Origin of the sequence: Flavobacterium notoginsengisoli, assembly GCF_014207905.1 — a bacterium.
Lineage (GTDB): Bacteria > Bacteroidota > Bacteroidia > Flavobacteriales > Flavobacteriaceae > Flavobacterium > Flavobacterium notoginsengisoli_A.
This window is the reverse complement of record NZ_JACHLB010000003.1, coordinates 346028-461370: the sequence shown is the minus strand read 5'-3', so window position 1 is coordinate 461370 and position 115343 is coordinate 346028. Positions and strand designations below refer to the sequence as shown.

82 protein-coding genes and 1 other RNA gene (2 of these 83 running past the window's edge) are annotated in these 115343 nt (G+C 33.1%); 61 read left to right on the top strand and 22 right to left on the bottom strand.

Going from position 1 to position 115343, the window contains the following annotated elements:
* The 4 genes from ppk1 to HNP35_RS12260 all read left to right on the top strand — a co-directional run.
* A protein-coding gene (ppk1, locus tag HNP35_RS12275) for a polyphosphate kinase 1 (protein WP_184162228.1) crosses the window boundary here: on the top strand, positions 1–915 show its final stretch. The gene continues 1164 nt to the left of window position 1, outside the view; the window shows 915 of its 2079 coding nt (coding positions 1165–2079); its start codon lies off the left edge, out of view; the stop codon is at positions 913–915.
* 33 nt (positions 916–948) lie between these two features.
* Positions 949–1839 (top strand): Ppx/GppA phosphatase family protein, encoded by an 891-nt coding sequence (locus tag HNP35_RS12270; protein ID WP_184162225.1) that lies wholly within the window; start codon positions 949–951, stop codon positions 1837–1839.
* A gap of 103 nt (positions 1840–1942) precedes the next feature.
* Positions 1943–2509 carry a Crp/Fnr family transcriptional regulator gene (locus HNP35_RS12265; RefSeq protein WP_184162223.1) on the top strand — a complete coding sequence of 189 codons (567 nt, stop codon included), beginning with the start codon at positions 1943–1945 and terminating at the stop codon, positions 2507–2509.
* 214 nt (positions 2510–2723) lie between these two features.
* Positions 2724–3302: an NAD(P)H-dependent oxidoreductase gene (locus HNP35_RS12260; RefSeq protein ID WP_184162220.1), complete on the top strand. Its 579-nt coding sequence runs from the start codon at positions 2724–2726 to the stop codon at positions 3300–3302.
* Between the two features lie 93 nt (positions 3303–3395).
* Here HNP35_RS12260 and HNP35_RS12255 read toward each other — a convergent pair whose 3' ends face one another.
* From HNP35_RS12255 to HNP35_RS12245, 3 genes are all read right to left on the bottom strand, one after another.
* Positions 3396–3809 carry a DNA polymerase III subunit gamma/tau gene (locus HNP35_RS12255; RefSeq protein ID WP_184162217.1) on the bottom strand — a complete coding sequence of 138 codons (414 nt, stop codon included), beginning with the start codon at positions 3807–3809 and terminating at the stop codon, positions 3396–3398.
* 257 nt (positions 3810–4066) lie between these two features.
* Positions 4067–5152 carry a DNA polymerase III subunit gamma/tau gene (gene dnaX, locus HNP35_RS12250; protein ID WP_184162215.1) on the bottom strand — a complete coding sequence of 362 codons (1086 nt, stop codon included), beginning with the start codon at positions 5150–5152 and terminating at the stop codon, positions 4067–4069.
* Positions 5153–5213: 61 nt separating this feature from the next.
* Complete coding sequence (locus HNP35_RS12245; protein ID WP_184162212.1) at positions 5214–5870, bottom strand: hypothetical protein; 657 nt, start codon at positions 5868–5870, stop codon at positions 5214–5216.
* A gap of 116 nt (positions 5871–5986) precedes the next feature.
* Between HNP35_RS12245 and HNP35_RS12240 the strand changes: the two genes are divergently transcribed.
* The 9 genes from HNP35_RS12240 to HNP35_RS12200 all read left to right on the top strand — a co-directional run bounded on the left by HNP35_RS12240 (position 5987) and on the right by HNP35_RS12200 (position 10782).
* Positions 5987–6691 carry a hypothetical protein gene (locus HNP35_RS12240; RefSeq protein ID WP_184162209.1) on the top strand — a complete coding sequence of 235 codons (705 nt, stop codon included), beginning with the start codon at positions 5987–5989 and terminating at the stop codon, positions 6689–6691.
* 21 nt (positions 6692–6712) lie between these two features.
* A complete protein-coding gene (locus tag HNP35_RS12235; RefSeq protein ID WP_184162206.1) occupies positions 6713–7507 on the top strand; it encodes a peptidase in 795 nt (264 codons plus the stop codon).
* Positions 7508–7555: 48 nt separating this feature from the next.
* On the top strand, positions 7556–8161 hold the full coding sequence (locus tag HNP35_RS12230; protein ID WP_184162204.1) for a hypothetical protein: 606 nt from the start codon (positions 7556–7558) through the stop codon (positions 8159–8161).
* Positions 8162–8211: 50 nt separating this feature from the next.
* The gene (locus HNP35_RS12225) at positions 8212–8691 is read left to right on the top strand and encodes a hypothetical protein (protein ID WP_184162202.1); all 480 of its coding nucleotides are present in this window, start codon (positions 8212–8214) and stop codon (positions 8689–8691) included.
* A gap of 11 nt (positions 8692–8702) precedes the next feature.
* Complete coding sequence (locus HNP35_RS12220; RefSeq protein ID WP_184162200.1) at positions 8703–9152, top strand: nuclear transport factor 2 family protein; 450 nt, start codon at positions 8703–8705, stop codon at positions 9150–9152.
* Between the two features lie 116 nt (positions 9153–9268).
* On the top strand, positions 9269–9742 hold the full coding sequence (locus HNP35_RS12215; RefSeq protein WP_184162197.1) for a BON domain-containing protein: 474 nt from the start codon (positions 9269–9271) through the stop codon (positions 9740–9742).
* A gap of 6 nt (positions 9743–9748) precedes the next feature.
* A complete protein-coding gene (locus HNP35_RS12210; protein WP_184162194.1) occupies positions 9749–10123 on the top strand; it encodes a LysM peptidoglycan-binding domain-containing protein in 375 nt (124 codons plus the stop codon).
* A gap of 124 nt (positions 10124–10247) precedes the next feature.
* Positions 10248–10496, top strand: a complete 249-nt coding sequence (locus HNP35_RS12205; RefSeq protein WP_184162191.1) for a type II toxin-antitoxin system ParD family antitoxin — start codon at positions 10248–10250, stop codon at positions 10494–10496.
* A complete protein-coding gene (locus tag HNP35_RS12200) occupies positions 10489–10782 on the top strand; it encodes a type II toxin-antitoxin system RelE/ParE family toxin (protein ID WP_184162187.1) in 294 nt (97 codons plus the stop codon). Before HNP35_RS12205 ends, HNP35_RS12200 begins: the two co-directional genes overlap by 8 nt.
* 152 nt (positions 10783–10934) lie before the next feature.
* Here HNP35_RS12200 and HNP35_RS12195 read toward each other — a convergent pair whose 3' ends face one another.
* On the bottom strand, positions 10935–11228 hold the full coding sequence (locus HNP35_RS12195) for a hypothetical protein (RefSeq protein WP_184162184.1): 294 nt from the start codon (positions 11226–11228) through the stop codon (positions 10935–10937).
* A gap of 126 nt (positions 11229–11354) precedes the next feature.
* Here HNP35_RS12195 and rnpB point away from each other — a divergent pair.
* The 3 genes from rnpB to HNP35_RS12180 all read left to right on the top strand — a co-directional run bounded on the left by rnpB (position 11355) and on the right by HNP35_RS12180 (position 14101).
* An RNA gene (gene rnpB, locus HNP35_RS12190) (RNase P RNA component class A) lies at positions 11355–11688 on the top strand.
* 31 nt (positions 11689–11719) lie between these two features.
* A complete protein-coding gene (locus tag HNP35_RS12185) occupies positions 11720–12970 on the top strand; it encodes a cation:dicarboxylate symporter family transporter (RefSeq protein WP_184162181.1) in 1251 nt (416 codons plus the stop codon).
* Between the two features lie 213 nt (positions 12971–13183).
* On the top strand, positions 13184–14101 hold the full coding sequence (locus HNP35_RS12180; RefSeq protein ID WP_184162178.1) for a ketopantoate reductase family protein: 918 nt from the start codon (positions 13184–13186) through the stop codon (positions 14099–14101).
* A 96-nt stretch (positions 14102–14197) separates the two neighbouring features.
* Here HNP35_RS12180 and HNP35_RS12175 read toward each other — a convergent pair whose 3' ends face one another.
* Complete coding sequence (locus tag HNP35_RS12175) at positions 14198–14392, bottom strand: hypothetical protein (protein ID WP_184162176.1); 195 nt, start codon at positions 14390–14392, stop codon at positions 14198–14200.
* Between the two features lie 194 nt (positions 14393–14586).
* Here HNP35_RS12175 and HNP35_RS12170 point away from each other — a divergent pair, with 194 nt between their 5' ends.
* On the top strand, positions 14587–15129 hold the full coding sequence (locus HNP35_RS12170; protein WP_184162173.1) for a hypothetical protein: 543 nt from the start codon (positions 14587–14589) through the stop codon (positions 15127–15129).
* A gap of 35 nt (positions 15130–15164) precedes the next feature.
* Here HNP35_RS12170 and HNP35_RS12165 read toward each other — a convergent pair whose 3' ends face one another.
* Both HNP35_RS12165 and HNP35_RS12160 read right to left on the bottom strand, forming a co-directional pair.
* Complete coding sequence (locus HNP35_RS12165; RefSeq protein WP_184162170.1) at positions 15165–15854, bottom strand: response regulator transcription factor; 690 nt, start codon at positions 15852–15854, stop codon at positions 15165–15167.
* 10 nt (positions 15855–15864) lie between these two features.
* Positions 15865–17223 carry a sensor histidine kinase gene (locus tag HNP35_RS12160; protein ID WP_184162167.1) on the bottom strand — a complete coding sequence of 453 codons (1359 nt, stop codon included), beginning with the start codon at positions 17221–17223 and terminating at the stop codon, positions 15865–15867.
* Positions 17224–17357: 134 nt separating this feature from the next.
* Between HNP35_RS12160 and HNP35_RS12155 the strand changes: the two genes are divergently transcribed.
* Complete coding sequence (locus HNP35_RS12155; protein ID WP_184162165.1) at positions 17358–19475, top strand: outer membrane beta-barrel family protein; 2118 nt, start codon at positions 17358–17360, stop codon at positions 19473–19475.
* 150 nt (positions 19476–19625) lie between these two features.
* Here the strand turns inward: HNP35_RS12155 and HNP35_RS12150 are convergent, their stop codons facing one another.
* Together HNP35_RS12150 and HNP35_RS12145 are read right to left on the bottom strand one after the other, a co-directional pair.
* Positions 19626–20231 (bottom strand): RsmD family RNA methyltransferase, encoded by a 606-nt coding sequence (locus HNP35_RS12150; RefSeq protein WP_184162162.1) that lies wholly within the window; start codon positions 20229–20231, stop codon positions 19626–19628.
* Positions 20228–21049 carry a DUF3822 family protein gene (locus HNP35_RS12145; RefSeq protein ID WP_184162159.1) on the bottom strand — a complete coding sequence of 274 codons (822 nt, stop codon included), beginning with the start codon at positions 21047–21049 and terminating at the stop codon, positions 20228–20230. The genes HNP35_RS12150 and HNP35_RS12145 overlap by 4 nt, the downstream gene beginning before the upstream one ends.
* Before the next feature lie 298 nt (positions 21050–21347).
* Between HNP35_RS12145 and HNP35_RS12140 the strand changes: the two genes are divergently transcribed.
* The 4 genes from HNP35_RS12140 to kdsB all read left to right on the top strand — a co-directional run bounded on the left by HNP35_RS12140 (position 21348) and on the right by kdsB (position 25727).
* Positions 21348–22757 (top strand): ATP-dependent DNA helicase, encoded by a 1410-nt coding sequence (locus HNP35_RS12140; protein ID WP_184162156.1) that lies wholly within the window; start codon positions 21348–21350, stop codon positions 22755–22757.
* 100 nt (positions 22758–22857) lie between these two features.
* Positions 22858–23688, top strand: a complete 831-nt coding sequence (ygiD, locus tag HNP35_RS12135) for a 4,5-DOPA dioxygenase extradiol (protein WP_184162126.1) — start codon at positions 22858–22860, stop codon at positions 23686–23688.
* A gap of 287 nt (positions 23689–23975) precedes the next feature.
* Entirely contained in the window at positions 23976–24788 is an 813-nt protein-coding gene (locus tag HNP35_RS12130; RefSeq protein WP_184162122.1) for a class I SAM-dependent methyltransferase, read from the top strand.
* A gap of 204 nt (positions 24789–24992) precedes the next feature.
* Positions 24993–25727, top strand: coding sequence for a 3-deoxy-manno-octulosonate cytidylyltransferase (kdsB, locus tag HNP35_RS12125; RefSeq protein ID WP_184162119.1), 735 nt, complete (start codon positions 24993–24995; stop codon positions 25725–25727).
* Between the two features lie 313 nt (positions 25728–26040).
* On the opposite strand, the gene HNP35_RS12120 is transcribed toward kdsB, so the two are convergent.
* The 9 genes from HNP35_RS12120 to HNP35_RS12080 form a co-directional block, all read right to left on the bottom strand.
* Complete coding sequence (locus HNP35_RS12120; protein WP_184162115.1) at positions 26041–28452, bottom strand: alpha-ketoacid dehydrogenase subunit alpha/beta; 2412 nt, start codon at positions 28450–28452, stop codon at positions 26041–26043.
* 191 nt (positions 28453–28643) lie between these two features.
* Entirely contained in the window at positions 28644–31391 is a 2748-nt protein-coding gene (locus HNP35_RS12115; RefSeq protein ID WP_184162112.1) for an aminopeptidase, read from the bottom strand.
* A gap of 268 nt (positions 31392–31659) precedes the next feature.
* Complete coding sequence (locus tag HNP35_RS12110; protein ID WP_057116425.1) at positions 31660–32388, bottom strand: TIGR00730 family Rossman fold protein; 729 nt, start codon at positions 32386–32388, stop codon at positions 31660–31662.
* A gap of 435 nt (positions 32389–32823) precedes the next feature.
* Positions 32824–33732: a hypothetical protein gene (locus HNP35_RS12105; RefSeq protein ID WP_184162110.1), complete on the bottom strand. Its 909-nt coding sequence runs from the start codon at positions 33730–33732 to the stop codon at positions 32824–32826.
* An 85-nt stretch (positions 33733–33817) separates the two neighbouring features.
* Positions 33818–36649, bottom strand: coding sequence for an excinuclease ABC subunit UvrA (gene uvrA, locus HNP35_RS12100; protein WP_184162107.1), 2832 nt, complete (start codon positions 36647–36649; stop codon positions 33818–33820).
* A 131-nt stretch (positions 36650–36780) separates the two neighbouring features.
* On the bottom strand, positions 36781–37749 hold the full coding sequence (locus HNP35_RS12095; protein ID WP_184162104.1) for a tetratricopeptide repeat protein: 969 nt from the start codon (positions 37747–37749) through the stop codon (positions 36781–36783).
* Positions 37750–37852: 103 nt separating this feature from the next.
* Positions 37853–39637: a chloride channel protein gene (locus tag HNP35_RS12090; RefSeq protein ID WP_184162101.1), complete on the bottom strand. Its 1785-nt coding sequence runs from the start codon at positions 39635–39637 to the stop codon at positions 37853–37855.
* Positions 39638–39709: 72 nt separating this feature from the next.
* Positions 39710–41398 (bottom strand): gamma-glutamyltransferase, encoded by a 1689-nt coding sequence (gene ggt / locus HNP35_RS12085; protein ID WP_184162098.1) that lies wholly within the window; start codon positions 41396–41398, stop codon positions 39710–39712.
* A gap of 32 nt (positions 41399–41430) precedes the next feature.
* Entirely contained in the window at positions 41431–42015 is a 585-nt protein-coding gene (locus tag HNP35_RS12080; RefSeq protein ID WP_184162095.1) for an ACP phosphodiesterase, read from the bottom strand.
* Between the two features lie 207 nt (positions 42016–42222).
* On the opposite strand from HNP35_RS12080, the gene glmM reads away from it, so the two are divergent.
* Positions 42223–43611 (top strand): phosphoglucosamine mutase, encoded by a 1389-nt coding sequence (gene glmM / locus HNP35_RS12075; protein ID WP_184162092.1) that lies wholly within the window; start codon positions 42223–42225, stop codon positions 43609–43611.
* Positions 43612–43887: 276 nt separating this feature from the next.
* Here glmM and HNP35_RS12070 read toward each other — a convergent pair whose 3' ends face one another.
* Positions 43888–45372, bottom strand: coding sequence for a glycosyl hydrolase (locus tag HNP35_RS12070; protein ID WP_184162089.1), 1485 nt, complete (start codon positions 45370–45372; stop codon positions 43888–43890).
* Positions 45373–45579: 207 nt separating this feature from the next.
* The gene (locus HNP35_RS12065) at positions 45580–46452 is read right to left on the bottom strand and encodes a lysophospholipid acyltransferase family protein (RefSeq protein WP_184162086.1); all 873 of its coding nucleotides are present in this window, start codon (positions 46450–46452) and stop codon (positions 45580–45582) included.
* Between the two features lie 112 nt (positions 46453–46564).
* Here HNP35_RS12065 and HNP35_RS12060 point away from each other — a divergent pair, with 112 nt between their 5' ends.
* Together HNP35_RS12060 and HNP35_RS12055 are read left to right on the top strand one after the other, a co-directional pair.
* Entirely contained in the window at positions 46565–47203 is a 639-nt protein-coding gene (locus HNP35_RS12060) for a rhomboid family intramembrane serine protease (RefSeq protein ID WP_184162083.1), read from the top strand.
* A gap of 52 nt (positions 47204–47255) precedes the next feature.
* On the top strand, positions 47256–47945 hold the full coding sequence (locus HNP35_RS12055) for an SIMPL domain-containing protein (protein ID WP_184162066.1): 690 nt from the start codon (positions 47256–47258) through the stop codon (positions 47943–47945).
* A 65-nt stretch (positions 47946–48010) separates the two neighbouring features.
* Here the strand turns inward: HNP35_RS12055 and HNP35_RS12050 are convergent, their stop codons facing one another.
* Positions 48011–49240 carry a sensor histidine kinase gene (locus tag HNP35_RS12050; RefSeq protein ID WP_184162063.1) on the bottom strand — a complete coding sequence of 410 codons (1230 nt, stop codon included), beginning with the start codon at positions 49238–49240 and terminating at the stop codon, positions 48011–48013.
* A 401-nt stretch (positions 49241–49641) separates the two neighbouring features.
* Here HNP35_RS12050 and HNP35_RS12045 point away from each other — a divergent pair, with 401 nt between their 5' ends.
* From HNP35_RS12045 to HNP35_RS12020, 6 genes are all read left to right on the top strand, one after another.
* Positions 49642–52959 carry a ligand-binding sensor domain-containing protein gene (locus HNP35_RS12045; protein WP_184162060.1) on the top strand — a complete coding sequence of 1106 codons (3318 nt, stop codon included), beginning with the start codon at positions 49642–49644 and terminating at the stop codon, positions 52957–52959.
* A 120-nt stretch (positions 52960–53079) separates the two neighbouring features.
* Complete coding sequence (locus HNP35_RS12040; protein ID WP_184162057.1) at positions 53080–53340, top strand: helix-turn-helix domain-containing protein; 261 nt, start codon at positions 53080–53082, stop codon at positions 53338–53340.
* A gap of 176 nt (positions 53341–53516) precedes the next feature.
* Positions 53517–56486, top strand: coding sequence for a SusC/RagA family TonB-linked outer membrane protein (locus HNP35_RS12035; RefSeq protein ID WP_184162055.1), 2970 nt, complete (start codon positions 53517–53519; stop codon positions 56484–56486).
* 14 nt (positions 56487–56500) lie between these two features.
* On the top strand, positions 56501–58243 hold the full coding sequence (locus HNP35_RS12030) for a RagB/SusD family nutrient uptake outer membrane protein (RefSeq protein ID WP_184162052.1): 1743 nt from the start codon (positions 56501–56503) through the stop codon (positions 58241–58243).
* A 272-nt stretch (positions 58244–58515) separates the two neighbouring features.
* A complete protein-coding gene (locus tag HNP35_RS12025; RefSeq protein WP_184162050.1) occupies positions 58516–60309 on the top strand; it encodes an alkaline phosphatase in 1794 nt (597 codons plus the stop codon).
* A gap of 183 nt (positions 60310–60492) precedes the next feature.
* Positions 60493–62274 carry a mechanosensitive ion channel family protein gene (locus HNP35_RS12020; protein WP_184162047.1) on the top strand — a complete coding sequence of 594 codons (1782 nt, stop codon included), beginning with the start codon at positions 60493–60495 and terminating at the stop codon, positions 62272–62274.
* A 261-nt stretch (positions 62275–62535) separates the two neighbouring features.
* Here HNP35_RS12020 and HNP35_RS12015 read toward each other — a convergent pair whose 3' ends face one another.
* Positions 62536–63936 carry an alkaline phosphatase gene (locus HNP35_RS12015; RefSeq protein WP_184162043.1) on the bottom strand — a complete coding sequence of 467 codons (1401 nt, stop codon included), beginning with the start codon at positions 63934–63936 and terminating at the stop codon, positions 62536–62538.
* 279 nt (positions 63937–64215) lie between these two features.
* On the opposite strand from HNP35_RS12015, the gene HNP35_RS12010 reads away from it, so the two are divergent.
* From HNP35_RS12010 to HNP35_RS11865, 30 genes are all read left to right on the top strand, one after another.
* Positions 64216–66954 carry a substrate-binding domain-containing protein gene (locus HNP35_RS12010; RefSeq protein WP_184162040.1) on the top strand — a complete coding sequence of 913 codons (2739 nt, stop codon included), beginning with the start codon at positions 64216–64218 and terminating at the stop codon, positions 66952–66954.
* Between the two features lie 228 nt (positions 66955–67182).
* The gene (locus HNP35_RS12005; RefSeq protein ID WP_184162037.1) at positions 67183–68538 is read left to right on the top strand and encodes a sugar porter family MFS transporter; all 1356 of its coding nucleotides are present in this window, start codon (positions 67183–67185) and stop codon (positions 68536–68538) included.
* The gene (locus tag HNP35_RS12000; protein WP_246453498.1) at positions 68501–70111 is read left to right on the top strand and encodes a glycoside hydrolase family 32 protein; all 1611 of its coding nucleotides are present in this window, start codon (positions 68501–68503) and stop codon (positions 70109–70111) included. The genes HNP35_RS12005 and HNP35_RS12000 overlap by 38 nt, the downstream gene beginning before the upstream one ends.
* Before the next feature lie 142 nt (positions 70112–70253).
* On the top strand, positions 70254–71870 hold the full coding sequence (locus tag HNP35_RS11995) for a glycoside hydrolase family 32 protein (protein WP_184162034.1): 1617 nt from the start codon (positions 70254–70256) through the stop codon (positions 71868–71870).
* Positions 71871–71873: 3 nt separating this feature from the next.
* On the top strand, positions 71874–74978 hold the full coding sequence (locus HNP35_RS11990; RefSeq protein ID WP_184162030.1) for a SusC/RagA family TonB-linked outer membrane protein: 3105 nt from the start codon (positions 71874–71876) through the stop codon (positions 74976–74978).
* 16 nt (positions 74979–74994) lie between these two features.
* On the top strand, positions 74995–76686 hold the full coding sequence (locus tag HNP35_RS11985) for a RagB/SusD family nutrient uptake outer membrane protein (protein ID WP_184162027.1): 1692 nt from the start codon (positions 74995–74997) through the stop codon (positions 76684–76686).
* Positions 76687–76932: 246 nt separating this feature from the next.
* Positions 76933–77829 carry a carbohydrate kinase family protein gene (locus tag HNP35_RS11980; RefSeq protein WP_184162025.1) on the top strand — a complete coding sequence of 299 codons (897 nt, stop codon included), beginning with the start codon at positions 76933–76935 and terminating at the stop codon, positions 77827–77829.
* A 337-nt stretch (positions 77830–78166) separates the two neighbouring features.
* Positions 78167–78856, top strand: coding sequence for an SGNH/GDSL hydrolase family protein (locus tag HNP35_RS11975; RefSeq protein ID WP_184162022.1), 690 nt, complete (start codon positions 78167–78169; stop codon positions 78854–78856).
* Positions 78857–79096: 240 nt separating this feature from the next.
* Positions 79097–80038: an ROK family protein gene (locus HNP35_RS11970; RefSeq protein WP_184162019.1), complete on the top strand. Its 942-nt coding sequence runs from the start codon at positions 79097–79099 to the stop codon at positions 80036–80038.
* A gap of 60 nt (positions 80039–80098) precedes the next feature.
* On the top strand, positions 80099–81130 hold the full coding sequence (locus HNP35_RS11965) for a LacI family DNA-binding transcriptional regulator (protein ID WP_184162016.1): 1032 nt from the start codon (positions 80099–80101) through the stop codon (positions 81128–81130).
* Positions 81131–81758: 628 nt separating this feature from the next.
* On the top strand, positions 81759–84842 hold the full coding sequence (locus HNP35_RS11960; RefSeq protein ID WP_221433445.1) for a SusC/RagA family TonB-linked outer membrane protein: 3084 nt from the start codon (positions 81759–81761) through the stop codon (positions 84840–84842).
* A gap of 13 nt (positions 84843–84855) precedes the next feature.
* The gene (locus tag HNP35_RS11955) at positions 84856–86481 is read left to right on the top strand and encodes a RagB/SusD family nutrient uptake outer membrane protein (RefSeq protein ID WP_184162011.1); all 1626 of its coding nucleotides are present in this window, start codon (positions 84856–84858) and stop codon (positions 86479–86481) included.
* A gap of 26 nt (positions 86482–86507) precedes the next feature.
* Positions 86508–87635, top strand: a complete 1128-nt coding sequence (locus tag HNP35_RS11950; RefSeq protein WP_184162008.1) for a SusE domain-containing protein — start codon at positions 86508–86510, stop codon at positions 87633–87635.
* 62 nt (positions 87636–87697) lie between these two features.
* The gene (locus HNP35_RS11945) at positions 87698–88882 is read left to right on the top strand and encodes a glycoside hydrolase family 76 protein (protein WP_184162006.1); all 1185 of its coding nucleotides are present in this window, start codon (positions 87698–87700) and stop codon (positions 88880–88882) included.
* Between the two features lie 100 nt (positions 88883–88982).
* Positions 88983–90791, top strand: a complete 1809-nt coding sequence (locus tag HNP35_RS11940) for a glycoside hydrolase family 2 protein (protein ID WP_184162003.1) — start codon at positions 88983–88985, stop codon at positions 90789–90791.
* 7 nt (positions 90792–90798) lie between these two features.
* Entirely contained in the window at positions 90799–93087 is a 2289-nt protein-coding gene (locus HNP35_RS11935; protein ID WP_317618016.1) for a GH92 family glycosyl hydrolase, read from the top strand.
* A 51-nt stretch (positions 93088–93138) separates the two neighbouring features.
* Positions 93139–94572, top strand: coding sequence for a glycoside hydrolase family 125 protein (locus HNP35_RS11930; RefSeq protein WP_184162000.1), 1434 nt, complete (start codon positions 93139–93141; stop codon positions 94570–94572).
* Between the two features lie 29 nt (positions 94573–94601).
* Positions 94602–96779, top strand: a complete 2178-nt coding sequence (locus tag HNP35_RS11925; RefSeq protein WP_184161997.1) for a GH92 family glycosyl hydrolase — start codon at positions 94602–94604, stop codon at positions 96777–96779.
* A 59-nt stretch (positions 96780–96838) separates the two neighbouring features.
* Positions 96839–98800, top strand: coding sequence for a glycoside hydrolase family 97 protein (locus HNP35_RS11920; protein WP_184161995.1), 1962 nt, complete (start codon positions 96839–96841; stop codon positions 98798–98800).
* Between the two features lie 36 nt (positions 98801–98836).
* Positions 98837–101536 carry a glycoside hydrolase family 78 protein gene (locus tag HNP35_RS11915; RefSeq protein WP_184161992.1) on the top strand — a complete coding sequence of 900 codons (2700 nt, stop codon included), beginning with the start codon at positions 98837–98839 and terminating at the stop codon, positions 101534–101536.
* Between the two features lie 11 nt (positions 101537–101547).
* A complete protein-coding gene (locus HNP35_RS11910) occupies positions 101548–102873 on the top strand; it encodes a sugar porter family MFS transporter (protein ID WP_184161989.1) in 1326 nt (441 codons plus the stop codon).
* Positions 102874–102912: 39 nt separating this feature from the next.
* Positions 102913–104055: a glycoside hydrolase family 76 protein gene (locus HNP35_RS11905; RefSeq protein ID WP_184161986.1), complete on the top strand. Its 1143-nt coding sequence runs from the start codon at positions 102913–102915 to the stop codon at positions 104053–104055.
* Between the two features lie 29 nt (positions 104056–104084).
* The gene (locus HNP35_RS11900) at positions 104085–105218 is read left to right on the top strand and encodes an aldose epimerase family protein (protein WP_184161983.1); all 1134 of its coding nucleotides are present in this window, start codon (positions 104085–104087) and stop codon (positions 105216–105218) included.
* Positions 105219–105405: 187 nt separating this feature from the next.
* Positions 105406–106239 carry a universal stress protein gene (locus tag HNP35_RS11895; protein ID WP_184161981.1) on the top strand — a complete coding sequence of 278 codons (834 nt, stop codon included), beginning with the start codon at positions 105406–105408 and terminating at the stop codon, positions 106237–106239.
* Positions 106240–106853: 614 nt separating this feature from the next.
* Positions 106854–107900 carry a beta-ketoacyl-ACP synthase III gene (locus tag HNP35_RS11890; protein WP_184161978.1) on the top strand — a complete coding sequence of 349 codons (1047 nt, stop codon included), beginning with the start codon at positions 106854–106856 and terminating at the stop codon, positions 107898–107900.
* A 33-nt stretch (positions 107901–107933) separates the two neighbouring features.
* Entirely contained in the window at positions 107934–109028 is a 1095-nt protein-coding gene (locus HNP35_RS11885) for a sensor histidine kinase (protein WP_184161976.1), read from the top strand.
* 5 nt (positions 109029–109033) lie between these two features.
* Entirely contained in the window at positions 109034–109789 is a 756-nt protein-coding gene (locus HNP35_RS11880; RefSeq protein ID WP_184161973.1) for a LytR/AlgR family response regulator transcription factor, read from the top strand.
* 396 nt (positions 109790–110185) lie between these two features.
* Entirely contained in the window at positions 110186–111319 is a 1134-nt protein-coding gene (locus HNP35_RS11875; protein ID WP_184161970.1) for an efflux RND transporter periplasmic adaptor subunit, read from the top strand.
* A 31-nt stretch (positions 111320–111350) separates the two neighbouring features.
* Positions 111351–114506, top strand: a complete 3156-nt coding sequence (locus tag HNP35_RS11870) for an efflux RND transporter permease subunit (protein ID WP_184161968.1) — start codon at positions 111351–111353, stop codon at positions 114504–114506.
* 2 nt (positions 114507–114508) lie between these two features.
* Positions 114509–115343 carry the 5' portion of an efflux transporter outer membrane subunit gene (locus HNP35_RS11865; RefSeq protein ID WP_184161966.1) on the top strand. 575 nt of this gene lie beyond the right edge of the window, so the window shows 835 of its 1410 coding nt (coding positions 1–835); the start codon lies at positions 114509–114511; its stop codon lies off the right edge, out of view.

Below are 115343 nucleotides of genomic sequence, written 5' to 3'. Positions count from 1 at the left end.
GGTAAAAGAGTAGTGGTTCAAATTGAACTTCAGGCACGTTTTGATGAAGCTTCAAATATTTCGTATGCAGAACAAATGCAGATGGAAGGAATTGAACTAATTTTTGGAATGAAAGGTCTTAAAGTGCACAGTAAAATTTGTGTTATTGAAAGATTGGAAAATGGTAAAAATCGTCGCTACGGATTTATTTCAACAGGAAATTTCAACGAATCAACAGCTAAGATCTATACTGATGTAACGCTTTTAACTTGCCATCAAGGAATTTTAAAAGACACATCAAAAATATTTGAGTTTTTCGATGTCAATTATAGAGTACACCGATACAAACATTTAATTGTGTCGCCTCATTACACCAGAACTAAATTTGTAAAGTTGATTGATCGTGAGATTTTACATGCGTTGGCTGGTAGAAAAACACACATAAAGCTTAAAATGAATAGTTTGTCAGATTTTAAGATGATCGATAAATTATATGAAGCCAGTAATGCTGGTGTAAAAATTCAGCTTCAAGTAAGAGGAATCTGCTCTTTAATTCCAGGAATTCCAGGAATGAGTGAAAATATTGAAGCCATAAGTATTGTCGATAATTATTTGGAACATTCAAGAGTTTATATTTTTGGGAATGCAGGATTGACGGAAGTTTATATTTCTTCTGCCGATTTCATGACTAGAAATCTTGACGCAAGGGTTGAGGTAACATGTCCGATTTATGATCTTGAAATTAAAAAAGAGTTAATCGACAATTTCAACATTGGCTGGAAAGGAAATGTAAAAGTGAGATATCATTCTTATAAATTAGATAATAAATACAAACCTAAAAATCATCATGCCCCTTTTAGAGCTCAGTTCGAGACTTATAAATATTATCAAAAAAAGGCAGAGGTAATAGAAGAAGTTCCTCAAAAAGTAAATTAATAATAAATACCAATTTCAAATCATAAAGTGAGCATGATTAATATTAGGAAGTTTGCAGCAATAGATATCGGTTCAAATGCCATGAGGCTTCTGATATCGAATGTTGTGGAACAAGAAGGAAAAGAACCGCAGTTTAATAAAAGTTCCCTTGTTCGTGTGCCAATTCGTTTAGGGCAAGATGCCTTTACAGTTGGAGAAATTTCGCAGGAAAATATAGATCGAATGGTTGATGCCATGAAAGCATTCAATCTTTTGATGAAAGTACATAAGGTAGAACGTTATATGGCATTCGCAACTTCTGCAATGCGCGAAGCTTATAATGCTAAAGAAGTAGTAGCTTTAATTAAGAAAAAAGCCGACATTAAAATCGAAATTATTGATGGTAAAAAAGAAGCCGCGATTATTGCTTCTACAGATTTGCATCATTTGATTAAATCTGATGAAACCTATCTTTTTGTAGATGTTGGAGGTGGAAGTACAGAGTTTACGCTTTTCTCTTCAGGCAAAATGATTACGTCAAGATCTTTCAAAGCAGGAACAGTTCGTTTATTGAATAATATGGTTCATGATGTGGTTTGGGATGAAATCGAAAAATGGATTAAAACCAATACAGCAGATTACGAAGAGGTTACGTTGATAGGTTCTGGAGGAAACATCAATAAGTTGTTTAAAATGTCTGGAAAACAGCAGGAAAAACCACTTTCTTACATTTACATCAATTCGCAATATGCATTCCTGAATTCATTAACCTACGAACAAAGAATTGCCGAATTAGGTTTAAACTCTGACCGTGCCGACGTAATTATCCATGCAACTCGTATTTATCTGAATGCAATGAAATGGAGCGGAGCCCGTCAAATTTACGTTCCAAAAATCGGACTTTCTGATGGTATCGTAAAAGCAATGTATTACGGGAAAATTTAATATTTTTTTGCCATGAATTTCACAAATTTGCACAAATTATTTTTCACACTTTGCGAATGAAAATTAGTGTAAATTTGTGTAATTCGTGGCAAAACTTTTTTAAATGAAATCAATTTTTCAGTCTATTCAGGATTTTTCACAAGAAGAATTAAATCTTTTAGATGATTTAATAACTTTTCGCACTTTGAAAAAAGGTGAACTTTTATTGACTGAAGATCAAGTTTGCAATGAAATTGTTTTTATAAAAAAAGGAATTCTACGTTCCTTTTTTATGAATCATAAAGGTGATGAAATCACCAATTGTTTTGCTTTTGAAAACGAATTTATGGCATCTTTTGCCAGTTTCATAACTCAAGAAAAAGCGACAGAAAATATCCAAGCTTTAACTGATGTAGAGTTGCAAATTCTGGATCGGAAAGCTTTGGAAAAACTTTATAAATCAGGTTTTAATTGGCAGGAAACTGGTAGGAAATTAACCGAATTAGAATTTGTAAATCTTCATAATAGAATGGTTTCTTTTCAGAAATTATCTGGAGCAGAGCGTTATCAAGAATTGTATCAGAATCATCAAAAATATTTACAGCTAATTCCTTTGCAATATTTAGCTTCTTATTTAGGAATTACGCCAAGACATTTAAGCCGAATTAGAAAAGCAGTAATTCATGCTTAAAAGTTTTATTTCACGCAGATTTTAAAAGATTTAAGCTGATTTATGAAGATTATATATTTAGTTTTTTATGTAAGATCTGCTTGATCGAAATATTCATTATGATAATATTTATCTGCCCAATCTGCGTGAAAAATTAGACTTTGCATTTAAGATTTCAGGACATTTGTCCAGTAAAAGAAAACACTCGAATAGTATTTTTGAAAAAAACATTGATATGAAAAAAATACTGATTATAAATGGACATCCAAATGCTGAAAGTTTCAATTTCGGAATTGCAGAATCGTATAAAAATGGTGCTTTAGCAGCCAATGCTCAAGTAGAAACTATTACAATTGCCAATTTAAACTTCAATCCCAATCTTCAATTTGGTTATCAGAAAAGAACAGAACTTGAACCAGATCTTTTGGACGCTTGGCAGAAAATTCAAAATGCAGAACATTTGGTTTGGATTCATCCAGTTTGGTGGGGCGGACTTCCAGCAATTACGAAAGGATTTATCGATCGTCTGTTTTTGCCAGGAATGGCTTTTCAATACCGAGAAAATTCTGTTTGGTGGGATAAACTTTTAAAAGGAAAAACAGCTCATATAATTACCACTTTAGATCAGCCAAGCTGGTATTATAGATTGTTTTTCGGAAGGCCAAGTGTTAATCAGTTGAAAAAATCAACTTTAGAATTTTGCGGTGTAAAACCTGTAAAAGTCAGTTATATCGGAATCGTGAAAGGCTCAGATGACTCACAAAGAAAAAAATGGTTGGAGAAAGTCTACAACTTTGGACTGCAGAATAAATAGTTTTTAATCTATTCTAATTGCACGAGTTAATTTAAAGCTTTTTTAGAATTGAGATCTATGGATTTTTTTGATTTTAAATAAAAAGAATAATCATTATGTGAAATCTAATCCAAATGTAGAACGTAAAAGTTCAATGTTTGGATTGATTTCTAAGAAACGATTATATCGATCTTGATCATTGAAAGCTCTTACCGCTTGAATCTCCTCATTTACAATTATTTCAATGGAAATATCATGATTGTGTAAATGTCCTTTTAAATAGCCTAATAAACCATTCATTTGGTTTTCAAAATCTAGTTTAGAACCTTCATTAGGAAGTTCGTAAGTAATTGTTGTTCCATTTAATACCGGATCGCTAATTAATAGAATCGATTCCATGATTTTTAGACCTTTTTGGCCTAAACGTTCCGCGTATTTATTCCAATGAAGACGCATATCTGTTTCGTTAAACTCTTCAGTAAGAAATACAGATGTAGGTTTTACATAAGAATTTTTGCTTGCTTCCAACTCTTTTTTCTTGCGAATACTCGCAAGCGAAAAAGCAGAAACTTTTGGCGTTCCGTCAGCTTCCGTTTTTGGAGGTTCTGGAGTTTGAACTTTTGGAGTTTGAACGGCTTGTTGTTCAGGTTCAGAAACGACAGTTTTTGCCTCATTTACAGGTTGATAATTTTGATTATCAGTTGCAGATTGACTTTCAACTTTCGACTTTGGACTTTGGACTTCAACTATAGAATATCCGCCATTTTTAAAGTAAACGGGTGGAATTATGAATTGCTCAGCTTTTTTTTTTCTCCATCAAAATTGATAGAGGCCAATTGCATCAAACATAATTCAACTAAAAGACGTTGATTTTGACTCAATTTATATTTTAAATCACAGTCGTTTGCAATATCGATTCCCTTCAATAAAAATTCCTGAGTACATTTTTGAGATTGAACGGCATACATTTGCTGTGCTTGTTCTCCAACTTCTAATAAAGCAATTGTAGAAGGCGTTTTGCTAACTAATAAATCTCTAAAATGAGAAGCTAAACCGGCAATAAAATGATGTCCGTCAAAACCTTTTGCTAGAATGTCATTGTAAGCTAATAAAAGCTTCGGAATTTCATTTTCTAAAAGTAAGTCGGTAATGTTGATGTAAGTTTCGTAATCTAAAACGTTTAGGTTTTCAGTTACTGCCTGACGTGTTAAATTAGTTCCGCAATACGAAACTACACGGTCAAAAATAGATAAAGCGTCACGCATGGCGCCATCTGCCTTTTGAGCAATAATGTGCAATGCATCATCTTCAAAATTGATTCCTTGACTTTCAGCAACATCAGCTAAATGTTCTTTAGCATCTTTTACCGTAATTCTTTTGAAATCGAATATTTGGCAACGAGATAAAATCGTTGGTAGAATTTTATGTTTTTCTGTAGTTGCTAAAATAAAAATAGCATGTTTTGGTGGTTCTTCTAATGTTTTAAGAAAAGCATTAAAAGCCGCAGAAGACAACATGTGGACCTCGTCAATGATATAAACTTTGTATTGTCCCGTTTGTGGCGGAATACGAACTTGATCAATCAAGCTACGAATATCATCAACAGAGTTGTTTGAAGCAGCATCCAACTCAAAAACGTTAAAAGCAAAATCTTCAGTCGGATCATCATATCCAGGCTGATTAATTTTTCTAGCCAAGATACGTGCACAAGTAGTTTTACCAACTCCACGCGGTCCTGTAAATAAAAGAGCAGAAGCCAAGTGATTGGTTTCAATAGCATTCAACAAAGTGTTGGTAATGGCTTTTTGCCCCACAACATCTTTAAATGTCTGAGGACGATATTTACGCGCCGATACTACAAATTGTTCCATATTCTTTTTTATTCGATAGCAAATATATGACTTTTGTTTCGTTGTTTAAAACCGATTTTAGTTATTTGGAGAAAATCTTTTTCTTATAAATTTCAAAGATTAAAGTTAGAAATAATACGATGTTGACTATCAAAGATATGATTATATATCTGCTGTATGTTTCAAGCTTTTCTTCGGTTTTTTCTTTGTCAGAAATATCTTTTTGCGCCTTTTTATATAGTCTTAACTTCTCTAATTGATAAATCCAATCTTGTAAATTCCGATTTTCAAACTTGAGATCCCAAGCATAAAAAGACAATGTTCTTATTTGTTCATCTGTTTTTTGAGAGATTTTAGTTTCTGGTGGAGAAGGGATGGAATTGCTCCCATAGGGTTTAAATCCAGTGCTTGGAGAACAACTACTCACTTCGATAGTTTTATCTTCATTAAAATTGGCATAAACAATCCAAAGTTGTTTTATAGATGGAGTAACAGAACAATTGCCCAAATACTTTTGTGTAATGAACCGAGAATTGTATTTTCCTTTAAAGAGTTCTATTATCTTAAAAGTATAAATTCTCTTTATTGAATCTACTTTTATAACTTCTCCATAAAATGCAATTTCATACTTTAATCCTATTTCTACCATGTTTTCTCGGTCAATTGGCTTACACTCACAAGAAAAAGAATTGTTGTAAATAAAAAAGAATGCAAAAACAAAAATGTATCTAAACTTCATAAAGTTGATTTTAAATACAATAATAATTAATTTTTTGTAATAAAAAATGTACTATTTTTAATCCGAAATTTAATTTATTATTACTGATAACTACTAACCTTTTAAATAGTATTTTAATGAAATCAATTAAAATTTGCCTTCTTACTTTATTCACCCTTTTATCTACTTTTCTTAATGCTCAGGAACAAAATAATAAAGCGGTTTCTATTGTAGAAAAGGCACTTGATGCAATGGGAGGAAAAGAATTTATTAAAAGTATAAATACTCTTTACACTAACTCTGAAACCCAAATGCAGGGAAGAGATGTTAATTGGATTGTAAAAGAAATGTTGCCAAATATTGGGAGTTTTGAAATTGTTTATCAGAATAGAACAGTCTATAAATCATGGTATGATGGAGAAAAAGGTTATGAGTTAAATAATGGTCAAAAAGTTCTTGGAGATCAGGAGAATTACAAGGATAAACCTTTAAAGAAAAATATTTTTAATGAACTAGACTATTTAGATGCTACTTTATATAACCTTGATTATTTGGGAATTGAAGAGTTTGAATCAAATAAGTGTCATAAGATAAAAGCAACTTCTGTCATAGATAAAGTCGTGTTTTTGTATTTTGATTCTAAATCAGGGTTTCTTATCAAATCAGAAACGGTAAATGGAGCTAAAGATTCATTTTCAACTGTTGTATTTAGTGACTTTAAGAAATTTAATAAACTCACTTATTTTTCTAAAATGAAATTTGGAGTTGAGAAAGATGCACAATCTGCTAAGATCATCGAACTTTTGTATAATGAGAAAGTTAGTGCATCTGATTTTAAATAGAAACAATTAATTCCATATTTTATGAACGCAAAACAAATAGTAAGATTAAGCAACATCATTGGCATTATTTCGATAATGTTACTAGTCTATTGGGTCTTCACTTTTATCCTTATTCAGGTTTTTGGATTAAAAGTATTTAGGGAAAATATGACCGAATCTTTTTATTTAAGTGTTTTAGGGATTCTTGCCCTAATGGCGGGTTCATTGATCATTAATATCATGTTTAATTTAACTCGAATTGCCGAAAAGCATAATCTGGATGTTGTAAATTCAAAATCAAATAGATGGAGAATTATGACTCTGATCTTGATTTTCCCATTAATAGCAATTATTTTATTTGGCGGTGATTATTTGACAGCAGCCAAAAAAGAAAAATTAATGATTAAATCGGCAGAGTCCATTATTGCTGTAAATAAAGCCAATAGTGATAAATTGGTAAATTATAATTTTTCTGAAAAGTATATAAAAGAAACAGCAGATATTTTGGAGATCTTATCTGGAACGGATAAAAACTTTCCAAGTGTAACAGTAATTGTTAAGGATTCAATAAAAGGATCTCCAGTTTATTTAGGTTTTGATGATTATTACGAAGGAGATTTAAAAGATACAATACAGCCGCAGAAAAACAGATTTCTTTATAAAACTACAAAAGAAGAAAGAGATTATTTAGAAAATGTTTTTGAAAAAAATAGCAATGAATTAAGATACAGTAATTATAATGGTCGATATGAGTTGTTTTATCCTTACAGAAAGAATGGCAAAAAAATCGTTCTGTATTTTTCGGATACGCAAAGATATGGCAAGCTTGGAAGTTAGTTTTAATATTTTAAAATAAGCCAATTTCTAAATTTTATAAACCTATAAATGAAACGAATATTAGTCTTTACATTTTTAAATCTAAATGTTTTTTTCGGTCTTGCCCAAAAGCAGCATTTAGAGCCTGTATTTCTTGATAAGAACAATAATTTCAATACTTATTATATCAGTTTATTTGATAAGCTTTATGAGGGGTTAGAGAAAAAGAATTCTTTTAGGTATGCCGTTGTTCCTTCATTTGATAAAGAATATGGATTTTGTGTTGAAAGTAAAAAAAACGAATACTTTATAGTATCAACTTCCTTATCTGAAAGTTATTGGTATTCTGAAAACAAAAAAGAGGTGAAGTTTTTTACTGAAAGAAATAAAATTGATAAAGAACTTTTTGATCAAATTAGCCAACTGTTTAAGCTTCTAGAAAAGCAAACAAAAGAATATGATGAAATGAATTTTATTACAGATGGGGAGAGTTATTATTTCATGACTACTGGCAAAAAAGGTAAAGTTAATATTGGAAAAACTTGGTCGCCGTCAGATCATTCTCTAATGGGAAGATTGGTCGATGTATGTAATAAATTGTATAATTTTAAGAAGAATCAGAATTATGATTTTAAAATGGAAATCAATAATCTTATTTCAGCTTTAGAAAAATAAAGTGTAAAATTATAAAAAACTTTAAAATAAGAATTATCATTTAAGTAGTGATGGAAACGTATAATTTATCAAATAATACTCTAACCTTAAAAGTAAAAAAATCGCCAATTTTTGTTAGAGCAATATTGTTTTTTATTGCTTTTTCTCTGTTTATTTTGCCAATTGGAGGGGCAATTTCAAGCATCGTATTTGGGTTTGGTTTTCAAGTTGGACATTTTATTGGTATAGGAGTTTTTAGTCTTATTGGATTCTACACGCTTCGAGTTGCTTTATGGAATACTTATGGAGAAGAGAATATTCAATTTTTTGAAAATAAAATTATTTATGAAGCAAATTATAGATGGTTTAAAGATGGTAAGAAGGAAGCGTTAATTTCAAATCCGAATTTTTATGCTACGCAAGCTGGTTATGAAGAAGATAATGAAGGAGTTTTGATAATTGCTTCTAATGAGGCTAAAATAGAATCTGTTGTGAAAATGAAAATGTTTCAGATGGAAGAATTAATTAAAGTTTTAAAGGATAAATTTTAAATCTGTTTTATATGAAAAAATATTTAGTACTCATTACAGTGGTATTTTATTCTATTACAATTCAGTCACAAACAAAACAGGATACATTAGATATTAAGCGCGTTGCTTTAGCTTACATCGAAGCGCAACATACGCCAAACCCTAAATTGATGGAAAGTGCATTGCATCCAAGAATGGTAAAAAGATCTGTCTTTAGAAATAAAACCGCTCAAAAAGATTATGTTTCAGAATTCTTTGCAGAAAACATGGTTATACTCGCCGAAACCTATAATGTAAAAGGAGATAAGTTTCCGAAAAATCCAAGAAAAGAAGTTAAGTTACTTGACGTTTCTGCGAAAACAGCTTCGGTAAAATTATATGCTGACGAATGGATCGATTACATGCATATCGTTAAAGTAAACGGAGAATGGAAAATTATAAATGTCCTTTGGCATTACAATGACGTATCTAAGCATGAATAATTAATCTTATCCAAAAAATTTACTGGAAAACATATAAAACCCAAAAGCATATCCTATAATGATTTGGTTTTTAATCTGTTTAATTTTGAATAGTTAATTATTTAAAAGGAAACGTTATGAAATTCAAATCAGTTTTATTAGGAATTATGATGTGTGTTGCTTTGGTATCATGTAAACCCAATGACGCAGATATCGAAAAAGCAATTAGTGAAAAATTAAACGATACGCCAGAAATTCAAGTTACAGTTCATGATGGAGTTGCCACAATTACCGGAACTTGTGATGATGAAATTTTCAAAAAAAATATAGAGAAAAGTGTACGCGCCGTAAAAGGGGTAAAATCGGTTGTAAATACCTGTGAAATTGCCAGAGCCAATCAAGAGCCTGCAGCTGTTGTTATTAACCCAGATAATGAATTAGATAAATCTGTACACAAAGTTGTAGACGCCTATGAAGGTGTTAGTGCAACTGTTGTGGGAGGCGTTGTAACACTTTCTGGAGAAATTAAAAGAGATAAACTACAGCCTTTAATGCAAAGCATACAGGAATTGAAACCGAAGAAAGTAGATAACAAATTAATTATAAAATAAATTGTTATGAGTTTACAAGATAAATATAAAGAGTTGACAAATTTAGCTTCTCAATTGGGAACCACAGATTTGGAAGTAAGGGAACAAGATAATGTATTGTATATAGACGGAGTTGTAAAAACAGCAGAAGATAAAGAGAAACTTTGGAATGCTTATGGAACAATTGATCCCGATTATAGATCTGCGGATGTTGTAATGAATATTAAAGTTTCCGAAAGTGCTTCAAAAGAATATACGGTTAAAAGTGGCGATTCACTTTCGAAAATCGGAAAAGAATTTGGCGTTTCTTGGCAAACAATCTTCGAAGCGAATAAAGATATTATTTCAAACCCCGATTTAATTCAGCCTGGCTGGAAACTTAAAATACCAACAGTATTATAGTTTTACTGTTTTTATAAAGCCCTCTTTTGATGGGCTTTTTTTATTTCGAATTTTAAATATTGAGATAATATTTCTAATATTTATTACCAATTTTTGGTAACTTTACAATCTTATAAAAAATATAATGGGAAGAAATACCTCAATATCGCTCGGAAATCATTTTGAAAACTTCATAGAAAACAGTCTTTCAGAGGGAAGATATAAGAATGCGAGTGAAGTTGTTAGGGCGGGATTAAGACTTTTGGAAGAGGAAGAAAGTAAATTAATTGTTTTGAAAAAAGCAATTCAGGAAGGAGTAAATAGTGGACGTGCCGAAAATTTTGATCCGAAAGAACATCAAGAAAGTTTAAAAGCAAAGAGAAAGAATGGCTAAATATCATCTGACAAATAAAGCTGTCGAAGATTTAGCAGATATTTGGAATTATACTTTTGATGAATGGTCAGAAAATCAATCAGATAAATATTATTTATTACTTCTAGATTCTTGTCAGGAAGTTGCTGAAAACCCTAATCTTGGAAAGAAATACAATGGTGTTGCAGAAAAATTATTAGGTTATAAATCTAATGAGCATATATTATTTTATCAAATTATTTCAAAAGAAGAAATTGAAATTATAAGGATTCTTTATGGAAGAATGGATTTGAAAAATAAATTTTGATATTTATTGATTTAAGAATAGAATAAAAATTTATAATTATATGCCATTCCGAGAAAGGCTTGATTCCGTTTCTCGGAATGACATAGATTATTAAATCCTTGTTTGTTCTCTTTTTTTTTTTTTTTTTGATTTTAGAAAAATTACCTGAAAAACTATCTTCCTCTAATACTTAAATCAAATAAAAATTTTGCTGTTTCCTGATCTGAATCTGCCGAGAAGCCAGCCACATAAACTCCTTTTTTTCCCGAAGTTGATTTAATTCCGTATACAACTGCCTCATCTGCTGGGTCCGAATTACCCTCGTATCGATACACATGAACAATTTCAAATTTGTCAGGATTTCTTTTAATCATTTCTGCATTTCGATTAAAATCGCACGTAAATCCTTTTTCATTCAGTTGATCTAAAGCCTTTGAAACAGTTGCGTAATGATACATTCTTTTCATGATAAACTGAATTTAATAATTATACAATTTTAAAGATAACTATTTTAAAATTAAAAAGTTAGAATGAAAGTCATAAAAACTGAAATTTAAAATGATTATTGTTAGTTCTTAAATCGCTACTTTTGCAGCGCAGACCGCCTTATCGTCGTTCCGATTCATCGGGAGGGAGGAAAGTCCGGACACCATAGAGAAGCATAGCGGGTAACGCCCGTCGGTCCCGATGCAAATCGGGATTAGGACAAGTGCAGCAGAAAGTATGTACAGGTAATGCTGTAGTGAAACCAGGTAAACTCTATGCGGTGAAATACCAAGTATATCGGCATTTAAGGGCTTCTCGTTCGTTGCCGAAGGGTAGGTAGATTGAGTCCCGAAGTAATTCGGGATCTAGATAAATGATAAGGTATTGTTTTGTTGCAAAATAAGACAAGAACAGAATCCGGCTTATAGGTCTGCATTTTTTTTATATTTGTGAAACTATCTAACCCAAATTCATGAATATTCCAACTCCAAATTCTTCTTCAAAAAATAACAAAAGTCTTTTTCTGACTGTCATTACCAATCTAACGTTTTGGGTTTTAATCGCGATTATCGCTGGTGTTTTGCTTGGACATTTTTCACCCGAAAATGGCATGAAAATGGAAATCTTAGGCAAAAGATTTGTAGACTTAATAAAACTATTTATCGGGCCAATTATCTTTCTAACAATCGTTTTAGGAATTTCTGGAATGGGAAATCTAAAGAAAGTTGGAAGAATTGGTGTAAAAGCATTGGCTTATTTTGAAGTAGTTTCGACTGTGGCTTTGGCAATTGGAGTTGCTGTAGCTTATTTATTTGAGCCTGGAAAGATAGATAAATCGAGTTTGGCTTTAGGAGATGCAAGTCAATATACAAACGGAAGCGCTAAAGATTTTTCGTGGCTTCAGTTTTTCTTTTCCAATTTTACCCTTCAAGTTTTATTGGCTGCAATTGTCTGCGGAATTGCTTTGAACTTTTATCAAAAAAGAGAACAAACCATTTTGGTTTTAGAACGTTTTTCTAAAGTCGTTTTTACTTGCTTAAAATACGTTATGTATTTGGCTCCAATTGGTGCTTTTGGAGGAATGGCTTACACAATCGGAAAGTTCGGATTAGAAACTTTAATTCCGCTTGGAAAATTAATGCTCTGCGTTTATTTGACTATGGCTTTATTCGTGTTTCTAATTTTAGGAAGTATTCTGAAATATTATAAAATCAGTATTCTTTCTATTTTAAAATATATTAAAGAAGAACTTTTACTTGTTTTAGGAACTTCTTCTTCAGAAGCGGCTTTGCCAAGTATTATGGTCAAATTAGAAAGAATGGGCTGCAGCAAATCGGTAGTTGGGCTTGTAATTCCGACAGGGTATTCTTTTAATCTCGACGGAACTTCTATTTACTTATCAATGTCGGTTATATTTTTGGCGCAATTATACGATGTACATTTGAGTTTTTTCGAAATTCTAACCGTAATCGGAATTTTAATGATTACTTCAAAAGGCGCGGCGGGCGTTACTGGTAGCGGATTTATTGTTTTGGCATCTACTTTAACAGCACTTCATAAAATTCCTGTTGAAGGTTTGGCTTTTTTGTTAGGAGTTGATAAATTTATGAGCGAAGCCAGAGCGATAACCAATTTGATTGGAAATACGGTTGCAACGATTATTATTTCTAAAACAGAAAGAGATTTTACGGAGTTGAATTTAGAACCTGTTTTGGAAGAATAATTTGCATTTTGCCACGAAGTCACGAAGGCGTAAAGTTTTTGGTTTTCTTTTGAGATTAATAGTGCTCGTAAAGTCGCTAAGACGCAAAATATATTTAAATAAGAGAAAACTTGGCGACTCCGCGACTTTACGAGATTAAAAAAACTTAGTGTCTTAGTGCCTTTGTGGCAAAAAAATATTGTCTTGACGCCTTCGTGGCATAAAAAAACAACAATGAAAAGAATAGGAATCTTAGGAATTGGAGGCGTTGGAGGTTACTTCGGCGGACTTTTGGCGAAAGCGTATTTCAAATCGGATGATTATGAAATAATTTTTATAGCGCGAGGCGAATCTCAAAAAGCTATAAAAGAAAGCGGACTAAAGATTGTGACAGATAATTTTGAAACAATTGTTCGACCAAATTTGGTGTCCAATAATCCAGAAGAAATTGGGAAACTGGATTATTTAATTTGTGCAACCAAAACCTATGATATTGAAGAAAGTTTAACTTCCTTAAAAAACTGTATCAAAAAAGAAACTGTAATTCTTCCTTTATACAATGGCGTTGATGCACAGGAAAGAATTCAAATACTATTTCCTGAAAATGAAGTTCTGCAAGGTTGCGTTTACATTATTTCGATGATTTTTTCGCCTGGAACTATTCGTAAAATTGGCTTTTATGAAAAACTGTTTTTCGGTTCTAGAACAGCATCAGATTCAAAAATGGAAGAATTGCTAAGTATTCTCCAAAAGGCAAAAATCGAAAGTTATTTGGTTAAAAATATAGACGAAACAGTTTGGGAGAAATTTATTTTTATTTCTGCCTTAGCTTCAGCAACTTCTTACTTGAATCAGAATATTGGAGAGATTTTGAGTAATTCAGAATCTAAAATTACTTATATAGAATTGCTACATGAGATTGAAGATGTTGCACAGGCAAAAGGTTTGAAATTACCACATGATATTGTCGGACAAACTATTTTAAAATTAGAAAAATCACCCAAAGAAGCCACATCGTCTATGCATAGAGATTTACTGGCTGGTAAAAATACCGAAGTTCTTTCGCTGACACAATTTGTTGTAAACGAAGGAAAAAAATATGGAGTAAAAACGCCTCTTTATGAAAAGATCGCTGAGGTTTTGATTAAGTAGGTTTTTAAATTTTTCTCGTAGATTTAGCTAATTAATTTTTCAGCCTTTATAGAATCTGCATCATTTGCTAAATCAACGAGAAAAACATTTTACTTTCTACGACTCATCTTTTGTAGTACGCACTAAACTTATTCCAGAAGTAAAGAAAATAATTCCTAAAATTCCATAGATAATTACCGCTTTAATGTCTCTGGTTTCTGCAGATGCGCCCGCAAATAAAATCCCAGTATATATAAGTCCTACAATTCCAAGAATGGTAAGTAGTCCTCCGAAAAATCTTTTTAGGTTCATGGCGATTAGATTTTAAAGTTCTCTAACAAATATATTATGAAAAGGCTTAATTGTTGTTATACAATTGTTTACTTAAATTATATGATTTGCATAGTAGGATTCTAAAACATATATTGTAAGAAAATAACGGAATAAAAATTAGGAAAATATACTTTTAATACTATTTTTGCTTCAACCAATTTAACAAACCAAAAATGATAAAAAACTACTTTGTTCTATTTATTTCTGTTCTCTTTTTTAATGTTGCTAAAGCTCAAGATGATGCTCCGACAGCTGTAAAAAATCAATTCAAAATCAATATGCTTTTTCCTGGAATTGTTTATGAACACGCATTGTCAGCAAAGAATACGCTTTATTCAGAAGCTGCTTTAGGTTTAGGATATCGATACAATAGTTATTACGATGAAGGAAATGTCTATTTTTTTCCTTTAATAAATGAACAATTCCGTCATTATTATAATTTGAAGAAAAGAGCTGAAAAAGGAAAAAGAACCGCATTTAACTCTGGAAATTTTGTTGCGGTAAACGCACTCTACAATTTTCAGTCACTTTCTACCAATGAAAAATACGGAAATTATCCACAATCTTTTACAGTAGCCGCACTTTGGGGGTTACAACGTACTTATAAGGGAAGATTTAATCTAGAATTTAATATTGGACCAGGAGTAAATTTCGATAAATATGATACGGAATTTGTACCAGTTGGAAACTTTACTTTAGGTTGGGTTATTAAATAATCTTTCAAGTATAAAAATAGAAAAACCTTGATTCGTCAAGGTTTTTCTATTTTAAATTCTAAGCCAATATTTCGAACACTTTCAATCTTAATTTTTGGATCAGAATTGAAGTATTTTCTCAGTCTACTGATAAAAACATCCATACTTCTTCCCGAGAAATAATCGTCTTTTTTCCATACAGACATTAAAATCTGATCTCTTTTTAATAATTGGTTATGGTTTAGATATAAATACTCAATAAGAGAAGCTTCCATTTCTGTAAGCTGCTGAACGTGATTTTTATTATTTAAAGTTAATCTTTCATTATCAAAGATGTACGAGCCAATTTCAATGATGTTTTTTCCTTCTAGAGTTCTTTTTTGTTCAATTCGCTTCAATATATTCTGCAAGCGTAGAACCAGTTCATCAACTTCAAAAGGCTTTGCAATATAATCGTCGGCACCTAATTTCAATCCGATAATTTTGTCTTCTTTTAATTTTCTGGCTGTCAGGAAAATAAAAGGAATTTCGGGATTGATTGTAATTATTTTTTCTGCCAAAGAAAAGCCATCCAATTTTGGCATCATGACATCAAAAATGCAAATATCAAAAGTTTGATTTTCAAAATAGTTTAAAGCTATTTCGCCATTTTCTGCCCAAGTAACCTCAAATTGATGCAGTTCTAAATACTGTTTTAAGATGGTGGCAAAATCGAAATCATCTTCGGCTAAAAGTAATTTTTTCAAAATAAAGTAATTAGACTTTTAATAAAATAGTAAACTGAGATCCTTTTCCTAAATCGCTTATAACGTTAATAGAACCTTGGTGCGCTTTTACAATTTGGTCAACATAATATAAGCCTAAACCAAGACCTTTTGTATTGTGGAGGTTTCCTTGCTCAACGCGATAAAACTTATCAAAAAGAAAAGATTGTTTGTTTTTTGCAATTCCAATTCCATCATCTTCAAAAGTAATTGAGAATTGGTTTTCTACTATTTTGGTTTTTACTGTAATAGTGCTTGAACCGTATTTTACTGCATTTTCCAAAACATTCAAGAATGCTGTTGTTAAATGAAATCTGTCTAAAACTAAAATCGTTTTTTGAGTCTGAAAATCGGTCTTAAGATTGATTTTTGGAAAAGTAATTTTAAAGTCGTTTACAATAGAAAGAAGAAAATCTTCGGTTTCAATTTTTTCTTTTTGTAGTTCGATTTCGTTTTCAGCTAGAGAATTGGCCATAACCTGATCAATCAAATTTTGTAAACGATTATTCTGGCGAGAAATAGTGTTGACGATTGAAGTAAAATTTTCATCGTTGTCGCGAATGTTTTTTTGCTCTAAAATCTTAGTCGAAATTCCTAAAGTCGCCAACGGAGTTTTAAGTTCATGCGTAATATTATTGATAAAATCTGTTTTAACATCACTAACTTTTTTTTGTTTGATCAAAGCTTTCAAAGCAATAACAAAAAGAGTAATTAAAGTCAGAATCGATAATAGGGAAAGAATCAGAATAAAAGTCATTCTTCTTAAAATAATCATTTCCCAATCGATAACCGAAACATACATAGAGTCTTCTGTCAACAGTTTATAGTTCTGATTTTGAAAAGTTCCGTTTGTAATGCCGACATAACTTCGAACCAAAAAAGCTTGATTTAAAGAATTTAGATTTCCGTAAAGTTTGTTTTCAATAAAAGGCTTTTCGGAAAAAATAGTATCGTTCTTTTTTGCGTTTTGATATAGAATAAATTTGTTTAGAACAATGGCAAAATCAATTTTGAAATAAGGTAAATCTTTTTCAAATTTTCTTTGAATTTGCCGTGTTACGGCGCTTTGATATTCATTTTTCAGAACACCAATTTTAATATCCTTTTTGGTGTTTTTTCCTTTTATATAATTTTCAGATAAGCTTTTGTAAAGTGCTTCTTTTTTAGCAACTAATTCCGAATCAATATCGCTATAATTATTTGTGATTTTACCAATTTCATTCTTAATCTGCGTATGAAACTGCGCCACTTTGTATTCGTAAGCCGTTTTTACCAAATAACATTGTACTGTCATCAGTACAATAAGCGCGATTACAGAAAATGAGATTAATAAATTGATTCTTTGTTTCATACCAATAAAATTCAGTTCAAAAATAATGTTTTTAAAGCATAAAATGTCCGTTAACTCCGCATTAACCTACCATTAACCTATGCAATTGGTTTTTCGGAGCATTTTTGCAATGTCAAAAAACAAAATAGTAAAAAATGAATATCTATCTGCCATTAAAACTTTTAATCGCACTTTTGCTTTTCTGTCTTTCATTTGTTGCTCATGCGCAAAATGAAACGCCAAAAGATTCAATTTCCAATGAGAATTTGAAAGAAGTTGTTATTTCTCAAAACAAAAAGACTTTTACCAATTCAAACGGAAATATAAAAGTTGATGTTGCTAATTCGGTTTACAATTCCATCCCAAATCCGGTTGATTTGCTTTCGAAACTTCCCAATGTACAAGTGAGTGCTGACCGTGAAAGTATTTCGATTGTAGGCAAAGGAAATCCGCTGATTTATATCGATAATCAAAAAGTAGGAATGAACGATTTGAATGCTTTGTCTGTAGATGATATTAAAACAATTGAAATTATTCAGAATCCATCTTCAAAGTATGAAGCCGAAGGCCGTGCGGTGATTTTGATTGCCAGAAAATTAAGCAGAAAAGAAGGTTTTAAAACGAATGTTTCGGAAACTGCTTCTTTCAAAACAAACTATAATAATTATTTAGGATTTAACTCAAGCCTTAAAAAGAATAAACTGGAATGGAAAGCCAATTTTAATTATAATAAATTAAATCCGTGGGAAAATCACAGTATTGCGTATCAGATTCCACAAGCCAATATTGTGTCAGATTATGATGTTTCGGCGGATACTTTCAGAAAAGAATATGTTTTTGGAGGAGGTTTATTTTATAAAATTAATGAAGAAGATTATTTTTCTGTGAATGTAAATGGAAGAAGAAGAAACGACACTTTTGATATTAACACATTTACGTTTAATAAAAATCAAAACGAAGAAAATAACGTTTTTACATTTAGTGATAATTCCAGTTCAAAGAATTTTATTAATTCGTTTATCAATTATTCGAAGAAAATAAAAGCGATTGACACACAATTGTTTGTTGGTCTTCAGGGTTCTAATTTTAATCAGTATTTGTGGAGTTTGGTTCAAAATGATTATAATGAAACAGAATTAGAATTATCGCAAAACCGCAATCAGAAGTTTGACGTTAATGTGTTTTCGGGCAGAATTGATTTAGAAAAAAAGTTTAAAAATGAAATGAAATGGGAATATGGCGGATTGTATTCCAGTGCCAAATCCCAATCGGATTATGATGTTTTTGCTTATGATAAAAATGAAAACACGACTTTCGATTATAATTTTAAAGAAGCCAACTCAGCTATATATACGCAGCTTTCAGGCAAAATTAAAAAAGTTGATTTTTCTGTCGGACTTAGATTGGAAAATACCAATGTCAGCGGAAAATACAGTACAGAAAATGCTTTTTTGATTGATAAAAATTATACGAATCTTTTTCCAAAAGCCCAGTTTTCGTTTGCAATTGACAGTACAAAAAGTTTAAGTGTCGATTATGCTAAAAGTATTGCAAGGCCTAGTTATTCTTCGTTAAGTATGATTGCGACTTACATTAATCCGTATTTTGTTTATGGAAGCAATATCAATTTGAGGCCAACTTTTATCGATGTAATTTCAACTGTTTTTCAATATCATGATAAATCGGTAAAACTGACTTTTTATCAAAACAAAAATCCCACTTATCAAGATTTTGTATTTGATGATCAAAATAATGTGTTGACTTTTACGGAAAAAAACTTCAGAAAAGAATCTGGCTATAATATTGAATTTACATTGCCTTTCACCTATAAATTCTGGACAAATATTAATTCTTTAATTTTTGCAACCAACAAAATCGAAGATGATTTTGCTGTATTCAATTCTTCTAAAACCTATTTGTATTACTATTCCAATAACACTTTTAAACTTCCAAAAGATTTTACTTTTGTTTTGTCTTTTTGGGGCGCAACCAAACAAAAAGAAGGTGTTTTTGAACGAAATGCCAAGTTGATTTTTGATTTGTCTCTGGCAAAATCGTTTGGAAAAAACTGGACTTGTACTTTAAACTATAATGATATTTTTAAGAATACAATTTATACGGATCGATTTACAATCAACAATATAAGTTCGAAAGCCAGATATTTGGTCGATGCCAATGAAATTTCTATAACACTCAGATATTCTTTTGGAAAAATTAAAGAAAGTGATTTTAAAGAAAAGAGCGTCAATGAGAATGAAAATAGAATCAGGTAAGATTTAAATTCCAATAATTCAAATTGCTTCGCCTGTTCGCTATCGCTCGGGTCCAAATTCCAAAATTAAGCAGGGAACAATAAAAAGAAAATTCCAATCTCCAATTTAAAATTTGGAATTTGGAATTTTTTTATTTTGGAATTTTATAATCTAATAATCTTCTTCTTCAGATTCTTTTTTTGAAGTATCGTGTGGTAATTCTTCGTCGTCATCGGTTGAATTTAATTCGAAGAAACTAAAAAAAGAACCGCCGTAACTTCTCTGAAAAGAGAAATTACTCATATGATCGAGTTTGGTATATTTAGAATGTTCGATAATCATCATTCCGTCTTCTTCAAGCAAATCTTTTTCAAAAACAGTCAAAACGATTTTTTCAAAAATAGCTTGATCCAATCCGTAAGGAGGATCGGCAAAAATAATATCGTACGTAGTTTTAGCATTATCCAAAAACTTAAAAACATCACTTTTTGTCGCAGCGATATCAAAATCAAACTCAGATGAAACTTGTTTGATAAATTTTACGCAGCCAAAATCGCCATCTACAGACGTAATTGGAGCACTTCCGCGTGAAGCGAATTCAAAACTGATATTTCCAGTTCCCGAAAACAAGTCTAAAACCTTTAAGCTGTCAAAATTGAAATGATTATTCAAAACATTAAATAATGCTTCTTTGCTCATATCAGTCGTTGGTCTTACAGGTAGATTTTTTGGCGGATTAATTCGACGCCCTTTGTATTTGCCTGAAATGATTCTCATGATTGAAATAAGATATAATGTTTTTGATTTTCAGCTTTAGAAAAGTTATTTTTTTCTTGAATTTTTGTGACATCCATAAAAGAAATATGGCGAACATATTTGTATGCAATAGCATAAAATGGATCATTTTCTTTAATTGTTCCTAAGAATTCTAATTTAAAACTCTCTGGATTCATGCTTAATTGCTCTGCCGTAAATAAGATATAATAGATAAAATCTTCTGGAGTATTGTATTCAAAAGAATTAAACAGCAATAATTTCTGATTCTGTACTACAATAATTTCGAAATTTCCTGGATTAAAATTCACCACCATTTTTTTGTCGTCGTCATTGCGAGAATTGTCCAAGATTTTTTCTACCAAAATACTGTTGGCATGTTTGTAGTCAAAAGAACCGACATTATCAATTAGAAAATTATTGATATTCACGTACGGAATATAAACCGAATTCATCTGATAATTGGATATTTGATCAAACGTAAAAAAATCTGTATCGAAAACTTTTGTGGTGTATTGGAGATAACTTCCTAAGTAATTTTCGTCGAACAATGCTGTTGGCACAAAAGTCGAGAGATTGTTAGTGTGAATAACCATTACTTCATCATAAATTCCTTTTAATTCAGGATTATTCTTAAACGCATTCGCAAATAAATCTTCAATTTTTGTTGTTTTGTTTGAATTGTCAAATTGAATTTCTTTAAACGAAGTAATGACATTATTTAAAGTATCAAAACAGCAATATGAAAATCCCGTCAGTGAAACCTGAATCGAAAGTTTTTTGTAATTTTTAGAAGTAATGTTAGTATTTTGTAATGACATAGTTGATTTACAATTCGTTACCTGTTTTAAATCAAGAAAGAATTTAAGCGACCACAAACTTACAAATTAAAAAGGAACAATTATAATTGCAATTTCAAAAAACAATTTCAGAGTAAAGTTAGGAAGACGTTACATTACCATTAATTTTTTTGAACCATATAAGTGATTTGAGTCAATTTTAGTTGTTTGTTTTTAAATGAACTGATATTGCTTATATGGTTTGAATTTAATTTTGCTATTTACATTCTAATTGTTGTTCTCATTAAAAAAAGCGAACTTTGCATTTCAATTTTTCCTTATGAATTCAGCAAACTTTTACGGTATTTTACAAAAACGATTTCCTTTTGTTCCAACTTTAAAACAGGATATTTTTTTTCAAAAAATCGCCATTTTTTTAACCGAACCGCAAAACGATACTATTTTTGTTTTGAAAGGATATGCTGGAACAGGAAAAACAACCGTAATCTCTACAATTGTAAATAATTTAGGAGACATTAATAAAAAATATGTTTTGTTGGCACCAACTGGACGTGCAGCAAAAGTAATTGCGAATTATTCGAATAATCCAGCTTTTACGATTCATAAAAAAATATATTTCCCTAAGAAATCATCGGGTGGAGGAGTAGCTTTTACAAAACAAGTCAATAAACATAAAAACACCATTTTTATCGTCGATGAAGCTTCGATGATTTCTGATAGTACATTAGACAGCGGTTCACTTTTAGACGATTTGATCAATTATGTGTATTCAGGGCAAAACTGTAAAATGATTCTTTTAGGAGATACAGCTCAGCTTCCGCCGGTAAATTTAGATGTTAGTCCAGCTTTAGATATTGATACTTTGGGCTTTCATTACAGCAAAGAAATTGAACATATAGAATTGGACGAAGTAATGCGTCAGGAAGAAAGTTCTGGAATTTTGTACAATGCAACAGAATTACGCGAATTATTGAAAGAAAGTTTTATTACCGAGTTTCGATTTAGGGTAAAAAAATTCAAAGATATTGTTCGATTAACAGACGGTTACGATATTCAAGACGCTATTAATATGGCGTATAGCAATTACAGTATTGAAGATACAGCCTTTATTGTTCGTTCTAATAAAAGAGCCAATCAATACAATGAGCAGATTCGAAGCCGAATTTTATTTAAAGAAAGCGAACTTTCGGTTGGCGATTTCTTAATGGTGGTAAAAAATAATTATTTCTGGCTAAAAGAAACAGATGAGGCGGGATTTATTGCAAACGGTGATATTATTGAAGTCTTAGAGTTATTTGGAATCAGAGAATTATACGGATTTACTTTTGCGAAAGTCAAAATCAGGATGGTCGATTATCCAGAACAAAAGCCTTTTGAAACGGTTTTAATTTTAGATACTTTAAAAAGCGAATCCCCTTCTTTAACTTACGAAGAATCAAATCGTTTGTACGAGGAAGTAATGAAGGATTATGAAGACGAACCAACGAAATACAAGAGATTCCAAAAAGTAAAAGAAAACGAATATTTTAACGGATTACAGGTTAAATTCTCCTATGCAATTACGTGTCATAAATCGCAAGGAGGACAATGGAATACGGTTTTTGTAGAACAACCGTATCTGCCAGACGGAATCGATCGCGACTATATTAGATGGCTTTATACCGCTATGACACGTGCTAAAAATAAGTTATATTTGATAGGCTTTAAAGACGAGAGTTTTGAGGAATAGTTTTTTGCCACGAATTTCACGAATTAACACTAATTATTTTTAAGCTGTGCAAATTAGTGTAATTGGTGAAATTCGTGGCAAAACAAAAAAGTTTCAGCAAATGACAACACTAAACGACTTACATTCGATTTCTTCAACGTTTTCGAATACAGATAAAATGCCAGTTCTATTTTTAGGACATGGCAGCCCGATGAATGCAATTGAAGAAAATCAGTTTGTAGCTGGTTTTCGGAATTTAGCAAAAACATTACCACAGCCAAATGCTATTTTGTGTGTTTCGGCGCATTGGTTTACGAGAGGAACAAAAGTAACTGCAATGGAAATGCCAAGAACGATTCACGATTTTGGAGGTTTTCCACAAGCACTTTTTGATGTTCAATATCCAGCAAAGGGAAGTCCAGAATTGGCTGTTGAAACGCAAAAACTTTTAGATCCTGTTATGGTAGAATTAGATGAACATTGGGGGTTAGATCACGGCGCTTGGAGCGTAATTAAACATTTGTATCCAAATGCTGATGTTCCGGTAATTCAGTTAAGTATCGATTATACAAAATCTGGGCAATATCATTTTGAATTGGCTCAGAAGCTTCAAGCCCTTCGCTACAAAGGCGTTTTAATTATTGGTAGCGGAAACATTGTTCATAATCTTAGAATGGTCGATTTTAGAAATTTCGACAAAGATAATTACGGTTACGATTGGGCAATTGAAGCACGTGAAACTGTAAATAATTATTTATTAGACGGAAATTTTCAGCCTTTAATTGATTTTGAGAAATTAAATAAAGCGGTACAATTGGCAGTTCCAACTCCAGAACATTATCTGCCTCTGCTTTATACTTTAGGTCTAAAAGATAAAACGGATGAAATAGAACTTTTTAATGATAAATTATTAGCGGGTTCTTTGAGCATGACTTCAGTAAAAATATTATAATAGTATTGGTATTCCAATTGTTTTCCATTTATGGGATAGTGGTCTAAAAATTTATAATCTGCACGTTAAAAAAATAAATAGGTGAGGTAGTGAAATGTTTCATGTAAATTTGTTTATTTTTGATTAACTAATTGTTTATCAGTTGATTGTTTGTTTGTGTCTTCTTTTTAAGTAGTTTTTTAAATGCCTTTTATGATTAACTGGTGATAATTTAAAAAAATGGTAGAAGATGTTTACAAATTAAGTAAAAGTGCGGTATCAGCACTATAATCACTGATAACATTAAGATGAATCCAAACAAAGCATTATGGGAAAAAGGCGATTTTACGCGCGTCGCAGAATCTATGAGAGAAAGTGGAGCGGAATTGGTTGCCAAAATTGGAATTAAAGAAAATAGTAACGTTTTAGATCTCGGCTGTGGCGATGGTACCACCGCAATACCTTCGGCAAAATTAGGAGCCAATGTTTTAGGTGTTGATATAGCAAGAAATTTAGTTGAAGCTGGCAATCTTAGAGCAAAAAAAGAAGGATTGGATAATATTGTATTTCAAGAAGGTGACGCAACCGATTTGAATGAATTGAAAAATCAATCTTACGATGTTACGATGAGCATTTTTGGAGCAATGTTCGCTCCAAAACCTTTTGATGTTGCTAAAGAGATGGTCCGTGTTACAAGACCTGGAGGTAAAATTATAATGGGTAATTGGATACCGGGAGATCCAACATTGATTGCGCAAATCCTGAAAATTAGTTCTGAATTTACACCACCACCTCCTGAGGGTTTTGTAAGTCCAATGCTTTGGGGTATTGAAGATAACGTAATCGAAAGATTTACAAATACAGGTGTTCCTAAAGAAAATATTGCATTTGAGAAAGATACCTTCACATTTAAAGCAGCATTTCCACCTTCGGAATGGCTAAATCGATTAAAAACTTATTATGGTCCAACTATGAATGCTTTTGAAGCTGCTGAACAAAACGGGAAAACTTCCGATTTGTATGCTAAGCTTGAAGGATTAGTTAATAGCCAAAACAAAAGTAATGACACAAATTCTACATTAATTCCTGCGACTTATCTTCGTGTTACAGTTTTGGTTTAATTTTCTCTCTTAATAAATAAGACGAATGATCAATCGATGTATTGTTTGCTAGTAGACAGAAAATTTTTCAATACGATTTTCATCCTCTACAGAAATTTAAAAACAGAAAATTTAAAAGTAATTTTTGCATATTTGCAGACACTTAAAACAGGTGAAAATTAAATTACTAAATTTTGAGTTTTTTAAACTCAGTAAAATATAAAAATGAAAATAATAGCGGTAATTCCAGCCAGATATGCTTCAACACGTTTTCCTGCAAAACTAATGCAGGATTTGGGAGGTAAAACTATAATTCTAAGAACTTATGAAGCTGCAGTTTCGACAAATCTATTCGAAGATGTTTTTGTTGTAACCGATTCTGATTTGATTTTTGATGAAATCGTTTCTAATGGCGGAAAGGCCATAATGAGCATTAAAGAACATGAATCTGGAAGCGATAGAATTGCGGAAGCTATCGCAGATCTTGATGTTGATATTGTGGTTAATGTTCAAGGAGATGAACCTTTTACCGAAGCAGAGCCTTTAGCTCAGGTTTTATCTGTTTTTAAAAATGATCCAGATAGAAAGATCGATTTGGCTTCGTTGATGCGTGAAATTAAAAATGAAGACGAAATCAATAATCCAAACAATGTAAAAGTAGTCGTAGATCAATCACAGTTTGCATTGTATTTTTCTAGATCGGTTATTCCATATCCAAGAGAGATAAATGTTGGGGTAAGATATTTTCAGCATATCGGAATTTATGCTTTCAGAAAACAAGCTTTATTAGACTTTTACAGCCTTCCTATGAAATCTTTAGAAGCTTCTGAGAAATTAGAACAATTAAGATATTTAGAATTCGGAAAACGTATTAAAATGGTGGAAACAACACATGTTGGAATCGGAATCGATACGGCTGAAGATTTAGAGCGAGCTAAAGCAATGTTGAAGGATCTTTAATTAATTGATAATTGATAATTGATAATTGATAATTGATAATTGTTAATTGTGTAATCATTATCCACAATCTTGTCATTTCGACGAAGGAGAAATCTTCGCAAGTAGCTCGACAAAGATTGATCAGCATTGCGGAGTTTCTTGCGAAGATTTCTCCTTCGTCGAAATGACATACTTTATGTTACTCTTTGAGCTCGACAAAGATTGCGTAAAGAACTTTGTCAAAGTTTAAAACTTTGACAAAGTTGAGAAAGATAAATATAAAAAAAAGCTCCAAAATTTTGGAGCTTTTTTTATATCAAAAAGATTATAAATCTTAGTATAAACTAGGGAATTTAGAAGGATTAACTTCATTCATCATTTCATAAACTTTCTCGTAAATGTCTTCTGCAGAAGGTTTAGAGAAATAATCACCATCAGTTCCGTATGCAGGTCTGTGTGCTTTTGCGGCTAGGGTTTGAGGTTTGCTATCTAAATATTTATAAGCATCTTGTTCTTCTAAAATCTGCTGTAGAATAAACGCCGATGCACCGCCAGGAACATCTTCGTCAATTACTAAAAGACGATTTGTTTTAGCAATACTTTTTACAATATCCTTACTAACGTCAAAAGGAAGAAGTGATTGAATGTCGATTACTTCGCACTCTATTCCTTTTTCTGCTAATTCGTTAGCAGCTTGCTGAACCAATCTTAAAGTAGATCCGTAAGAAACCAGCGTGATGTCTGAACCTTCTCTTAAAGTTTCAACAACTCCAATTGGTGTTTTAAATTCACCAAAATTTAAAGGTGTTTTTTCTTTTAAACGGTATCCATTTAAACATTCGATAACCAAAGCAGGTTCGTCACATTCTAACAAAGTGTTGTAGAAACCAGCAGCTTGTGTCATATCTCTTGGAACTAAAACGTGAATTCCGCGAATAGCGTTGATAATCATTCCCATTGGAGAACCAGAATGCCAGATACCTTCTAAACGGTGTCCACGAGTTCTAATGATTAATGGTGCTTTTTGTTTTCCAACCGTTCTATATTGCAATGTAGCTAAATCGTCACTCATGATCTGAATAGCGTACAATAAATAATCTAAATATTGAATTTCTGCAATTGGACGCAAACCTCTCAATGCCATTCCGATACCTTGTCCGATAATAGTAGCTTCACGGATTCCGACATCGGCAACACGAAGCTCGCCGTATTTTTCTTGCATTCCTTCCAAACCTTGATTTACGTCTCCAATGTTTCCAACATCTTCACCGAAAATCAAAGTTTCAGGATATTTTGCAAATAAAGCATCAAAATTATCACGAAGAATCATTCTTCCATCCAAATCTGGTTTTGCATTTTCAGCATATTTAGGAAGAACTTTTTCTACAGAAAACACATTTTGAGCAGACTCAGAATGCTGATTGCTACTAAATTTTTCTTGAGTTTCAGTTAAAAATCTTGTAATCCAGTTTGATAGTAAAACTTTGCTGTTTGGTACTTCAATAAAACGAAGAATCTTTCTCGCGTAAACTAAAATTTCTTTTTTTAGAGGAGCTTTAATCGCTGCTAATTCAGCAATTAATTTTTTGATTCTTTCTTTGTGGTTAACGCTTGCTTCAGCAATTTGTTCCAATAAAGTTAAAAGATTCTTTTGTTCCTCAATAATTGGATTAATGAAAGAATTCCAAGCGTCTTTTTTAGCTTCCAAAACTTCTTTCTTTAGTTGGAAATCAAGTTCTGCCAGTTCTTCAGGAGAAGCAATATTAATTGCAATCATCCAAAGACGCATCTGACGAATACAATCGAAATCTTTTTCCCAAGCCAATCTTTCTGCACTTTTGTAACGTTCGTGAGAACCAGAAGTAGAGTGACCTTGCGGTTGTGTTAATTCGTTTACGTGAATTAAAACTGGAATATGTTCTTCGCGCGCAATTGCTCCGGCTCTTTCGTAAGTCGAAACCAATTCGGCATAATCCCAGCCTTTTACTCTAAAGATTTCATAACCTTTAGCATCTTCATCACGTTGATATCCTTTTAAAATTTCAGAAATGTTTTCTTTAGTTGTCTGATGTTTAGCGTGAACCGAAATACCATATTCATCATCCCAAACACTCATTACCATAGGAACTTGTAAAACTCCAGCAGCATTTATGGTTTCAAAAAATAAACCTTCAGAAGTACTTGCGTTTCCAATTGTTCCCCAAGCTACTTCATTGCCATCAACAGAAAAGTTGTCTTTTATTGTAATTCCGTCAACGTTTCTGTAAATTTTAGAAGCTTGTGCCAAACCCAATAATCTTGGCATTTGTCCAGCAGTTGGAGATATATCTGAACTTGAATTTCTTTGTTTTGTTAGATCTTTCCACGAACCATCTTCGTTTAAACTATGTGTTACAAAGTGTCCGCCCATTTGTCTTCCTGCAGACATCGGATCGAAAGCTAAATCGGTATGACCATATAAACCAGCAAAAAACTGTTTTGCATCTAATTCGCCAATAGCCATCATAAAAGTTTGATCGCGATAGTATCCAGAACGGAAATCTCCGTTTTTAAAAGCTTTTGCCATTGCTAGCTGCGGAACTTCTTTTCCGTCTCCGAAAATTCCAAATTTAGCCTTTCCTGTTAATACTTCTTTTCGACCTAAAAGACTACATTCACGGCTAGTTACAGCAATTCTATAGTCATTCAATACCTCAGTTTTGAAATCTTCAAATGTCAGTGTAGTATTGTTTTTTTCTTTTATCATAATCTTGTAGGGTCATGTTATTTATGTCGCGAAATTACTTAAAAACAATCAATAATCATAATTCTTTGAACTAAATATAATTTAATTATTTGTATTCAAAATCAAAAAACTACGTATTTTATTTATGTAATTTATATGTAAAATTTAATTTTATTGATAATTTCGCAAGTTTTTGTTTAATTTTTATTTGATTAAAACCATTTTCGGGTAAAAAGAGTAACTAATGTTTTTGGTGAGAAAGTGATTATAAATCGTATTTTTTCATTGTATTTTGTTTGTGTTATCTCCCAACCATTATTAGAATAAACAGGAAAATAAAGTTCAAAGTAGTCTGGAACCAAGTTTAAACGGACACCAGTATCGTAAGCAAAAAACTCACTTTGATGCTTATTCTTCATTAAACCAATGTCGCCATAAAGCTCTACCCAATTCCAAATTGCGTAACTGGCATTTAAAGTTGTCATCCATTGGTTGGCGTATGAAGGCTCTAATTGTGATTTGAAACCTCCCTCGGCAATTACATATTGTTGACTAAAAAATCCTGTACTTTCAGATCTTCCGAAAAGATTATAATCAAACAAATAATCTGTCGGTCGGTCTAAACCAAAACTAAAATAATCTGAGTTTGTTGTATTGTAAAGGAAAGTTCCAGCAAATAATCTTAAGTTTAATTTTTTATTGTTTTGAAATAATCTTCGGTATTCTATTTCTGCCGATGCCTTTCCAAAATCTCCTGCAAATTGCACATCGGTCATGAAATTGAAATGATCAATTAATTCTGTTTTTGTGTTCGAATATCGAGCATTAAAAATTGAATAATTTGGTTTTGAATTGTCTGTAATGTATTCGCTCGCTTCACGATTTACAATTACTTGACGTGCCAGAATAAGCTGTTTTCTATTGTCTCTAAAATCTTTTTCTCGAATTCTGAATTGTACCATCGGGTTCAATCTTAAATACGTTGCGTCTGGAGCGTAATGGAAAAAATTTTGGCTAATAGAATAGCGCACATTAAATAAAGTACTGTTTCTATAATATTGATTCCAAGAAAAAGCAGATGAACCTGATAAACTTCCTGTTTTAGAAGAGAAAGCGGGATTAATATCAAAATTAAATGGTTTGTCTAATATCGTTTTGTTATGAAATCTTATACCAGGCGTAAGTCCGTCATAATAATTGTAATAAATTGTCGGAATATATAAAATCTGATTATAATTCGGATCTTCTAAATCTTTTGCAAAATTAAATTTGATAGGGCGGTTCAGTGAAATGCTTTTAAGAGATTTCCAGTTGTTTCTCTGATTGTATTCTGGAACTTCATTATCAAAATTAATGACAATTTTATCTGCGTTTTTTCTTGGCAATTCGTAAACTGAATCTTTATTTTTTGGTTCTATCCATTCTTTAAAAACAACCTGATTTTTTTTGGTTCCATACACAGGAATAGGAGCGTAGATGCCTGTTTTGTTTTTAATCGAAAAGGAAACGCTATCAGCAGTTCTGGAAACATTACTGAATTTATAATCAATTATATCTCTAGATTCAATAACCGTTTTGAAAAACCAGTCTATGTTTTTGGGGCTTTTTTTAGTTAGAATTTTTTCAAAGTCATATCGATTCGATTGTGCAATTTTGTTCAGATTATAAAACTCTTTTACACTTTCTGGAACAATGTCATGGTTGAGATAATCATCTAAATAACTCAAACTTAGACCTGCTCGGTATTTGCTTGCAATCTGCTCGTTAAATTTGATTAAGGTATTTTTAGGATCTCCCAATGGCTGATCTAGATTTTTACGAGCCATGAGCATATAATAATAGCTGTATTGCTCATTAAATGTCAGATTAGTGATATTATAACTTTTAAAAAGTTTCATATCCGAAAGCCTTCCCAACATTTTTTGGTCTTCATGATGTTCTTCCATGTATTTCATCATGGCATAAATCTGAATTCCATCATAAACCCAATTATCTTTTCTCGGATCTAAGCGAAGACTATTTTTAAGATAATTGTTCAAAAATGTTTTTAAAAACTGAATTTCAAACATAAAATCATCTGAAAACGGACTAATAAATGAAGGCAGCTGATTCAATCCGTAAAATGGATTTCGTTCATAATCTGCTTGCGACACCGTAATTTTATCATTTGGATATTCGCCAATAAAACGCTCCATAAACGAAACAACTTGGTCTATAATTACAGCCTTTTGAATCTCGCTTATTTTTTTACTTTTTAAATCTGTCGAAACTTCGATTAAACCATTATCGTAAGTTCTAAAGCTATTTTGTTTTTGTATATAAAGGCTAAAATCGGATCTGTTTTTACCTGAAAAAGAATAAACGCTATAATCAGGATTACTAACATCTTTAGCAATCGAATTTAAATCAGTTGTAATAGAATATGAATTTGGAATTTTAATAGCAACTTCATAATCTGTAACTGCGTTTGCGATATCATCTAGATTAAAATTGTTATATTTTATAAATTCATGATTCTCATATCGCGCAGGACTTATAAACCAATTTTTTAAAGCCATTCCGCCATTTTGATCAAAACCAAAATGGGTAAACTTATCGTTTGGAATTTTAGCAATATAAGTAAGATGTAAATCGATTTTTTCGTTTGGAGCCAGTTTTCTATTCAGTCTAACAATAATAAAATCTGGATTTTTTTCCGTTCTTTCCCATTCTAAAGCAGTAGAATTTTCATCTGTCAAACTTAAAATGGTAGTTTTTCCTCTATCAACAGCTTTCGCTAAATGGAATCCTCTATAAAATTCATCAGAAAAACGTTTTGCTAAAGGAGTATTTTTATCTACAAAGGCATTATTCCAATCATTAAAAACAATCGAATCTAAAGAATCATTTGAAGTATTGTGAAAAGTAATATCCTGTTTGAGGTTCAGAGTTTTAAGCTCAAGATTTACCGCCACTTCCATCTTAGATTGATGTTGTGCAGAAAGTTTTATCGAAAAGAATAAAACTATAATGAGGCAAATAATTTTATAAAGTGCTTTCAAATAATGGCTTAAAAATGTTCAGATATACTTAAGTTACGTACATAAAGTTACTTCGGATTTTTGTAAAAATAGCATAAAAAAAGCTGTTTAAAAAAACAGCTTTCAATTTTTACGATACTTAACATAAATTAACGATAAACGACCATTATATTTATTGCGAAGCACATTATCGCTTTATATAATTAATTTAGAAATTCGGACTTAAATCGTATTTCTTGTAGAATTTATCCAAAACATCAACAACTTCATCTTCTGTATCTACGATTTTAAATAAATTCAAATCTTCTGGGCTAACAGTGTGCATTTTCTCCACCAAAACAGTTTTAACCCATTCAATTAAACCAGACCAGAATTCAACTCCAACCAAAATAATTGGGAATTTTCCAATCTTCTTAGTTTGGATCAAAGTAATCGCTTCAAACATTTCGTCTAAAGTTCCGAAACCACCTGGCATTACCACAAAACCTTGAGAATATTTTACGAACATTACTTTTCTCACAAAGAAATAATCGAAATTCAAGTTTTTATCGTGATCAATATACGGGTTAAAGTGCTGTTCAAAAGGCAATTCAATATTTAATCCAACCGAAGTTCCGCCTCCTAAATGCGCACCTTTATTTCCAGCTTCCATAATTCCGGGACCACCTCCTGTAATCACACCGTAACCTGCTTTACTGATTTTATAAGCGATTTTTTCTGCCAATAAATAATATTTGTCGTCTGGTTTTGTTCTCGCAGAACCAAAAATAGAAACACACGGGCCAATACGTCCCATTGCTTCGTAACCATTTACAAACTCAGACATAATTTTAAAAATTGCCCAGCTGTCATTGGTTCTAATTTCATTCCACGTTTTTTGTTTCAAACGGTCCTGAATTACTTTATCTTCATCATTATCAAAATCTTCTAATCTCATTTTAGGTATTTTAATTTATTATTTTACTTATGTTTTTTCTGTACAAATTGTCATCCTGAGCGTAGTCGAAGGAAGGAGCTAATTCCTGCTGTTCCTTCCAATCTTTTGTGCCGAACCCCGGCACAAAAGGATTTTCCCTCCCATCAGGGCTAGGGCAATTGGCTTCAAATAAACAATTAGTCTAATCGAAACATCCTTTCTTTAAAAGATTGAATTTTTCAAAAAAAGCGGATACTAAATTAACACTTTTTTCTAGAATTGTTACAGAAAACAGGAATTATAATCTAAAAGTAATGATAGGGTAATGATAAAATAGAATTTCTTGTTTCATTATCAGTGTATTAATAAAATTTGGCATTCACGATAAATTAGAAATGTATTGTTCTATATGATATGTAAATGTTTTTATCGTTATTGTTCCATAGAAAAAGTTTGCTATTTCAAATTTTCTATTGTAATAGTTCTATAGGTTTCACAATAAGTATTTTTAGGAGCATTATTTCTTTTTCCTGGTTCTATTATTTCATTAAAAGAAAGAATAACTCGATCAATTTCGTCTTTTATAACTTTGTTTGGTGCGATAGAATTTACGTTTATAATTTTACCGTCTTTATTAATTGTAAAGCGAGGACTAAAAATAATTTCTCCTCTTAAATCTTGACTATTCAAGGTTTTCAAAGAAATATTTTGCAATAAGTACTCGTGCAATTTGTCATAAAGGCATTTGTTAAATTGCCAGTAAAATTGAGAATCTTGACAACCTTTTGCTACTGGAGGAACATCTGTTACTGCAAATTGACTTGCTTTTATTACAATTTCTTTGTTTTCTTTAGCAAATAACTGAACACTGATTTTAGCATTTTTATCGTTTTCTTTCAGCCCTAGTTTTTCTAAAGGATACTTTTTGAAAACTTCAATAATTTTTTGGTCTAATTCTTTATTTCCTGTATTGATTCGACAATTTGTTGCTTTTCCTTTTTTGCTTAATTCAAAAGTTAATCGAATAGTATAATTGTATTTGCTGTTTGAGAAGTTGTTATACAAATAAGAATCCTTAATCGCTGTGAAATCAATTTTTTTGAGAAGTTTTTTCTCCAGATAAATCTTGAAAAAGTTTGCTAAATCACTGTTTTCGCTTGGAAGAGCTAGAGCTTGAAAGATATTGTTTTCGCTTAAATATTCGTTTTCCTTTTCTTGTTTGGTATAATAAGGATTATCAGATTGATCTTCTTTTATGTTTTTAATTCGTTCTCCGACAACTTTATTAATACTGTCTTTTTGAGATTGAGAATAAGTAGTAAGAGAGAATATCGATATTATAAAAAATAATACGGTGGTTTTCATATTTCGCTTTTTTTAAAGCTAAAATATAAAATAATTACTACTAATTTATGTAGAGAGACAAAACTTTGTCAAAGTTCGTGTTTTTTTACTCTAACTCTTTTTTCAAAAACTTAGCTGTATAACTCTTTTTATTCTGAGCCACTTCTTCTGGAGTACCTTTGGCAACCAATTGTCCGCCACCTTTTCCGCCTTCTGGACCAATATCGATAATATAATCAGCAAGTTTGATAACGTCCATATTGTGTTCGATTACTAAAATCGTATTTCCTTTATCAACCAATTTATTGATCACTTCCATCAAAACGCGAATATCTTCAAAGTGTAAACCTGTTGTTGGTTCGTCGAGAATATAAAATGTATTTCCTGTATCTTTTTTAGATAATTCTCCTGCCAGTTTAATACGTTGCGCTTCGCCACCAGAAAGTGTTGTACTTTGCTGTCCTAGTGTAATATATCCTAAACCAACATCTTGAATCGTTTTGATTTTTCTGTATATTTTCGGAATATTTTCAAAAAACGGAACCGCTTCATCAACAGTCATGTCCAAAACATCCGAGATAGATTTTCCTTTATAACGAATCTCTAAAGTTTCTCTATTGAAACGTTTTCCTTGACAAGTTTCACATTCAACATAAACATCGGGTAAAAAGTTCATTTCGATTGTTCTAACTCCAGAACCTTCGCAAGTTTCGCAACGTCCACCTTTTACATTAAAACTAAAACGACCTGCTTTATAACCACGAATCATACTTTCAGAAGTCATCGTAAACAGATTTCTGATTTCTGTGAAAACTTCTGTATAAGTTGCTGGATTCGAACGCGGTGTGCGCCCAATCGGACTTTGATCAATATCAATAACTTTGTCAATATGCTCTAAACCTTCAATCTTTTTATAAGGTTGCGGTTTTTTAACGCCATTAAAATAATAGGCATTCAGAATCGGATAAAGTGTTTCATTAATCAATGTTGATTTTCCACTTCCCGAAACTCCTGTAACACAAGTTAATTGTCCTAATGGAACTTCAATAGAAACATTTTTTAAGTTATTTCCTGTCGCACCAGTTAGTTTTAAGAATTTGCCGTTTCCTTTTCGTCTTTTCTTCGGAATTTCCAGTTTCATTTTACCGTTCAAATATTGAGCAGTAATGGTATCCGAAGCTAAAGTTTCTTTAGGAGTTCCTATACTAATGATTTCTCCTCCATATTTTCCAGCTTTTGGGCCAATATCGATAACATAATCGGCAGTTTCGATCATGTCTTTGTCGTGTTCTACTACAATAACAGAATTTCCAATATCACGTAATTGTTCCAAAGAATGAATCAATTTTTCGTTATCTCTTTGGTGTAAACCAATGCTTGGCTCATCTAAAATATATAAAACACCAACTAATTGTGAACCGATTTGCGTTGCTAGACGAATACGCTGTGCTTCACCGCCAGAAAGAGATTTTGAACTTCGGCTTAAAGCCAAATAATTTAAACCAACATTCATTAAGAAATTCAAACGATCTTTGATTTCTTTTACAACTTCAGAAGCAATTAAAAGCTGTTTATCAGTTAAATGATTATTTAAATCTAGAAACCAAGCTGTTAAATCTGAAATATCCATATCACACAATTCGGTGATATTTTTTTCATTTACTCTGAAGAATAAAGCTTCTTTTTTAAGACGTGAACCTTCGCAGACTGGACAAGCGATTTCGTCCATAAAATCTTTTGCCCAACGTTTTATGCTCGTTGTCGCGCTTTCGTCGTATTGATTTTTGATAAAATTGGAAATTCCCTCAAAATCAATTTTATATTCTCTGGTTACGCCAAGATCTTTAGAATTGATTGAAAATTTATCTTTTCCGCCATGAAGAATCATTGTCATAGCTTCTTCTGGAATTTTCTCAATCGGATCGGTTATTTTAAATCCGAATTTTTCTCCAATTGTTTCCAATTGTTTGAAAATCCAAGAAGATTTGTATTCGCCAAGCGGAGCAAAACCACCACTTTTAATTGATAGTTTCGGGTTCGGAATAATCTTTTTTACGTTGATTTCGTGTACTGTTCCTAATCCGTTGCAATGTGGGCAAGCGCCTTTTGGAGAGTTGAAAGAAAATAAATTAGGTTCTGGATTCTGATAAGATATTCCTGTTGTCGGACACATTAAATTTCTGCTGAAATAACGTACTTCATTCGAGTCTTGATCTAAAATCATCAAAACATCTTCGCCGTGATGCATCGCTGTATTAATGCTTTCTGATAATCTTTTTTGTGTATCAGGATTGTCTTCGATAACCATTCGGTCAACAACAATTTCAATATCGTGTGTTTTATAACGGTCCAATTTCATTCCAGAAACTAAATCCTGAACTTCTCCGTTAACGCGTACTTTCAAAAAACCTTGTTTGGTAATCTGCTGAAATAGTTCGGCATAATGCCCCTTTCTCGCTTTAATTACTGGCGCTAAAATATTGATTCGTTTTCCGTTATAATCCTGAATAATCAAATCTTTAATTTGTTCATCAGAATACGAAACCATTTTTTCGCCTGTGTTGTAGCTGTAAGCATCTGCACCACGCGCATATAAAAGTCTTAAGAAATCGTAAATTTCAGTAATTGTTCCAACGGTCGAACGCGGACTTTTACTGGTTGTTTTTTGTTCAATCGCAATAACTGGCGATAATCCGTCGATTTTATCAACATCAGGACGTTCTAAACCACCTAGAAATTGTCTGGCGTAAGCCGAAAAAGTTTCCACATAACGACGCTGACCTTCAGCATAAATAGTGTCAAATGCCAAAGAAGATTTTCCAGAACCTGATAAACCAGTTATAACAACCAGTTTTTCACGCGGAATCGAAATGTCTATATTTTTCAGATTATGAACTCTTGCACCAAGAACTTCAATAGTATTGTCTTTATCTAACATAATTTTGAGCAAAACGCAAAGTTACCACTTTGATTTGTTCTTTTAGTGCTCGATAGCAAAAGTTTATGTTACAAATAGTAACAAAAAACGCCGATGAGAATCGGCGTTTTTTTAATTTTTAGTTTTGAAATCTATTTTGTACTGATATTATTATCGGCTAATATTTTGTCGAAAGCAGCTTCTTTACCGTCTTTTTTCATTTGAGAATAAATCATTCGAATTATCTTTTCAGCATCTGTTCTATAAGGCGATTTTTGTGCAATATAGATGTTGTAAGCCTTGCACATATTGTCTAAACCTTTTTCTTGATCGTTTAAATGAAGCGCGTACATTTGTCCAATTCCGTAAAAAACTTCAGGATTATTCGGTTCAATTTCTGCTAGTTTTTCGTATGTTTTTACCGCTTTGTTATATTCTTTTTTATAAGAGTAAACGACAGCAATGTTTTGCAATGGCATTAATCCGTTTGGATCTATTTTTAGTGATTTTTCGTAAGCTTCAATTGCTTCGTCGTATTTTTCTAATCTTCTGTAGCAGATTCCCATATTGTCATAAGCAAAAGCAAAATTAGGATCAATTTTTACAGCTTTTTTATAATATTCAATAGCGCCTTTATAGTTTTGTTTTTCCGATTCGTCAATTCCTAACTGATAGTTTTCTAACGCTTTTTCATTTTGTGAAATAGAGTTTTTATTCACTTTGTCATTTGTGGCAATTTTTCTTTTTAAAGTCTCACAATTGGCCATTAAATAGCGTTCTATTTTATAATATGATTCTTTGAAATCTTTAGAATTCGGATCAAAACTCATAGTAACATCGATATTCTTCTTTCCTTGAGCATCTGTGGTTGCTTTAGACATATCAAGATTGGCTAATTTATCACCAATTTGAAAAGCACCGACTTTATCGCTAATACAAGAATGGATGTCCGCTGTGATAGAATCTCGTACTCTGTCTAAAGTTGGTATCGAATCTATGCATTTGCAAGCGCCGTCTGCAATTTCTTTTAGTAGATTTTCGCTGTCTATTTTTGCTGTTTCTTGCGATTTAGCACTTTGAAATCCGGCAATTAGAAGAACAAGGATTAAATAGTTTTTCATCTATAAATTGGTTTTTGGGTTATCGTTTTTGGGATGATAATAGTAAACCAAATATAATGTTTTTTGTATGAATATATCTATTAATCACACAAGGGCGAAAAAATTATTCAATAGTCATAGAACGAAGTTTTGTTCTATAAGCTTCAAGCGCAATTGATTTAGAAATAAAGCCATGATATTTGCCATCTCTTAAAACAGGAAGAAAAGCAGATTTAGACATTTCGAATTTCTTCATCACAATTTCCATACTATCGAGTGAAGAAATTGTTGTCGTTGGTGCTTTCATTACATCTTTAATATTAGTGTACTTTACACGATAAGAGTTGAAAATAATTTCGCGAATATCATTAAAGTGAACAACGCCAACTAAATCTTTATCATTATTAACAACTGCAAAAACAACTTGATTAGAATGAGAAATTAAATCTACTAGTTTGCTCAGATTTTCTTCAGGATGAACCGTTAAATAATCGCATTGAATAATACTGTCAATATCTAAAGTCGATAAAATATTAGAATCTTTATTACTTGTAAAGGCGTGTCCCTTTTTAGCTAGTCCTTTTACGTCAAGCGAATATTTTTCGTAACGTTTTGAAATCGCAAAACTAATAGAAGAAACAATCATAAGCGGAATCATTAATCCGTAACCTCCTGTAATTTCTGCAATTAAGAATATTGCAGTTAATGGGGCATGAAACAAACCGCTCAAAATTCCCGCCATTCCGACCATTGTAAAATTGGTTATAGGCAATTTTGATAAACCGATTAGTGTTATAAATTTAGAAAAGAAATAACCTAAATAAGAACCTAAGAATAGAGAAGGAGCAAAGTTTCCTCCATTTCCACCGCTTCCAAGTGTTAGTCCTGATGCAAATACTTTAACCATCATGGTTGCACCAACAAATAGCAGTAAAACCCACTGATTATTTCTAAAATCTGCAAAAAGAGTATTGTCTAATAATTTTCCAGGATCGGCTTCAGACAAAGTTCTAATGCTTTCGTATCCTTCACCAAACAAAGTAGGAAAAACGAAAATAAGTAAAGCTAATAGTGAAGATCCAATTAATGCTTTTCGATAAGGATTGATTTGCTGTTTTGAAAAATAATGTTCGACTCTCTGGAAATTTCTAGAATAATAAATCGCTGTAAGTCCAGTAAGAATACCTAAAATTACGTAAAAAGGAATATTATGATAATCGAAAGTTTCTTGTTTTTTAAAGCTCAAAAGAATGCTTTCATCAAGTACAATTGCTGAAACTAATGCGCCAGTTGCTCCAGAAATCATAATTGGTGTAAAGGCAGAAATACTTACATCAACCAATAAAACTTCAATAGCAAAAAGAACTCCTGCAATTGGTGCGTTAAAAGCAGCAGCAATTCCGGCAGCAACACCACAGCCAATCAGTAAAGTTCTATCTTTATATTGCAACTTATAATTTTGCGCATAATTGGAACCAAATGCAGCTCCAGTAATTACAATCGGACTTTCTAAACCTGCAGAACCCCCCAAACCAACAGTTAACGAACTCGTAACAATCTGCGCATACATTTGCTTTCGCGGAATAATACTAGCCTTTTTTGCTACTGCATAAAGTATCTGTGAAGTTCCTTTTTGAATACTTCCGTTAAGGACTTTTTTGACTACAAAAACGGTCAATAAAATACCAATAATGGGAAGAATACTGTTAATGAAACTCAATTTTAGAATTCCATTTATATATGTAGCAAAAGAAAAAACGCTGTGGGCAAACGTTTTAAGAATAATTACGGCAAACGAACACGATATTCCAATTAAAACGCTTGATAAAAATAGAAACTGTTTTGGAGTCATTAAAGATTGCGCCAAAGCAATTATACTTTCTAGTCTTCTGAAATATTTTTTTAGCATTCGTTTGTAAAATTATAGGTCTTACAAAATTAAGTTATAATCTTATATAAAAAAATAAAAACCGCTACGGATTTAAAAACCTACGGCAGTATCGTCACCTCTAAAATCGGCGCCACCTTCTAATTTTCCTTCAGGTAAAACCAAAATAGCATCTACTTTTCCGATAATTGGAGTTGGTTTTTCATTAATTAGATAACTTTTAGCTTTAAGTTTATTAATGGTTTTAGTCTCGAAAGTATTGGGTTCGAAAGTAATTAAATCTGGCAACCATTGATGATGAAAGCGTGGTGCATTTACAGCTTCCTGCATGCTTAAATTATATTCGTAAACATTTAAAATCGTTTGTAAAACAGAAGTTATAATAGTTGAACCGCCCGGAGTTCCAACCACCATAAAAAGTTTTCCGTCTTTCTCTACAATTGTAGGCGTCATAGAACTTAACATTCGTTTTTGCGGTGCAATGCTGTTGGCTTCATTTCCGACTAAGCCGAACATATTTGGAGAACCGGGTTTGGCGCTAAAATCGTCCATTTCGTTATTTAAAAAGAAACCCAATTCGTCGCAATAGTATTTAGAACCGTAACCATCATTTAAAGTTGTGGTTGCTGCAATAGCATTTCCATATTGATCGACAATAGAATAATGTGTCGTTTCTGTACTTTCTGCGTAATTGACTTGTCCTTCTTTAATTTCAGATGATAAAGTTGCTTTTTCTGGATTAAAACTTGCCATTCGACCACGTAAATAGTTTTCATCCAGTAGTTCTTTCAACGGAATTTTTACAAAATCAGGATCGCCTAAGAAATAACTTCTATCGGCATAGGCTCTTCTTTCTGCTTCGACAATAACTTGAATGGCTTCGTCTGAATTATGTCCCATTTTGGCTAAATCGTATGGCTCCAGCATTTTTAGAATTTGAGCTAAACAGATTCCACCGCTACTTGGAGGCGACATAGAAGTGATTTTTAAATCTTTATAAGTAAATTGAAGTGGTTTTCTCCATTTTGCTTCATATTTAGCTAGATCATTCATCGTAATAATTCCGCCTTTCGATTTAAGATAATTAACTAAAATTTTAGCAGTTTCACCTTTGTAAAATTCATTTCGTCCCTTTTTTTGAATTCTTCTTAAAGTTTTAGCTAGAGCAGTATATTTTATAGTATCGTTTTCTTTGAATATTTTAGATGCGGGAGAATTTTCGCCATTAACTTTTACAATTTTATCATGATAATCGTTTAAGCTTTTTTCTTGTTTTTTCGTAACCACAACACCTCTTTCAGCCAAAGCAATTACAGGTTCAAGAATTTTAGCAATTGGCATTGTTCCGTACTTTTTATGAACGGCAAAAACGCCAGCAATAGTTCCAGGAACGCCGATTGCAAGTGCGGTTTCGGTACTTTTTCCTTTTATTACATTTCCTTCGCTGTCCAAAAACATATCTTTTGTAGCGGCCAGAGGAGCTTTTTCTCTATAATCTAAAGATCCTACTTCGCCGTTTGCTTTTCTGTACACCATAAATCCGCCGCCGCCAATATTTCCTGCAAAAGGGAAAGCAACGGCCAAAGCCAATTCTGTTCCGACCATGGCGTCAAAAGCATTTCCACCTTTTTTCATGATATCGGCTCCAATTTTTGAGGCTTCTTCGCGAGCAGAAACTACCATTGCTTTTGTAACAACTATTCCTGTTGGTGTTGCAGTTTTTTGCTGTGCGTTGTTTTGAGTAAGATATAAAAGTGCTACTAAAAGCGTAATTTTTTTCATAAACAATAATGGTTTAACAGGTAAAAAAGCGATTATAGAGAAAGCAATTTCACTTTAGCGTGTTTTTTCATTTCTTCAAAAAATGTTGTGAATTCCTCTTCAAAATCATCATAAAACTCTCTTAATTCTTCTACAGCGTACTGCATTTGAGAAATATTTTTAGACCTTCGATCCATTTGAGTCAAGATTTGATGAATTCCGTCAACAGTGCGATAACTCAAAAGCCAATTTCTTTCAATCATATAAGGCATCAATCCTTGTGTTTTTTCTGTTAGGATATCATAATTATCATGTAAAGAATGATAAAATCGGTTTATGAAGATTTCTAGCTTTTCATCAGAATAATTGCTCCAGTTTTTTGCTAGAAAATGATCGTAAACAATATCAACAATAACACCTGCATAATGATGATATCTATCATGAAGACGTTTGGTGCTTTTTCTAAAAATATCGTGAGAATCGGTGTAAGTGTCAATAAATCGGTGCAGTAAAATTCCTTTTTGCACGTCGATGGGAAAATGTTCAAATTGTTTTCCGCGAATTCCATCTGCCATAAAATTCCCGATTTTGATTAAATCATTTTCTCCAGAAAGGTATATATGAGCTAAGAAATTCATTTTTTCTAAAGTTTCTAAGAATCTAAATTTCTAAGATTCTGAGTTATTTTAGTAAATGTATAAAAACTTTTTGAAATCATTTTGTTATAAAAACAACTCATTGAAAGTAGTTTCTTATAAGTTAAATTTAAAATCTTAGAAACTTAGCACCTTAGTAACTCAGTAACTTTTTTATATTTGTAAAAAAAATAACCCTAACTCACAAAAATGACTTTAATAAAATCTATTTCTGGAATCCGCGGAACAATCGGAGGAAAAGTAGGAGACAATCTAACTCCTGTTGATGCAGTGAAATTTGCATCGGCGTACGGAACTTTCTTAAAAAATAATGCGAATAAAGATAAATTGAAAGTTGTAATTGGTCGTGATGCTAGAATTTCTGGCCCAATGATTCATAACTTAGTAGTAAATACTTTAGTTGGCTTAGGAATCGATGTTATCGATCTTGGACTTTCTACAACTCCAACTGTAGAAGTTGCTGTGCCTTTGGAACAAGCTGATGGAGGAATTATTTTAACAGCATCTCATAATCCAAAACAATGGAATGCTTTAAAATTACTGAACGCAAAAGGTGAATTCTTGAGTGGCGCAGATGGAGCTAAAATTCTTGAGATTGCAGAAGCAGAAGCTTTTGATTTTTCGGATGTAGACAGTTTAGGAACAGTTACAGCGAACGATGCTTATATGGATATTCATATTGATGAAGTTTTATGTCTTCCATTGGTTGATGTTCAAGCTGTAAAAGATGCTAAATTTAAAGTGGTTGTTGATGGAGTAAATTCTTCTGGAGGAGTTATTATTCCAAAATTGCTTGAAATAATGGGAGTTGAAGTGGTAAAATTATACTGCGAACCAAACGGACATTTCCCTCACAATCCTGAGCCATTAAAAGAACATTTAACTGATATTTCTGAGTTGGTTGTAAAAGAGAAAGCGCATTTAGGAATTGTAGTAGATCCAGATGTTGACCGTTTGGCTTTTATTAGCGAAGATGGCGAAATGTTTGGAGAAGAATATACATTAGTTGCTGTTGCAGATTATGTTTTGAGTAAAACACCTGGAAATACAGTTTCTAATATGTCTTCGTCTCGTGCATTAAGAGATGTTACCAAAGCTCATGGCGGAAGTTACGAAGCTAGCGCAGTAGGAGAGGTGAACGTTGTAGAATTAATGAAAAAGAATAATGCAGTTATCGGTGGTGAAGGTAACGGTGGAATTATTTATCCAGAATTGCATTATGGACGCGACAGTCTTGTTGGAGTTGCTTTGTTCTTAACACATTTAGCAAATAAAAAAATGTCTGTTTCTGCGTTGAGAGCTTCTTATCCAGAATATTACATGAGTAAAAACAAAATTGAATTGACGCCACAAATTGATGTTGATGCAATTTTAACTCAAATGACAGAGAAATATAAAAATGAAGACATTTCTACAATCGATGGTGTCAAAATCGATTTTGCGACAGAATGGGTTCATTTAAGAAAATCTAATACAGAACCAATTATTCGTATCTATACTGAAGCTCCTTCACAAGACGCTGCAGATAAATTAGCGCTTCGAATTATTGATGAAATTAAAGTAATTGCAGGAATCTAAGATTTCTGTTTTTAGTATAAAAAAGCCTCTTTTTAAACAAAAAGAGGCTTTTCGTTTTTTTTTACACACCTAGTTATCATTCCGTAGGAATGTTTGGTCGGTAGAAAATAATGATATTTCCAAGATTTAGACGTTCCGTAGGAACGTTTGATGGGTTAGATTGTTTAAATTAATAATTGCAAAATCAGACGTTCCTACGGAACGTAAAAATATGATAATGTATTTTTTTTCTACCGACGAATTGTTCTAATGGAACAAAATAGGGTTGTTGAAATTTTAATTTTTAATGATTTTCATCGATTTTTCAATTTTTCCGTAAACAGCATTTACAATATAAACACCTTTTGGAAGTCTGTCACCGATTTTTATATCTTGATTTGTAAAATAAGAATCTGAGGTATAAACTGTTTTTCCGTTCATATCTATAACTCTCAATTTAACTGATTCATTTTCTGTTGATTTAATATGTAGAATCGATTGATTTTTTACCGGATTTGGATAAATTGTGAAGCTGTCTTTTTCTAAAACATCATCTTTTACTCCAAGATTAGCCGCAGCAATATCAATGTAATTAAAATTAAAATCATTGGATTTGAATTTAATCTTTAAATAAACTTCGCCCTTTGGTAATGTAACTCCATTTACAACTTTATTGGCATAAGTTTGCCAATCTCCAGTTGCAGGAAATACTTCGTCAGTTTTTACCACGACATCGTTTACAAGAATATCAAATTTTCCTTCAAGAACTGGAGATGCAACTCTAAAAGTTAAGTTGTAAGTTCCGGCATCGACAACATTTAGCATGAATTCGTTCCAATCACCTTCGTTAATGTAACAAACATTTTGTCCTGTATTTGAATCTGTAGTGGCTTGCAGTCCAGTTCCTTTTCTTCTATAATGTTTATTGGCGACAACACGCCCTGGAACAGTGACTTTTTTTGTTGTGTAAGGAACATTAATATATTCTGTACCAATTGGTCTTAAAACACCACTTGTAGAACTTAATAATTGCCCTTCTAACATATCTGTCCAAGTCGGATTTACTCTGCCAGAAAACCAAGAATAACGAAAGATATCAGGATCGTTTTCAAAATTGGTTAAAATATCTTTCATAAAGGCAGTTTTATCTGCTGCACTCTGAATAACTCTATTGGCAAATTCAGTAATCCAAAGCGGTTTATTGAATTTTTTAAGAAGACTAGTCACACCAATTACAGAACCTGCAGTAGCATCATAAGTATGAAAAGCAATATAATCGACTTTGCAATTTGGACATAACTGGAAAAACTGTGTATGCCAAACTATCGGATCTGAAATTCCACCATAATTGCTAGGGCCATTATAAGCTGGTGATGCGCTAATAATTTCTAGATTTTTTGCAGCAGCTATTTTTTCAATATTTGCCCAAGCATTAACGGCTTCTTGTGGTGTTAATCTAGCGCCATCATTAAAATTAGGCTCATTAAAAGCAAGTAAATATTTTGCTCCAGGCTTAATTTTATTAATGAATGTCTGAACATCTGTATCGTTGATTTTTCCCCATGCCATAGGAACAAATTCAACTCCCAAAGATTCATAATCTGCATTAAGAGCGGTTTCTGGTTCTGGTGACCAATTGTACCACCAAGAAAGACCAGGTTTTAGAGCCAGCATGTCTGCTTTAGAATGACCTCCATAAGCAATACCTCGTTTCGGACTTTGAGCTGAAATCGCCGAAAACAGAAATAATGCTAAAACTGTAAAAAGTAATTTTTTGATCATGGTTAATGATTTTTTTGGTTTTTTTTAGATAATTAGAGAATGTCAAATTTAAATTGTTTCCTTTTTTTATCCATTCAAAAAAATCATTACAAAAACACATCAAATCTTCTTTATAGCGCTTAAATTGAAGAATTGCGCCACATTCAAAAGAAAAATCCGAAAAGCAAAAGATAACTTTTCGGATTTTTGACATTGATATTTTGAGTATTATTTAACGCGGTGTTTCCATCTTTTATGTGTCCATAAATAGAATTCGGGCACTTCTAAAATCTGTTTTTCGACTTCTTTTAAATACATTTCAGTAATTTCGAAATCAGGAAAATCTTTAGGATTATCTGCAAGCGAAAGAAATGTAGCTTCATAAAATCCTCTTTTAACCTTTTTTACTTTAACCATAATAACAGCTAAATCGTATTTTTTTGCCAGCATTTCGGCTCCAGTATGCACAGGAACTTCAACTCCCATAAATTTCATAGAGTGGAAAATTCGATCCAATTTTGGAGATTGATCACTTGCTAAACCATACATAGCCAAAACTCCATTACGCTGATTTTGCGCCATTGTTGGAATGGCTTTTCTGGTTTCGATCATTTCTGTATTGTATTTTGAACGGATTTTTCGAACCAATTTATCAAAATATGGATTGGCAAGTTTTTTATAAACCGCAACTCCTTGAAATCCAAGTTTAGGATTTATCGTTAGAAGCCATTCGTAACTTGCATAATGAGAAGCTACAAGAATTACGCTTTTCCCTTTTTTTGCATAATCCAGAACTAGATCAATATTGGTAACATGAAATCTTCTTTCCATTTCTTCTGGAGACATGCTCATCGTTTTTACCATTTCTAGAAACATATCGCACATATGGCGGTAGAATTTCTTTTCTACGTCTTTTCTTTCAGCATCGTTTAAATGAGGCAGAGCAAGTGCTAAATTTTCGCGAACTACTTTTTTACGATATCCGATAACTCTGTAAATTAGAAAATATACAAAATCTGAAAACAGGTAAAAAATAGGAAAAGGTAATATAGAGATAAGCCAAAGTAAAGGATAGGCTAAAATATAAACGAGAAACTGCATGTAGCTTTTTTTTACAAAGATAAATTAAAAATGATTAATCTTCGATATTTTGGTTTGATGCTAACTTATCTTTAAGAATGATTATATTTACCATTCACAATAATAATTATTTATGAATATTTTTTTAGCAGGGATTATAGTTGCCAACGCTGTTATTAGTTACAAAGGTTTTAATGATCTTTCTTTTTTTAGAAAGTACGAATTTCACGTAGGAAGCATTCGTTCGGGAGAGCAGATTAGAATGTTGTCTTCTGGGTTTTTGCATGTTGATATGATGCATTTAATCTTTAATATGCTGACACTTTATTTCTTTGCTCCGGTTGTCTTATCGTGGCTAGGAACATTTTCTTTTATTCTGATTTATTTTGGGAGTTTAATTTTTGGAAATCTTCTTACGATGATGTTTCATAAAAACGATTACAGCTATCGTGCCGTTGGAGCATCTGGTGCTGTTACGGGAGTTTTGTATTCGGCAATATTGCTACAGCCTAATATGATGCTAGGCGTATTTTTTGTCATTCCGATGCCAGCATATATTTTTGGTATTGTGTATTTATTATACTCGATTTACGGAATGCGCGCTAAAAATGACAATATTGGGCACACAGCGCATTTTGGCGGTGCTATAGGCGGTTATTTGATTACTTTGATAAAAGAACCTTCGTTATTTACAGATAATACTTTAATGGTTATTTTACTGGCTATACCAATTATCATACTTTTTGGAATGGCAAAATTGGGGAAATTATAATGCTTGGCACAACTTTTGAAAAGCTTTAATCAAATATTAAAATTTAACAAAAATGAAAAAACTAGTATTATTTTTAACAATCATGTTTATGACTATGTCTTACGGCCAGGAAATCAAACAAATACCTCTAATCAATGTAAATGGGGAAGGAAAAGTAAAAGTAACACCTGATCAAGTTTGTATTTCAGCTACGGTTGAAACAAAAGGGAATAATGCTAAAGACGTTAAAAAACAAAACGACGAAAAGATGGATGCTGTTTTAAAATTCATCAAAAAAATGAATATTCCAACAGCAAATTTCAAAACTAAACAAGTTGCTCTTAATCCGCAGTATGATTATGAGAAAAAGAAAACTTCTTATAATGCTACTCAAACGGTAGAAATCGTAGTTAAAGATTTGTCTAAATACGACGAATTGATGGAAGGTTTGGTTCAGCAAGGAATTAACCGAATCGACCGAGTAACTTTTGAATCTTCAAAAGAAACGCAATTGCAGGTTGAAGCTAGAAAATTAGCAATGAAAGACGCTAAAGCAAAAGCAGAAGATTACGTTTCGGTTTTAGGACAAAAAGTTGGTAAAGCTTTTACAATTTCTGATAACACTCAGGTGTATCATCCACAACCAGTTTATGCTGCGATGAGAATGAAAGAAGCCGATTCAATGGGAGCTTCTAATGAAACTTTAGCTATTGGCGAAATCGAAATTACGGCAAATGTTAGCGTAAGTTTTGTATTAGAATAAACGAAATAAAATTCCAATATTTAAAAATCCAAATTCCAATTTAAAACTGGAATTTGGATTTTTTTTTAGATATTTTCAAGTGGCAACGTAAATTTGAAAGTACTGCCTTCTCCAGCTTCACTTTCAACCCAGATTTTACCGTTATGAATTTTAATAAATTCACTGCAAAGAAGCAATCCTAAACCGCTTCCAGTTTCATTTTCGGTGCCTTTTTGTGTCACTTTCTCATTAATTCTAAACAAATTCTCTTTGATAGAATCGGGAACTCCAATTCCGTTATCTGTAATAGAAAATTTTGCTTGTTGGTTTGCTTTCAGTAGTTTGATTTTAATTTCACCATTTTTTTCTGTAAATTTAATGGCGTTGCTGAGTAAATTTCGCAAAATAGTTCCAATCATATTTTTATCTACTTCGGCATCAATTTGATCGGTTGATTCAAAGATTAGTTTTATGTTTTTGTTTAATGCAGCATTTTTACTTAATTCCAGATTTTCTTTGATTAAGGTATTCAGTGTTAATCTTTTGGGAGAAAAAGTAATCATGCCCGTTTGTACGCGCGACCATTCTAATAAATTTTCTAACAACTTGTAAATGTTTTTATTAGACTCATGCTGCATCTCCGAAATTTCTCTAATTTCTTCTCTAGAATAATCTTCAATATTTTCTAGAAAAAGCTCAGAAAGTGAAACAGACGATCCTAACGGTCCTCTTAAATCATGCGATATAATTGAAAAAAACTGATTTTTATCGTCTAGAAGCTTCTGAATTTTTTGATCTTGTTTTTCTTTCACCAAAAGTAAAAAACCTACGATTCCGATAAGTGACAGCAAAAACAGACAAATACTGTACAAACTGTCTAAAGTGCCATAAGAAATAACTTTGTCCTCTGGATATAGATATCTGTAAATGGTTCTTATTAAAATTAAAACTTCAAATCCGCCATAGCATAGAACGTAGAAGGTCTTAAAAAAGCCTTTGTCCTTTTCTGTTAGATACAGAATAGTTGGAATTAAATAGATGGCAAAAACTGCAATACCAGCAATTACAACACGTGAATTCATATCGGCTCCGAGAAAAGTCCCGATATTGAAAGCTAAAATAGTAATAATGGTTATAGCGATTTGTAAGTTAAACTGTCTCTTAGCTTTTGTCTTGATGAGTGCCAGCATAGCAATTGTTTCAAGACAACAAGCAACAAGAATCATAGAGTTGGCGATATTAATCGAAGTGAAATCGCTAATAATATTTCGCAAAAGGGCAAATATCCATGCTACGGTTAATATTAATTTACCCAAGCCGAAAATTTTTAATATTTTTTTGTTGTCGCTTGTAGCGTAAGAAAAGGAGTAGCTAAAAATTAAAATGCAAGTAAAAAAATTACCCCAGAAATAAAGTAGAAAAATGGTTTTGGGGTCTACAGGGAAAAGTTGGAACATTATTGACTTTTGCTTTTTGAAATCTAATTCGCAAATATACGAAATAACTCAAGAAATGAGAGTATTACGGTCATTAAGATAAGATTATGATGTGTTTTCTTTTGTTTAATAAATTTTAATATTTCTAAAACTTGTTAAATTTTTCTGTTGAATTTGCTTTCTGAGTTACTCAGTTTGCATTTGGACCGTTTTTTAATTTAACATACAATTTATGTTTAAGTTAACTTGCGATTGTATACTTGCGAGTTAAATTACACGCAATGACTAGGGCAATACTATTATTATTTCTTTTTACACAATATTCATTTGGACAACAAATAAAATTCGAAAACTTTACAACCAATCAAGGATTATCCAACAATTCTGTAGTGGATATAGAAAGTGATAATGATGGAGGACTGTGGATTGCAACTTGGGACGGACTCAACTATTTTGATGGTTATAATTTTAAGATTTTTAAAAATAATTTTAATAATCTTAAAAGCATTTCGAGCAATTATATTACCAAGTTAAAAAAAGATAAATCTGGAAAAATCTGGATTATGACTAAAGAAGGTGATATAAACTGTTATATTGGTAATGAAGAGTTTAAGGAATTTGAGTTTAAAACGCCACCAAAAAATCTCTATCTATCTCAAAAAGGTAATATTGTGGTCGAAACTGAAAAAAAGTATTTCGAATACAAAAACAATTCTTTTGTAGAAACCGCTGTAAATAATGTCAGAAAAACAAATTTCGCAAATTTAAAAAACATACTGCTTCAGAATTATCCTAAACTTCAAATAAATGACATTCTAAGAGATAAATCGGGAAATATCTGGTTTGCAACCCGTGAAAATGGATTGTACATTATTACAAACGAAAATAAAATAGAACACCTTACAGCCGATTTATATGCGCCTTATTCATTTAAAAACAACGAAATAGAAGCGCTTCATCTTGATGATTTTGGGAATGTTTGGTTAGGACAAAAAGACGGAGGTTTAAGTATGGCTTTTAGTGGTTCTGAAAAAATAAATTCAATTGTTCCCCATCCTTTAAAAGAGCCAAATCTTCCAGATGAAACAATTAGAGCTATTACTAAAGATAATACAGGAAAAATCTGGTTGGGATATTACACAAGAGGACTTTACTGTTATAATGATAAAAGCCAAGTTTTTGAAAAATTTAAAATTGCAAAAGCATCTTCACATCCTGATTGGGAACGTGTTAGAAGTCTGTTTACATCAAGTGATGGCAATATATGGGCAGGAACTTACGGTGGAATTCTAAGGATTTCTGGTAATAAATGCACGAGCTATGAGACAGCAAACAGTGAGGGAGCTTCTATTAAAAGATGTTATTCTATAATTGAAGATCAAAACAAACAATTATGGATGGGATGCTGGGGTGGTTTAGCTAAATTTAACTTGGTAACAGGAAAGTTTGAAAAATTTAAAGGACAGGAATTACTAAGCAAGTTTCATATTAGGAATGTCAAAAAAGACAATCAAAACCTGATACTTTCAACTGAAAATAGTGGTGTTGTTGTTTTTAATTTAAAAACTAATGCTTTAAAAAAAATCTCCACAAAAAATGGAATTTTAGGCAATAGTATTTATTCTGTTTTTGTCGATAAAGAGTTAGATAATTATTGGATTGCGTCTCTTGGTGGCGTAACAGTTTTTAATAAAAAAAATGGTGTTATAAGAAACATTACAGAGGTAGAAGGATTGCCAAGTCATATGGTGTACGGACTGATTGATACTGGTAATAAAGTTTGGGTTAGCACGACAAAAGGAATTGCTTCTATTGATAAGAAAAACTACAGTGTTAAGTCCTACAATCCAGATTATGGGTGGCAAGCACCAGAATTTTCAGAAGGTGCATATTATCAGGATTCTAAAGGGAATTTGTTTTTTGGAGGTGTAGAAGGTCTTAATTATTTTAATCCAGCAACTATTTATGCTAGTAATTCAAAAGCAAAAATAAAATTGAAAATTGATGGTGTTGAAAATTCGAAAGCATCAATTGAAAAAAGTTTTAGTAATAATAGATTAGAAATAGAAGTAATTCCGATTCTTTTTCCTCGAAATAATAAAGCTGCCATTTATTATAAATTGGAAGGACGGGATGAAAATTGGATTCCTTTGCCTTCCAATAATAAGATAGAATATTCGAATCTTTCTTCAGGCGAGTACAATTTTTTCGTTAAACAAGGAAAAAATGGAAAACCAGAACCGGTCCTGTTTTCTCTTCATATAGGAAAAGCTTTTTACGAATCGATTTTGTTTTACATACTGCTTTCAGGATTTATTCTTCTTGTTTGTATTATAGTGGTTTATGTTAAAAATAAAGCCTCTCTAGCGCAGCAAAAATATCTGGAAGAACTTGTAGCGACAAGAACTGCCGTTATCGAAAATCAGAAAAAGGAAATGGAAGCGGTTAATGAAGAATTGGACGAAAAGAATAAAAAAATTCTAGAACAAAAAGAAAAACTGCTGATTCTTCATAGTAATTTAAAAAAGGAAAATTTTGAAATAGAAAAGTTTAAAACCTTCATGCTTGCGGAGTTTCAAGAACCCATTTCTAGAATAATTAAGATTTCCAATGCATTTAAAAAGGATACAGAAATACATCGTGATTTAATTGTTCAATCTGGTAAATTAGTAAAACTTATTTCAGAATGGAACTACCTCGAACATGTAAAAGACCTTGGACCAATAAAAAAATCAGCGACAAGTCTATTTCCTGTTTTTAGAAATAATGTCGAAAAATTGAAGAAAGAATTGCAGCAAAATGAAGTGAATTTTAATTGCGAAATTGATAATTCTGATTGTTTTGCGTCTGTAGATGTTTTACGTTTAAAATTGGCAATGCAATATCTTTTTAACGATTTGAGCAAATATTCAGATAAAGATAGCAACCTAAATATCGCCATTATTTACGAACAGAATTGTATCGAAATTAAAGCCGTTTCGGACAGTATTATTTTAAAGGATAATTGGTACAATATTTCTCATTACAGTCCATATTTTAAAGCCCTTCAAGTATTACTGCAGGATTTGGAAGCAGAGTTAATTCCGTTTTCAGAAGAAGATTTTAGGATAATGCTACGTATTCCGATAGAAAATGTAAATCCTGATACTCAGTTCAAAGAAACAATTTCATGGAAAAATTTCAATTATCCAGATCAATTTGCAACTGATAAAAAATGTTTGTTAGTTTTTGGAGATTCATACAATAATCCTGCTGCAAGTCAGGTTTTGGACAGCGAAAATTTCAATTTGATTTTTGAGAATTCGGTTTCCAATTTAAATGCGGTAATGAAACAAATCGATATTTCGGCTTTGGTTTTATATCAAACCGAATTTTCTAAAAAACTAATTGACTTTTTAAAATCAAATAGAGACAATTCGAATATCAGAATACCAATGATTTATATTTCTGAAGATATCAATTACGAATTGAACGAACAATTATTAGAAATGGGTATCGAAACTCATATACAGCTTCCTGCCAGTGCGTCATTCGTTAGAAAAAAAATCGATAGTCTAATCAATCAAAATATTGAACCGCTGAGAGAGCATAAAATTTAGGAGAAAATATTTGAGATTCTAACAGAAGACAGCGAACACGTAACGGCGAATGAAAGACTTTTAAGAAGAGCTTTAGAAATTATAAAGGATCAACTTCAGAATCCATCTTTTAATGTCGAAATGCTAGGAGAAGAATTGGGCATTTCGCGCGTAAAATGTTACCGCATATTCAAAGAAACTTTAAACCAATCTCCTTCAGATATTTTAATGTCACTTCGTTTGCAAAAGGCTGAGGTTTTATTAAAAACCAAACGATTGAACATATCTGAGATCAGTTTTGAGTGTGGATATAATGATCCAAAATACTTCGGACGCTCGTTTAAAAAGTATTTTGGGAAAACGCCAAAGGAATTCAAAGAATTTAAGGAGTACTCTGCTTAAGATTTCTGTTAGCCCTGTATTTGTAGAAAGTTAGGACAATGTTAATGTGCAATATTCCTCTTTTTTGCGATCAATTTTATTCCAAATTGAATTAAAAGTCCTCTTTTGAAAAACAAAAATCCTCCCTTTGGAGGTGTCGTTAAAATACTTTTGGCAAAACAAAAAAAGTAATTTAAATGAAAAAAATTTATGCATTGTTAATTCTTGCTTTAGGATGTATGTCATATTCCTACTCGCAGGTATCAGTATCAGGAGCGGTGGTTTCTGAGGCAGAAAAAATACCCGTACCAGGGGTTTCTGTATATGTAAAAGGAGAACCAAAAGGAGCTGTAACTACAGACTTCGACGGAAATTTTCAAATTAAAGCACAAATCAATCAAGGTGTTTTAGTTTTTTCTTATGTAGGATTTCAAACTAAAGAAGTTCCTTTTTCTGGAAATCAAAAATTAAATGTTTCTCTAGCCGAAGAGGTTAGTACTTTAAATGAAGTAGTTGTTGTTGGTTACGGTTCTCAAAAAAGATCGGATGTAACGGGAGCAATTGGTTCTGTAAAAAGTGAAAATTTTAATAAAGGAGTTGTTACCAATGCAGGACAATTGATTCAAGGTAAAGTTGCCGGAGTTAACGTTACAGCCGCAAGTGGTGAGCCTGGAGCAAATCAAGACATCATTATTCGTGGAGTTGGAAGTTTACGTTCTGGAACAACACCTCTTTATGTTGTAGACGGTTTTGCTTTGGATAATAGTGGTAATGGAGTGGCTTCAAATCCTTTAAATTTTATCAATCCGCAAGATATCGAAAGTATAGACGTACTTAAAGATGCATCTGCATCTGCAATTTACGGTTCTAGAGCTGCAAATGGAGTTGTGGTAATTACAACTAAAAAAGGATCAAAAGGAAGAACACAAATCAATCTTTCTATGACGACTGGTTTTTCTTCATTGGCTAATAAAGTAGATGTTTTTAGCGCAGACGAATTTAGAAAACAAGTTGCAGCTGTAAACGGAACACTTCAAGATGGCGGTGCCAATACAAATTGGCAAGATGAATTAACAAGAACTGGGGTTTCTCAAAATGTTAATTTAACAATGAGCGGAGGAACAGATAAATCAACTTATTCGGCTTCTCTTGGTATGGATAATCAAGAAGGTGTTTTAAGAAATAGTGATTTAAAACGTTATTCTGGACGTGTGAATTTAAGTCAAAAAGCATTAGATGATAAATTTAATGTTACGTTCAGCCTTACAGGAACTAAACTTGAAAATTCTAGACCAGATGCAAGAGGAGTTGTTGGAAATATGCTGACAATGAATCCAACAGACGCTGTTTATGTAAACGGACAACCAAATACTAATTTAAGCAATGATGTTTTAAATCCGCTAATTAGCGAAAGAATCTATTCTGATTTTACAAACAACAATCGTATTTTGGCTAATATCTCTCCATCTTACGAATTCATTAAAGGGTTAACGTATAAATTTAACCTTGGAGTTGATTATTCAATGTCTGAAAGAGATATTCAAGTATTGCCTTATTCTTCGGCTACAAATACAACTTTAGGTTCTTTAAATAATATTGTTTCTACCAATAATAATACTTTATACGAGAATACTTTAACGTATAATTTTAATGTAAAAGATCACAGTTTTACGGTTTTAGCAGGTCAATCTTACCAAAAAATCCAATTGAACCAAAAGAGCTATAATTTATCTGGATTCCCTGATAACGGTGTAGAACCAAAAAATCAGATTGAAACAGCAAGTGAGCGTACAACACAATCTTCATCTGCAATCGAAAATGAATTACAGTCTTTCTTCGGAAGATTAAACTATGGTTACAACAACAAATATTTAGTAACCGCGACAATGCGTGCTGACGGTTCTTCTAAATTTGGAAAAAACAATAGATACGGATATTTTCCATCTGTTGCATTAGGTTGGAATATTACTAAAGAAAACTTTTTACAAGATTCTGAAACGATAAACAATCTTAAATTAAGAGCAAGCTGGGGACAAACTGGTTCTCAAGAAATTCCTTCTAAAATTACAAAAGCAAGTTATACAGAAAGTAATACAGGAAACGATACATATCCGTTAGATCCTTCTGCTACAGACTTGAGCGGTTACCCTTATGGTTCAATCTATACTCGTTTGGCTAATCCTAATATTCAATGGGAAGTTTCTACACAAGCAAACATTGGTTTAGATTTTAGTTTATTCAACAATAGATTATCAGGTACGTTAGATTATTTTAATAAAGTTTCAGATAATATTTTATTAGAAGTTGCACCAACAGATCCGATTCAGCCTACATCAAAATATTGGACAAACATTCCAAATATGGAGATTAAAAACAATGGTATTGAGGTTGCTTTAGATTACAGCAGTGACAAAAGCAAAGATTTCTCATACAGCATTGGTGGAAACATTTCTTTTACAAACAATAAAGTAGAGAATTCTCCTTATAAAATCTTAACTACTGGTGGTGCACAAGGAGGTGGACAATCTGGAGCAACTATTAACGGTGTACTTAACGGACAACCAATTGGTTCTTTCTACATGCTTAACTTCACAGGAATTGGTTCTAATGGTTTAAACCAATTTGCAGATACAAACGGAGACGGACAAATTTTGGATGATGATCGTATTGTTGCAGGAAGCGCTTTACCAGATTATATCTACGCTTTTTACTTGAATTTGAAATATAAAAATTTCGATTTTGGAGCGAACTTTAATGGTGCTGGTGGAAATAAAATATACAACCACGTTGCAATGTCTTCATTCAACAGAGGAAGTTTAGCAAATTCTTTCAATACTACAGACAGAGCTTCTCAATATTTAAACGAAGCTTCTACAAACTCTAATACCGTTTCTACGAGATATTTAGAAGACGGAAGTTTCTTAAGATTAAACAATGCTACTCTAGGATATAATTTAAATCCAAAATTAATCGGACTTACAGATGTTATGGATAATATCCGTCTTTCTATAACAGGACAAAATTTATTTGTAATTACGAAATATAGCGGTTACGATCCTGAAATTAATACAGGAACTTCAGTTGGGGATATTCAATCTTTCGGAATTGACTACTTCAGTTACCCAAGAAGCAGAACAATTGTATTTGGCTTAAACGTAGCATTTTAATAAAAAAACATAACATGAAAAATAAAGTAATAATAGCAGCTCTTGGATTAGGTTTGTTTTTAAACTGGAGCTGTACAGACTTAGAAGAAAAAGTGCTAGACGAATCCTTAAACGGAGGCGGACAAGCAGACGCAATCAGTGGTGCAATTGCTCCAGCGTATGGTCAATTAAAATCAACTTGGATTCATACTAACAATTTTGGTTTACAATTGATTGCAAGTGACGAAGGTATTTTACCATACAGAGGAGGAACAGATTGGTACGATGGAGGTAAATATTTAGCAGTACATGCGCACACTACTACACCAACAAATGATTTGGTTACAAGTACTTGGAATGAATTGACTAAAAATATTTCAAGAACTTTATCTGCTATTGAAGTTTTGACTCCTCTTGCAGAAGATGGAAATACAGAAGCAAAAGGAGCACTTTACGAAATGAAAGCACTTAGAGCTTATTTGAACATGATGACATTAGACAGCTGGGGACTTGTTTTCAAAAAAGAATCATCGGCTGCAACTTCTGAAATTCTTAGAGGTCAAGATGCTGTAACTTATATAGAAAACGAACTTTTGTCTGTTGCTGATGTAATTAACACAGATAAAGGACCAGGTAGAATGACGCAATCTGCGGTTTGGGGACTTTTAGCACGATTAAATTTAAATGCAGCGGTTTATAGAGATCCTTACGGAACACCTTCATTTACACCTGCAGATATGGATAAAGTAATCAAATACACAGATAACATTATTAATTCTGGAAAATTCACTTTATCACCTGAGTATTTTGATTTATTTGATGACGATAACAATTCTAACAAAGAAGTAATTTTTGCTTTAGATCAGCGTGGAGTTTTAAAAGACGAAAACAACCGTTGGGCTTATTGGTCAATTCCTGGATCGATGTTTCCAAGACCTGAATCTATTAACGCTGACGGAACTGACGGACCAGCAATTACTTCAGATTTTTATCAAACTTGGGTTGATGCTTACGGATCTGTAGATCCTGCAAACGCAGATTCTAGATTCTATAAAAACAATGCAAAAGTGCCAGATAACCTAAAAGATCTTACTGGTTTTTCTCCACTAAACGATCAGGATCATTACTACTGTGTAAAAGCAGAAGAGTTTGAAATTGACAGAGGAATTTTAAGAGGTGTGCCATGGGCTGCCAGAAAAGATGCAAACGGAGCATTCTATAAATGTGATACAGGATACAGAATTTATCCAGTAAAACAAATTAAAGGAAATGGTCCAGATAAAAACGTAGGTTATGTAAATCTTACTTTAAAAGTTGATTTTACTAATGAAGGAAGTACTCACGCTGCAGGTTACAGAGTTTCTAAATACCAATTTAGCCACACTTCTCCAGACGGAAATTACTACAGTAGTGTAGATATGGTATTATTGAGATATGCTGAAATTTTTATGATGCGCGCTGAAGCTAAATTAAGAAAAGGAGATACTGCTGGCGCACTTGCTGATATGAATACAGTAAGAACTTCTAGAACAGCTCGTGCTCCAATTCCAGCGGCGCTTCCAGCAATTAATTTGAATATTTTATATAGAGAATATGGTTTTGAGTTTTACTGGGAAGGTTTAAGAAGAAATACTCAAATTCGTTTTAGCCATTTCGAAGATAAATGGACTGAAAAATCAGATACTGATGTTAACAAAAGATTGTTCCCAATTCCTCAAGTTGCAATTGATGGAGCATCTAACACACCAGGATATTTAGTTCAGAATAAAGGATATTAAGTAAGTTGTTTTGTTGTGTTTAATATGAAGACTGTTAATGCTTAAGCAGTCTTCTTACGCTTAGTTGTTAAAAACAGGGTGGTTTTAGGACTTTTAAAATCCCCTGTTTTTTAATTTTTTTCTTCAAGAATTCACGTTCGTCTAGTAAAAATTTCGTGTTTCAAATCTGATTTGCCCTTTAGAAAAACCGAAATCTTTTTTTAGATCATTCACCTTTTTTGCCTCAAACCTACCGCTTTTTATTACCCAAATATTCATTAATTTATTTCAAAATGAAAACATCCGTTTTGTTCATTAGTCTGTTCCTGTCCTTAATTGGCGCAGTAAACCGATTATTCTCTCAAGAACAAGTTAAAATACATTCTCATAACGATTACAATCAGACCATTCCGTTTTGGAATGCCTATGCAAGTGGCGCAACTTCAATTGAAGCAGACATTTTTCTAAAAGACAATAATTTGTACGTTTCTCATGATCCGCAAGGAATTACAGCTTCAAGAACTTTAGAAGATTTGTATTTAAAGCCTCTAGAAACGGCTTTGAAAATGAATTTTAAAAAAGAACAGCAATTATTTTTTTTAATTGACATTAAAACTGAAGCTGTACCAACTCTTACGAAATTGGTTACTGTTTTAAGCAAATACGAATCCATTACAAAAAATAAAAACATTAAAATCATTGTATCAGGAAACAGACCAGACGCTGAAACTTATACAAAATATCCAGATTTTATTTTCTTTGATTTTCAAGAACTAGGAAAAACTATTTCAAAAGAAAATTGGTCAAAAGTAGCGATGGTTAGTGTTGATTATAAAAAATATTCTGTTTGGAATGGTTTAGGAAGATTAACGCATGAAGACAAAAACAAAATAAGTGCTGTTATCGCTAAAGCTAAAGAAACCAACAAACCGTTTCGTTTTTGGGGCGCTCCAGACACAAAAAGCGCTTGGAAAGCTTTTTTTGAATTAGGTGTAGACATTATCAACACAGATTCACCTTATAATTGCGTTCAATACATTCAAGCTTTGCCAAAGAGATTAATTACGGCGAGTAATTCTTCAAAAGTTTATAAGCCAACTTATAAAACAGACCAAAAAGACCAACAAGTTAAAAACGTTATTCTTTTAATTGGTGATGGGAATGGTCTTTCACAAATATCTTCTGCTGTTTTAGCAAATAATGGCGCTTTATCGGTAACACAATTAAAAAGTATTGGGTTTATAAAAACACAATCGGCAGACGATTTTACAACAGATTCTGCCGCAGCAGGAACAGCATTGGCAACAGGTCAAAAAACAAATAATAGAGCAATTGGAACCGATAGTTTGCGACAACCAATTCCTAACATTATGGAGGTTTTGCAAAAAAGAAAATATGCAACTGGTGTAATTACAACAGATGAAATCACTGGTGCAACTCCAGCAGCTTTTTATGCACACACAGAAGAAAGATCAAATACAGAAGAAATAGCTAAAGATTTATTAAAGAGTAAATTAAATCTGTTTGTTGGAGGCGGAGGAAAAACCTTTAAAAATACAGATCTAAATTCTAAATTTAAACTATTGAATTCAGTTAAAGAATTAGAAACAAGTAATGCAGATACAGCAGGAGTTTTTATTTCTGAAGGAAGAGTTCCGTCAGTTTTAGAAGGCAGAGGAGAGTTATTAGCCGATGCTACAAAATACAGTTTAGAGTTTTTAAACAAAAAGAAAAAGCCTTTTTTCCTAATGGTCGAAGGAGCACAAATTGATAGTTTCGGACATGTCAACAATGTAGGCGGAATCGTTTCTGAAACAATAGATTTTGATACTGCAATTACTCAAGCGTTACAATTTGCAGATAAAAACGAAGGAACTTTGGTAATTATTACCGCAGATCACGAAACTTCTGGATTTGCAATTCCGCAAGGAAATGTGAAAAAACATCAAATTGAAGGTGATTTTATCACAACTGACCATACGGCAACTATGGTTCCTATTTTTTCTTATGGACCTCATTCGCAAGATTTTCAAGGTGTTTATGAGAATAATGAAGTGTTTGCCAAAATCCTTTCATTATTAAAATAAATCGAATTATAGATTTAAAAAGACAGCCCCCATCTGTTTATAAAGCCCGTTAATTACTTTAGGTAGTGGCGGGCTTCTTATTTTTTTATTTTAAAAGAAAATGCTCTTTTTGTTTTTGAAAGGTTTTATTTCTCTTCTAGATTTCTTATTTTTAGTAGTTTAATTGCTAAAATAGATAAAACTATGATTTTAGGTATTAAACGTTTTCTATCTTCTTTATTGCTGTTGGTTTTAATTTTAAATTCAAATACAGCAAAATCTCAATTATTAGGTTCTTCAAAAGCTACTACAGAAGTACCCGCCAAAACTCCAGAAGATTCTTTGGGAAGAAGAACACCTCAAGGAACAGTAAACGGATTTATTAAAGCAATTGGAGATCAAAACTATTTGCGCGCCAGTCAGTATTTGGTCTTAAGTAAACGTTCGTATCGTAAAACAGCAGAAAGAATTCGAATTGTAAAAACGTTTCAGCAGTTATTAGATCAAGGCGGTAATTTATCTCCATCTTCAATTATTAGCAATAAAGAAACGGGTAGGATAGATGATGATTTGGCAACTGGTGTTGATCTTATCGGAAACATTACGACCAACAAATCGGCAATAAATCTATATGTAGAAAACCAATCAGATGACAGCCAGCCCGCTTTATGGCTTTTTTCAGCAGAAACAGTCGAAGCAATAATGGATGCCGATATTAAAGGAGAAAAGACGTTTTTAGATAGAGTGTTGCCTCATTATTTAATAGCAAAAAAACTTTGGAATATTCCGGTTGGACATTGGCTGGTTGTTGTAGTTATGACCGTAGTATCTTACCTGCTTTCAAGATTACTAATTTTTGTAATTGTTTTTCTTTTTCAAAAAATATCGAAAAGAGCTGCGAGCGAAAAAGGTGAAGCTATTATAGAAGCGTTTACATTGCCTGTTCAGATGTATCTGACCGTTCTTTTGTTTGTCGCATTTACCCAACGAATGGGAATTTCGATAGTAGTTCGTCAGCGTTTTAGTATCATTATAATTACAATAAGTATCGTTGCTTTTTTAATTCTGCTTTGGAGATTAACCGATTTTGTAAGCATGTTTACACGAAGCAGAATGAACAGACGCGGACGTATTTCGGCTGTTTCCGCAATTCTGTTTTTGAGTCGTACGACTAAAGTTGCCATTGTTTTTATTGGAATCATCGCCATACTCGGAATCATTGGTGTAGATGTAACAGCAGGACTTGCAGCACTTGGAATTGGAGGTATCGCATTAGCATTGGGAGCACAAAAAACGATCGAAAACTTCGTTGGAAGTGTTAGTCTTATTGCAGATCAGCCATTAAGAGTAGGAGATTATTGTCGTGTTGACGATATAAAAGGGACCGTTGAATCTATCGGAATGCGTTCTACAATGCTTCGTACTGCAGCGCGAACTATTGTTACTATTCCAAACGGACAATTGTCTGCCAGTAAAATAGAAAATTTTGCGCATCGCGACCGCTTCATCTTTAATCCGATTTTTAATTTTAGAATGGAAACTACTCCAGATCAGATGCGTTATTTATTAGTGGAGCTAAGATCTTTGCTTTATGCACATCCATCGGTTTTAAATTCAACTCCGGTTGTACGTTTTACAGGAATTACAAATGATGCATTAAAAGTTGAAATAACGTCTTATATTGAAGCTCCAAATTTTGAAATTTCTCAAGAAGTGCAAGAAGATCTTCTTTTAAGAATGATGGATATTATAGAAAAAAGCGGAACATCTTTGGCGCATCCAACTCAAACACTTTATATGGCACGAGATACTCCTCCGTCAAGCGAAAAATCTGCTGAGGTTTCTGAAACCGTTAAAAAATGGAAAGAAAATAATGAATTGCAGCTTCCTAAATTTGATCCAAAACGGGTTGAAGAACTGAAGAACAGTATCAAATATCCAGATAAAGGAAGTTTTAATCCAGATGAAAATAATGCTATAATTTAATATTATCCAGTTGGTTGAAATTAAGAAATACAATTTAACACATAGAAACATAGAATTTATTGTCAAGAAAAGAGATCAAAAGAAACCAGTTTCCAAACATAGCCTGCTATGTGCATTTAAATTAGTGAAACGCCTTTTTTAAGCTTCAAAATACTATCTTTCTATGTGTTTAAAATGATTATGCCCAATCGGTTTTATTAATTGCAACTATAAAAAAAGCGTTTAAAATCAACTTTTAAACGCTTCTTTATTTTATCAAAATTAAACAGACATTGCCGCTTCAAGCATTAAATAATGCATATCTGTATTTTTAACGAAAGGTTTTAAAAGTTCGCTTCCAGGACCAAAAGCAGCCAATTCTACGTAATCTCCTGAATGATCCATACTGATCCATCCGACGTTATTGTGTTTTTTCTGTATTTCTGAATACGCTTTAAAAGGCAGTTTTTTATAATTGTACAAACCGTCTTCCAATTTTTCTAAACCAGAATAAAAATCCAATAAATGCTGTGCTTCTTGATCGCTCAAGCTTATTTTGTTAGTTTGATAAATCCAATCTTTAATTTGCTGGAGATTGAAATTACTGTGAATAGAATTTAGAATATATTCATTCGTGTATTTGTAATCGGCAATGCTATTGAATTTTTGTGTCGCTTCCGCACCATAAATAAGTCCCGGATTGGCATTGCCATGATCTGTTGTAATAATGACTAATGTTTCTTTATCATTTTCAGCAAAATCAATAGCCGTTTTCACAGCTTCATCAAATGCCAGCTGGTCGTGAATTAAAGCTGCAATGTCATTGGCGTGTGCAGCCCAATCGACTTTTCCTCCTTCAATTAAAAGTACAAAACCATCTTTATGATTTTTCATTTGGTCAATTGCCGCTTTACTCATTTCGGCAAGAGTTGGAGTATACTGTAATTCAGTTATATTAGCTCTATCAATAGAATAAGGTAAAGCTCCCGTAGAAAATATGCCTAAGGTTTTAGTGTCTTTTTTTAAATTTTCAAGTCCAGATTTGTCTTTTAAAATTTGATATCCTTTTTCTTGATAGATTTTGTAAATATCTTTTTTATCTTTTCTTTTCTCAGGATTGAAAAATTCATCTCCACCGCCCATCAAAACGTCTATGCCTAATTGCGCATATGTTTCTGCAATTTCACTTTCGGCATTTCGACTGTCCGAGTTTACGCAGAAACCCGCTGGAGTTGCATGCGTAATTGTAACTGTTGTAACACAGCCCGCTTTTTTTCCTGCATTTTTGAACTTCTGCCAAATAGGAAGATATTTTTCTCCATTTGGACCAACATTCAAAACACCATTTTTTACACGATATCCTCCTCCAAAAGAAGAACTCGCAGCCGCAGAATCGGTAACCGCAGAACTTGCAGAAGCTGTATCCATTAATGCTCTGGCAACTTTGTTTTCAGCGTACAAATTCATCCAATTGCCATTTTTGTTCAATATATTTTGAGAATATAAGTTGGCCATTTGAAGAGTTCCCGTACTCATTCCATCGCTAATAAGGAAAATTATATTTTTTGCTTTTTTGCTTTTTTTTGAAATGGATTCCAAATCATTTGAAAAAATGACTGTAGGGCTCATTACTGCCAGTCCGCTTAATAAAGTTGAGCCTTTAAGAAATCTACGTCTATTCATTTTTTATGAAGTTTAAATTTTAGGCAATTTAGTTTAAAAAACGCAATTAATGAAACATTGTTGCGTTAATAAAACATCATTTTTTAGAAAAGAAATATTTTTAAATTTTCAATTTTATTTAGGTTCAATTATCTGTAAATAAAATAAAAGTTTAATTTTACTTTTTATAATATCCTTCTTGTCTGTCAGACCAATATAATTCCTTCCTAATTATAGTGACAGACTGTTGGTCCAGAAGGCTATTTCATAACTATACTATTTACCAAACCTCATTACTTCATGTATCAATTTGTAAAATATATTGTGCTGTTTTTTGCAGTATCATTAAGTCTAATTTCTTGTAAACAAAATCAGGGAGACAAAATAAAAGTTGGTTTTTCGCAGGCAATGACCACAGACGACTGGCGAAAACAAATGAACAGTTCTATTAAAATCGAAGCTTCTTTAAGACCAGAAGTCGATTTAACAATTAAAGACGCTAACAATAATGCTAACAAACAGATAGAAGATATCGAACGCTTTATTTCAAATAAAGTCGATGTTATTATTGTATCTCCAATTCAATCCAAACCCTTAACGGCTGTTGTAGAAAAATCAATAAAAGCAGGAATTCCGGTTTTAGTTGTAGACCGAAAAATAGAAGGTGAAAATTATACCGCCTATCTCGGTGCTGATAATATCGAAATCGGCAGAATTGGTGCTCGTTACATTATTTCGCACAGTAAAGGTTCTGGAAAAATTATAGAAATTACGGGTGCTGCAGGATCATCACCTGCTTACGAAAGAGCGCTTGGTTTTAATCAAGTTATTAATGAAAATAAGCGTTTTACGATTGTAAAAACCATTCAAGGAGATTGGGAAAAAGAATCTGTAAAAGCACCATTGAAAGCAATTCTTCAGCAAAATTCTGATATCGAATATATTTTTGCACACAATGATAGAATGGCTTTAAGTGCTTGGGAAACGGCAAAAACTTTAGGTTTAGAAAACAAAATTAAATTTATTGGTGTTGATGCTCTAAACAGCGTAAATGGCGGAATCGAGTTGGTAAAAAGTGGCGTTTTAGATGGTACAATTTTGTATCCAACAGGAGGAAATGAAGCTTTAAAATTAGCCTTGAAAATTTATAATAAAGAATCTGTTTCTAAGAATAATATATTGAATACCATTGTGATAGATGATAATAATGCCGAAATTATCGAAAATCAAATGGATAAAGTTGACCAGCAGCAATTGGTTATAGAATCACAGCAAGGTGCTATAAAAGTTCAAGAAAAGGAATATGCTTCTCAGAACAATTTAGTTCGGTTATTAAGTTTCTTTTTGGTTATCATTTTAAGTTTGACGATTTACAGTATTTATTCTACGATTTCTATTTCTAGAAAGAAAAAGCAATTGGAGAGAATTAATCAAACCGTAATTGATCAGAATAGCGAAATTCAGGAAATGGCAGCAATTGCATCTAAAAGCAATGAAGCAAAATTGAGTTTTTTTACGGGACTTTCGCACGAATTTAAAACGCCCATAACTTTGATTATGAGTTATGTAGAATCTTTAATCGAAAATGATAAAATCAAAGGAACAGCTTTAATCGATGAGGTTAAATTGATTCATAAAAACTCAAATCGTTTGCTGAGGTTAATTAATCAATTATTGGATTTTAGAAAAATTGAAGAGCAGAAATTTACTTTAAGAGCTTCAAACATAAAAATTTACGATTTTACCAATGAAGTTATGGCTAATTTTAAAGGTGAAGCAATTCGTAGAAATATTGATTTTCAATTAATTGCTAAAAATAAAAATCTCGAACTTTTTATGGATAGCGGATTAATGGACAAAGTGTATTTCAATTTGCTTTCTAATGCTTTTAAATTTACTCCTGACAATGGTAAAATCACGATTTCAATTATCGAATCTGCAGACAATTCAGTAAAAATTCATTTTAAAGATTCTGGAATCGGAATTCCTGAAGATGAACAATCTAATGTTTTTAATCCGTTTTTTAGAGCTTCAAATAATAATAAAAATAGTTCGGGAATTGGTTTGCATCTATCAAAAGAATTTGTGCTTTTGCATAAAGGAACAATCGAATTAAAATCGAAACAAGGAAGCGAATTTGTGATTACTTTATGGAAAGGAAAAGAGCATTTACAGCCCTCAGAAATAGTTCAAAAAGTAGAAAATCAAAATAGTATTTCAAGTTTAATCACTGATAATTTAGATTTAGAATCTGAATTGAAAGATTTAAATGTTGTTTCAGATTCAGAGAAACATTCGCTTTTAATTATAGAAGACAATATTGATTTGGTAACATTCTTAAAAGCAAAATTATCAAACGAATATATTGTCAATATTTCTGATGGAAGTGACGCGATAGAAAAAGCTTTAGAAATTATTCCAGATATTATTATTTGCGATATAAATCTAGTGGACAAAGACGGTTATGAAATTACTAAAGAATTGAAAAAAGATCTTCGTTCTTCGCATATTCCTATTATTATTTTAACTGCTCAAAGCAATAAAGAATCTGTTTTAAAAGGACTGCAAAGCGGAGTAGATCAATATCTGACAAAACCATTTAGCCTTTCAATTTTAAAACAATCTATTCTAAGTTTACTTTTTAACAGAGAAAAACTACGCTATTATTACACCAACAATATTTACCGTGTAGAACCAGAATCCAAATTCGGAAACCAAGAACAGACCTTCATTACTAAAATGAACAATATCATTATGAATAATGTCGAAAATCCGAAGTTTTCTGTTGAAGAATTGGCAGACAAACTGGGCGTTTCTCGAGTTCAGTTGTATCGAAAAGTAAAAGCCATTATCGGAATCAATATTAGCGACCATATTAATAACGTGAAATTGGAGAAAGCAGCAGAACTTTTAAAGTCAAATGATATGAATATTTCAGAGATTGCGTATTCGCTTGGATTCTCAACTCCCAACTATTTTTCGACCGCTTTTAAGAATAAATTCGGAGTTTCTCCAAAAGAGTACAAATCATCTTTGTAAAGACTTTAAAAAACGTTTCATTTTAGGTATCAATTTTGAAACTTATGTAACACAATTGAAACTACAAGGTTTTCGTAAATGTTTTTTAATCTTTTTAAATGCTTGTAAATAAAGGTTTTATTGTTGAAATGACAATGTATCAATATTTATAGAAATAAATTGTAACATCATTAAAAATAAGTTGATTTTTTTGCAGATATCTTAGCAACAAGTTTTAATACATGTACAATGAATAAGATATTGATTTGGTCTATTACTGCTGCATTGGCAGGTTTTCTTTTCGGTTTTGACACCGTAGTAATTTCTGGAGCTGATAAACAATTACAGCTTCTTTGGCATTCCTCAGATGCTTTTCATGGTTCAGTTGTAATGGCAATGGCATTATGGGGAACAGTTGTCGGTGCCATTTTTGGAGGAATCCCAACGAATAAAATCGGACGTAAAAAAACGTTATTCTGGATTGGTATTTTATACTTTGTTTCTGCCGTTGGAGCTGCTTTTGCAAACGATCCTTTTGTATTTGCTGCTTTTAGATTTATTGGCGGTTTAGGAGTTGGAGCTTCAACAATTGCGGCGCCAGCTTACGTTTCAGAAATTGCTCCCGCAGACAAACGCGGAAGATTGGTAGCTTTATATCAGTTTAATATTGTATTGGGAATTTTAATGGCATTTATTTCTAACTTCTTTTTAAAAGATATTGGAGAGAATGCGTGGAGATGGATGATAGGCGTTCAAGCAATCCCGTCTTTTATTTATATACTTTTTATTTTAGGAATACCAGAAAGCCCAAGATGGTTATTGTCTAAAAACAGAGATGAAGAAGCTCGTAAAGTTTTATTGGCAATAGATCCTTCTGCAAGCATTGAAAATCTTATTGATGATTCTCGTGAAAATGGCGTAGTAAAGCATGAGAATATCTTTATGAAAAAATACCGTTTTCCTTTAATCTTAGCTTTTTTAATTGCTTTTTTCAATCAGTTTTCGGGAATTAATGCGTTTCTTTATTATGCGCCAAGAATTTTTGAAGAGGCAGGTTTAGGACAAAATACTGCTTTATTAAGCAGTATCGGAATCGGAGTTACTAATCTTATATTCACTTTAATCGGAGTAACATTAATTGACAAATTAGGAAGAAAGTTGTTAATGTACATTGGTTCAATTGGGTATATTATTTCGCTAGGTTTGGTATCGGCAGCCTTCTATTACAATTGGGGCGGACTAGCAGTTCCTGTTTTCCTTTTCTTGTTCATTGCTTCTCACGCCATTGGTCAGGGAGCTGTAATTTGGGTTTTCATTTCAGAAATTTTCCCAAATCATATTCGAGCATCAGGGCAGGCATTTGGAAGTTCGGTGCATTGGGTTTTAGCCGCGATTATTCCATCATTAATTCCGATGTTATTTTCGGAAATTGGGCCAGAAGTCGTATTCCTGATTTTTACTTTGATGATGGTTTTACAATTATTATTTGTGATTTTTTTAATGCCAGAAACCAAAGGAATTTCTCTGGAAGTATTAAGTGAAACATTAACTAAAAAAAATAGCAGAAATGAAATTAACAAAACAGCTGCCGCTCGCTCTATATAGTGCTATAGTAATATCTATGGCGGGTTGCATACCATTTTCGGCTTCGGCGCAGACTAAGGTTTTGCCGAATACAATGGAAGAAAAAATGTACCGTCCTAATTTTCATTTTACACCCAAAAAAGGATGGATGAATGATCCAAACGGAATGTTTTTCGCTAACGGATATTATCATTTGTTTTATCAATATTATCCAGACAAAAGTGTTTGGGGACCAATGCATTGGGGACACGCGATAAGTAAAGATTTGGTGAAATGGGAAGAACAGCCAATCGCAATTTATCCGGATAATGATAAATATATTTTTTCTGGAAGCGCCGTTGTAGATGTCAACAATACATCGGGTTTGAAAAAAGGAGAAAATGCACCAATTATTGCCATTTATACTTTGCATGATATGACAAAAGAAAAAGAAGGCAAAATTGATGTAGAGCAGCAGGATATTGCTTTTTCTAACGATAACGGTTTTACATGGCAGAAATTTGAGGAAGGAAATCCTGTCGTGAAAAACCCTGGAATTCGTGATTTTCGCGATCCAAAAGTTACGTGGGATGAAACGCACAAACAATGGATTATGGTTTTAGCAGCGCAAGACCGAGCGCATTTTTACAAATCATCTAATCTTAAAAAATGGGAATTTTTATCTGAATTTGGAAAAAATATCGGCGCTCACGGCGGTGTTTGGGAATGTCCTGATTTCTTTCAGATAGAAGTAGAAGGAACAAAAGAAACGAAATGGGTTTTAATTCAAAACTTAAATCCAGGAGGACCAAATGGAGGTTCTGGCGTGCAATATTTTGTGGGAGATTTTGACGGAAAAACATTTACACTCGATCCAGATTTTGCAAAAAGATTAGAAAATGAAAAAGCCGTTTGGGCAGATTATGGAAAAGACAATTACGCTGGAGTAACTTGGAATAATGTTCCAGCTTCAGATGGAAGAAGATTGTTTATCGGCTGGATGTCTAACTGGGAATATGCGCAGCAAGTTCCAACAACTTCTTGGCGAAGCAGTACAACAATTGCTCGCGAATTGCAATTGGTAAAAAATGGAACTTATTACAATTTGGTAAGTCAGCCGGTTAAGGAACTTGATAATTATGTTTCTAAAACTATTAAAACAGCAGATCTAAAAGGAAGTGGTGATTTAGTTTTAGTAAAAGAAGGAGTTGCAGATTTATCTCAAACTATTATCAGTTTAGATTTGAAGAAATTAAAACAGGAAAACTACACTTTAAAACTTTCAAATGCTGATGGAGAAACTTTAAGTTTTGGTTTGAACAATAAAGAAAATTACTTATTTGTTGATCGTTCAAAAGCTGGAAAAAATGATTTCTCAGATAAATTTGCTGCCACAGTTAGCAAAGCCTTTTTAAATGGAAATCAAAAAGAAGCTTCGTTTAAATTTATTTTGGATAAAACTTCAATTGAAATCTTTTATAACAATGGCGAAAAAGTGATGACGGAAATCTTTTTCTTAGAAAAACCTTTCTCAAAACTTTCTATTTCTTCCAAAGAAAAAATAGAGATAAACAATTTTAAAATTCAAGAATTAAATTTTTCTAAAAGTCATTAAAACATGAGTGCTAAAATTATTTTCTTTTAGCAGAAAAATCATAAATAAGTCGTAATAACCACTAGAAAGTATCATGCTTTCCGACCTTTTATGGCTTTTTCCGAAATAAAAAACTTCTAATTATCAACCAAATAAAACCGAAATGAAAGTAACTAAATTACAGTCGCTTGCTCTTTATTGTGCAACAGTATTTTTTACCTCAAGTTTTGAATTTTCTGCTGTAATAGCACAAACGAAATCAGTTGCCACTACTGCTGTTTCTGAAGCAGAAATGTATCGTCCTAATTTTCATTTTACGCCAAAAAAAGGCTGGATGAATGATCCTAACGGAATGTTTTACGCAAACGGTTATTACCATTTATATTTTCAGCATTATCCAGAAAAAAATGTTTGGGGACCAATGCATTGGGGGCATGCCATCAGTAAAGATATGATTGTTTGGGAAGAACAGCCAATTGCCATTTTTCCAGATAAAGAAAAATATATTTTTTCAGGAAGTGCCGTTGTCGATACGCAAAATACTTCAGGTTTTGGTAAAGACGGAAAAGCGCCAATTGTTGCCATTTATACTTTGCATGATATGGAAAAAGGAAAAGATGGAAAACTGGATACAGAACAACAAGACATTGCGTATTCTACCGATGGTGGATTTACTTATAAAAAATTTGATGAAGGAAATCCGGTCGTAAAAAATCCTGGAATTCGCGATTTTCGAGATCCAAAAGTTTCTTGGGATGAAGCCCGTAAACAATGGATAATGGTTGTTGCAGCTTCAGATAGAGATCATTTTTATAATTCTAAAGATTTAAAAAACTGGAAATTTTTATCGGATTTTGGTAAAGATTTAGGCGCGCACGAAAGCGTTTGGGAATGTCCAGATTTCTTCCAAATCAAAGTAGAAGGAACCAATGAAAAGAAATGGGTTTTACTGCAAAGTTTAGGTCAAGGAGCAGCAAACGGCGGTTCAGGAACGCAGTATTATGTGGGAGATTTTGATGGAACCCAATTTACCGTTGATCCTAATTTTGAACAAAGAATTAAGAGAGAAAAAGCCGTTTGGATAGACTATGGAAAAGACAATTATGCAGGCGTAACGTGGAATAACATTCCAACTTCAGACGGGCGACGATTGTTTATTGGTTGGATGGTGAGTTTAGATTACGGCGGAAGTGTTCCGACAAATGGATGGAGAAGCAGTATGACAACGCCACGCGAAATGCAATTAATCAAAAAAGGAAATGAATACAGTTTGATCAGTAATCCAGTTAAAGAACTTGATAAATATGTTTCTAAATCAATTGAGAAAAAAAGCCTGAAAGTAAAAGGTAAAACAGCTCTTTTTGAATCTGGAAAAATAGATTTAAGACAAGCAGTTATCAGTTTCGATTTAAAGAATTTAAAACAAGATAACTACACTTTTACACTTTCAAATGCAATTGGAGAGTCACTAACTTTCGGATTGAATAATGCAGAAAACTATTTATTTGTTGATCGAACAAAAGCTGGAAAAATTGACTTTTCAGACAAATTTGCTTCAATCGTTCACAAAGCAAAATTGGACAAAAATCAGAAAGAGGCAAATTTTAAAATTGTTCTCGATAAAACTTCAATAGAAATATTTTACAACAATGGCGAAAAAGTAATGACCGAAATCTTTTTCCTAAATCAGCCATTTAACTCCATTTCAGCTTCTTCAAATAGCGGAATTGAACTTACTAACCTTGTAATTAACCAATTAAATATAAACCAAAACCAGTAATTTATGAAAAGTAAAATCATTTATTTTCTATTCTTCTTTTTTTCTATGCTGATATTGTCAGCTCAGGAAAATCAAGTAAAGGGAACAGTAATTGCGTCTGATGACGGAATGCCGCTGCCTGGCGCGACTGTAACTATTTCAGGAACGAATATAAGTACAGCAACCGATTTTGATGGAAATTTTTCTTTCCAAAATATTGCCTCTAATGCAACAATCGTAGTTTCTTTTATTGGATTTGCTCCACAAACTATCGCGGTAAACGGACAAAAAACACTCAATATTACTTTAAGTGTCGATAATAATCAATTGAATGAAGTTGTCGTTACAGGATATTCTAAACAAAAGAAAACCGATATTACTGGAGCTGTTGCTGTTGTGAGTGTGAAAGAACTTCTGAAACAGCCAGAACCAAACCCGATTAAAGCTTTACAGGGAAGAATTGCGGGAGTAAAAGTTTCTTCTGACGGATCTCCGAGTGGCGCAAATACGAAAGTTGTCATTCGTGGAGTTGGAACATTAAACAATACAGATCCACTTTATGTAATTGACGGAATGCCAACTAAATCGGGATTACATGAATTAAACCCAAATGATATCGAGTCGATTCAGGTTTTAAAAGATGCTTCTTCTGCGAGCATTTATGGTTCGAGAGCTTCAAACGGGGTAATTATTGTGACTACGAAAAAAGGAAAAGAAGGTAAAATGAGAATTAATTTTAGCACTTATACTTCGCTTTCTAGCTATTCTAATAAATTGAGCGTTATGAATGCTGATCAATTTGGTCGCGCGTTGTGGCAAGCTAATATTAATGATGGTTTAGATCCTAATAGCAATAATGTTCGTTATCAGTTTGATTGGGCAAATGTTAATGGAAAAGCGCAATTAAATAGAGTGATTATTCCTGAATATTTAGATGCAGAACAAACTTTAAAATCGGCAGATACCAATTGGTACGATGAAGTTTCTCAAACTGGAGTTGCAAATTCTTATGATTTATCTGTTTCTAATGCTTCAGACAAAGGAAGTTATGTTTTCTCATTGGGTTATTATGGAAATGAAGGTGTAGTAAAAACAACAGATTTCGAGAGAATTTCTGCGAGAATGAATGGTTCTTATAAATATTTTGACGGAAAATTGGTTATTGGCGAAAACTTCACTTTAAACAGAACAAACGAAGTTACAGATCCAGGAGTTTTAGATCCTGCGCTTCGTGCATTGCCAATTATTCCCGTAAGAACGGTTGATGGAATAGGATGGGGAGGACCAGTTGGCGGAATGAATGACAGACAGAATCCAGTTCGTCTTTTAGAATACAATAAAGATAATAAATACGATTATTTACGTCTTTTCGGGAATGCATATGCCGATTTGGAAATCATTAAAAATCTGCATATTAAAAGTAGTTTTGGTATTGATTATGGTTATTATAAAAAACGCACTTTACAAAGAAGTTATAAGTCAGGTTATTTACAAAATGATCAAACTTCTGTAACGATTGATCAATCTGTAAGCGATAAATGGACTTGGACGAATACGGCACTTTACAGTTTAAATTTTGGAAAAAGCAATTTGAATTTAATGGCTGGAACCGAGATGTACAAAGACACGTACGACACAACCACTTTACGTAAAAACGACTTTTTGATTGAAACGCCAGATTATATGTATCCTGATGCAGGAACTGGAGAATCTTTTACAAGCGGAACTTCGACCGTATATTCTTTGCTTTCTTATTTCGGGAAAGCAGATTACGAATTTGATAATCGTTATTTGCTTTCGGCAACTATTCGTCGTGATGGTTCTTCTCGATTTGGAAAAAACAATCAGTTTGGTACTTTTCCAGCGGTTTCTGGAGGTTGGAGAATTAGCAATGAAAATTTCATCAAAAATCACGTTCCTGCAATTTCCGATTTAAAATTAAGAGCAGGCTGGGGACAAACAGGAAATCAAGAAATTAGCAACACAGCAGTTTATTCACTTTATTTGGCAACTTACGCAGGCGGAAGTCCAACTTGGTCAACTTCTTACGGAACAGCATACGATATTGCAGGAAATGGAAACGGTCTTCTTCCGTCTGGTTTTATCGCTACGCAATCTGGAAATGACGACTTAAAATGGGAAACGACAACGCAGACCAACGTTGGTTTAGACTTTGGTTTCTTTAAACAAAAATTAAGTGGATCTGTTGATTATTATATCAAGAAAACAGATGATATTTTGGTGCTTCCCGCTTATTTAGGAGTTATTGGAGAAGGTGGAAATCGTTGGGTAAACGGAGCTTCTATGGAAAATAAAGGTTGGGAGCTTTCTCTTGGCTATCAAGATGAAACATCTTTCGGATTGAAATATGAAATTTCTGGAAATATTGCTGCCAATAAAAACAAGATTACGCAATTGCCAGACGAAGTTAAAAACAATTACGGCGGAGACGGATTAAATGATAATATTTTAGGAAGACCAATCAATTCGATGTACGGATATGTAACAGACGGCTTATTTACAACGCAAGATCAAGTTAATAATTCGCCAATTCAGGAAGGAAAAGGTTTAGGAAGAATTCGTTACGTTGATCTTAATGGAGACGGACAAATTACAGACAAAGACCGTACGTGGATTGGAAATCCGAATCCTGGTTTTCAATACGGAATCAACTTAAATCTGTCTTATAAAAACTTCGATTTTACCACTTTTTGGGAAGGAACAGGAAATGTAGATGTGATTAATAATACCAAATATCAAACAGATTTCTGGAGTGTTGATGATGTGGGATCTAATAAAGGAACTCGATTGCTAAATGCTTGGTCTGTAGATAATCCAAATTCTACAATTCCAGCTTTGACAACAGTAGATAGAAATGCAGAAAACAGATTTTCAACTTATTATGTAGAAAACGGAAGTTATCTTAAACTAAGAGTTTTGCAATTGGGTTACAATCTTTCAAAAAACTTTTTGAAGAAAATAAATATGGAAAGTTTTAGAATTTACATCAGCGGGCAAAACTTACTGATCTTAGATTCGAAAAATTTCACAGGAGTTGATCCAGAAAATGCTGGATTTGGATATCCGCAGCCAACGACTTTTACTGCAGGTCTTAATTTCACTTTATAACCAAAGATTCAAAACAATGAAAAAAATATTATATATATCAGGATTTTTAGCGATGATTTTATTCGCTTCCTGTTCCGATTTTTTAGAAAATAATCCGCGAGGGGTTTTATCAGAAGACGATATTGTAACTCCAGAAACTATTGAAGGTTTTATGAATGCTGCTTACGCGCAGTTAGGAAACGATCATTATGATTCGCCATACAGTTTGTGGCCTTTTGGAAACGTTCGTTCTGATGATGCCTACAAAGGCGGAAGCGGTACAAATGATATTCAGGTTTTTCACTTTTTTGAAGTATCAAACAATATTAGACCTGATTTTGGAGAATTAGACACTTTTTGGTACAACAGTTATGTTGGAGTTGGAAGAGCCAATAAAGCTTTGAAAGCATTAGAACAAATCTCAGAAGCCGATTTTCCATTAAAGAAAACACGTGTTGCAGAAATGCGTTTTTTAAGAGCACATTTTTATTTCATGCTTAAAATCATGTTTAGAAATGTACCTTATATAACCGAAGATATTCCAGTTGAAGAATACAAAACCATTTCAAATGTAGCACTTACAAACGAAGAACTTTGGAATAGAATTGCAGAAGATTTTCAGGCTGCAGCCGATGTTTTGCCAGAAACACAGCCGCAAGTTGGTCGCGCTACACAAAAAGCAGCTTATGCTTATTTAGCTAAAACACGTTTGTATCAGGCGTATACGCAAGATGATAATTTTAAAGTAACTGGAATCAATCAACAGCATTTGCAGGAAGTAATTGCAGCAACAGATAAAGTGATCGGAAAAGCGACTTTAGAACCTGATTTTGCGAATAACTTTTTGCCTGGAAGTTATGAAAATGGCCCAGAATCTATTTTCTCTATTCAGTTTTCTGATAACGACGGAACTTTGTACGGAAGATTAAATTTCTCAGACGTGCTTTCAACACCTCAAGGTTTAGGATGCTGTGATTTTCATAAACCAAGTCAGAACTTAGTAAATGCTTTTAAAACAGGAGCAGACGGTTTGCCTCAATTTGATACATACAACAATCAAGATTTTGATTATAAAAACAGAAATGCCAATACGGTAGATCCAAGATTATATCATACCGTTGCAATGCCTGGTTTGCCTTATAAATATGACCCAGAATATGTATATGTTGAATCTTGGGTTCGTTCTCCGGGAACTTACGGTTATTTTGCTTCTTTAAAAGAAAATGTTGCGCCAAGCTGCAGCTGTTTTGTCAATATTGATCCGTTTTACGGGAATTCAAAAAACAGAATTCAAATTCGTTATGCCGACGTGATTTTAATGCGTGCAGAAGCTTTGATTGAATTAGGAAGACAAGCAGAAGCTTTGCCTTTAATTAATGAAATTAGACAAAGAGCTTCGCAAAGTACAGGAAGATTGCCTTATGCAAATAACTTTAACATTAAAACTTATGTTGATGGAGTTAACTGTAATTGGACACAAGATTTCGCTCGAAAAGCAATGCGTTGGGAACGAAGATTAGAATTGGCAATGGAAGGAAGCCGATTCTTTGATCTAGTTCGTTGGGGTGTTACAGATCAAGTTTTAAACACTTTTTATGCTGGAGAAAAAACAAAAAGAACGTATTATCAAGATGCTAATTTTGATGCGCAAAAAGAAGAATATTGTCCAATTCCGTTGAAACAGATTAATTTCAGCCAAGGACTTTACAAACAAAATCCGGGTTATTAAGGAGAAAAATAGAAACAAAATATTAAATAATCTACGTTGGGTGTAATTAAAAAATAGATTTTAACACATAGAAACATAGTCCCCAAGCGTCGGGATTACATCTAAAAAAGAAATCAAAAGAAACAAGTTTCCACACATAGCAAACTATGTGCATTTAAATTAGTGAAACGCCTTTTTTTCATTTTCAAAAAACTATGTTTCTATGTGTTGAAAATAGTTACACCCAACGGTTTAAATAATTTTAGAATGAATAACGGAAAAAACCTGAAGGCGGTAGCTTATGGAGAGGTGCTTTGGGATGTTTTTGAAAATGAAAAAAAGATTGGCGGTGCTCCATTAAATGTGGCGCTTCGAATGAAAACATTTGGTTGTGAAGTCGCCATGATTAGTTGTGTCGGAAATGATGAAGACGGTGAAAATATTATCAATACTGTAAAAAGTTTGGGACTTGAAACCGACACTATTGTTGTTGCAGAAAATTTTCCAACAGGATTGGTTCAAGTTACATTAAAGGAACGTGGATCTGCAAGTTATGAAATCAATTATCCATCAGCTTGGGACAAAATTGTGTTGAATAATTCGGCAAGAAAAAGAGTAGAAGATGCAGATGTTTTAATTTATGGAAGTTTAGTTTGCCGTGATACTATTTCTAGAAATGCCTTAGAAGAATTGCTTGAAATAGAAGTTTACAAGGTTTTTGATGTCAATTTAAGAAAACCTCATTATTCATATGAAATTTTGAATCAGTTAATGCAAGCGGCTCATTTTATTAAGTTTAATGATGAAGAATTATTAGAAATTGCAACTGCACTAAATTCTCCTTTTAAAAGTTTAGCAGAAAATATGCAGTTTATTCTTCAAAAGACAAAAGCAGAAGCTATGTGCGTTACAAAAGGAAAACATGGAGCATTATTGCATTGGAAAGGTAAAATTTATGAAAATGAAGGTTATCCGATTGAAGTAGCTGATACCGTGGGGGCGGGAGATTCTTTTTTAGCGGCTTTAATTACTTCATTACTAAATGATACCGAACCGCAAAAAGCAATCGATTTTGCGTGCGCTGTTGGAGCTCTAGTTGCCGAAGCTCCAGGAGCAAATCCGGAAATTTCTAATTCTAAAATTGAAAATTTAATGTTGAAATAGAAGTGTAATACTTATGTTTCTTTTGTGGAAAGCCTTAAACAGTATATTGTTTAAGGCTTTTTGGTTTTAATTTTTACAGAAAAATTGAATTGCTTTTTTAGTTCATTCTCTGCTTTTCATTCAATTTAAAAAAAAATAAACTTTATTTGGTATACTAAAACGTTTTAGTATATTTGCCATTCTTTCTTTCCATTTTGAATAAATCAAATAAATTTAAAAGCATAATTATTAATCAAAAAAATAATAGCTAAATTTTTAATGACATTCGGATTTAATTAAGATAAAATGGAATAATTAGTAAACGATAATTTTTGATTTAATTAAGTTGTAATTGCACATGAAAACCAAAACATTACTTTATTACTCTTTACTATTTTTTTTTACATTTCAGCTGACTTACAGTCAAGATTGGCCCAATCTTAATCGTTATAAAGAACAAAATTCTAAAGTTCCCGTTTTAAGTTCTAAAGATCACAGCCGTGTGGTTTTTATGGGAAATTCTATTACAGAAGGCTGGTTGAATAAAAGACCAGATTTTTTTAATTCGAAAAATTATATCAATAGAGGAATCAGCGGTCAGACAACGCCACAAATGTTATTGCGTTTCAGACAAGATGTAATCGCATTAAAACCGGCTGTTGTCGTTATTTTGGCAGGAATAAATGATATTGCTGAAAATACTGGACCATATTCGGTAGAAGCTACTTCTGGCAATATATTTTCGATGTGCGAATTGGCAAAACAAAATGGCATAAAAGTAATTGTTTGTTCTGTTTTACCAGCACTAGAATTCCAATGGAGAAAAGGCATGGAGCCAGCTCCGAAAGTTGTCGAACTAAACAAAATCATTAAATCTTACGCAGAAAAAAATAAACTCTTTTACGTAGACTATTATTCGGCAATGGTAAACGATAAAATGGGTTTAAAAGACGAATTGTGTACAGATGGAGTGCATCCAAATGAAGCAGGATACGCCGTAATGGAACCAATTTTAGAAAAAACAATTGCAAAAGCGCTTAAAAAGTAAATGATTTCATTCTGATGTTTTAAATTAAAAAGGAGAGTTTTTCTTTAATTCATCTAAATGATTTCATGGAAATAGTATTGTTTTTTGACAATAAAGTATCAAATGCTAAAAAACTTTCTTTATAGGTTTGAAACGTTATTTTGAAAGCTTTGAAAAGACACACATTTGCAATTGAATAGATTAGACAATTAAAAATAATTAAGCGATTAATTATAGAAATAATTAAAAAAATACTAGAAAATGTCAATAACAATAGGTGTAGATATTGGCGGAAGCCACATCAGCAGTGCTGCCATAAATGGTAATGACTTTGTAATAATTCCTGAAACATATTTTAGCGGACCAGTAGATAGTAAAGCTTCTAAGGAAGTGATTATTAAGAAATGGGCAGAAATTATCAATCAGACAATTCAAGCGGTTCAGAAAATTTCGGGTTATACCGAAAAAGATAAAATCGGAATTGCTTTTTCTATGCCAGGCCCTTTTCAGTACGAAAGTGGGATCGCAATGTTTGAAGGAAATGACAAATACGAATCGTTATACAATGTTTCTGTTTCAGAAGAACTTGTAAAATATTTAGATGCTAAAAACGTAAGTTTTAGATTTTTAAATGATGCCAGCTGTTTTGGAGTTGGAGGATCGCTTAAAGAAAATTCATCGGTTGAAAATAAAGTAATTGCCATAACATTAGGAACAGGTTTTGGAGCCGCTTTTTTAGATAATAAATTACCGCTTACTCAAGGAGATAATGTGCCTCATAATGGCTGTCTTTGGGATAAACCTTTTCAGGATGGTATTGCAGATAGTTACTTTTCAACTAGATGGTTTTTAAAGGAATATGAAAAAAGTACTGGGAATAAATTGACTGATGGTGTTAAAGAAATTGCCGCAATCGAAAGCTTTTCTACAGCCAAAATTTTTGATGATTTTGCGAATAATTTAACCGAATTTTTGGCTCCTTTTATAATCGATTTTGATGCAGATCTGCTTGTAATTGGCGGTAACATTGCAAAATCACATCGTTTATTTCTTCCGAAAGTGAAAGAGAATTTGAAAGCTAAAAATATAGATTTAGCCATTTCTATTGTAGAAAACACTGAGCATACCAGCATTTTAGGTTCAAGCTATTTGTATAATGAAGTTTTTTGGGAACGAATTAAGGCAGAGCTTCCTTATTTTTAATAAACAATACTTTACTATATTTGAACAAAATTGTGGATTTAAAATAAAAAGAATCTAAAAATGAAGAAAAAACCTGTTTCTATTAGAAATATTGCCGAAGAATTGAAGATATCTGTGACAACGGTGTCTTTTGTGTTGAATGGTAAGGCAAAAGAAAAACACATTTCTAAAGAATTGACAAAAAAGGTTTTAGATTATGCCAAATCAATCAACTATAGACCCAATCAGATTGCGCAAAGTCTAAGAACGGGGAAATCTAAGTTGTTGGTTTTTATGGTAGAAGATATTTCAAATAATTTCTTCTCTCAGCTTGCTCGTATCTTTGAAGATATAGCTTACGAAAAAGGATACAAAGTTATTTTCTGCAGTAACGAGAACGATGATGAAAAAGCCAACGAGCTTATCACATTGTTTAATTTTCGTCAGGTGGATGGATTTATCATCGTTCCTTCTCCAGGCATTAGAGAAACTATCGAAAATTTAATTAAGGATAATATTCCGGTTATTTTATTAGATAGATTTTATGAAGGATTGGATTGTAATAGCGTTGTGATTGACAATGAACAAGCTTCTTATGATGCGACACAACATTTGATAGATAATAAGTTTAAAAATATTTGTTTTATCAGTACCGCTTCAGACCAAAGCCAGATGTATGGCCGTTTGCATGGGTATGAAAAAGCAGTAGAAGCAAATGGTTTAGAACCACACGTTTTGCAAATACCTTTCAATGAAATTATAAAAGGAAAAGGGAAGGAGTATATTAGAGCATTTTTTCAAAAAAATAAAGATTTAGATGCTGTTTTCTTTTCTACCAACTATCTTGCACAAAGTGGATTAGAGGTTTTAAAAGAAACAGATCAGAATTTAATTAAAGATTTAGGATTGATTGCTTTTGACGACAATGACATGTTTAAAATTTATGATCCTACAATTACATCGGTTGCACAACCTTTAGTTGAAATCTGTACAAAATTAATGGAAGTAATGCTTCCGCTTTTAAAGAAAAAAGACGTTTCTGAAACTCATCAAAAAATTGTTTTAAAAACAGATTTAATTATTCGAGAATCTTCTTTAGCAAAACAGAAATAAGTCATTAGATTCTTAAAATTTTTCAAGATAGCCTAAATATTTCCTTTTGGATGTATTTAGGTTTTTTTAGTTTAAAAACATGAGATTTTAGTGTTAAATCTAGCTTCTTGCATCTTAATTTTTCAAGTCTAAATTCTTGCCTCTTTCTTCTTAATTTTTTCTCTTTCGTCGTAGATTTTTCGTCTTTCATCTTTTATGCAATGTCTTTCGTCTTTTTTAGGCGATAAATTCTTCTTTTTCCTTGCAAATTGATTTTAACTTTAATTTAAGTCTGTTGATTTAAAAGCTGTTTTATAACGTTTTCGTTGATTTTATTTGAATTATTCTTATTGATATCTTTAAAATAAGTGAATATCTTTAAAAATTAACACTAAAATTATATTTAGTAAAAAAAATTTTTTTTTACTAAAACGTTTTAGTATGTTTGCTAAGAGTTAATAAGTTATTATAGCCGCTTTAGTTTTTTAACGATTAAAAATTGCCGGAACTTTTAATCAATCCAAAAACTTTATCCGCTGTTTTACTACTTAAGTTGGTTCCTCTCCAAACCTACTTTTTTGTTTTTATTATTAATTCAATTATTGCTAACTAACCAAAATATTTCATGATGAAACATTCGAATTGCAGAATGAAAAAAATGCTCCGTGTGCATTTTTTTCTCACAATTGCTTTGCTTTGCTGCGGGTACAACCACCTTGCCGCGCAAAACCAAAAAACTCAGGTTTCCGGGGTTATAACTTCTCTTTCAGATAACCTGTCTCTCCCAGGTGCTACTGTTATGGATGTTAGCGATCCTAGAAATGCGGTCAACGCAGATTTTGACGGACACTACACTATTTCATTACAAAATGGTAGTACAACTTTAAGATTTACCATGATTGGATATAAACCAGTAGATATTAAAGTAAATAATAAAAGTGTTATTAATGTGGCTATGGACTTAGATGTTTCAGCTTTAGACGAAGTTGTTGTTGTAGGTTATGGTACACAGAAAAAGAAGAAAGTAGTAGGAGCGATCGATCAGGTTAATAATGATGCTTTTAACGGCCGTCCAAATGTAAATACTACTTTGGCTTTGCAAGGAAAAGCGCCTAGTTTAACTATTCAACAGACAAACTCTGAACCTGGTGCGGGATTAAACCTTAATATTAGAGGTATCAGTACACTGGGAAATAATAGTCCGTTAATTGTAATTGACGGAATTGTTGGAGGAGATATTAATGCTTTAAATCCAGCAGATATAGAAAGTGTTTCGGTTTTAAAAGATGCCGGAAGTGCTGCAATCTACGGATCTAGAGCAAGTAACGGAGTTGTATTGATTACGACTAGAAAAGGAAGTAAAGGTAACCCGATGACTATTCAATATAGCAGTTTAGCAGGTTACAATACGCCTAAATTCTTTACACGTCCTGTTCATGGTTACGAAAATGCAATGTTAAGAAACGAAGCTGCCTATAATTCTGGAGAATCGACAGCAGTTTTTACAGCAGAAAAAATTGCAGAACTAAAAGCTAAAGGAGATACAGAATGGTTTGCGGAAGAAATTGTAAAACCAGCATTGCAATTAAATCAGAATCTTTCTATTTCGGGAGGAAGTGAAAACTCTACTTATTTAGTTTCGTTAGGTTATTTGGATCAAGAAAGTAATTTCGTTGGACCAAAGAAAGGAATGGAACGCTACAATTTCAGAATCAATTTGACCAACGAATACGGTAAATTCAAATTGACTTCTACGTTAGCTTATTCTAAGCAAAAAATTACAGATCATTCTTCAAGCACAAGTACTTTAATGGTAGATGCTTTCAGGGTTCCACTATATTATACGCAAAAAGACGAAGAAGGAAATTACTTGACTAACGATGTTTTACAGCAATTTAACTCATTAGGTATTTTAGAAAAAGGCGGTTTTAGAAAATATGATAATGACGATGTTTTTGGAGCTTTTAATGCAGAATATAAATTAACAAGCGACTTTAAAGTTAAAGGTGTTTTTGGAGGACGTTTATGGTCGGGAAATATGTATGCGAGAACAATGCAGGTTAATTTCTTGCCACAAGGAATTTACGGAGCAGATCGCGATACGAACGAAGAAAACCAAAAAAGTCTTGATTTGAATACGCAGTTTATGTTAGAGTATACTAAGTCTTTCGGAGATCATAATGTGAGTGCTTTAGTGGGAGTTTCTAACGAAAGCCGTTCAGAAAGAAGATCAGCTTTATATACAAAATTCAATGATCCAGATTTAGGAACTCCAACAAGTGAAACGGTAATCGGAAAAAACTCTTTTACTTCTAACGGAACAGATCCTAATGGTAATCCAGCTTCTTCAACAAGCAGTTTAAATTCACTTTTTGGTCGTGCAGGTTACGATTATAAAGATAAATATTTTGCAGAATTCAGTTTCAGATACGATGGTTCTTCAAAATTTAGAGATGATGTAAGATGGGGATTTTTTCCATCTGTGACTTTAGGTTACGGACTTACAAAAGAGGATTTTATGGAAAGCTACAGGGATAATGTGGGAAACATTAAATTAAGATCTTCTTATGGAATTCTTGGAAACCAAAACGTTGGAAATTATCAATACCAAACGACTTATTTTACTTTCCAAAATGCATATGGATTTAATAATAATGTACAGAGCGGAACAGGTTACAACTTTGCCAATCCAGATATTCAGTGGGAAAAAGCAGCAACTTTTAACGTTGGTTTAGATGCTGATTTCTTTAAAGGAGCTTTAAGTTTCTCATTTGATTTCTTCGATAAAGTAACATCAGATATTTTAGTTCCACCACAAGTTCCAGGAGTTTACGGAACAGATCTTCCAGATTTTAATTCTGGTAAAGTTGGAAACAGAGGTTGGGAATTAAGCGCAACTTACCGTCATAAAGGTAAAGCGGTAAACCAAAGCTTAACGGTAAATTTTGGTGATTCGAAAAATAAAGTACTTGAATTTAACGGACAAGAAAGATTAACTGGAGTTGAAGAATTACAAGTTATACTTCGTGAAGGACTTCCTTTTAACTCTTATGTAGGTTTAAAAAGAGACGGTTATTTCCAAAGTGTTGAGGAAATTCAAGGAGCGGCAGTTCCAGAAGGAATTACAGTTCAACCTGGAGATAACAGATATGTAGACGTAAATAAAGATGGAAAAATTGATGATAATGACAAGTTCGTTTTCGGAAATCCATTTCCTAGATATACGTTCGGAGCAACTTACAATGTTGATTATAAAAATTTCGATTTAAGTATTTTCATTCAAGGAGTTGGAAAAAGAACCATGATGATTAGAGGAGAATTAGTTGAGCCTTTTCACTACAATTATGGTATGACAATGTACACACATCAATTGGATTATTGGACACCTCAAAATCCAGATGCAAGATATCCTCGTCTAGCTAACAACGGAACACAATCGAATACAAACAACTTCAGAAGAGGTTCAGATATGTATTTGTATGATGGTGCTTACGCAAGACTTAAAAACGTACAATTTGGTTACTCTCTATCAGATGATGTTGCTAAGAGTTTAGGTATGAGTAAATTCCGCGTGTACGTTTCAGGACAAAACTTGTTGACATTATCTAAAGTAAAATTTGTTGATCCAGAACTTTCTGAGTTCAATAATAGCATGTCAACTAATGGAGCAAACAGCGGTAGAGCATATCCATCGCAGGTATATTACGGAATGGGTATTGATGTTAGCTTTTAAAAAAGAAATAAAAATGAAAAATATACTTAAACAAATAAAATTCATACCATTAGTAGCAGTTTTACTATTGGTGAGTTGCGAAGATCTTGACCAAGTACCTGAAAATCAATTTACAGATACAACGTATTGGACAAGTGTAGATAAAGCGCAGACTTTCTTAAATACGGCTTATTCGCAAATGCAAAACAGTCAGTATTTCTTTTACAATGAAGCACTTTCAGATAACGCATACAACGGTAGAGGAGACAACGCCGGTGCGGCATCAATCGGTGCTGGATTATATGATCCATCATTAGGAAGAATTAAAGACGAATGGAAAAATCGTTATGCTGGTATTAAAACGTGTAATCTGATTTTAGAAAATATCGATCGTGTACCAAATGCAGACGCAGCTGTTATTGCAAGAATGAAGGCTGAAACACGTTTTTTAAGAGCATTTCAGCATTTTCAACTGACAACTTGGTTTGGTGATATTCCGCTTATCAAAAAAGATCCTTCTTTAGAAGAAGCAACAACTTTAAGCAGAACTTCTCATGCAGAAGTAATTCAATTTATTTTAAGCGAATTGGATGCAATTATTCCGTCTTTGCCAAAGAATACTCAACAAGCTGAGGCTGATAGAGGGAAAATTACAGTTGGTGCTGCAGTAGCATTAAAAGCTAGAGTACTTTTATATGAAGGAGATTGGGCAGGAGTTGCACAAGTTACAGAACAATTCATAGCAAATAATTACGGACAATACAGTCTTTTCCCTTCTTATGAAGGTTTGTTCCTGCCACAAAATGAGTACAATAGCGAAGATATCTTAAGCTTGCAATATGTTCCTCAATTCAGAATGTGGGGTGAATTTTTTGACATGGCACCATTATCAGCTGGAGCGAGATTAAATGCATTGGCTCCAACGCAAGAATTGGTGGATAGTTATTTAATGTTGAATGGAAAGAAAATCAACGAATCTGGTTCAGGTTACAATGAAAACAATCCGTACGTTAATAGAGATCCAAGATTAACTGGTACAGTAGTTTACGATCAATATGTTTGGAAAGAAGCAGATGGTTCTTCTCGCATCATTTACATCAAACCAGGATCTTCGGTAGGAAATGCGACAGACGAATTTGTACAAGGTTCATCTGCGACTCCAACGGGATATTACACAAGAAAATATTATGATCCACAGCATTTAACTTCTTTAAATTCAGGTTTAAATTTAATGTTGTTCCGTTATGCAGATATATTATTAATGTATGCCGAAGCTAAAAACGAATTAAACCAGATGACAAATTCAGTTTGGGATCAGACTATCAGAGCAATTAGAGTTCGCGCTGGTTTTACAGATGGAGCTGCTTTAGGATTTAATAATGCTTTAGGACAAGCTGGACTTAGAGAAGTAATTAGAAATGAGCGTCGTACAGAATTTGGAATGGAAGGTTTAAGAATCTTCGATATCAGAAGATGGAAAATAGCTGAAAATGTTTTAAACGGCTATGCGCACGGAGCGAAATTCGGAGTTTCTTCTGTCGATAATGGTTATTTGAGAGTGAACCTAAGAACTTTTGATCCAGGTAAACATTACTTATGGCCGATACCAAGAGATGAGCGCTTGATTAACAGTAATTTATCTCAAAATCCAAACTGGTAAAACTAACTAACCTAATAAAAAAAATCATGAAAAATATATATTCAAAATTATTATTACTAGTATGCGCCATCTTTATGGTGGGTTGCGACAATGACGATTCAATGAGTCATACTAATGTGAGTGCAGTAAATTCACTTTACGCTCCAGCAAATAACAAGTTTTTCGATTTAGGAGCGCAGAGTTCCGCTGTTTTTGAATGGGAAGGCGCTAAAGCGGAAGACAATGGAGTAGTACTTTATGATGTTGTGTTTGACAAAGAAAGTGGTGATTTCTCAAAACCAATCTACACCATTCCTTCTGATGGAAACGGATTCCAAAAAACGCTAAATCTTTCTTTTACAGAATTGAATAAAATTGCAGCTTTGGCAGGAATTCAATCAGAATCAATTGGAAAATTAAAATGGACAGTATATTCTTCAAAAGGAATTAATATCCAAAAATCTACTGTTTCTAATATAATTGAAGTGCAAAGACCAGGTGGTTTCCCAACTCCGGACCAATTATTTATTACAGGAACGGCTTCTGAGAATGGAGAAACAGTTGCAGATGCTCAAGCGTTCAAAAAAGTAGGAGCAACTTCATTCGAAATTTACACTAAACTTAAAGCAGGAACTTACAAATTCATCTCTAGAAAAAATGGAACTCCAGAAGTTTTCTACATCAGCGAAGATAAATTAAAACAAGACGGAGCGACTACGTTTGCAGGAGATAGCAAAGTATACAAAATTAGAGTAGATTTTAGTGATGGTTCAACAAAAATGACAGAAATCAAAAAAATCGAACTATGGTTCCCACCACTTAGCCAGTATTTATTCGAATACACTTATGCAGGCGGAGGGATCTGGAAAGCAGCCAATAAAGCAATCAGTTTCAAACAAGAATCTTGGGGTAGAGATGAGCGTTACAAATTTAAATTTACAGTTGTAAACGGAGCAACGACATCAGAAGAATGGTACGGAAGTGTTAATGGAGATAACAGCAGACCTGACGGTGCAAATGTTGCGGCTTCTTACTGGTACATGGTTCCTGTAACAAGCGATTTCTGGAACAACTGTTTCAAATTTGCTTCTGCAGTAGACAACAAAAATGTAAATGCAGAAATTAATTTCAGTGCAACTGCAACAGCTTACACACACAGTTTTACAGTATTATAAAATAACCCTAAACGTCTCTTGAAAGATGTTTTTAAGAGACGTTTTTATTAAATGAATATATTATGAAAAAATTATTTTCAATGCGTTTTAGTATTGTAATGCTAAGCGTGATAGGATTGGGGTTATTGACTGTTTCTTGCGATGATGATCCGATTCCGTTACGCGACCCAAACAGTACTGGCGGAACAGAATTTAAATATACTTGGGCACAGACAGCCGATTCTCTGCAAAATTCAACTTATAATAATTATTTAGGTTCAAACGGAACTTTTATAGAAAACAATACAGGAAAAAGTACTTTCAATTATTGGCCAAATGCACACGTTTTGGATGTTCTTGTAGATGGATTTTTAAGAACTGGAAATGAGAATTACAAAACCAGAATGAAAGCTTTGGTACAAGGAATCAAAGTTAAAAACGGAAACAACACATACAACAACGTTTTTAATGATGATATGCTTTGGCTAGCTAATTCATGCCTTCGTGCTTATGATGCAACAAAAGATCAAGAATACAAAGATGTTGCAGATTATTTATGGGGAAGAATAAAATTAAGCTGGAGTGATGTTTTTGGTGGTGGAATTACTTGGAAACAAGATACACCAAGACAGAAAAATGCCGTTTCAAATGGTCCTGCGGTAATTTTGGCTATGAGATTGTATGAAATTGACAAAAAAGCAGATGATTTAGATTGGGCTAAGAAAATTTACGCTTGGCAAAAAGCTAATCTAGTAGATCCAGTTACAGGAACGGTTTGGGATAATATTTCTGAAACAAATGGTGTCATTACAACCAATAAAGACTGGGTTTTTACTTATAATATGGGAACATGGATTGGCGCTGGTTTAAGATTATACAAAGCAACAAACGACCAAGTATATCTTGATGATGCAGTAAAATGCGGAAGAACAGTTTTAGTGAGTCCAAAATTGCTTTCTGAAGGATTATTACGTGACGAAGGACAAGGAGACGGAGGATTATTCAAAGGTATCTTAGTGCGTTATTTCGTTGAACTTACAGAACATCCGACAATCAATTCAACAGATAAAGAAAAATTTGCAGCTTTCATGAAATTTAATGCTCAGACATTCTATAAAAAAGGAATTTTAAGACCTTCAATGTTTTCTGGCAGTAATTGGAAAGTTGCACCAGCAGCAGGCGCAAACACAGATCTTACAACCCAATTGAGCGGGGTTATGTTAATCGAAGCAGCAGCCAAGCTGGATAAAGATGGTTATTTTAATTAATTAGTTTAAGTAGTATTTGTTAGTAATTTTTGTAACACCTGAAGGTGATAAAAAGCCTTCAGGTTTTATAGTATTCTTTTCAACCTCTAGAAATCTCATAATGAAGCATAAAATCACCATAATACTTTTTCTCTTTCTTGGACTAAAATGCATTGCGCAATGGCAACCGCAAGGAGACAAAATTAAAACAAAATGGGCAGAACAAGTAGATCCTAAAAATACACTTCCAGAATATCCAAGACCAATAATGGAAAGAAGCCAATGGAAAAATCTAAACGGTTTATGGAACTACGCAATACAGCCTGCGGGACAAACTGCGCCAAAAGGATATGACGGAAAAATTCTCGTTCCTTTTGCTGTAGAATCAAGCCTTTCGGGTGTAATGAAAACGGTTGGCTCAGCAAATGAACTTTGGTACGAAACTACTTTTACAGTAGATAATTCATGGAAAAATAAAGATGTTTTACTGCATTTTGGTGCCGTAGATTGGAAAACCGAAGTTTATATCAACGATATCAAGATTGGTACACATACAGGAGGTTTTGTTCCTTTTAGTTTTAATATAACACCTTTTCTAAACGGAAAATCTCAAAAATTAGTTGTTAAAGTTTGGGATCCTACAAATGATGGAACACAACCAAGAGGAAAGCAAGTAAAAAATCCAGAAAGTATTTGGTATACGCCGGTTACTGGAATTTGGCAAACGGTTTGGTTAGAACCGGTAAGTAAAAAGCATTTTACAAATTTAAGAACTACGCCAGATATTGACCGCAATACAATTAACATAAAAGCAGAAGCAGAAGGCGCTAATCCTGGAGATATTGTTGAAATTACAGTTTTAGATGGTTCAGCTACAGTTGCATCAGAAAAAGCTGTTGCGGGACAATCGTTGGATATTGTTTTAAAAAATCCGAAATTGTGGTCGCCTGATTCGCCATTTTTATATGATGTGAAAGTGAAACTGATTAGTGGAGGAAAAGTAGCGGATGAAGTAAAAAGCTATTTCGCGATGCGTAAAATTTCTTCAAAAAGGGATGAAAATGGTATTGTTAGAATTCAGCTAAACAATAAAAACTGTTTTCAATTTGGTCCTTTAGATCAAGGATGGTGGCCTGACGGATTGTATACTGCTCCAACAGATGAAGCTTTAAAATACGATTTGGTTAGAACTAAAGAATTAGGTTTCAATATGATTCGCAAACACGTAAAAGTTGAACCAGCAAGATGGTATACGCATTGCGATAAAATGGGAATTATGGTTTGGCAAGATATGCCGAGTGGCGATGAAGGTCCGATTTGGCAGATGCATAAATATTTTGAAGGTACAGAATTGAAAAGAACGGCTCAGTCTGAAGAAACTTACAAAAAAGAATGGAGAGAAATTATGGATCATTTGTATTCTTATCCGAGTATTGTGGTTTGGGTTCCTTTTAATGAAGCGTGGGGACAATTTAAAACGGTTGAAATTACAGAATGGACGAAAAACCATGATCCAAGCCGATTGGTGAATTCGTCAAGCGGAGGAAATCATTTTCAGACGGGCGATATGCTAGATATTCATCATTATCCTGGACCAGAATTGAAGTTGTACGATGCTCGAAGAATAACTGTTTTAGGAGAATATGGCGGAATTGGTTTTCCGGTGACCGGACATCTTTGGCAAGCCGATAAAAATTGGGGTTATACACAGTTTAAAAATACAGACGAAACAACTGCCAAGTATAGAGAATATGCAGATCAATTGATAAAACAGGCTAAAGTAGGTTTTTCTGCCGCAGTTTACACACAAACAACAGATGTAGAAGGAGAAGTAAACGGATTTATGACGTACGATCGTAAAGTGGATAAAATGAATTTTTCTGAAGTAAATAAAATAAACAAAGAAGTCATTAATTCGATTAATAATTAAAGTTGTGATAAAAATTAAAAACTCCATTGTATTCGCACTTTTTACTTTCACTTTTGTAAGTGCACAGAACACGGTTGTAACACCGCAACAGCCTATTGATTGGGTAAATCCATTAATTGGTTCCGATTCAGATTATGGAATTTCGAACGGAAATACTTATCCAGCCATTGCAATGCCATGGGGAATGAATTTCTGGACGCCTCAAACAGGAAAAATGGGCGACGGATGGGCTTATACTTATAAATCAAACCGAATAAGAGGTTTCAAACAAACGCATCAGCCATCACCTTGGATGAACGATTATGGACAGTTTTCTATAATGCCAGTAACGGGCGATTTAAAATTTAAAGAAGAAGAAAGACAAAGTTGGTTTTCACACAAAGCAGAAACCGTTACGCCTTATTATTACAGCGTTTATCTAGCAGATCATAATGTTACGACAGAAATTACTCCAACAGAAAGAGCTGCAAGATTTCGATTTACATTTCCAGAAAGTGATAAGTCTTATATTGTAATTGATGCTTTTGATAAAGGTTCTTATGTAAAAATCATTCCTTCTGAAAGGAAAATTATTGGTTACACAACTAAAAATAGCGGTGGTGTTCCAGAGAATTTCAAAAACTATTTCGTTATCATTTTTGATAAAGATTTTCAGGTAAATTCTACTTTCAGCGGAGATGTTTTAGGAAATGCTTTAGAAATGAAAGCAGATCATGCAGGAGCTGTAATTGGATTTAAAACCAAAGCAGGAGAAAAAGTAAACGCTCAAGTGGCTTCTTCTTTTATCAGTTACGAACAAGCAGAATTGAATTTGAAAGAAATCGGTGCAAATAATTTTGATCAGCTTAAGGAAAAAGGAAAAGAAATTTGGAATAAAGAATTAGGAAGAATTAAAGTTGATGGAGGAACGCCAGATCAATTTGGTACTTTTTATTCTTCTTTGTACAGATCGTTGCTTTTTCCAAGAAAATTTTACGAGTACGATAAAAACAATAAAGTCGTGCATTACAGTCCGTACAACGGAAAAGTTTTGTCGGGCTATATGTTTGCCGATACTGGTTTTTGGGACACTTTTAGAGCGTTATATCCATTTCTAAATTTAATGTATCCAGAATTGAATACGCAAATGCAGGAAGGATTATCAAATGCATTTAACGAAAGTGGTTGGCTTCCAGAGTGGTCAAGTCCAGGATTACGAGATATTATGGTTGGAAATAATTCAGCATCAATCGTATCTGAAGCTTATTTGAAAAGTGGTAAAGTGAAAAGCTACGATATTGAGAATTTATACAAAGCTCTAATTCATGGTGCTAATAATGCTGGTCCGTTAAAAGCAGTTGGACGTGCAGCGGCTGATTCTTATAATGCTTTAGGATATGTTCCAAATGATGAAGTTAATGAAAGTGCTGCAAGAACTCTAGAATATGCTTATGATGATTTTGCGATTTATCAATTAGCTAAAGCGTTAAACAAACCGCAATCAGAAATTGATTTATATAAAAAGAGAAGTTTAAATTATAAAAACCTTTTCGATCCGAAATACAATTTGATGCATCCAAAAAATAAAGACGGAAAATTCATGGAACCGTTTGATCCTTTCCAATGGTTTAACGGATTTACAGAAGGAAACAGTTGGCATTATTCATGGTCAGTTTTTCACGATGTGCAAGGTTTAGCGAATTTAATGGGCGGAAATGAAGTGTTTGTTTCTCAATTGGATAAAGTTTTTTCGTCGCCTCCAATTTTTGCAACTAAAGATTTTAAAGGCGGTGTAATTCATGAAATGAGAGAAATGCAAATTGCCAATATGGGGCAATATGCGCATGGAAATCAGCCAATTCAGCATATGATTTATCTTTATAATTATGCAGGAGAACCTTGGAAAGCACAATATTGGGTAAGAGAAACGATGAACAGAATGTATCATGCAACGCCAGATGGCTATTGCGGAGATGAAGATAACGGACAAACTTCAGCTTGGTATGTTTTCTCTTCTTTAGGATTTTACCCTGTAACACCTGCTTCAGATCAATATGTAATTGGAGCGCCATTGTTTAAAAAAGTAACGATTCAATTAGAAAATGGAAAATCAATTACGATAAATGCTTCACAAAACAGCGAGCAGAATCGATACATTCAAACCATGAAAATGAATGGAAAAGTTTCTACAAAAAACTGGCTGAGCCATTCTGAATTAATGAAAGGTGCAACTTTAGATTTTGATATGTCTTCGACACCAAATAAGAAAAGAGGAATCAATAAAGAAGATTTTCCATACTCTTTATCAAACGAATAAACGAAATAAAATACGGAGAGGTCTTGCCCTCACAATTAAAAATATACAATTATGCAAAGAAGAAAATTTATCCAAAACACCGTTTTATTTAGCAGTTTAGCACTTATTGATCCTCTAGAAATCGTAGCTGGAACAAAAGCTGCTGTTAAAGATTTTCCAATTGTTAGGGTTGCCAAAAACAAAAGAAATTTTGAAAGTGAGTTTATTGAAAAAACAATTGCCGAATTTCAAAAGAATGTAAAAGATAAAGAGTTAGGATGGTTGTTTAATAACTGTTTTCCAAATACGCTTGATACGACTGTAACCTATTCACAAAAAAATGGGCGACCAGATACGTATGTTATCACGGGTGATATTGATGCCATGTGGTTAAGAGACAGTTCTGCGCAAGTTTGGCCTTACATGGCTTTCGCAGGAAAAGATGAAAAATTGAAAAATCTTATTGCTGGTGTGATCAACAGACAGACAGAGTACATTTTGAAAGATCCGTATGCGAATGCATTTTACAACGATCCAAACAAAAAGGGAGAATGGACAAGCGATCACACTGATATGAAACCTGGTGTTCACGAAAGAAAATATGAAATCGATTCTCTTTGCTATCCAATTAGATTGGCTTATAACTATTGGAAAAACACGAAAGATGTTTCGCCTTTTGATGAAAATTGGGTAAAAGCGATTAAAACAACCTTAAAGACTTTTAGAGACCAGCAACAGAAAGACGGTAAAAATCCATATACTTTCCAAAGAACAACGCAATTTGCTACTGATACTAGACCGTTAAAAGGTTACGGATATCCAGTAAAACCAGTTGGTTTGGTTTGTTCTGCTTTTAGACCAAGTGACGATGCAACGGTTTTTTCTTTCTTAATTCCTTCCAACTTTTTTATTGTAGCGAGTATGAATCAGGCTGCTGAAATGTTAGAAGCTATTAAAAAAGACAATGCAACAGCAAAAGAATTAAGAGCTTTAGCTGATGAGGTTTCGAAAGCAATTAAAGAACACGCCATTGTAAAACACCCAAAACACGGTGATATTTACGCTTTTGAAGTAGACGGATTTGGAGGTCATTTAATGATGGACGATTCTAACGTACCAAGTTTATTAAGTCTTCCATATTTGGATGCAATAGATGTTAAAGATCCAATTTATCAAAATACTAGAAGATTTGTTCTTTCAGAAGATAATCCGTTTTTCTTCAAAGGAAAAGTAGCTGAAGGAATTGGAGGTCCGCACGTAGGTATGGATATGATTTGGCCAATGTCTTTAGTAATGAGAGCTTATACAACTTCAGATGCAAACGAAATTAAAGATTGTATCAGAATGCTAAAAGCTTCTCATGGAGACACCGGTTTTATGCATGAATCTTTCCACAAAGACGATGCTAAAAATTTCACGAGATCTTGGTTTGCATGGACCAATACATTATTCGGAGAACTTTTATGGGACACTTATAAAACCAATCCTAAACTACTGGAGTTATAACTTTTAACCGATTTTAATTTTTTAAAATTATGAAATTGAGAAAGAAAATACTACTCGCGACACTAACAATGTCTATGGCGAGCCTGACCACTATTGCTCAAAAATCAGGCGGAGGCCTTTCAAAAGGAAAATATACAGCTTTGGTCAATCCTTTTATTGGAACAGCGCCTTTATTAGATACAAAAATAATTGGATATACACCTCCAAAAGATATGCGCGTTTGGGCAGGTTTGGTATTTCCGGGTTCTTCTGTACCCAACGCAATGGTGCAGTTAAGTCCGATGACAAAATACCGTTCTGGTGCAGGTTATGAATATGAAGATACCGAAATTTTAGGTTTTACGCACACCAATAAAGGACATTGGAATTTATGCCACATTCCGTTGTTGCCAGTTTCAGAAGGAGCTTCATTTCCATATAAATCATCTTTCAGCCATAGTCAAGAAAAAGCTAGTCCAGCGTATTATGAAGTGTTTTTGAAAGACTACAACGTTCAGGTAAAACTGACTTCAACATTGCGTTGCGGTATTCACGAATATACTTTCAAAAATAACAAAGGAAGAAAAGTGCTTTTTGATTTAGGAAAAGCAAACAATCATGTAGACGATTGGCAAATTAAACAAGAAGGTTCAAATGCCGTAAGCGGTTTTCAAAGAACTGGTGGAGAAAAAATATATTTTTATGCAACTTTAAGCAGTCCAATTGAAAAATTAGATATTAAAGATCTTGCAAAAAGTGGCGGTTATACTTTGGTAAATATTAAAGATGGAGACAACAAACCAGTTACCGTAAAAATTGCCTTATCGTTTGTAAGTGTTGAAAATGCAACCGAAAATCTGAAAGCAGAAGTTGGAGATAAAACCCTAACAAAAGTTTTTGAAGAAGGAAGTTCAGAATGGGAAAAACTGCTTTCTAAAATTCAGGTTAAAGGTGGTACAGCAGAACAAAATGTAATGTTTTACAGCATGTTGTACCGATCATTTTTATGGCCGGCTTTAAGAAGCGATGTAAACGGACAATTTACAGACGAAGCGGGAAAAGTTCGTAAAGAAAATTATCGTTATTACACATTGCCTTCATTATGGGATGATTACAGAAATAAATTGGTTTTATTGAGTATTTTTTCTCCAGATGTTACTGCCGATGTTATTAGTTCGATTATTAATGAAGGAGAAATAAAAGGTTTTATTCCGACGTTTTTCCACGGCGATCACGCAGCATCATTTATCGCAGGATCTTATATGCGCGGAATCAGAAATTACGATGTTAAAAAAGCCTATGAGTTATTATTAAACAATGCATATAAAGAAGGGGGAACAAGACCTCATATTGCAGAATATATCGCAAAAGGATATGTTCCAGAACAAGATATCAAGGATCCTAAAGTAGAAACTGTAGCCAATGCAGCAGTTACAAAAACGCTCGAATATTCTTATGACGATCATGCGCTTGCTTTATTAGCAAAAGAATTAAATGATCCGAAACATTACGATGATTTGGTAAAACGTTCTAAAAATTACGCCAATGTTTTTGATAAAGAATCGACTTTTATGAGAGGAAGATTGGCAAACGGCAACTGGATAACGCCATTTAATCCTGAATTTCCATATTACGAGTATATGTACAGAGAAGCAAATGCATGGCAACTTTCTTTTTTTGTACCGCACGATATGCCTGGATTGGTGAAATTGTATGGAGGCGACAAACCTTTCGAAGCCAAACTAGATGAATTTTTTACAAAACCTTGGAATCCAAATTATATTGCTTGGAACATTTCTGGTTTTATCGGACAATATTGTCATGGAAATCAGCCGGATCATGAAGCACCATTTTCGTATTATTTTATAAATAAACCTGAAAAATCGCAAAAAGTAATCGATGAGATTTTAGATACGATGTACGGAATCGGTCCAGAAAAATTAGCGATGAGCGGCATGGACGATGCTGGAGAAATGTCATCTTGGTATGTTTTTGGAGCTTTAGGATTGTATCCTTTATCGCCAGCTGATCCAGAATATATAGTGACGGTTCCTATTTTTAAAGAAGTTTCTTGGACAACTCCACAAGGAAAAAAAGTAACTATTAAAAATCCTACTGGAAAAAGAGATTTAGAGTCAATTAAAGTAAATGGTTCTAAAATCAATGGTTATTTCATCTCTCACGATTTATTTAAAAATGGTGGGGAAATACTGTTGCAGACAAAATAATTAAAGCTATAAATAACGTCTCATTTTTTGAGGCGTTATTTATATAAAACAGTTTTTTTATGAAAGATATAAAAGTATTCATCTGTTTGTTTTTGATTTTTGGCGGATACAATTCGTATTCTCAAAAATCAAAATTTGAAGTCAGTTCTCCAAATGGCGAAATAAAAGTTTCAATCAATTTGGCTGATAAAATCTATTATACTGTTTCGGCTGGAAATGAAAATTTAGCCGAGAAAAATCATTTGGGATTACTGCTCAAAGGCGAAAATTTAGGCTTGAATCCGAAATTGATGAACAGCAAAACAGGAAAAATAAACGAAGTTATAAAACCTGTAATTCCGCTTAAATTTTCATCTGTTTCCAATTCGTACAATTACTTGCTTTTAAATTTTAAAGGAAATTATTCTGTTGAATTTAGAGCTTTTGATGAAGGAATCGCCTATCGTTTTATAACTTCTAAAAAAGGAGAAATTGAAGTTTTAAATGAAGACTTTACAATCAATTTTCCAACAAATTATTTAGTTCATTTACAGCAAACAGGAAATTTTAAAACCTCTAGCGAAGAAGAATATTCACATATAAATGCTAGCGAATGGACTTCTTCTTCAAAAATGTCTACACTTCCTATTTTAGTAGATTCAAAAAAGGATTATAAAATACTGATTAGCGAATCTGATTTGTCTGATTATCCAGGAATGTTTTTAAAAGGAACTGGAAGTGGCGCTGAATCTATATTTCCAAAAACACCTTTAGATTTTGGCCCTGATGGAGATAGAAGCCTTAAAATTTTAAAAGAAGCCGATTATATTGCTAAAACTTCTGGAACACGAAATTTTCCGTGGCGCTATTTTGTCATTACTAAAAATGATAAAGAGCTTATAGAAAATACAATGACTTTAAAATTAGCTCCAAAAAGCGAAATAAAAGATTCCTCGTGGATAAAACCCGGACAAGCAAGTTGGGAATGGTGGAACGGCGCAACTCCTTACGGTCCAGATGTTAATTTTGTTTCAGGTTACAATCTTAATACGTACAAATATTACATTGATTTTGCATCAAAATTCGGAATCAAATATATTATTATGGATGAAGGTTGGGCAAAAAGCACAACAGATCCATATTCGCCAAATCCAGACGTAGACGTTCATGAACTTATTCGTTATGGAAAAGAAAAAAATGTCGGCATTGTTTTATGGCTGACTTGGCTTACGGTCGACAAAAACATGGAGCTTTTTAAAACTTTTAAAGATTGGGGAATCGCTGGAGTAAAAATTGATTTCATGGATCGAAGCGATCAAGTAATGGTCAATTACTACGAAAAAGTGGTAAAAGAAGCAGCTAGAAATCAAATATTTGTTGATTTTCATGGAGCATTCAAACCATCGGGATTAGAATATAAATACCCTAATTTAATTTCTTATGAAGGCGTTAGAGGAATGGAGCAAATGAGCGGCTGTAAACCAGACAACAGTTTGTATTTTCCTTTTATGCGAAACGCCGTTGGCCCAATGGATTACACGCCTGGAGCTATGATTAGCATGCAGCCAGAAGTATACCGATCTGAACGTCCCAATTCTGCAAGTATCGGAACTCGAGCTTATCAAATGGCACTTTTTGTGGTTTTCGAAAGCGGTTTGCAAATGCTTGCCGATAATCCAACCCTTTATTATCGTGAAAAAGAATGTACAGAATTCATTACTTCTGTTCCCACAACATGGGATGAAACCATCGCTTTAGAAGCAAAAACTGGACAATATGCCATCGTAGCTAAAAGAAAAGGTTCAAAATGGTTTATTGGCGGAATTACCAACAATGCCGAAAAAGAACGAAATTTTAAACTGAATCTTAATTTTTTAAAGTCTGGAAAATCATATAAAATAACTTCATTCGAAGATGGAATAAATGCAGGATATCAGGCTATGGATTATCGAAAAAAGAACGCTGAGGTAAAATCGGATAATGTTATTGAAATAAAAATGCTTCGAAATGGTGGTTGGGCTGCAGTTTTAGAAGAGATTTAAAAACTGGTTACAATTCCAAAAAAAAAAGAAAATATAATGACATTAGAGCATCAAAAAAATATCAAAAAAGTATATCTATTTTTCCTTTTTCTAATGATTGGTTTAGTTGGTTATGCACAAATTCCGACTGATCTTAAGTGCGAACATTTGTCAAACCCATTGGGAATTGATGTAAAAGAACCTAGATTTTCATGGCATTTAAACAATAAAAAACATGATGTCTATCAAACAGCTTATCAGATAGAAATAGCAAAAGATTCTATTGGTTTAACCCAAGATAAAGCAACGGTTTGGAATACAGGAAAAGTAATTTCATCAGACATTTTAATTTCGTATAAAGGAGAATCTCTTCAATCTTTTACTACTTATTTCTGGAGAGTAAAAGTGTGGAATCAAAATGAAAGAATGAGTATTTCAAAAATTCAACGTTTTGAAACCGCCATGCTACTATCTGGAGATTGGAAAGGAGAGTGGATTTCAGATTCTAATGATAGGAACTACAAGCCAGCGCCTTATTTTAGGAAAGAAATTTCCACTTCAAAAACTATAAAATCAGCTCGTGCTTATGTTGCAGCAGCGGGATTGTATGAGTTTTATGTAAACGGAAAAAAGGTTGGAAATCGAATGCTAGATCCTATGTTTACAAAATTTGACAGCCGTAATTTGTACGCAACATTAGACATCACAACGCAATTGCAGAAAGGAAAAAACGCTTTTGGAATTTTGTTAGGAAATGGCTGGTACAATCATCAATCGACTGCCGTTTGGAAATTTGATAAAGCGCTTTGGCGAAATCGTCCACGTTGTTTGGTAAACATTAGAATTACCTATTCTGATAATTCTACAGAAACCATAACAACAGATGAAACATGGAAAACTGCAGACAGTCCAGTAATTTTTAACAGCATTTATACAGGCGAACATTACGATGCCCGTAAAGAAATCAGTAATTGGAACAAACCAGACTTTGATGACAGTAATTGGAAAAAAGCAATATTGGTAAAAGCGCCATCATCAAATTTGGTTTCGCAACAATTGCATCCTATAAAGGTTACAGCGCAGTTAAAACCAACTAAAATTAATCGCATAAATGATACGCTAACGGTTTTTACATTTCCTAGAAATATCGCGGGAACAGTTCGTTTTTCAATAAAAAATGCTATTTCTGGAACAGTTTTTAGAATAAAACATGCGGAAAGATTGTATCAAAATGGAAGGGTTGATCTTTCTAATATCGACTTGCATTATCGCCCAACGGACAATTCAGATCCTTTTCAAACCGATATTTTTATCGCAAAAGGAAATACTGATGAAACTTTTTCTCCAAAATTTAATTATAAAGGATTTCAATTTGTAGAAGTAACTTCAAGCGAGCCTTTTAAATTTAATGATGATTGTCTTTTAGCTCTAGAAATGCATAGTGATGTTCCTTCTGCGGGAAAAATTAAATCTTCAAACGAAGTGCTTAATAAAATTTGGGAAGCTACAAACAGCAGTTATTTGGCGAATTTATTTGGTTATCCAACAGATTGTCCGCAAAGAGAAAAAAACGGTTGGACAGGAGATGCACAAATCAATGTTGAAACTGGATTATACAATTTTGACGGAATTACGATTTACGAAAAATGGCTTGCAGATCATCAAGACGAACAGCAAATAGATGGCGGAATTTCGAATATTGTGCCAAATCCAGGAGCTTTTGGATATGAATTTGCAACTGGCCCAGATTGGACAAGTTCGATTGCCATTATTCCTTGGAAAATATATGAGTTTTATGGAGATAGCAGTTTGTTGAATAAATTGTATCCCAACATAAAAAAATACGTTGATCTAATTGATAAAAAATATCCAACAGGTATTACAGATTGGGGATTGGGAGATTGGGTTCCTGTTAAAACTCAAAGTTCTAAACCGCTTACGTCTACAATGTATTATTATGCAGACGCTTTGATTTTAGCTAAAACAGCTAAACTATTAGGAAAAACAAGCGATGCAGAACATTATTTCGAATTAGCGTCAAAAATTAAAAAAGCATTCAATCAGCAGTTTTTTAATCCTTCAACAAATTTGTATGCAAGCGGTACGCAAACCGAATTGTCTGGCGCATTGTATTGGGGATTGGTTCCTGATGACTTAAAACAAAAAGTTGCAGATAATTTATACGAAAAAGTAAAAGAAACTAATTTCCATTTAGATGTTGGTTTGCTCGGAACAAAAGCTTTGCTCAATGCCTTAAGTGAAAATGGTTATGCAGATGCGGCGTATAAAATCGTTTCTCAAGAAGATTTTCCGTCTTGGGGATATTGGATTAAAAATGGAGCGACAACTTTATATGAAAATTGGCCATTGCATGTGGAGAAAAATGATGCCTCATTAAATCATATTATGTTTGGAGAAATAGGAGCGTGGATGTACAAAGGTTTGGGCGGAATTTTTCCAGATGAGAATTCCCCAGGGTTTAAACACATTATTTTAAAACCCAATTTTGTAAATGGACTCGATTATTTTGAATCAGAACACGAATCTCCGTACGGAAAAATTGTTTCGAACTGGAAAAGAAAAAAGAACAAAATAGTATACAAAGTAATTGTTCCGCCAAACTCGACTGCCAGCTTTTATTTAGATAAAAATAAAACTTTTTCATGCAGTTCAAAAGATATTCAAATTAGTAACGAAGGATTGTATAAAGTGATTCAGCTTAAATCAGGGAAATATTCTTTTACAATTAAAAATTAAATAATCACATTATGAATAAAATAGTATTATGGGCACTTACAGCCGCTTTGGCTGGATTTTTATTTGGTTTTGATACTGTAGTGATTTCCGGAGCAGACAAAAAACTGCAAGAATTGTGGCATACTTCAGATGCATTTCATGGTGCTGTAGTAATGGCAATGGCGTTGTGGGGAACTGTCGCTGGAGCTATTTTTGGAGGAATTCCAACCAATAAGCTCGGAAGAAAAATGACATTGATTTGGATAGGAATTTTGTTTTTAGCTTCTGCCATTGGTTCATCGTTGTCTAATGATCCATGGACTTTTGCTTTTTTTCGTTTTCTAGGCGGATTAGGAATCGGTGCATCAACTATTGCGGCTCCTGCTTATGTTTCTGAAATTTCTCCTGCAAAGGATAGAGGAAGATTGGTTTCATTATATCAATTTAATATCGTTTTAGGAATTTTAATGGCTTTCTTATCCAATTATTTACTTAGAGATGCCGGAGAAAATGCATGGCGATGGATGCTTGGTATAATGGCTTTTCCAGCATTTCTTTACACGATTATTGTTTTTACAATTCCAGAAAGTCCAAGATGGCTATTGTCACAATCTAAAATTTCAGAAGCAGAATTGGTTTTAAAGAAAATAGATCCTACGGCAAAAATTGAAGATTTAATGCACGAAATGCATTTTTTAGAAAGTGAAAATGAAGAAGAAAAAAAAGAAACTATCTTTTCAAAAAAATATAGATTTCCGTTGATGTTGGCATTTTTAATTGCTCTATTCAATCAGTTTTCTGGAATAAATGCTTTCTTATATTATGCGCCAAGAATTTTTGCAGAAGCTGGATTAGAAGAAAGTGCCGCCTTAATGAGCAGTGTCGGAATAGGAATTACCAATTTGATATTCACACTTATTGGTGTTTTTTTAATTGATGTTTTAGGAAGAAGAGTTCTAATGCTTATTGGATCAGTCGGTTATATTGTTTCTTTAGGATTGGTTTCGCTGGCTTTTTTCTTAAAATGGCAAGGCATACAAGTGCCGCTTTTTTTGTTTTTATTTATAGCTTCACACGCAATTGGACAAGGAGCTGTAATTTGGGTTTTCATTTCAGAAATTTTTCCAAATCATTTGCGAGCTAGCGGTCAAGCATTTGGTTCATCGACACATTGGGTTTTAGCGGCTATAATTCCGTCAATGATTCCGTTTTTATTTTCGACAATTGGAGCAGGAGTTGTTTTTCTGATATTTACTTTAATGATGGTTCTGCAATTGCTTTTTGTAGTATTTATGATGCCTGAGACAAAAGGAAAATCATTAGAAGAACTTCAGAGCACCATATTCAAACAAAGTTAATTCCATTAAAAAAAATATAAAATATAAATAATTTAGATTATGAATAAAAGAAAAGGAAGTGTTCTACTTTTTGCAGCAATAGTATTGTTCTCGAGTTTTTCATTTATAAAAAGAAGTGAAAAGTCAAAAAACGATTTTTATAAAAAAGAAATGGAAAGTCTAAATGTAGCAATTGAAAGTAATTTTCATGATAAGGCTTCCGGTTATTATTTCGTGGATTTAGATCCGGCAAAAAGAGAAACAAAATTTGGACATAAAAGAGAATACAGTTGGTTGTGGGCACTTTGCGCGATGTTTGAAGCTTCTAACGAAATTGAAAAAGTAGACAAAAAGGCGAACTTAGTCGATGGCATTTTCAATAGCATGCAGCCTTATTATGATCCTTCGCCGCCGAAACCGGGTTATGGTGAATATATCGTAAAATTGAGCAAAGGTCAGCGATATTATGATGACAACCAATGGATTGGAATAACAGCTCTAGATATTTACGAAAGAACTGGCAAGAAATCTTATTTCGATTTAGGAAAGTCAATGTATGATTTTATGATGACGGCATCAGACAATGCACTTGGAGGCGGATTATACTGGAGAGAAAATGATTTTGAAACGAAAAACACCTGTTCAAACGGGCCTGGAGTTATTGTTGCCTTAAAAATGTACAAAGCCACAAAGGACAAAAAATACCTTGAAAATGCGATAAAAATTTACGAGTGGACAACTCAAAAACTTCAGACTCCTACAGGTTTATTTTACGATAATATAAAGGTTAAAGATCAAACTATTGGAGAAGCCGTTTTCTCTTATAATACAGGAACTATGCTACAGTCGAGTGTTTATTTATACGAATTGACGGGAGACAAAAAATATCTTGAAAAGGCAAATAAAATGGCAGACAGTTCCTTAGACTATTTTTATAAAAGCGGAAAATTTAGAGACGGATATTGGTTTAATGCTGTTTTGCTTCGTGGTTATATGCATCTTTTAAAACATAATAAAGATTTAAAATACATTTCAGGATTTAAAGCGTGTTTGGATAATGCTATTAAAGAAAATAAAAATGCGAAAGGATTATTTGAAGCAGATAATGGCGTATACAATTTAGTAGAACATGGCGGAATGCTAGAAATTCTGGCTCGTTTTGCACATCTTGAAGAACAGTACGATTTGTCAAAATTGAAATAATTTTAGAAGATAAAACAAAATTTAAAATCATGAACAAATTCCAATTAAGTATAAGTTTGTCATTTTTAATGTTATTTGGCTTAACTGAAAATATATTGGCTCAGAATAAAAATTCGGCTAAAAAAGAGTCCATCAAAAAAGAAATGATAGGACAAGTTGGCGGAGAAGATGTTTTTCAATATACGTTACAGAACAAAACCGGAATGCAGGTTCAATTAATTACTTATGGAGCGGCAATAACCAATATTGTCACACCAGATAAGGATGGAAAAATGAGCAGTGTCGTACTTGGTTTCGATTCGCTTTCGCAATATGCAAGTAATGACAACTCGTTGATGGGATCTACGGTTGGTCGTGTTGCAAATCGGATTTCAGATAAGAAATTCACACTTGATGGAAAAGAATTTACACTTTCTTCAGATATTCATGGTGGTGTAAATGGTTTTGATAAACGTGTTTGGAAAGCCAGAGAAATTTCAAAAAAGAATGATCCTGCAGTCGAAATGACCTATCTAAGCAAAGACGGAGAGGAAGGTTTTCCAGGTAATTTGTCTGTTTCGGTAACGTTTACACTCAAAAATAATAACGATTTGGTTATTGATTATAAAGCAACTACAGACAAAGCAACGCCATTAGTTTTGACTAATCATACGTATTTCAATCTTTCAGGTGGAAAAGAAACGAAAGCATTAAACACAGAATTAACCGTTTTTGCCGATCAGTTTTTGGAGTTTAAAGATGGCAGTATGCCTACAGGAAAAATCCTGAATGTAAAACAAACCCCTTTTGATTTTACTTCTCCTAAAATGATAGGGAAAGAGATAGAAAAAGTGCAGCAGTACACAAATGGATATGATGTCACTTTTGTTTTACGAAATCAAACCGGTAAATTGTCGCTCGCTGCAAAAGCTTACGAACCTTTAAGCGGTCGTGAATTGGAAGTTTACACAACTGAGCCGGGCGTTGTATTTTATTCTGGAAACTGGCTGAGCGAAAAAGTGAAAGGACGCAACAACGTTCCTTACACAAAAAATGGTGCATTTTGCCTAGAAACAATGCATTATCCAAACTCGATCAATACGCCTGCTTTTCCAAATACGGTTTTGCGTCCTAATGAAATTTTTACTTCTCAAACCATTTATAAATTTCTTGTTCGAAAATAAATTTAAATCATATTTTTTTTAAGAATATCCAAAAGGCGGTCGTTTTACTTTGAAGGGAAAACAACCGCTTTTTTTCAGAAACTATAATTTACGGTTGAGAAGTAAAAAATGTTAGTTCGGTGATTTTAAAACACCTTTTAGTGATTAATTCGGGAATTTTGCTGGATTAATGCTTAATGACAATTTTATGACGTCACCACTTACTATAATTGCTGCAACTAATTTTTCGGCAATTGCAAACAATGCAGTTACTTATGCTGCAGGACTTGCAAAAGCTACTGGAGCAAAACTTATTTTATTTAATTCATTTTCTTTGAGCGTACACAGTGCAAATTCGCACATAACAGCAGACGCCATGCAGAAACAAATAGAAAAAGCGATTTCAAGATTAGAGAATTTAGCCAAGCAGACAGCAGAAATGTTTAAGATTGAAACGGAATCTATCTGCACATATTCTTTTTTAGAAGATGAACTTCCAAAAATTATCGAGCATACAAAAGCAGATGTAGTAGTAATGGGAATGGCAGAACGTTCTTTTGAGCAGGAATTATTAGGAAATTCGACAACATCGGCAATAAAAAATCTTCATGTTCCAGTATTGGCGGTTCCTGAAAAAGCACATTTTTTTAATATAAAAAAGGTTTTGTATGCCTGCGACAGCTTGAGTTTTTCGGCAATAAAAAGATTTAGCTGGATTAAAAATGCTCTTGGAGATTTTGGAGCTGAAATCGAATTTTTTAGTGTAGACGAAAAACTAGATGATTTGAAAGAAGAACAGCATAGAATTTTAATGAATTCTAATATCGAAAAAGAATTTGAAGACGTAAAATACTTGTATAAAACAGTAAGATCTAACGCTGTTATTGATGAAATTAGAAAGGAAATTAAAAATTACGAGGCAGATTTGTTAATTATGGTGCCTCAAAAATATGGTTTTTGGGATTCTTTGGTTCATAGAAGTAAGACTAGAATTTTAGCTACAGGGCTAGATATCCCTTTATTGTCATTTCCGAATTATTAAAAATTGAGGTGATTTAAAAAAAGACACATAAAAATTGCAAGGTTTTTTTGAAGAAGTTTTAGTAAAATAAATCGTAAAGGAAATATTTTTGATTTTAGGAATTCTATAATTTTTTAATGCTTGTTGTCGGATATAAAAATTATATTTTAACATTTCGAGCAGTTTTGTTAATTATTTTTAATTACCTGCTTGTTTCAGATTTTTTTGAATTAATTTTGTGACGCTCTAAAACTTAATGCAAGTAGTTTTTTTATTAAAATGACAGCAGCTGTAATTGTGAAGTACCTATATACTAAAACAGCATTATAAGATTTAAAAATAAAATCAATTAAAGGTTTATACCAAGGAATACCGAGAAAACACTTTGTGTAGATTTTTAATTCATTTGAATTGGATTTTTTTATAATATTTTTAGTTTGTTCAGGTTTTTAATTTCCTAAAAAGGCTTATGTCATTAGATTTAATGGCTTTTAAGAATACTATTATTATTTCCTAAGTCTGTTCTAAGAGTATTTTCTTGACTATAAATTATTCTAAAGAACAGCTAAAAGAGTGATGAAAGTTATCAAGCATTGGGCAATACGAGTACAAAGCTTAAAAAAAACAAAAAACAAATGAGCGCAGTAATTACAGCTATAGGTGGTTTCGTACCGCCATCAATCCTAACCAATAAAAAGATTTCAGAGACGGTTGATACATCTGAAGAATGGATCATCAAGAGAACTGGAATTAGAGAACGTAGAATTGCAGACGATGAAACAGCAACATCTGATCTTGCAACTGCTGCGATTGAAAACTTGATCGAAAATTATAATGTAGATCGCAACGAAATCGAGGCTTTGCTAGTAGCAACAGCAACTCCCGATCACATTTTAGCACCAACAGCAAGTATTGTCTGTGAGAAAAGCGGACTTACAAATGCTTTCGGAATTGATATGAATGCTGCTTGCAGTGGTTTTTTATATGCCCTAGAAATGGGAGCAAACATGATCGAAAGCGGACGCTACAAAAAACTAATTATCGTTGGAGCAGATAAAATGAGTTCGATTGTAGATTATGAAGACCGTAATACTTGCATTCTTTTCGGAGATGGAGCAGGAGCAGTTTTGTTAGAAAAAACAGAATCTGATTACGGATTAATGAAAACGATTCTAAAAACAGACGGAAGCGGAGTTTCTTCTTTAGCTGTTCCAGCTGGAGGTTCTAGAAATCCAACTTCTATGCAGAGTCTTTTGCACAGAACACATTATTTAAAACAAGATGGTGCTTTTGTATTTAAAAGAGCCGTATCTGCAATGAGTCAGGTTTCGCAAGATGCTTTGGTAAAAAATGATTTAGAGTCAGATAAAATTGACTGGGTGATTCCACACCAAGCCAATTTGAGAATCATTACCGCTGTTAGCGAAAGTTTAAATATTGATTTTGAAAAAGTTAAAGTAAATATTGATCGTTACGGAAATACAACATCTGCAACAGTTCCGTTATGTTTATGGGATTTCAAAGACGATTTTAAAGAAGGTCAAAATTTATTGATTACTACTTTTGGTGCAGGATTTTCTTGGGGTGCAACTTGTTTGAAATGGGGTGTAATGCGCGAGAAAAAAGCTGTAGAACAAAAAACAGCAAATATTGAAAAAGAAGATGTTTTGGTAGCGCATTAAGCATTCCCGAATCTATTCTATTAAAAAAAATAAATGAGATTAGGGAGCCAAAATAAAAGGTCGGGGAAGAATTTTTTCTATAAATATTACAGAGTTATTGTAATTCCGGCTGTTTTTTTGGTGTACTTGTCTTCGTATTACTTTCTAAATCCGTATAGAAATTTTGAAGAAGAAGGTTTACTTGATTTAGATCAGAGCTTCGACATTTTTATTATCCTGCTGTACTGCGCCATACTTACGGAGTTGACACTTTTTGTAGGCAGGAAATTAAATTATTACATCAGCTGGGAACAAAATCCGGTTTTTAGAGCAATAGCGCAGTTTATTTGCCTAATTGCCGGAAATATGCTTCTAAACTACTTTTTTTCATGGCTTTGGGATTATTTATATCCCTGTACGGCTTTAGAAGAAAATGATTTGGTTACCATTTGGCAGTCAAAGATTATGGCTGCTATTATTTCACTTTTCATAAGTGCTATTCATACCGGCATATTTCTTCTAAACAGATGGCGTTTAAATTCCATTGAAACAGCAGAATTAAAAGTTAAAGCTTCAGAACTTCAAGAAGCCGTAACACGTTCTAAATTAGAATCTTTAAAAATGCAGTTAGATCCGCATTTTGTATTTAATAATTTCAGTACACTGACCGAACTGATTTATGAAAATCAAAAAGAAGCCGCTTCTTTTTTAGAAAATATAACGAGAGTATATCGTTATATGATCTCAAACTCAAATAAAGATACCATAACCGTAAAAGAAGAGTTAGAATTTCTAAATGCTTATTTTTATTTATTGAAGAAACGTTTAGGAGAGAAAATCGATTTAAAAGTCGAGGTTGATTCTTCTTCACTTGCCTTGCATTTGCCACCATTAACTTTGCAATTGCTGGTAGAAAATGCAGTCAAACACAATACGGCAACTTTAGCCAATCCGCTTACGATTTCTATATTTTCTGATTCGGGCGATATTATCGTTAGAAACAAACTGCAGCAAACTGCTGGAAAAAGTCTGGTTTCAACCGGAATTGGAAATAAAAACATTGAATTTCGCTATAAAATTTTATCCGAAAGAATGCCAACTTTTAGTGAATCAAATGGCTATTACGATGTACGTCTACCATTAATTTAAAAGCTATGAAAATTTTAATTGTAGAAGATGAAAGTATCAATGCCAGTCGGTTGAAAAGACTTTTAGAAGAATTGGAACCTAACTGTGAAATTGCAGGTATTATAGATACCGTTGTAGATACTGTAGCTTGGTTAAATTCAAATCCAACTCCAGATTTAATAACCATGGATATCCGTTTAGCCGACGGACTGAGTTTTGCTATTTTTGAAGAAGTAAATATTACTTGTCCCGTCATTTTTACGACAGCTTATGATGAATATGCAATTCGCGCCTTTAAGGTAAACAGCATTGATTACTTGATGAAACCTATTGAAAAAAACGAATTGGAGCATGCTTTAACGAAATTCAAATCATTAAATAAAAATGAAACCAGTTACACCAATATTACTGGAATTCTAAAAGAGCTTATTCAGAAACCAGTATTTAGAATGCGCTTTTTAGTTACGTATCGTGACGGCTATAAAAGCGTTGATGTTTCAGATATTGACTTTATATATTCCGAATTTAAAACCAGTAATCTCTTTCTTAAATCGGGAACTATAATTTCTATTCCGCAAACAATGGAAGAATTGGAACAGGAATTAGATCCGAATATCTTTTTTCGTGCTAACCGCCAATTTTTTATTCGTGCAGAAAGCATCAAATCTATTGCGAACTACTTCAACGCAAAATTAAAAATCCAATTAAAATTAGACCCTGAACGCGAGGTAATCATTAGTAGAGAAAAAACTCCCTTGTTTAAACAGTGGATGGATCGCTAGAAAAGTTGCTAAGGTTCTGAGATGCTAAGATTTTGAGGTTTAGTTACAAAGGGACAATTTTTTTTTAATCTAGTCTGTCATTTCGAGGAACGAGAAATGACAAACTTTGTGTTTTTATCATTCTTGCTGATAAAAATTCGAGAAATCGTATATCCAGTTTTTACACAAGAATTTTAATTAGAGAAAATTCGTGAATTCATGGCAAAAAAACTTAGAATCTTAGCATCTCAGAACCTTAGAATCTTTAAAAAAATCTTTGCGCCTTAGTGCCTTCGTGGCAATTGTCATTTCAGTGCCAAAAAATGCCGTTTGGGTAACTTTCTTCCCTAAAAAAGCGGTTTTGAGCTGTTATTTTGCTGCCAAATTTGAGGTAATTCATTTAAAATGAAAAGTAAAATGACAAAACAGTTTTTTAAAAATAATCAGGCAGTTGGTAAAATTGCAGTTTTATTGATAATCCTTTCGTTTACATCATGCGGAAAGAGCGGAGAAGCACAAATGGCACCTCCTAAACCAGAAGTAGACTTTCTTCTGGCTAGTTCTGCGTCAGGAGATGTGGAAAAAAAATATCCAGGCACTGTAGAAGGTACTGTAAATGTTGATATAAAAGCTCAGGTATCAGGATATCTTGAAGCCATTTATGTAAAAGAAGGAGATTATGTAAATAAAGGGCAATCTCTTTTTAAAATAAAAGGCGATGTTTATGCCGAACAGGTAAACAACAGTCGTGCAGCTTATAAAAGCGCATTAGCGAATCAGGCTAATGCAAAATTGGAAGTAGAGAAAATAAAACCTTTGGTTGAAGGAAAAGTTTTTTCGGATATGCAGTTAAAAACAGCACAAGCAAATTACGAAGCTGCAACCGCTCAAGTAGCACAGGCTAAAGCCGCTTTAGGATCATCTCAGTTAAATGCCGATTTCTCTTTGATTAAAGCTCCTGTAAGCGGCTATATTAGCCGTATTCCGAATCGTATCGGGAACTTGGTTACACCAAACGACGCTGTTCCGTTAACGACGCTTTCTGAGATTAACAATGTATTTGTTTATTTCTCTTTAACAGAAGCCGATTATTTAGCTTTTTCTAAAGATTCAAAATCAGATAAATCGGTGAGTTTAATTATGGCCGATGACAGCGAGTACGATCAAAAAGGAAAACTGGAAGTTGCCAGCGGAAACATTGACCGTTCTACAGGAACAATTGCTCTAAAAGCTATTTTCCCAAATCCTAAAAAAGAATTACGTTCTGGAGGTTCTGCGAGAATTGTGCTTAATAAAAGTTTGTCTTCGGTCATTACAATTCCGATGGCAAGTGTAAAAGATATTCAAGATAAATTTTTCGTTTTCGTTTTAAAAGAAGGCAACAAAGTAGTGATGGTTCCAATTGAAATTGCTGGAAATTCGGGAACTAATTATTATGTGAAATCAGGTTTGAATTCTGGCGATAAAGTTGCGCTTAATTCTATCGATGTACTTTATGATAGTATGGAAGTTGTTCCAAAAACCGCTGCAAAAAATCTTAGCAGCAAGTAATTCTTTTTAAATATAAAAAATAACATTTTCCATGTTAAAGAAAATAATAGACAGGCCAGTTTTGGCTACAGTCATCTCCATTGTATTGGTAATATTGGGAATTATAGGTCTTACAAGACTATCTGTAACGAGATTTCCAGATATTTCTCCTCCAACTGTTATGGTAAGTGGTTCTTATCCAGGAGGAAATAGTGAAACCGTTATTCGTTCGGTAGTTACGCCTTTAGAAGAACAGATTAATGGGGTTGAAAATATGCAGTACATAAAATCTACTGCAAGTAATGACGGATCTTTTTCGATTAGTGTCATTTTTAAGCAAGGTGTAGATCCTGATCAGGCAGCTGTAAATGTTCAGAATAGAGTACAGCAGGCAACACCAAAATTACCTCAAGAAGTTATCCGAATGGGATTGACAACTTCTAAACAGCAAAATAGTATGATTGTTATTTTCAACTTATACACAGATGATAATAACAAATACGACGAATTGTTTCTACAGAATTATGCCAATATAAATCTTGTACCTCAAATGAAGCGTGTTTCAGGAGTTGGACAAGTTCAGATTTTTGGTCAGAAGGATTATTCTATGCGAATCTGGTTGGATCCAAGAAAGATGGCAAATGCTGGTTTAGTTCCTTCAGATGTTACACAGGCAATTGCAGAGCAGAGTTTAGAATCGGCTCCAGGTAAATTGGGAGAAGAATCTTCTGCAGCTTTAGAATACGTAATTCGTTACAAAGGGAAAAAGAACAAACCAGAACAGTATGAAAATATTGTTGTTAAAAACAACGGTAGTAATGTTTTAAGATTAAAAGATGTTGCGCGAGTAGAATTTGGTTCTATTTCGTACAGCGGTGATAATAAGTCGAATAGTAAAAATGCTGTTACAATGGCGATTTTACAGACTTCAGGTTCTAATGCCAATGATATTGAAATCGGGATTAATAAAGAAGTTGAAAGATTGTCTAAGTCTTTTCCTCCGGGTATCAAATATGTCAATGTAATGAGTACCAAGGAAAGATTGGACGAGGCGACAGGACAAGTAAAATCGACTTTGTTTGAAGCTTTTATTCTGGTTTTTATCGTAGTATTTATTTTCCTTCAAGACATTCGCTCGACGATTATTCCAGCTATTGCAGTACCAGTTGCGATTGTAGGAACGTTTTTCTTCTTATTGGTTTTTGGATTTACCATTAATATTTTAACGCTTTTCGCTTTGGTACTCGCAATTGGAATTGTGGTCGATGATGCGATTGTAGTGGTTGAAGCTGTTCACAGTAAAATGGAGGAAGACGAAGGAATTTCAGCTAAAGAAGCTACGCACGGTGCAATGGCAGAAATTACGGGTGCTGTAATTTCGATTACTTTGGTAATGTCTGCGGTTTTCATTCCGATTGGTTTTATGACAGGGTCTTCAGGGATTTTTTATAAGCAGTTTGCTTATACATTGGCAATTGCAATCATTATTTCTGCTGTAAATGCATTGACACTTACGCCTGCCTTATGTGCGCTTTTGCTAAAGAATCACGGTAGCAAACATGGCGATCACGAACATAAAACAAGTTTTAAAGATCGTTTTTTTGTTGGATTTAATACAAGTTTTAACAATTTAACAGGAAGATATATAAAAGGTGTTCGTTTTTTAATTGGAAGAAAATGGATTGCTGCCGGATTTGTAACTGCAATTACAGCAATTGCGGTTTATATTATGATGTCTACACCTAAAAGTTTTGTGCCATTAGAAGATGATGGTTTTATGGTTTACAGTTTGTCAATGCCACCAGGAACAGCTCTTGATCGTACGACTGCAGTAATTCAAAAAATGGAAAAAGAATTGTCTTCAGTAGAAGCTATCGATGTCAATACCAGTATTACAGGATTTAATATTTTGAGTAACAGTGCAAGTCCGGCTTATGGTTTAGGATTTATTAAACTGAAACCTAAAAAAGAGCGAGGAGCGGTAAAAGATATTGATGAAGTTATGAATACTGTTAACGGAAAACTGGCAAAAATAAAAGAAGGTCAGATTATGGTTTTCAGAATGCCTCCAGTAGAAGGTTTCGGTGTAACAAGTGGAGCCGAAATTGTATTGCAAGATAGAATGGCAAGAAGCCCAGAAACCTTAAAGGCTATGTCTGATAAAGTGATAGGCCAAATTATGCAGCAACCGGGAGTGCAATATGCCTACACGACTTTTAGAGCAGATTATCCGCAATTGGAATTGGAAGTTGATGAAGACAAAGCACGTCAAATGGGCGTGAATATCAAGGAACTTTTAGGAAATATTCAGACCTATTTTGCAGGAGATCAATCTGCCGATTTTTCGAGATTCGGTAAGTTTTACAGGGTAAATGTAAAAGCAGATGGTATTTTTAGAATGGATGAAGATGCATTTAATGAAATTTTCGTAAGAAATGCAGATATGCAAATGGTACCAGTAAAATCTATTGTGAAGTTTCATAAAGTATACGGACCAGAATCGGTAAACCGTTACAATCTTTACAATTCGGTAAACATTACTGCGATGGCTTTGCCTGGTTATAGTAATGGTCAGATTATGGGGAATTTAGAACAAGTTTTAGACAAACTCCCATCTGATTACAGTTATGAATGGACGGGCTTAAGTCTTGAGGAAAAAGCAGGAGGAAGTCAGACTATTGCCATTTTTGGGTTATGTCTTTTGTTTGTATTCTTTTTGCTTGCTGCTCAATACGAAAGTTATTTGTTGCCACTTGCTGTATTACTTTCTATTCCAACAGGAATTTTAGGAGCTTTTGCGGGTATTAAAGCAGTGGGACTAGATAACAATATTTATGTTCAGGTTGGACTAATCATGCTTGTTGGACTTTTAGCCAAAAATGCCATTTTGATTGTTGAGTTTGCCTTGCAAAGACGTCTTGCAGGTTTAACTATAATCGAAGCTGCTATTGAAGGATCGCGATCTAGGTTGAGGCCAATTATCATGACTTCGCTTGCTTTTATTGTCGGTATGATTCCGTTAATGTTTGCTTCTGGCGGAACCGCAGTTGGAAACCGATCAATTAGCGTAAGCGCCGCAATAGGAATGTTTAGCGGTGTTGTATTGGGAATTTTCGTGATTCCGTTGCTTTTCATTGTATTCCAATATTTACAGGAAAAAGTATCAGGAAAAAAGATTGCAGTACAAGTTCAAACCATAAAAGAATAATAATGAAAACACTATATAAAATCGGAATTGTTTTACTTACCGGAACAATCATGACTTCTTGTGTGGTAGGAAAAAAATATGCCCGAACAGATTTGAATGCTCCAGAAAAATACCGTGAAGAAATTGCGCTCACTGGAGATACTATTTTGCTTCCGTGGAAAAGCTATTACAAAGATCCTTTGTTGGTTAATTTAATTGAAAAAGCCCTCGTTAAAAACAACGAGGTGCTTGTTGCAATGAAAAGTATGGAACAGCTTGACCTTAGTTATAAACAAGCCAAGCTTTCCTTACTTCCAACACTCGATTTTGATGCAGGTGCGAGCCGTGCTTATCCTTCTAAAAATTCCTTAAACGGATCGTTAAGTCAGCAGTTTATTGGTAAAGATTATATGGACGATTACAGTGCCAATCTACGTCTTTCTTGGGAAGTTGATATTTGGGGAAAAGCCGCGATGCAGAAACGTGATGCTAAAGCTGCTTATTTTGCCCAAAAAGAGAATCTTTCGGCTTTAAAAACTCGAATAATTGTTCAAGTTGCTCAAGCTTATTACAATCTTTTGGGTTTAGACGAACAGCTTAAAATTGCAGAAAAAAATATTGAATTAAGCAATAATACTTTAGGTATGATGCGCTTGCAGTACAATTCTGGATCTGTTAGTTCATTAGCTGTAAACCAAACCGAAGCGCAGAAGAAAACGGCAGAATTGTTAGTCCCTTTAGCGAAAGCTAATATCGCTGTTCAAGAAAACGCTTTACAGATTTTGTGCGGAGAATATCCAGATAAAATAGAAAGAGCTGGTAATATTGATGCTGCAGAAGTTGCGGTTTTATTTCCAA

What these genes read in the sequence shown, in the direction of transcription:
- HNP35_RS12270 (WP_184162225.1), top strand. Translation starts at nt 949, where the DNA reads ATGATTAATATTAGGAAGTTTGCAGCAATAGATATCGGTTCAAATGCC.
- HNP35_RS12265 (WP_184162223.1), top strand. Translation starts at nt 1,943, where the DNA reads ATGAAATCAATTTTTCAGTCTATTCAGGATTTTTCACAAGAAGAATTA.
- HNP35_RS12260 (WP_184162220.1), top strand. Translation starts at nt 2,724, where the DNA reads ATGAAAAAAATACTGATTATAAATGGACATCCAAATGCTGAAAGTTTC.
- dnaX (WP_184162215.1), bottom strand. Translation starts at nt 5,152, where the DNA reads ATGGAACAATTTGTAGTATCGGCGCGTAAATATCGTCCTCAGACATTT.
- HNP35_RS12245 (WP_184162212.1), bottom strand. Translation starts at nt 5,870, where the DNA reads ATGAAGTTTAGATACATTTTTGTTTTTGCATTCTTTTTTATTTACAAC.
- HNP35_RS12240 (WP_184162209.1), top strand. Translation starts at nt 5,987, where the DNA reads ATGAAATCAATTAAAATTTGCCTTCTTACTTTATTCACCCTTTTATCT.
- HNP35_RS12235 (WP_184162206.1), top strand. Translation starts at nt 6,713, where the DNA reads ATGAACGCAAAACAAATAGTAAGATTAAGCAACATCATTGGCATTATT.
- HNP35_RS12230 (WP_184162204.1), top strand. Translation starts at nt 7,556, where the DNA reads ATGAAACGAATATTAGTCTTTACATTTTTAAATCTAAATGTTTTTTTC.
- HNP35_RS12225 (WP_184162202.1), top strand. Translation starts at nt 8,212, where the DNA reads ATGGAAACGTATAATTTATCAAATAATACTCTAACCTTAAAAGTAAAA.
- HNP35_RS12220 (WP_184162200.1), top strand. Translation starts at nt 8,703, where the DNA reads ATGAAAAAATATTTAGTACTCATTACAGTGGTATTTTATTCTATTACA.
- HNP35_RS12215 (WP_184162197.1), top strand. Translation starts at nt 9,269, where the DNA reads ATGAAATTCAAATCAGTTTTATTAGGAATTATGATGTGTGTTGCTTTG.
- HNP35_RS12210 (WP_184162194.1), top strand. Translation starts at nt 9,749, where the DNA reads ATGAGTTTACAAGATAAATATAAAGAGTTGACAAATTTAGCTTCTCAA.
- HNP35_RS12205 (WP_184162191.1), top strand. Translation starts at nt 10,248, where the DNA reads ATGGGAAGAAATACCTCAATATCGCTCGGAAATCATTTTGAAAACTTC.
- HNP35_RS12200 (WP_184162187.1), top strand. Translation starts at nt 10,489, where the DNA reads ATGGCTAAATATCATCTGACAAATAAAGCTGTCGAAGATTTAGCAGAT.
- HNP35_RS12195 (WP_184162184.1), bottom strand. Translation starts at nt 11,228, where the DNA reads ATGAAAAGAATGTATCATTACGCAACTGTTTCAAAGGCTTTAGATCAA.
- HNP35_RS12185 (WP_184162181.1), top strand. Translation starts at nt 11,720, where the DNA reads ATGAATATTCCAACTCCAAATTCTTCTTCAAAAAATAACAAAAGTCTT.
- HNP35_RS12180 (WP_184162178.1), top strand. Translation starts at nt 13,184, where the DNA reads ATGAAAAGAATAGGAATCTTAGGAATTGGAGGCGTTGGAGGTTACTTC.
- HNP35_RS12175 (WP_184162176.1), bottom strand. Translation starts at nt 14,392, where the DNA reads ATGAACCTAAAAAGATTTTTCGGAGGACTACTTACCATTCTTGGAATT.
- HNP35_RS12170 (WP_184162173.1), top strand. Translation starts at nt 14,587, where the DNA reads ATGATAAAAAACTACTTTGTTCTATTTATTTCTGTTCTCTTTTTTAAT.
- HNP35_RS12160 (WP_184162167.1), bottom strand. Translation starts at nt 17,223, where the DNA reads ATGAAACAAAGAATCAATTTATTAATCTCATTTTCTGTAATCGCGCTT.
- HNP35_RS12155 (WP_184162165.1), top strand. Translation starts at nt 17,358, where the DNA reads ATGAATATCTATCTGCCATTAAAACTTTTAATCGCACTTTTGCTTTTC.
- HNP35_RS12150 (WP_184162162.1), bottom strand. Translation starts at nt 20,231, where the DNA reads ATGAGAATCATTTCAGGCAAATACAAAGGGCGTCGAATTAATCCGCCA.
- HNP35_RS12145 (WP_184162159.1), bottom strand. Translation starts at nt 21,049, where the DNA reads ATGTCATTACAAAATACTAACATTACTTCTAAAAATTACAAAAAACTT.
- HNP35_RS12140 (WP_184162156.1), top strand. Translation starts at nt 21,348, where the DNA reads ATGAATTCAGCAAACTTTTACGGTATTTTACAAAAACGATTTCCTTTT.
- ygiD (WP_184162126.1), top strand. Translation starts at nt 22,858, where the DNA reads ATGACAACACTAAACGACTTACATTCGATTTCTTCAACGTTTTCGAAT.
- HNP35_RS12130 (WP_184162122.1), top strand. Translation starts at nt 23,976, where the DNA reads ATGAATCCAAACAAAGCATTATGGGAAAAAGGCGATTTTACGCGCGTC.
- kdsB (WP_184162119.1), top strand. Translation starts at nt 24,993, where the DNA reads ATGAAAATAATAGCGGTAATTCCAGCCAGATATGCTTCAACACGTTTT.
- HNP35_RS12120 (WP_184162115.1), bottom strand. Translation starts at nt 28,452, where the DNA reads ATGATAAAAGAAAAAAACAATACTACACTGACATTTGAAGATTTCAAA.
- HNP35_RS12115 (WP_184162112.1), bottom strand. Translation starts at nt 31,391, where the DNA reads ATGGAAGTGGCGGTAAATCTTGAGCTTAAAACTCTGAACCTCAAACAG.
- HNP35_RS12110 (WP_057116425.1), bottom strand. Translation starts at nt 32,388, where the DNA reads ATGAGATTAGAAGATTTTGATAATGATGAAGATAAAGTAATTCAGGAC.
- HNP35_RS12105 (WP_184162110.1), bottom strand. Translation starts at nt 33,732, where the DNA reads ATGAAAACCACCGTATTATTTTTTATAATATCGATATTCTCTCTTACT.
- uvrA (WP_184162107.1), bottom strand. Translation starts at nt 36,649, where the DNA reads ATGTTAGATAAAGACAATACTATTGAAGTTCTTGGTGCAAGAGTTCAT.
- HNP35_RS12095 (WP_184162104.1), bottom strand. Translation starts at nt 37,749, where the DNA reads ATGAAAAACTATTTAATCCTTGTTCTTCTAATTGCCGGATTTCAAAGT.
- HNP35_RS12090 (WP_184162101.1), bottom strand. Translation starts at nt 39,637, where the DNA reads ATGCTAAAAAAATATTTCAGAAGACTAGAAAGTATAATTGCTTTGGCG.
- ggt (WP_184162098.1), bottom strand. Translation starts at nt 41,398, where the DNA reads ATGAAAAAAATTACGCTTTTAGTAGCACTTTTATATCTTACTCAAAAC.
- HNP35_RS12080 (WP_184162095.1), bottom strand. Translation starts at nt 42,015, where the DNA reads ATGAATTTCTTAGCTCATATATACCTTTCTGGAGAAAATGATTTAATC.
- glmM (WP_184162092.1), top strand. Translation starts at nt 42,223, where the DNA reads ATGACTTTAATAAAATCTATTTCTGGAATCCGCGGAACAATCGGAGGA.
- HNP35_RS12070 (WP_184162089.1), bottom strand. Translation starts at nt 45,372, where the DNA reads ATGATCAAAAAATTACTTTTTACAGTTTTAGCATTATTTCTGTTTTCG.
- HNP35_RS12065 (WP_184162086.1), bottom strand. Translation starts at nt 46,452, where the DNA reads ATGCAGTTTCTCGTTTATATTTTAGCCTATCCTTTACTTTGGCTTATC.
- HNP35_RS12060 (WP_184162083.1), top strand. Translation starts at nt 46,565, where the DNA reads ATGAATATTTTTTTAGCAGGGATTATAGTTGCCAACGCTGTTATTAGT.
- HNP35_RS12055 (WP_184162066.1), top strand. Translation starts at nt 47,256, where the DNA reads ATGAAAAAACTAGTATTATTTTTAACAATCATGTTTATGACTATGTCT.
- HNP35_RS12045 (WP_184162060.1), top strand. Translation starts at nt 49,642, where the DNA reads ATGACTAGGGCAATACTATTATTATTTCTTTTTACACAATATTCATTT.
- HNP35_RS12040 (WP_184162057.1), top strand. Translation starts at nt 53,080, where the DNA reads ATGCTAGGAGAAGAATTGGGCATTTCGCGCGTAAAATGTTACCGCATA.
- HNP35_RS12035 (WP_184162055.1), top strand. Translation starts at nt 53,517, where the DNA reads ATGAAAAAAATTTATGCATTGTTAATTCTTGCTTTAGGATGTATGTCA.
- HNP35_RS12030 (WP_184162052.1), top strand. Translation starts at nt 56,501, where the DNA reads ATGAAAAATAAAGTAATAATAGCAGCTCTTGGATTAGGTTTGTTTTTA.
- HNP35_RS12025 (WP_184162050.1), top strand. Translation starts at nt 58,516, where the DNA reads ATGAAAACATCCGTTTTGTTCATTAGTCTGTTCCTGTCCTTAATTGGC.
- HNP35_RS12020 (WP_184162047.1), top strand. Translation starts at nt 60,493, where the DNA reads ATGATTTTAGGTATTAAACGTTTTCTATCTTCTTTATTGCTGTTGGTT.
- HNP35_RS12015 (WP_184162043.1), bottom strand. Translation starts at nt 63,936, where the DNA reads ATGAATAGACGTAGATTTCTTAAAGGCTCAACTTTATTAAGCGGACTG.
- HNP35_RS12010 (WP_184162040.1), top strand. Translation starts at nt 64,216, where the DNA reads ATGTATCAATTTGTAAAATATATTGTGCTGTTTTTTGCAGTATCATTA.
- HNP35_RS12005 (WP_184162037.1), top strand. Translation starts at nt 67,183, where the DNA reads ATGAATAAGATATTGATTTGGTCTATTACTGCTGCATTGGCAGGTTTT.
- HNP35_RS12000 (WP_246453498.1), top strand. Translation starts at nt 68,501, where the DNA reads ATGAAATTAACAAAACAGCTGCCGCTCGCTCTATATAGTGCTATAGTA.
- HNP35_RS11995 (WP_184162034.1), top strand. Translation starts at nt 70,254, where the DNA reads ATGAAAGTAACTAAATTACAGTCGCTTGCTCTTTATTGTGCAACAGTA.
- HNP35_RS11990 (WP_184162030.1), top strand. Translation starts at nt 71,874, where the DNA reads ATGAAAAGTAAAATCATTTATTTTCTATTCTTCTTTTTTTCTATGCTG.
- HNP35_RS11985 (WP_184162027.1), top strand. Translation starts at nt 74,995, where the DNA reads ATGAAAAAAATATTATATATATCAGGATTTTTAGCGATGATTTTATTC.
- HNP35_RS11980 (WP_184162025.1), top strand. Translation starts at nt 76,933, where the DNA reads ATGAATAACGGAAAAAACCTGAAGGCGGTAGCTTATGGAGAGGTGCTT.
- HNP35_RS11975 (WP_184162022.1), top strand. Translation starts at nt 78,167, where the DNA reads ATGAAAACCAAAACATTACTTTATTACTCTTTACTATTTTTTTTTACA.
- HNP35_RS11970 (WP_184162019.1), top strand. Translation starts at nt 79,097, where the DNA reads ATGTCAATAACAATAGGTGTAGATATTGGCGGAAGCCACATCAGCAGT.
- HNP35_RS11965 (WP_184162016.1), top strand. Translation starts at nt 80,099, where the DNA reads ATGAAGAAAAAACCTGTTTCTATTAGAAATATTGCCGAAGAATTGAAG.
- HNP35_RS11960 (WP_221433445.1), top strand. Translation starts at nt 81,759, where the DNA reads ATGAAAAAAATGCTCCGTGTGCATTTTTTTCTCACAATTGCTTTGCTT.
- HNP35_RS11955 (WP_184162011.1), top strand. Translation starts at nt 84,856, where the DNA reads ATGAAAAATATACTTAAACAAATAAAATTCATACCATTAGTAGCAGTT.
- HNP35_RS11950 (WP_184162008.1), top strand. Translation starts at nt 86,508, where the DNA reads ATGAAAAATATATATTCAAAATTATTATTACTAGTATGCGCCATCTTT.
- HNP35_RS11945 (WP_184162006.1), top strand. Translation starts at nt 87,698, where the DNA reads ATGAAAAAATTATTTTCAATGCGTTTTAGTATTGTAATGCTAAGCGTG.
- HNP35_RS11940 (WP_184162003.1), top strand. Translation starts at nt 88,983, where the DNA reads ATGAAGCATAAAATCACCATAATACTTTTTCTCTTTCTTGGACTAAAA.
- HNP35_RS11930 (WP_184162000.1), top strand. Translation starts at nt 93,139, where the DNA reads ATGCAAAGAAGAAAATTTATCCAAAACACCGTTTTATTTAGCAGTTTA.
- HNP35_RS11925 (WP_184161997.1), top strand. Translation starts at nt 94,602, where the DNA reads ATGAAATTGAGAAAGAAAATACTACTCGCGACACTAACAATGTCTATG.
- HNP35_RS11920 (WP_184161995.1), top strand. Translation starts at nt 96,839, where the DNA reads ATGAAAGATATAAAAGTATTCATCTGTTTGTTTTTGATTTTTGGCGGA.
- HNP35_RS11915 (WP_184161992.1), top strand. Translation starts at nt 98,837, where the DNA reads ATGACATTAGAGCATCAAAAAAATATCAAAAAAGTATATCTATTTTTC.
- HNP35_RS11910 (WP_184161989.1), top strand. Translation starts at nt 101,548, where the DNA reads ATGAATAAAATAGTATTATGGGCACTTACAGCCGCTTTGGCTGGATTT.
- HNP35_RS11905 (WP_184161986.1), top strand. Translation starts at nt 102,913, where the DNA reads ATGAATAAAAGAAAAGGAAGTGTTCTACTTTTTGCAGCAATAGTATTG.
- HNP35_RS11900 (WP_184161983.1), top strand. Translation starts at nt 104,085, where the DNA reads ATGAACAAATTCCAATTAAGTATAAGTTTGTCATTTTTAATGTTATTT.
- HNP35_RS11895 (WP_184161981.1), top strand. Translation starts at nt 105,406, where the DNA reads ATGACGTCACCACTTACTATAATTGCTGCAACTAATTTTTCGGCAATT.
- HNP35_RS11890 (WP_184161978.1), top strand. Translation starts at nt 106,854, where the DNA reads ATGAGCGCAGTAATTACAGCTATAGGTGGTTTCGTACCGCCATCAATC.
- HNP35_RS11885 (WP_184161976.1), top strand. Translation starts at nt 107,934, where the DNA reads ATGAGATTAGGGAGCCAAAATAAAAGGTCGGGGAAGAATTTTTTCTAT.
- HNP35_RS11880 (WP_184161973.1), top strand. Translation starts at nt 109,034, where the DNA reads ATGAAAATTTTAATTGTAGAAGATGAAAGTATCAATGCCAGTCGGTTG.
- HNP35_RS11875 (WP_184161970.1), top strand. Translation starts at nt 110,186, where the DNA reads ATGACAAAACAGTTTTTTAAAAATAATCAGGCAGTTGGTAAAATTGCA.
- HNP35_RS11870 (WP_184161968.1), top strand. Translation starts at nt 111,351, where the DNA reads ATGTTAAAGAAAATAATAGACAGGCCAGTTTTGGCTACAGTCATCTCC.